At 34.0% G+C, this 106597-nt stretch carries 106 protein-coding genes (1 of these 106 running past the window's edge); 61 read left to right on the top strand and 45 right to left on the bottom strand.

Annotated features, from left to right (window positions below; all coding sequences use genetic code 11):
* Positions 1–99 carry the 3' portion of a DapH/DapD/GlmU-related protein gene (locus tag RT99_RS04445; protein WP_042563534.1) on the top strand. It extends 513 nt beyond the left edge of the window, so only the last 99 of its 612 coding nucleotides appear in the window; the start codon falls outside the window, past its left edge; the stop codon is at positions 97–99.
* 105 nt (positions 100–204) lie between these two features.
* Here RT99_RS04445 and RT99_RS04450 read toward each other — a convergent pair whose 3' ends face one another.
* The 3 genes from RT99_RS04450 to RT99_RS25255 all read right to left on the bottom strand — a co-directional run bounded on the left by RT99_RS04450 (position 205) and on the right by RT99_RS25255 (position 1703).
* Positions 205–771: a hypothetical protein gene (locus RT99_RS04450; RefSeq protein ID WP_042563535.1), complete on the bottom strand. Its 567-nt coding sequence runs from the start codon at positions 769–771 to the stop codon at positions 205–207.
* Between the two features lie 150 nt (positions 772–921).
* Positions 922–1464 carry a hypothetical protein gene (locus RT99_RS04455; RefSeq protein ID WP_042563536.1) on the bottom strand — a complete coding sequence of 181 codons (543 nt, stop codon included), beginning with the start codon at positions 1462–1464 and terminating at the stop codon, positions 922–924.
* Positions 1465–1535: 71 nt separating this feature from the next.
* On the bottom strand, positions 1536–1703 hold the full coding sequence (locus tag RT99_RS25255) for a hypothetical protein (RefSeq protein WP_165587175.1): 168 nt from the start codon (positions 1701–1703) through the stop codon (positions 1536–1538).
* Between the two features lie 241 nt (positions 1704–1944).
* Here RT99_RS25255 and RT99_RS04460 point away from each other — a divergent pair, with 241 nt between their 5' ends.
* From RT99_RS04460 to RT99_RS04480, 5 genes are all read left to right on the top strand, one after another.
* A complete protein-coding gene (locus RT99_RS04460) occupies positions 1945–2457 on the top strand; it encodes a hypothetical protein (RefSeq protein WP_042563537.1) in 513 nt (170 codons plus the stop codon).
* A gap of 14 nt (positions 2458–2471) precedes the next feature.
* Complete coding sequence (locus RT99_RS04465) at positions 2472–2861, top strand: hypothetical protein (protein WP_042563538.1); 390 nt, start codon at positions 2472–2474, stop codon at positions 2859–2861.
* A 108-nt stretch (positions 2862–2969) separates the two neighbouring features.
* Positions 2970–3416, top strand: a complete 447-nt coding sequence (locus RT99_RS04470) for a protease complex subunit PrcB family protein (RefSeq protein ID WP_042563539.1) — start codon at positions 2970–2972, stop codon at positions 3414–3416.
* Positions 3417–3430: 14 nt separating this feature from the next.
* A complete protein-coding gene (locus tag RT99_RS04475) occupies positions 3431–3712 on the top strand; it encodes a hypothetical protein (protein WP_042563540.1) in 282 nt (93 codons plus the stop codon).
* A 128-nt stretch (positions 3713–3840) separates the two neighbouring features.
* Positions 3841–4743 (top strand): PhzF family phenazine biosynthesis protein, encoded by a 903-nt coding sequence (locus RT99_RS04480; RefSeq protein WP_042563541.1) that lies wholly within the window; start codon positions 3841–3843, stop codon positions 4741–4743.
* 39 nt (positions 4744–4782) lie between these two features.
* On the opposite strand, the gene RT99_RS04485 is transcribed toward RT99_RS04480, so the two are convergent.
* Both RT99_RS04485 and RT99_RS04490 read right to left on the bottom strand, forming a co-directional pair.
* The gene (locus RT99_RS04485; protein WP_042563542.1) at positions 4783–5916 is read right to left on the bottom strand and encodes a DinB family protein; all 1134 of its coding nucleotides are present in this window, start codon (positions 5914–5916) and stop codon (positions 4783–4785) included.
* Between the two features lie 160 nt (positions 5917–6076).
* Positions 6077–6304 carry a CDGSH iron-sulfur domain-containing protein gene (locus tag RT99_RS04490; RefSeq protein WP_042563543.1) on the bottom strand — a complete coding sequence of 76 codons (228 nt, stop codon included), beginning with the start codon at positions 6302–6304 and terminating at the stop codon, positions 6077–6079.
* A gap of 485 nt (positions 6305–6789) precedes the next feature.
* Between RT99_RS04490 and metG the strand changes: the two genes are divergently transcribed.
* From metG to RT99_RS04540, 10 genes are all read left to right on the top strand, one after another.
* Entirely contained in the window at positions 6790–8847 is a 2058-nt protein-coding gene (gene metG / locus RT99_RS04495; protein WP_042563544.1) for a methionine--tRNA ligase, read from the top strand.
* Between the two features lie 248 nt (positions 8848–9095).
* Entirely contained in the window at positions 9096–9371 is a 276-nt protein-coding gene (locus tag RT99_RS04500; RefSeq protein WP_042563545.1) for a hypothetical protein, read from the top strand.
* A 267-nt stretch (positions 9372–9638) separates the two neighbouring features.
* A complete protein-coding gene (locus RT99_RS04505) occupies positions 9639–10526 on the top strand; it encodes a DMT family transporter (protein ID WP_042563546.1) in 888 nt (295 codons plus the stop codon).
* Between the two features lie 200 nt (positions 10527–10726).
* A complete protein-coding gene (locus tag RT99_RS04510; protein WP_042563547.1) occupies positions 10727–11434 on the top strand; it encodes an HAD family hydrolase in 708 nt (235 codons plus the stop codon).
* The gene (locus tag RT99_RS04515; protein ID WP_042563548.1) at positions 11434–12063 is read left to right on the top strand and encodes a chloramphenicol acetyltransferase; all 630 of its coding nucleotides are present in this window, start codon (positions 11434–11436) and stop codon (positions 12061–12063) included. Before RT99_RS04510 ends, RT99_RS04515 begins: the two co-directional genes overlap by 1 nt.
* A gap of 106 nt (positions 12064–12169) precedes the next feature.
* On the top strand, positions 12170–13315 hold the full coding sequence (locus RT99_RS04520; protein WP_042563549.1) for an OmpA family protein: 1146 nt from the start codon (positions 12170–12172) through the stop codon (positions 13313–13315).
* Between the two features lie 168 nt (positions 13316–13483).
* Complete coding sequence (locus tag RT99_RS04525; protein WP_042563632.1) at positions 13484–14911, top strand: hypothetical protein; 1428 nt, start codon at positions 13484–13486, stop codon at positions 14909–14911.
* A 94-nt stretch (positions 14912–15005) separates the two neighbouring features.
* Positions 15006–15524, top strand: coding sequence for a ferritin (locus RT99_RS04530; protein ID WP_042563550.1), 519 nt, complete (start codon positions 15006–15008; stop codon positions 15522–15524).
* 81 nt (positions 15525–15605) lie between these two features.
* Positions 15606–15791, top strand: coding sequence for a hypothetical protein (locus tag RT99_RS04535; protein ID WP_042563551.1), 186 nt, complete (start codon positions 15606–15608; stop codon positions 15789–15791).
* Between the two features lie 79 nt (positions 15792–15870).
* The gene (locus tag RT99_RS04540) at positions 15871–16563 is read left to right on the top strand and encodes a DUF2461 domain-containing protein (protein ID WP_042563552.1); all 693 of its coding nucleotides are present in this window, start codon (positions 15871–15873) and stop codon (positions 16561–16563) included.
* A gap of 62 nt (positions 16564–16625) precedes the next feature.
* On the opposite strand, the gene RT99_RS04545 is transcribed toward RT99_RS04540, so the two are convergent.
* Entirely contained in the window at positions 16626–16955 is a 330-nt protein-coding gene (locus RT99_RS04545; protein WP_042563553.1) for a single-stranded DNA-binding protein, read from the bottom strand.
* Positions 16956–17130: 175 nt separating this feature from the next.
* On the opposite strand from RT99_RS04545, the gene RT99_RS04550 reads away from it, so the two are divergent.
* The 3 genes from RT99_RS04550 to RT99_RS04560 are packed head-to-tail and all read left to right on the top strand — an operon-like array spanning position 17131 to position 21410.
* Positions 17131–18660 carry a bifunctional GNAT family N-acetyltransferase/carbon-nitrogen hydrolase family protein gene (locus RT99_RS04550; RefSeq protein WP_042563554.1) on the top strand — a complete coding sequence of 510 codons (1530 nt, stop codon included), beginning with the start codon at positions 17131–17133 and terminating at the stop codon, positions 18658–18660.
* Positions 18657–19004 (top strand): hypothetical protein, encoded by a 348-nt coding sequence (locus tag RT99_RS04555; RefSeq protein WP_042563555.1) that lies wholly within the window; start codon positions 18657–18659, stop codon positions 19002–19004. The genes RT99_RS04550 and RT99_RS04555 overlap by 4 nt, the downstream gene beginning before the upstream one ends.
* Before the next feature lie 12 nt (positions 19005–19016).
* Positions 19017–21410 (top strand): M28 family peptidase, encoded by a 2394-nt coding sequence (locus tag RT99_RS04560; RefSeq protein WP_042563556.1) that lies wholly within the window; start codon positions 19017–19019, stop codon positions 21408–21410.
* A gap of 58 nt (positions 21411–21468) precedes the next feature.
* On the opposite strand, the gene RT99_RS04565 is transcribed toward RT99_RS04560, so the two are convergent.
* Entirely contained in the window at positions 21469–21864 is a 396-nt protein-coding gene (locus tag RT99_RS04565; RefSeq protein ID WP_042563557.1) for a rhodanese-like domain-containing protein, read from the bottom strand.
* 146 nt (positions 21865–22010) lie between these two features.
* Here RT99_RS04565 and RT99_RS04570 point away from each other — a divergent pair, with 146 nt between their 5' ends.
* The 10 genes from RT99_RS04570 to RT99_RS04615 all read left to right on the top strand — a co-directional run bounded on the left by RT99_RS04570 (position 22011) and on the right by RT99_RS04615 (position 32178).
* Positions 22011–22901: a LysR family transcriptional regulator gene (locus RT99_RS04570; protein ID WP_042563558.1), complete on the top strand. Its 891-nt coding sequence runs from the start codon at positions 22011–22013 to the stop codon at positions 22899–22901.
* On the top strand, positions 22898–23347 hold the full coding sequence (locus tag RT99_RS04575; protein ID WP_042563559.1) for a GNAT family N-acetyltransferase: 450 nt from the start codon (positions 22898–22900) through the stop codon (positions 23345–23347). The genes RT99_RS04570 and RT99_RS04575 overlap by 4 nt, the downstream gene beginning before the upstream one ends.
* Before the next feature lie 115 nt (positions 23348–23462).
* Complete coding sequence (locus RT99_RS04580; protein ID WP_042563560.1) at positions 23463–24287, top strand: epimerase; 825 nt, start codon at positions 23463–23465, stop codon at positions 24285–24287.
* A 230-nt stretch (positions 24288–24517) separates the two neighbouring features.
* Positions 24518–24994, top strand: coding sequence for a methylated-DNA--[protein]-cysteine S-methyltransferase (locus RT99_RS04585; protein WP_042563561.1), 477 nt, complete (start codon positions 24518–24520; stop codon positions 24992–24994).
* A 190-nt stretch (positions 24995–25184) separates the two neighbouring features.
* Positions 25185–25898 carry a 3'-5' exonuclease gene (locus RT99_RS04590; RefSeq protein ID WP_042563562.1) on the top strand — a complete coding sequence of 238 codons (714 nt, stop codon included), beginning with the start codon at positions 25185–25187 and terminating at the stop codon, positions 25896–25898.
* An 84-nt stretch (positions 25899–25982) separates the two neighbouring features.
* Positions 25983–27056 (top strand): winged helix DNA-binding domain-containing protein, encoded by a 1074-nt coding sequence (locus RT99_RS04595; protein WP_042563563.1) that lies wholly within the window; start codon positions 25983–25985, stop codon positions 27054–27056.
* 240 nt (positions 27057–27296) lie between these two features.
* Positions 27297–28736, top strand: coding sequence for a nucleoside recognition domain-containing protein (locus tag RT99_RS04600; RefSeq protein WP_042563564.1), 1440 nt, complete (start codon positions 27297–27299; stop codon positions 28734–28736).
* A 245-nt stretch (positions 28737–28981) separates the two neighbouring features.
* Positions 28982–29443 carry an IS200/IS605 family transposase gene (tnpA, locus tag RT99_RS04605; protein ID WP_042563565.1) on the top strand — a complete coding sequence of 154 codons (462 nt, stop codon included), beginning with the start codon at positions 28982–28984 and terminating at the stop codon, positions 29441–29443.
* A 325-nt stretch (positions 29444–29768) separates the two neighbouring features.
* Positions 29769–30503, top strand: a complete 735-nt coding sequence (locus RT99_RS04610) for a hypothetical protein (protein WP_042563566.1) — start codon at positions 29769–29771, stop codon at positions 30501–30503.
* 70 nt (positions 30504–30573) lie between these two features.
* Positions 30574–32178, top strand: a complete 1605-nt coding sequence (locus RT99_RS04615; protein ID WP_042563567.1) for a fumarate hydratase — start codon at positions 30574–30576, stop codon at positions 32176–32178.
* Positions 32179–32295: 117 nt separating this feature from the next.
* Here the strand turns inward: RT99_RS04615 and RT99_RS04620 are convergent, their stop codons facing one another.
* Together RT99_RS04620 and dinB are read right to left on the bottom strand one after the other, a co-directional pair.
* Positions 32296–32796, bottom strand: a complete 501-nt coding sequence (locus RT99_RS04620; protein WP_042563568.1) for a PAS domain-containing protein — start codon at positions 32794–32796, stop codon at positions 32296–32298.
* Positions 32797–32893: 97 nt separating this feature from the next.
* On the bottom strand, positions 32894–33976 hold the full coding sequence (gene dinB / locus RT99_RS04625; RefSeq protein ID WP_042563569.1) for a DNA polymerase IV: 1083 nt from the start codon (positions 33974–33976) through the stop codon (positions 32894–32896).
* Positions 33977–34116: 140 nt separating this feature from the next.
* Here dinB and RT99_RS04630 point away from each other — a divergent pair, with 140 nt between their 5' ends.
* On the top strand, positions 34117–34851 hold the full coding sequence (locus tag RT99_RS04630) for a metallophosphoesterase family protein (protein WP_042563570.1): 735 nt from the start codon (positions 34117–34119) through the stop codon (positions 34849–34851).
* A gap of 47 nt (positions 34852–34898) precedes the next feature.
* Positions 34899–35426, top strand: coding sequence for a DUF6646 family protein (locus RT99_RS04635; RefSeq protein WP_042563571.1), 528 nt, complete (start codon positions 34899–34901; stop codon positions 35424–35426).
* A gap of 144 nt (positions 35427–35570) precedes the next feature.
* Here the strand turns inward: RT99_RS04635 and RT99_RS04640 are convergent, their stop codons facing one another.
* The 6 genes from RT99_RS04640 to RT99_RS04665 all read right to left on the bottom strand — a co-directional run bounded on the left by RT99_RS04640 (position 35571) and on the right by RT99_RS04665 (position 44657).
* A complete protein-coding gene (locus RT99_RS04640) occupies positions 35571–38342 on the bottom strand; it encodes a M4 family metallopeptidase (RefSeq protein WP_042563572.1) in 2772 nt (923 codons plus the stop codon).
* Positions 38343–38707: 365 nt separating this feature from the next.
* Positions 38708–39361 (bottom strand): 3-oxoacid CoA-transferase subunit B, encoded by a 654-nt coding sequence (locus RT99_RS04645; RefSeq protein ID WP_042563573.1) that lies wholly within the window; start codon positions 39359–39361, stop codon positions 38708–38710.
* Positions 39362–39574: 213 nt separating this feature from the next.
* Positions 39575–40276 (bottom strand): CoA transferase subunit A, encoded by a 702-nt coding sequence (locus RT99_RS04650; protein ID WP_042563574.1) that lies wholly within the window; start codon positions 40274–40276, stop codon positions 39575–39577.
* Between the two features lie 266 nt (positions 40277–40542).
* Positions 40543–42846 (bottom strand): penicillin-binding protein 1A, encoded by a 2304-nt coding sequence (locus RT99_RS04655; protein WP_042563575.1) that lies wholly within the window; start codon positions 42844–42846, stop codon positions 40543–40545.
* A gap of 10 nt (positions 42847–42856) precedes the next feature.
* The gene (locus RT99_RS04660) at positions 42857–43336 is read right to left on the bottom strand and encodes a gliding motility lipoprotein GldH (protein WP_042563576.1); all 480 of its coding nucleotides are present in this window, start codon (positions 43334–43336) and stop codon (positions 42857–42859) included.
* Complete coding sequence (locus RT99_RS04665; protein ID WP_042563577.1) at positions 43320–44657, bottom strand: regulatory iron-sulfur-containing complex subunit RicT; 1338 nt, start codon at positions 44655–44657, stop codon at positions 43320–43322. Before RT99_RS04665 ends, RT99_RS04660 begins: the two co-directional genes overlap by 17 nt.
* Before the next feature lie 361 nt (positions 44658–45018).
* On the opposite strand from RT99_RS04665, the gene RT99_RS04670 reads away from it, so the two are divergent.
* From RT99_RS04670 to RT99_RS04685, 4 genes are all read left to right on the top strand, one after another.
* Entirely contained in the window at positions 45019–46194 is a 1176-nt protein-coding gene (locus RT99_RS04670; RefSeq protein ID WP_042563578.1) for an ankyrin repeat domain-containing protein, read from the top strand.
* A 32-nt stretch (positions 46195–46226) separates the two neighbouring features.
* Positions 46227–47564 (top strand): ankyrin repeat domain-containing protein, encoded by a 1338-nt coding sequence (locus tag RT99_RS04675; RefSeq protein ID WP_242607165.1) that lies wholly within the window; start codon positions 46227–46229, stop codon positions 47562–47564.
* Between the two features lie 159 nt (positions 47565–47723).
* Positions 47724–48029: a hypothetical protein gene (locus RT99_RS04680; protein ID WP_042563580.1), complete on the top strand. Its 306-nt coding sequence runs from the start codon at positions 47724–47726 to the stop codon at positions 48027–48029.
* Between the two features lie 44 nt (positions 48030–48073).
* Positions 48074–49147, top strand: a complete 1074-nt coding sequence (locus tag RT99_RS04685; RefSeq protein WP_042563581.1) for a hypothetical protein — start codon at positions 48074–48076, stop codon at positions 49145–49147.
* A 48-nt stretch (positions 49148–49195) separates the two neighbouring features.
* On the opposite strand, the gene RT99_RS04690 is transcribed toward RT99_RS04685, so the two are convergent.
* From RT99_RS04690 to RT99_RS04740, 11 genes are all read right to left on the bottom strand, one after another.
* The gene (locus tag RT99_RS04690; RefSeq protein WP_042563582.1) at positions 49196–49426 is read right to left on the bottom strand and encodes a ferredoxin; all 231 of its coding nucleotides are present in this window, start codon (positions 49424–49426) and stop codon (positions 49196–49198) included.
* Positions 49426–50667 carry a peptidase U32 family protein gene (locus RT99_RS04695; protein WP_042563583.1) on the bottom strand — a complete coding sequence of 414 codons (1242 nt, stop codon included), beginning with the start codon at positions 50665–50667 and terminating at the stop codon, positions 49426–49428. The genes RT99_RS04690 and RT99_RS04695 overlap by 1 nt, the downstream gene beginning before the upstream one ends.
* A gap of 514 nt (positions 50668–51181) precedes the next feature.
* Positions 51182–51616 (bottom strand): IS200/IS605 family transposase, encoded by a 435-nt coding sequence (tnpA, locus tag RT99_RS04700; protein ID WP_042563584.1) that lies wholly within the window; start codon positions 51614–51616, stop codon positions 51182–51184.
* Positions 51617–51640: 24 nt separating this feature from the next.
* Positions 51641–52999 (bottom strand): rhodanese-related sulfurtransferase, encoded by a 1359-nt coding sequence (locus RT99_RS04705; protein ID WP_042563633.1) that lies wholly within the window; start codon positions 52997–52999, stop codon positions 51641–51643.
* A 244-nt stretch (positions 53000–53243) separates the two neighbouring features.
* Positions 53244–53654 carry a BrxA/BrxB family bacilliredoxin gene (locus tag RT99_RS04710; protein WP_029271207.1) on the bottom strand — a complete coding sequence of 137 codons (411 nt, stop codon included), beginning with the start codon at positions 53652–53654 and terminating at the stop codon, positions 53244–53246.
* A gap of 167 nt (positions 53655–53821) precedes the next feature.
* Positions 53822–54247: a helix-turn-helix transcriptional regulator gene (locus tag RT99_RS04715; protein WP_052483568.1), complete on the bottom strand. Its 426-nt coding sequence runs from the start codon at positions 54245–54247 to the stop codon at positions 53822–53824.
* Positions 54248–54504: 257 nt separating this feature from the next.
* A complete protein-coding gene (locus RT99_RS04720) occupies positions 54505–55665 on the bottom strand; it encodes a lycopene cyclase family protein (RefSeq protein ID WP_042563585.1) in 1161 nt (386 codons plus the stop codon).
* A gap of 18 nt (positions 55666–55683) precedes the next feature.
* Entirely contained in the window at positions 55684–56148 is a 465-nt protein-coding gene (locus RT99_RS04725; protein ID WP_052483570.1) for a thioredoxin fold domain-containing protein, read from the bottom strand.
* A 104-nt stretch (positions 56149–56252) separates the two neighbouring features.
* Positions 56253–58511, bottom strand: coding sequence for a TonB-dependent receptor (locus RT99_RS04730; RefSeq protein ID WP_042563586.1), 2259 nt, complete (start codon positions 58509–58511; stop codon positions 56253–56255).
* Between the two features lie 257 nt (positions 58512–58768).
* Positions 58769–59680 carry an NAD(P)/FAD-dependent oxidoreductase gene (locus RT99_RS04735; RefSeq protein WP_042563587.1) on the bottom strand — a complete coding sequence of 304 codons (912 nt, stop codon included), beginning with the start codon at positions 59678–59680 and terminating at the stop codon, positions 58769–58771.
* Between the two features lie 11 nt (positions 59681–59691).
* Positions 59692–60045, bottom strand: a complete 354-nt coding sequence (locus tag RT99_RS04740; protein WP_042563588.1) for a MerC domain-containing protein — start codon at positions 60043–60045, stop codon at positions 59692–59694.
* 96 nt (positions 60046–60141) lie between these two features.
* Here RT99_RS04740 and RT99_RS04745 point away from each other — a divergent pair, with 96 nt between their 5' ends.
* The 3 genes from RT99_RS04745 to RT99_RS04755 all read left to right on the top strand — a co-directional run bounded on the left by RT99_RS04745 (position 60142) and on the right by RT99_RS04755 (position 63233).
* Positions 60142–60534, top strand: coding sequence for a Fur family transcriptional regulator (locus RT99_RS04745; protein ID WP_042563589.1), 393 nt, complete (start codon positions 60142–60144; stop codon positions 60532–60534).
* 75 nt (positions 60535–60609) lie between these two features.
* Entirely contained in the window at positions 60610–62478 is a 1869-nt protein-coding gene (locus RT99_RS04750; protein ID WP_042563590.1) for an Nramp family divalent metal transporter, read from the top strand.
* A gap of 101 nt (positions 62479–62579) precedes the next feature.
* Positions 62580–63233, top strand: a complete 654-nt coding sequence (locus tag RT99_RS04755) for a metal-dependent transcriptional regulator (protein WP_042563591.1) — start codon at positions 62580–62582, stop codon at positions 63231–63233.
* On the opposite strand, the gene RT99_RS04760 is transcribed toward RT99_RS04755, so the two are convergent.
* The 8 genes from RT99_RS04760 to RT99_RS04795 all read right to left on the bottom strand — a co-directional run bounded on the left by RT99_RS04760 (position 63230) and on the right by RT99_RS04795 (position 70018).
* Positions 63230–63709, bottom strand: coding sequence for a hypothetical protein (locus RT99_RS04760; protein ID WP_131494897.1), 480 nt, complete (start codon positions 63707–63709; stop codon positions 63230–63232). The genes RT99_RS04755 and RT99_RS04760 overlap by 4 nt on opposite strands.
* 104 nt (positions 63710–63813) lie before the next feature.
* Positions 63814–64299 (bottom strand): hypothetical protein, encoded by a 486-nt coding sequence (locus RT99_RS04765; RefSeq protein ID WP_042563593.1) that lies wholly within the window; start codon positions 64297–64299, stop codon positions 63814–63816.
* Positions 64300–64311: 12 nt separating this feature from the next.
* The gene (locus RT99_RS04770; protein ID WP_042563594.1) at positions 64312–64710 is read right to left on the bottom strand and encodes a hypothetical protein; all 399 of its coding nucleotides are present in this window, start codon (positions 64708–64710) and stop codon (positions 64312–64314) included.
* Between the two features lie 160 nt (positions 64711–64870).
* Positions 64871–65653 carry an enoyl-CoA hydratase/isomerase family protein gene (locus RT99_RS04775; protein ID WP_042563595.1) on the bottom strand — a complete coding sequence of 261 codons (783 nt, stop codon included), beginning with the start codon at positions 65651–65653 and terminating at the stop codon, positions 64871–64873.
* Positions 65654–65663: 10 nt separating this feature from the next.
* Positions 65664–67079, bottom strand: a complete 1416-nt coding sequence (locus RT99_RS04780) for an ATP-binding protein (RefSeq protein ID WP_082036914.1) — start codon at positions 67077–67079, stop codon at positions 65664–65666.
* Between the two features lie 169 nt (positions 67080–67248).
* Entirely contained in the window at positions 67249–67797 is a 549-nt protein-coding gene (locus tag RT99_RS04785; RefSeq protein WP_042563596.1) for a CopD family protein, read from the bottom strand.
* 86 nt (positions 67798–67883) lie between these two features.
* Complete coding sequence (gene hemH / locus RT99_RS04790) at positions 67884–68897, bottom strand: ferrochelatase (protein ID WP_042563597.1); 1014 nt, start codon at positions 68895–68897, stop codon at positions 67884–67886.
* Positions 68898–69145: 248 nt separating this feature from the next.
* Entirely contained in the window at positions 69146–70018 is an 873-nt protein-coding gene (locus RT99_RS04795) for an AraC family transcriptional regulator (RefSeq protein ID WP_042563598.1), read from the bottom strand.
* A 227-nt stretch (positions 70019–70245) separates the two neighbouring features.
* On the opposite strand from RT99_RS04795, the gene hemA reads away from it, so the two are divergent.
* From hemA to RT99_RS04855, 12 genes are all read left to right on the top strand, one after another.
* Positions 70246–71496 (top strand): glutamyl-tRNA reductase, encoded by a 1251-nt coding sequence (gene hemA / locus RT99_RS04800; RefSeq protein WP_042563599.1) that lies wholly within the window; start codon positions 70246–70248, stop codon positions 71494–71496.
* 196 nt (positions 71497–71692) lie between these two features.
* A complete protein-coding gene (locus tag RT99_RS04805) occupies positions 71693–72097 on the top strand; it encodes a GxxExxY protein (RefSeq protein WP_042563600.1) in 405 nt (134 codons plus the stop codon).
* A gap of 91 nt (positions 72098–72188) precedes the next feature.
* Positions 72189–73112: a hydroxymethylbilane synthase gene (hemC, locus tag RT99_RS04810; RefSeq protein WP_042563601.1), complete on the top strand. Its 924-nt coding sequence runs from the start codon at positions 72189–72191 to the stop codon at positions 73110–73112.
* Entirely contained in the window at positions 73112–73777 is a 666-nt protein-coding gene (locus RT99_RS04815; protein WP_042563602.1) for a uroporphyrinogen-III synthase, read from the top strand. Before hemC ends, RT99_RS04815 begins: the two co-directional genes overlap by 1 nt.
* Positions 73778–73835: 58 nt before the next feature.
* On the top strand, positions 73836–74861 hold the full coding sequence (gene hemE / locus RT99_RS04820) for a uroporphyrinogen decarboxylase (protein WP_041520396.1): 1026 nt from the start codon (positions 73836–73838) through the stop codon (positions 74859–74861).
* Positions 74862–74977: 116 nt separating this feature from the next.
* Positions 74978–75550: a hypothetical protein gene (locus RT99_RS04825; protein WP_242607166.1), complete on the top strand. Its 573-nt coding sequence runs from the start codon at positions 74978–74980 to the stop codon at positions 75548–75550.
* A 141-nt stretch (positions 75551–75691) separates the two neighbouring features.
* Positions 75692–76069 carry a hypothetical protein gene (locus tag RT99_RS04830; RefSeq protein ID WP_042563604.1) on the top strand — a complete coding sequence of 126 codons (378 nt, stop codon included), beginning with the start codon at positions 75692–75694 and terminating at the stop codon, positions 76067–76069.
* Between the two features lie 2 nt (positions 76070–76071).
* Entirely contained in the window at positions 76072–76623 is a 552-nt protein-coding gene (locus tag RT99_RS04835) for a GNAT family N-acetyltransferase (RefSeq protein ID WP_042563605.1), read from the top strand.
* Positions 76613–77518 (top strand): oxygen-dependent coproporphyrinogen oxidase, encoded by a 906-nt coding sequence (gene hemF / locus RT99_RS04840; protein ID WP_042563606.1) that lies wholly within the window; start codon positions 76613–76615, stop codon positions 77516–77518. Before RT99_RS04835 ends, hemF begins: the two co-directional genes overlap by 11 nt.
* Positions 77519–77646: 128 nt before the next feature.
* Positions 77647–78534, top strand: coding sequence for a fructose bisphosphate aldolase (locus RT99_RS04845; RefSeq protein WP_042563637.1), 888 nt, complete (start codon positions 77647–77649; stop codon positions 78532–78534).
* Positions 78535–78621: 87 nt separating this feature from the next.
* On the top strand, positions 78622–79614 hold the full coding sequence (gene hemB / locus RT99_RS04850; protein ID WP_042563607.1) for a porphobilinogen synthase: 993 nt from the start codon (positions 78622–78624) through the stop codon (positions 79612–79614).
* 2 nt (positions 79615–79616) lie between these two features.
* The gene (locus tag RT99_RS04855) at positions 79617–80021 is read left to right on the top strand and encodes a c-type cytochrome (RefSeq protein WP_042563608.1); all 405 of its coding nucleotides are present in this window, start codon (positions 79617–79619) and stop codon (positions 80019–80021) included.
* Positions 80022–80080: 59 nt separating this feature from the next.
* Here RT99_RS04855 and RT99_RS04860 read toward each other — a convergent pair whose 3' ends face one another.
* Positions 80081–82141, bottom strand: coding sequence for a M13 family metallopeptidase (locus RT99_RS04860; RefSeq protein ID WP_042563609.1), 2061 nt, complete (start codon positions 82139–82141; stop codon positions 80081–80083).
* A gap of 199 nt (positions 82142–82340) precedes the next feature.
* Here RT99_RS04860 and RT99_RS04865 point away from each other — a divergent pair, with 199 nt between their 5' ends.
* The 5 genes from RT99_RS04865 (at position 82341) to RT99_RS24935 (ending at position 86642) form a co-directional block, all read left to right on the top strand.
* Positions 82341–83267 (top strand): DMT family transporter, encoded by a 927-nt coding sequence (locus RT99_RS04865; protein ID WP_042563638.1) that lies wholly within the window; start codon positions 82341–82343, stop codon positions 83265–83267.
* A gap of 138 nt (positions 83268–83405) precedes the next feature.
* Entirely contained in the window at positions 83406–84071 is a 666-nt protein-coding gene (locus RT99_RS04870; protein ID WP_042563610.1) for an SCO family protein, read from the top strand.
* 103 nt (positions 84072–84174) lie between these two features.
* A complete protein-coding gene (locus RT99_RS04875) occupies positions 84175–84414 on the top strand; it encodes a FeoA family protein (RefSeq protein WP_017495803.1) in 240 nt (79 codons plus the stop codon).
* Positions 84414–86513 carry a ferrous iron transport protein B gene (gene feoB, locus RT99_RS04880; RefSeq protein ID WP_042563611.1) on the top strand — a complete coding sequence of 700 codons (2100 nt, stop codon included), beginning with the start codon at positions 84414–84416 and terminating at the stop codon, positions 86511–86513. Before RT99_RS04875 ends, feoB begins: the two co-directional genes overlap by 1 nt.
* Before the next feature lie 6 nt (positions 86514–86519).
* Positions 86520–86642, top strand: a complete 123-nt coding sequence (locus tag RT99_RS24935; protein ID WP_082036915.1) for a FeoB-associated Cys-rich membrane protein — start codon at positions 86520–86522, stop codon at positions 86640–86642.
* Between the two features lie 853 nt (positions 86643–87495).
* Here the strand turns inward: RT99_RS24935 and RT99_RS04885 are convergent.
* The 3 genes from RT99_RS04885 to RT99_RS04895 all read right to left on the bottom strand — a co-directional run bounded on the left by RT99_RS04885 (position 87496) and on the right by RT99_RS04895 (position 90138).
* Positions 87496–88149 carry an HD domain-containing protein gene (locus RT99_RS04885; RefSeq protein WP_042563612.1) on the bottom strand — a complete coding sequence of 218 codons (654 nt, stop codon included), beginning with the start codon at positions 88147–88149 and terminating at the stop codon, positions 87496–87498.
* A 204-nt stretch (positions 88150–88353) separates the two neighbouring features.
* Complete coding sequence (locus RT99_RS04890; RefSeq protein WP_042563613.1) at positions 88354–89346, bottom strand: acyl-ACP desaturase; 993 nt, start codon at positions 89344–89346, stop codon at positions 88354–88356.
* A 51-nt stretch (positions 89347–89397) separates the two neighbouring features.
* Complete coding sequence (locus RT99_RS04895) at positions 89398–90138, bottom strand: 1-acyl-sn-glycerol-3-phosphate acyltransferase (protein ID WP_042563614.1); 741 nt, start codon at positions 90136–90138, stop codon at positions 89398–89400.
* Between the two features lie 154 nt (positions 90139–90292).
* On the opposite strand from RT99_RS04895, the gene RT99_RS04900 reads away from it, so the two are divergent.
* From RT99_RS04900 to RT99_RS04925, 6 genes are all read left to right on the top strand, one after another.
* Complete coding sequence (locus RT99_RS04900) at positions 90293–90562, top strand: hypothetical protein (RefSeq protein ID WP_042563615.1); 270 nt, start codon at positions 90293–90295, stop codon at positions 90560–90562.
* Positions 90550–91302: a zeta toxin family protein gene (locus RT99_RS04905; protein ID WP_042563616.1), complete on the top strand. Its 753-nt coding sequence runs from the start codon at positions 90550–90552 to the stop codon at positions 91300–91302. The genes RT99_RS04900 and RT99_RS04905 overlap by 13 nt, the downstream gene beginning before the upstream one ends.
* A gap of 51 nt (positions 91303–91353) precedes the next feature.
* Positions 91354–91758, top strand: coding sequence for a ribonuclease P protein component (rnpA, locus tag RT99_RS04910; RefSeq protein WP_042563617.1), 405 nt, complete (start codon positions 91354–91356; stop codon positions 91756–91758).
* Between the two features lie 80 nt (positions 91759–91838).
* Complete coding sequence (locus tag RT99_RS04915; RefSeq protein WP_042563618.1) at positions 91839–92636, top strand: DUF4349 domain-containing protein; 798 nt, start codon at positions 91839–91841, stop codon at positions 92634–92636.
* A gap of 3 nt (positions 92637–92639) precedes the next feature.
* Entirely contained in the window at positions 92640–94277 is a 1638-nt protein-coding gene (locus tag RT99_RS04920; protein ID WP_042563619.1) for a S41 family peptidase, read from the top strand.
* A 4-nt stretch (positions 94278–94281) separates the two neighbouring features.
* Positions 94282–95085, top strand: coding sequence for an OmpA family protein (locus RT99_RS04925; protein ID WP_042563620.1), 804 nt, complete (start codon positions 94282–94284; stop codon positions 95083–95085).
* Positions 95086–95244: 159 nt separating this feature from the next.
* Here RT99_RS04925 and RT99_RS04930 read toward each other — a convergent pair whose 3' ends face one another.
* From RT99_RS04930 to RT99_RS04960, 7 genes are all read right to left on the bottom strand, one after another.
* Positions 95245–95691 carry a GNAT family N-acetyltransferase gene (locus RT99_RS04930; protein ID WP_042563621.1) on the bottom strand — a complete coding sequence of 149 codons (447 nt, stop codon included), beginning with the start codon at positions 95689–95691 and terminating at the stop codon, positions 95245–95247.
* Positions 95692–95811: 120 nt separating this feature from the next.
* Positions 95812–96453 (bottom strand): DUF1579 domain-containing protein, encoded by a 642-nt coding sequence (locus tag RT99_RS04935; RefSeq protein WP_042563622.1) that lies wholly within the window; start codon positions 96451–96453, stop codon positions 95812–95814.
* Positions 96454–96504: 51 nt separating this feature from the next.
* Entirely contained in the window at positions 96505–97473 is a 969-nt protein-coding gene (locus tag RT99_RS04940) for a DUF4837 family protein (protein WP_042563623.1), read from the bottom strand.
* 49 nt (positions 97474–97522) lie between these two features.
* Positions 97523–99358 carry a LysM peptidoglycan-binding domain-containing protein gene (locus RT99_RS04945; protein ID WP_052483572.1) on the bottom strand — a complete coding sequence of 612 codons (1836 nt, stop codon included), beginning with the start codon at positions 99356–99358 and terminating at the stop codon, positions 97523–97525.
* Between the two features lie 111 nt (positions 99359–99469).
* A complete protein-coding gene (pgk, locus tag RT99_RS04950; protein ID WP_042563624.1) occupies positions 99470–100657 on the bottom strand; it encodes a phosphoglycerate kinase in 1188 nt (395 codons plus the stop codon).
* Between the two features lie 268 nt (positions 100658–100925).
* A complete protein-coding gene (locus RT99_RS04955; RefSeq protein ID WP_042563640.1) occupies positions 100926–101900 on the bottom strand; it encodes a type IX secretion system membrane protein PorP/SprF in 975 nt (324 codons plus the stop codon).
* A 43-nt stretch (positions 101901–101943) separates the two neighbouring features.
* Positions 101944–106597 (bottom strand): T9SS type B sorting domain-containing protein (locus tag RT99_RS04960; RefSeq protein WP_042563625.1); only part of this gene is annotated, 4654 nt, incomplete at its 5' end.

Here is a 106597-nt window from a genome sequence, read left to right on the forward strand (position 1 = left end):
AGAATTGGCGCCAACGCCGTATTATCTCCGGGAACAATTTTAACTAAAAACTCGATTGTAAAAAGACTTGAATTGATTGAGCAGGTTGTAATGAAATAATCTTCTAATGTAAAACAGAACTGCAACTAATGTGAATTTAGCTTTCATGATTTTCTGTTTTATTGCGCATTAATCTTAGAAACTTAATGTTTCTATATCAAATATTTATTCAACATTAAATAATCGCAAAATATAAGAAAGCTCATAAACAATAAAAAGTATAGCCAAAACGGTATGAAAAGATTTATTATGAACTCTAATCGCAATTAGACAAAGCAAAACATGGCTTATAATTCTAACATAATATTCTGACTGATTGTACAAGAAGTAATTACCACCTTTTATTGCCGTATCAATCATATCTGCAATAAAGCTAATGGCGAGAACGGCAAAAAACCAATTCTTTCGTGAATAGAAATAATCTTCATATCCGTTATAATCGACCAAATCATCAGGATATAAAATCGCACACAACAAGTAATAAATTAGAATATAACAAATGATGAAAAAGTAATCGACAAAATACCATTCCTGAATCAGTTTAAGATTAAACTCCCACCACCAAAAATGTATAATCAGCAAAAAAACATAAAACACCCAAAGCGAGTGTACAAAATAAATTTTCTTTCGTCCCGGATGCTGAATAAAAATCACAGATCCTTTTATGAGATGCGTTAAGCTCAATCCCAGAATAATACCTATAATTGATTTGATGTGTGTTAGTTCTTCCATAAAATGATATCAATTTTATAAAGAACTAAAATTAACTCAATTATTTGAAAAACAATTATTTATGAAGATAATTTGCCACAAAGTCACAGAGTCACAAAGTTTCAAATTTCTTTGCGTCTTCGCGACTTTGTGGCAATTGCAGCAAAAAAACTAAGCTCTCTTAATCTCATGTCCCACATATTCCTCTAAAGCTGCAAACATATCATCAACAGAAAGCACTTCAAAATCTGGGTGGTTTTTAAGAAAATTAGCATTGAGCGTAACAAGGTTTTCTTCCAATTCATAAAAAGTATCGCTATTCAATGAATCGCGAACTGGGTTTACACCTTCTAATTTGCCTTTTAAAAATTTCGCCAGCTTTACGCTGCTCATCAATTTGACTTTCTTGCTTTGTTGCTGAAACAATTCCAAATGTTTTTCGGCACCAATTAAAGCCAAACCTTCTTCAATAAGTTCGTTTAGTTCTTTATTCCAACCTGATTTATAGACAAATTGAGCAAAGTTTCCTTCGGCATATTGCGACCAGTAATAATCCAGATAATAACTCATCAAAGCATCTTCATGAATAAATTCGTCATCAACACCTTCTTCACGCATTAAATTGATCACCGAAATATTTGAGTGAATCACATCCTGAAGATTTTCACTGTTCATTGCCGTTTCAGAAACTATTATTCTACCGAATTCCTCCATTATGTTTTGTTTTGATATTTTGAATTGCAAATTTCGATTAAATAAAAACAGAAAAGAAATACAATCTGATTTTATATAACGTCGTCTTCTGAATTCTTCTTTTCATTCATTTTTGCCACTAAAGCTTTTAATCGCAAGGCACGTTCCTTCTTTTCCTCCTGAAGTTTAGCTTTTTTCCTGTTGAGCAATTTGGTGTGCAAAGCCTTGTTTTTGGTGTTTTTTTCGGGTCCTTTTGCCATGATTTCCGTTTTTTACTTGGTTTTGCAAATTTCGTGGAAATAATGATATAAACGATAATATTTTTTTTGGCGTTCCCTTCGGTCGGGCTATTCGCTCCAAGTCCTCGCACTTCCTTCGTCAGGCTGTGGGCTATCCGCTACTATCCCTAACGCATTCAGGTTTCATAAGAAATATAAATTTTGCGAGATTTTTTTGAATTAAAAAAGAGTATTTTAGCTTAATATAATCCATATCTTGATTATGATTAAAAAATACTTCACCATAACTATTATAGTATTTATCTTTTTGAGTTGTCAAAAAAGAGATTCAAACATACCTCAAAAAATAGATGAAATTGAATTTTCGTATGTAAGTAGTAGAAGAATTCCTTTTAGTGAAGTAAAAATCAAAATTGCAAAAATGCCAACTAATGATAGTGCAACTGTATTTGTACAAACCAGACCAGCATCAAATGACCCTAAATGGGAATACAGCAAAATTGAAAAATTCATGAAAATTGACCTTAAAAATTTTGAAAAATTTGCTAATGCAGTCTCTTCTTTAGATAAAATAGACATAGACAAAGCCTACGCAGAAGGAAATGATGGTAGTACTTGGCAAATACAATTTGGCTCAAAAGGAAAAAATAAAAGTTACTCTTTTTGGTCTCCAAATTATAATACAAAAGAAAGAGGACTAACTACATTCGTAAATTTATCTGAACAAATTATAGAAGTTTCTAAGTTTAAAAAAGAAGAAATACTTGAAAATTAAGCAAACGAAATATCATGAAAATATATTTAAAAATTTTAATCTTTTTATTTTTCACAAACCTAAATATTTCTGCTCAAAATTCTGACTTCGAAAAACAGGCAATAAATATTGCTTGGCAAACAACTGATAGTTGGCATAAGTCAGATACAATAATTTTAAAAAAACACATTAAAACCGGTATATATTTTGATGGCTTCAAAGTTGCGTTTTATGACGATGGAATATTAGTAACTTCATATATGGAACCATTTATGTTGGATGGCGGATTTTTTGAAAAAAGACAGGTAGGAAAATGGGAAAAAGAAAATGATCTATTGTCTACATCTATAAAAATTGTCCGAAATCGAAGTAAGTTTAAGATTTTAAAAGTAACTAAAGAGAATTTAGTTTTACTTATACTATAACATTTATATTAAACGCTACTAACGCAACCTTTCAAAAAAACAAACATCTGTTTACAAGGAGATTACTACGAGTATGAAACCAATTCTCATCACTTAAAACCAAAAACCATGAAACAGATTATTACCATTTTAAGCATTTTATTTGTGTTTGCGAGCTGCGACAACGATGATTCACAAAACGGAGATTTAGAATATTCAGTAATTCTTCAGGGAGATCGTTTTAACGGAAATTATGATAATCCAAAAGAAAATCTGGTCATAAAAGATCAGCAAACTTGGACCAGCTTAATCGGAAAAATGGCTTTTCTTAGCGATACAAATTCTTATTTTCCTGATGCAACTATTGATTTTACAAAATATCAGGTAATAGTTGTTATTGATGAAGTGCGTCAATATGGTGGTTATTCTATAGACATTACCAAAATTACACAAAACAATAATAGTATATTTGTTACTGTTGAACAATTAAAACCAGGAGGTATTAATGCCGTCATAACGCAACCTTTTCATATTGTTAAAATATTAAAAACAGGAAAAAAAGTGGTTTTTAAATAAATAACCAAGACCAAATGAATCTTCTAAAAAATCTAACACCATTTTTTATAATAGGAATGATCTCTATTATTGCAGGTTTGATTTATGCCACAATTCTAATAACCGGGAATTCTGCACAAGATGGATTAATGGGAATTTATATTTTGCTGGGTTTAATTCCGCTTTGTCTATTTATGGTCCTTGATCGCTTTCTCGTTAAGAAGTTTGGAAACCAAAAAGTAAATAAAGTTGAGTTTTCCATTTTGTTATTTATGCTGTTTTTATGGATTTTAAGACTGATACTAAACATGTTATAATCTTTTTTAAAATTTAAAATATTACTAATCAAGACGTAGCAAATATTTAACAGTATTAGTTGTAACTTTGATTGGCAAAAAAATACTAACTTTCAAAGTAAAGGATCCAATCAAAAAAAAGATAAATAATGGAAAACAGAACCACCTTACAATACTACGTTTTAGATGTATTCTCTAATAAAAGTTACAAGGGAAATCCGTTGTCGGTTGTTTTTACAAATGGTGATTTAGACTTAGAAGTGTATCAAAATATCTCAAAAGAATTTGGTTATTCTGAAACTTCTTTCATTTATTATTCTACAAAGAAAAAAGCGTTAAAGGTTCGCTCCTTTACGCCTACCGGAATTGAAATCGACGGCGCAGGACACAACTTATTGGGTGCGGTTTGTGGTGCTTTGCTAAAAAAAATGCCCATTTTTGAAGAACAAAATGAAAGTGATCCATTTGTGATCATGAAAAATTCGCCAATACCTTTAACCGTAAGTTTTGATCCGGTTACGCAATATCCGGTGGTGCAAATGCATCAAAAATCGGCAGTGATCAAGCAAGAAATTCCAACTTATAGAATTGCCGTAGCACTTGGTTTAAAAATCGAAGATCTAGATGTAAATGCTTTTGTACCCACAATTGTCAAAACAGAAGTGGCGCATACGATGGTGCCTATAAAAAACAGTCAAATACTTAATAGCTGTATTCCGGATAACCAACTTTTAATAGAGATTTCAAAAGAATATAAATTTGAAGGATTTTATTGTTTCACTCCTGCTGATGAAAATCAGGAACATATCGTCGAAACGAGATTTTTTAACCCTATAATAGGAATAAATGAAGATCCTGCAACAGGAACGGCAGCCGGTCCTTTAATTGGTTTTTTAACTCAAAAGAAATTCACTAAATCAGACAAAGAATATAAAATTCTGCAAGGTGTAAAATTAAAACAGCCTTCGCTGATTGAAGTTATGAATCGTGAAGAAGATATTCTGGTTGGCGGTTCTTCGATTATTACGATGAAAGGTGAACTTTATATATAAAAAAAGCGGCATTAAATGCCGCTTTTTTTATCCCAAATTTTATTTCTTAATCTCTTGTTCCAATACTTTTTGCATTGGTTGTTCCTGAGGCGGAATTCTTTTCTTCAAGAACAAAATTTGCCCTAAATGACTTGACTGATGTTCCATAACGTGAAACCAGCAATACTGATTGCTTATATCGTATTTCATTTGAACTTCGGCAAACCATGCATCATCTCTTTTCTTTAATTCCGAAATGGTTTTGGCTCTTACTTCATTATAAATATCCAGATAATATTGAATATCATGCCCTTTAAATTCATCGCGCGCGCCCTGATCGAGGTTTAAAGCAGTTTCCCATTTTTTCTTCTCTTCTTCGTTAAATTCTCTGTTTTCAAAAGTAAAAACCTGATAGTATTTTTCGGCTGCAGCCAAATGCATTACAAGCGCTCCAATTCGGTTGGCTTTTTCATCATGCAAATAATCAATTTCGTATTGATCCATATTTTTAACCGTTTCTTCAACACGATCTTTAAGGTCTTCAAGCATCGAAATCATGTCGGCAATTTTTGGAGAAGCGCCTTCAACATTTCCTATTTTTCCGGTTTCTTTTATTACAATACCTTTTCCTTCAAGTAGTAATGAAAGTTTACCATCTACGCTTGATTTATCGGAAGAAATGGTAAATTCCTTAACCTTAACATTTTTTTGTTTAGAATTGCCTAAATTCCAATTTGGAATATCTGTATTGGTCGCAAGCGTTTCAAAACTTGAATTTAAAATGGTTACGGGTTCAAAAACTCCTTTTGCATTTTCGATAAACAATTGAAATTTATCAAAATAAAACTTTCCGTTTGCTTCACAAACTCCTCCAAAATTCAATGTTTTACTGTTTTCATCAATTGTTCCTTCTACAGTATACGATTGCCATTCTTTTGATTTTATGGGTCTGTCATACATATTATCAGAGAAGCCATCTTCATCATTTTTGTTAAAAACCCTTGCGGAAATCCCTGCCCAGGCTTTTGGATCGTTAGAATCTACTTTTGCCGAAGCAATTACTCTAAACTTTTTTTTGACCGGAGTTTGAATCTCTATGGTTTGACGAAAAGCCATCCATACGCTCGAAATAACTCTTTGTTGAGCTTGTGCCGAAACAAAGCTTAAAAAGAGAAATAATACTACTTTTTTCATTTTTGAAGGTTTAACATTTTTGTGTAAATATATATTGTTTTTTAAGAGTATAAAAAAATTATTTACTTGAAAATTCTTTCAAAAAAGAAATTATAACGCAACAAAAAAGCTGCATGAAATCATGCAGCTTTTTTATATTCAAACCAGAAAAACAGAATTCTTAGTTCGTTTTCATTGGCGGTAAATCGAATGCGATTGAATCGTGTTCGAAATTATTACGGTGTCCTCCATCGCAGAAAGGTTTGTTTGCAGATAATCCACAACGACAAAGCCCTAATGCCGATCTTCCTTGAAGTCCGTAAACAGTTCCTTCTGAATCCATGATTTCAAAATCACCTTCGATTTTGATTGATCCGTTTTTATTGATGATTAATTTTGTCTTGCTCATAAAATTGTCTTTGTTTTTTCATCGCAAAGGTTGCAAAATAAATTCTGAAGATTTTAATTGGGACGCTAGTTTAAACTGGTTCTATTTTATGGAGGTTTTATCGCGGAGATTTTTATGGATTGGGTTGAAATAATCGCGCAAAGACGCTAAGTCGCAAAGGTTTATTTTTGAATAGATTAAAATCCATCCCTACAATGCCCAGAGCCGAAGGCTCTCTCGAAAAAGTTCCGAAGGAACGATTTATTTTGTAGGGCTGGACTTCAGTCCAGTCTAAATAACGCAAGAAATTCCGTAAAGAATGTCGTCAATCTTTGTCGAGCTGCTCGCGAAGATTTCTCGTTCCTCGAAATGACAAACTGTACGATTAATCATAAGCTTCAAATTAAACTCTGCGACTTTGCGAGATTAAAAATTCTCCGCGAATCTCAGCGCAATAACAAAATCTCAATTCTATTGCTTATTTTTGCACTCAATAAAATTGAGTTATGATACAGAATCCAAAGAGATATACTATTACGGCGGCATTGCCTTACACCAACGGACCTATTCACATTGGGCATTTGGCGGGGGTTTACGTACCTGCAGATATATATTCGAGATACTTGCGTTTGCAGGGAAAAGACGTTGCGTTTATTTGCGGAAGCGATGAACATGGGGTTGCAATTTCGATGAAAGCCAAAAAAGAAGGAGTTACGCCACAAGAAGTTATTGATAAATATGATGGAATTATCAGAAAATCATTTGCTGATTTCGGAATTTCGTTTGATAATTATTCTCGAACTTCGGCTAAAATTCATCATGATACGGCTCAGGAATTCTTTAAAAAACTATATGATAACGGTGATTTTATTGAAGAAGTAACCGAGCAATTGTACGATGCAAAAGCAAATCAGTTTTTGGCAGATCGTTTTGTTGTGGGAACTTGCCCTAGATGCGGTAACGATGGAGCTTACGGAGATCAGTGCGAAAATTGCGGATCGACTTTGAATGCTACGGATTTGATTAATCCAAAATCGACCATTACAGGAGAAACTCCGATTTTAAAAGCTACAAAACACTGGTTTTTACCTTTGGACAGATATACTGATTTCCTTACTGAATGGATTTTGGTTGGACATAAAAGCGACTGGAAACCTAACGTGTACGGACAAGTAAAATCATGGGTTGATGGCGGATTGGAACCTCGTGCGGTAACACGTGACCTTGATTGGGGAATTGATGTTCCGGTTGAAGGTGCCGAAGGGAAAAAATTATATGTTTGGTTTGATGCGCCAATTGGGTACATTTCATCAACAAAAGAATGGGCAGCGCGCGAAGGAAAAGACTGGGAACCGTATTGGAAAGATCAAGACACAAAACTGGTTCACTTTATTGGGAAAGACAATATTGTTTTTCACTGTATCATTTTCCCTGCGATGCTTAAAGCCGAAGGAAGCTATATTTTGCCGGACAATGTGCCTGCAAATGAGTTTTTGAATTTGGAAGGAAATAAACTTTCGACTTCTAAAAACTGGGCAGTTTGGTTGCACGAATATTTAGAAGAATTTCCGGAGAAACAAGACGTTTTGCGTTATGCATTAACTTCAAACGCTCCAGAAACTAAGGATAATGATTTTACATGGAAAGATTTCCAGGCGAGAAATAACAACGAATTGGTTAATATTTTCGGAAACTTTATTAATCGTGTTGCTGTTTTAGTTAACAAAAATTACGACGGATTTATTCCAACACCAAATGAATTTACAGAAGTTGACGAAGCCGCTTTAGCAGAATTAAAAGCGTATCCGGCTGTAATTTCAAGTTCTGTGGAGCGTTACAGATTCCGTGAAGCTTTAGGCGAGTTAATGAATGTTGCTCGTTTAGGAAATAAGTATCTTGCTGATGAAGAACCTTGGAAAGTCATAAAAGAGAATCCTGAGCGTGTAAAAACTCAATTATATGTAGCTTCACAAATTGCTGCCGCTTTGAGCATTTTGGCTGAACCATTTTTACCTTTTACTGCGGCTAAATTGTCAAGAATCCTGAAAAATGAAGGCAAATTAAAATGGAACGATGTTGCGGAGAATTCAGATTTAATTCCTTCTGGACATCAAATTGGTCAGAATGAATTGCTTTTCGCAAAAATCGAAGACGAAGAAATACAAAAACAAATAGATAAATTGGAAGCTACAAAAACAGCTAATCTTGCCGAAAACAAACAACCGGAACCTCAAAAAGAATTAATTCAATATGAGGATTTTTCCAAAATGGATTTGCGCGTAGGAACCATCATTGAAGCAGAAAAAATGCCGAAAGCCAATAAACTTTTGGTTCTAAAAATTGATACCGGAATTGATGTTCGTACAATTGTATCTGGAATTGCCGAAAGCTTTTCACCAGAAGAAATCATTGGTAAACGTGTTACCGTTTTGGCCAACTTAGCGCCAAGAGCTTTACGCGGTGTTGAAAGTCAGGGAATGATCTTAATGACTACAAACGCCGAAGGAAAATTAGTATTTGTAAATCCAGATACTGATGCGCCTAATGGTGAAACTATAAACTAACTTTTTTGTGAAAGGTTAGATGTGAAATGTTAAAACATGGGAATTTTCTCATGTTTTTTCTTTTTAGCCAAGTTTTTAGTTGTACATTCGTCTCGACTAAATATTTGGAAACTTTAGATAAAAACTTATTCAAAGTTAACATAAGCGAACCCTCGCCAAGGTGCTGGAACAGGAAACTGTCCTAAATCTATCTTTCAGATATTTAGTCACACCTAAAGCGAGGGTTTCGTGCGTTTAATATTTTCGATATGACTAAAGAAAATGAAAAAACATCGGAGCCAGATGTAATAACGGCAATGGCAAAATTTCTGTCAGACCTTTGGTTTGAAGATGATTTTAGGGATCAACCGGAGCATTTGTCCGAAATTTTCGAGACAATTCTGTTAACCGAAATGGGCGATGACCAAGATCTTCGAATCAAAATGGTAGGTTCTATTAGAACCAGTAAATTGTTGGCAAATGCGCTTGGTCCTTTTTCGGATACGGAAATCAACAATGCCTGCAAGAAAATCATGAATGCATAATACCACCCAAAAACAAGTTTAATCCTGATCTTATTATTAAGCATAATTTGCAATGTGCCGTTAGGCACTAGATATTGGTAGAAAACATCAATTGGTAAGAATTTAGCGTGCCGTAGTACGCCACATTTATACCTAATTTCGTACCTACGGCACTCCAACGAATTCAAACCTGTTTTTTCTACCAATATCTAGTGCCTAACGGCACAATTCTCCTTTGTGTTTATATTTCTTTTTCAAATAAAAAAAAATCAGGATATTTGCTATAATATGAAAATCACCAAACCAAGATTAGCCTTAATAGGCGGAATACTTTGTATTTCAATCTTCCCTATATTAGTAAAACTGAAACTAGCGCCAGGATTAATTTCAGCTTTTTACAGAATGTTTTTTGCTGTGACTTTGCTATTGCCTTATGTAATTTTGACAAAGAACTTTAAAATTCCGAATACAAAATTCATGCTTTTGGCAGCAATTTGCGGCATTTTATTTGCCTCGGATGTTGCCGTTTGGAATATCGCCATTCAGGAATCAAGCGCGACTCAGGCTTCGTTGCTGACGAATTTATCTCCGCTTTGGGTTGGAATTGGTTCTTTCTTCTTTTTGAAAATAAAACCTGCAACTAATTTCTGGATCGGAACTGTAGTTTCTTTATTTGGAATGATCACTTTGGTAGGTTTTAGCTTTTTTATGGAACTGAATTTTGATCAGGCCTTTTTGTTCGCTGTTTTATCCGGAATTTTATATTCGATTTATCTTTTGGTCAGCAAAAACGTGCTTTCGCAAGTTGATGTTTTATCGTTCATGACGATTAGTTTATTGGCTTCAAGCCTTTATTTAGGAATATTATGTCTTGCTTTGAACGAACCTTTTACAGGATTTTCAAATACAGGCTGGTTTGTTTTGCTGTTGCAGGCTGTAATTTGTCAATTGTGCGCCTGGCTTTCTATAAGTTACGCGACACAACACATGCGCGCGACGAGAGTCTCGTTGAGTTTATTGAGTCAGGCTGTAATTACTTCAATATTAGCTTGGTTGTTTTTGGAAGAACAAATAACTTTACAAATGGTTTTTGGCGGAGTCATTTTGCTTTTCGGAATCAGAATTACGTTTTACGATAAAACAATTTCATTTAAGAACTTGTTTGCGAAGAATTAGGAATGAGAAATAGCACGCGGATGACACGGGTTTAAACGGATTTACGCAGATTGATTTTAAAATAATTCGTGAATTTAAAGCAAAAATAGTCTCTCGCAGATTAAGCAAATAATTTTAATCTGTGGAAAAAAAAATTCGTGAATTCGTGGCGAAAAACCTGAAACAAAGAAAACCTGAAACTAAAAAAAATAAACATCTTTATGTTACATAAAAACAAAATACCAAACTTAAAAGTAATCGCATTTGATGCTGATGATACTTTATTTGTAAACGAACCTTACTTTCAGGAAACGGAGCACAAATTTTGCGCTTTGATGGAAGATTATCTTTCTCATCAGGGCATTTCGCAGGAATTATTTAAAATTGAAATCGCCAATTTGCCTTTATACGGTTACGGAATCAAAGGATACATTCTTTCGATGATTGAAGCGGCAATGAACATTTCGAACAATACAATTCCGGTTGAAGTAATCCAGAAAATCATTCAATACGGAAAAGAATTATTGGAGAAACCAATCGAACTTCTTGACGGAATTGAAGAAACTTTACAATCTTTGCACGGAAAATACAAGTTGGTTGTAGCTACAAAAGGCGACTTAAAAGACCAACACAGTAAATTACACCGTTCTGGTTTAGGGCATTATTTTCATCACATCGAGGTAATGTCAGACAAGCAAACTGTAGATTACGAAAAATTACTTGGTCGTTTAGAAATTCAGTCGAATGAATTTTTAATGATCGGAAATTCATTAAAATCAGATGTATTGCCTGTTTTAGAAATTGGCGGTTATGCGGTTCACATTCCTTTTCATACGACTTGGGAACATGAAAAAATCAATCACAAAGTAGAGCACGAACATTTTAGTTCATTCGAGAAAATTTCTGAAGTGCTCCATAATTTATTATAATGAAAACACTTTTAGATTTAGAAAATTGGAATAGAAAAGAACATTTTGTCCATTTTAGTAAAATGGAAGAACCATTTTTTGGCGCCACTGTAGAAATTGATTGTACAAAAGCCTATCAAATGGCAAAAAGCCTAAACAGTTCTTTTTTTATTTATTATTTGCATAAAACACTAGTTGCTGTAAATACAATCGAAAATTTTAAATACCGAATTTCCGAAAACAAAATCTACATTAATGATCGTATTGATGCATCAGCAACTATTGGTCGTGAAGATGGTACTTTTGGATTTTCACTGATCGAATATAATCCGGATTTTGAGATTTTCAAACAAAATGCTTTGGCAGAAATAGAGCGTATTCAAAATACAACCGGGCTTTTTACAAGATCGTTTGATGACGATAATGTCATACATTTCTCGGCAATTCCGTGGTTGAATTTTACTTCACTTTCTCACGCAAGAAGTTATACTTATCCGGATAGCTGCCCTAAAATTTCTTTTGGAAAAATGATTACTTTAGAAACTGGGAAAAGAACAATTGCCATGTCTGTTCATGTACATCACGGTTTAATGGATGGTTTGCATGTTGGGCAATTTGTAGATTTATTTCAGGATTTGATGAATAATTAAACAGAAATGCTTCTGTACCCTATTGTAGTGTAAAAATAACCTCTTAAGGATAATTTTTCCTACAAATAATTGTTGGTTTGCGAAAATTTTTAAATCACAAACAACAATGAAAAAAATTGTAACTATTGTTGCATTAACACTAGGTTTAATAAACCTACATGCACAAACAGAAACAAAAAGCAATGAAACTAACTATAATAAATGGTCAATAGAGGTAGCTGGCGGTCTTAATAAACCACAGCGTCCGTTTTCAGCGAAACAGTATTATACTAATATTCCGAGTCCTTTTGTAGTTGATCTGGGAGCGAGGTATATGTTCAACAACAAATTTGGTTTAAAAGCTGATATCGGATACGATAGTTTTACAGATGGTAAAAATTCAGCAAGCTTCAAGTCAAATTATTATAGAGCTGATTTGCAAGCTGTAGCCAATTTAGGCCGAATCATGAATTTTGAAACCTGGACCAAAACAATTGGTCTGTTAGGTCATACTGGTTTTGGGATGAGTGTGTTAGAAAACAAAAACATGCCTTTTAATGACAAAATGGTCAACTTCATCGCAGGTGTTACAGCACAGGTTAGATTAACGGACAGATTAGCCTTAACAGGTGATTTTTCTACCATTTTGAATGCTAGTCAGGATGCAACATTTGATGGTGTTTATCGTGATAATGTGGAAAGAGGATTCTCTGGAATTATTTTTAACGGAACTGTAGGTTTAAATATTTACTTAGGAAAACAAAATCAGCATGCTGACTGGGTTGTGGTTTCAGATAATGCTGATCTTACAGCATTAGAAAATAAAATAGCCGATCTTGAAGCTTTGGTAAATAAAATTCCAGAGCAAAAACCGCAAGTTATTGTAGAAAAACCAATAACTACGACAATTGTAAGCGACAAAGATCCTATGAAAGAAATGATCAATGATAAATATTACAGCGTTTACTTTGACTTTAATAAATCTACTCCAATAGAAAATTCAACTGCTGCAATTGATGTTGTTTTAACTTATTTAAGAAAAAACCCTTCTACATCACTTGATATTATTGGATATGCTGATCAGGTTGGCAGTGTAGAGTACAATGAAAAATTATCAAGCTTAAGAGCTAATAATGTAAAAACCATTTTTGAAAAAGCTGGTGTTTCATCTTCAAGATTAAATGTTGTTTCAGCAGGAGCTGACACATCTATTCAAAAAGATTCTGAAGAAGCAAACAGATTAGCAAGAAGAGTTACTTTCAAAGTGAAATAATTTTTTCATTAAAAATATTTAAGCCCTAAAGAAAATTTCTTTAGGGCTTTTTTTATGTTCAAAATTACCACAATTGATCTATCTTTATATATCGTTTTAAAACTTTATAGAGAGAAAATCCCGAAGCAACCAATTAAAATTGGAATGATTTTTGTCTCACAAAAATTTATGAAAAAACTTTTACTTCTATCGCTACTAATCTCAAAATCAGTTCTGTTTAGTCAAACAGTATTGGCTTCTTTTCCTTTAGATTTAAAAAAAACGTCTGAAGAAAGTCAGGTTCTCAATGTAGAGAATACACAAACGCATGATGTTTTTGTTTTTGCAGCAACAACAGAAAATGTTACCATTTTAAAATACAATAGTGCCTTATTTTTAAATGAACAATTTACTTTTCCGAAAACAAATCTGGAAAACAGATCGTTAGTTGGCTATAGTTTTGGAGAAGATGGAAATCCAAATTTATATTGGGCGTTAGAAGATTTTAAAACTATAATCATCGTAAAGTATTATTTAGAAACTAAAACGCAGAAAATGCTTCAGTTTAGTTTTCCGTTTTCAACACATGATATTTTAAACTTTTTTCAGGAAAACAATGCCTTTTATATTCTTTCAAAAGAAAGAAATGTGCAGGCTTTAACTCTTTACACCTTTAAAAACGGAACAGCAGAAGAAAAAGTATTTGATTTTTCTTCTTATAAGTTTCAAAATAAAAACACTCAATTTGTCACTTTTAATCGAATTGTTGATGAAGATCCTATCGAAAAAATTGACGTAAAAGAATTTGTGCCTTTGGATAAAAGTTCAAAAAAGAGCAAAGCCTATTTATTGGGCGATCATCTGATTTTAACTTTCGATTATAATCCAAAAAAAACACAGGTTTTTGATTTGGATATTGAAAAACATACAATCAGCGAAAAATCCTTTGTACAACCGGGTATTGACAACACAAACAAAAGCAATTCATTTCTTAACGATAATAAACTTTATCAAATAAGTCTGAACAAGTATGGATTTGCAATTAATGTAAAAGATTTTAACTCTGGCAACACATTAAAGGAAATTAAAGTGTTGAAAAATGACACGATTAAATTTAAAAATTCCCCATTATTTGTACAAACCGATGGACGAAAACCTTCAGAATTAAGGAAAACAAGTCAGTTTTTAAACCAATTATATTTCTTAAATGTTGGATTATCTGCTTTTAAAAACCAAAGAAACACACTGCTTACAATAGGCGGATCTCCAAAAGAAGAAGATTATTCCAGTTTTTATTATAATGGCGATTTTCCACAAATCGATCACGCCAGAACGGTTTATTTTGAAAGTATACTGAATAATAGTCTTGAATTTATACAAGAACCTCAGCTGCCTTTGGCAATTGATAACATTTACTACTTTTTGAGCACTCAGAAAAGAATCGCTTTTCAAAATATATTTAAATTTAAAGATTATTCTATTTTAGGATATTACGACAATGCAACAAAACAGTATGTGATGCGCAAGTTTACTGATGGATTTATGGAGCCGGAAATCACAAATCCGATCATCAATAAGGCCATTTTTTCCAGGGATTTTCCTTTAGAAAAACCTTAACCTTATTGAGAATTAATCAAAATGCCTTTGGTTTGGCACTTTCAAAAAATCGTTTTGGATTATTTTTTTTAACTTTACCAAAAAGACACATATTATGCTATCAAAAAATATTGAAACGGCTTTAAACAAGCAAATTCGCATAGAGGCAGAATCTTCGCAAACTTACCTTTCTATGGCTTGTTGGGCTGAAGTACACGGATTAGAGGGAATTGCTCAATTTATGTACACACAATCAGACGAAGAACGCGCGCACATGTTAAAACTGGTAAAGTACGTTAACGAACGTGGCGGACATGCACAGATTACAGATCTAAAAGCACCAAAAACTTCTTATTCTACTTTTAAAGAAATGTTTGAGGCGCTTTATAACCACGAAATTTTTGTTTCAGAATCTATCAACGAATTGGTACACATCACTTTTGAAGAAAAAGATTATGCAACTCACAATTTCTTACAATGGTACGTAGCAGAACAAATTGAGGAAGAAGCCACAGCTAAATCTATTCTAGATAAAATCAACTTAATTGGTGATGATAAAGGCGGACTTTACTTATTTGATCGTGATATTCAGCAATTAACAGTTACAAGCTCAATCGCTATTAACCCAAAATAAAAAAGTTAAAGTTTATTTAGAATACTTAAAAATAACTTTTATTCTTTTATATTTGTCACTGTTTAATAATACAGAGACAAATTGAGCAAGAAAGAAAAAGATAAGGACAAGAAAAAGGATAAAAAGAAAAAGAAGAAAAAAGATATCCTTGAAAAACTTAAAAAGTTAGAAAACTGTAAGTCATCTTGTTGTGAGAAATACAAAAAGAGCGAGAACAAACGCTGCTCACGCTGTCCTATGTTTGATTTATTAAAAAAGACTGCTTAAACTATATCATAAAAAAACCCACCAATTGGTGGGTTTTTATTTTTAAATTGCAGTCGTCTTAAAGACTCAAAATTTAATTATGGAAAACCAGATTACTATACCAAAATCCAGTCTTGATTTTTTATCTCAACTTAAAGAAAACAATAATAAGCCCTGGTTTGAAGCAAATAAACCCAATTACTTAAACGAATTAAACCATATTGAGAATTTTGCCGGAGCTTTGCTTCAGGAACTTTCTAAAACTGATGTATTAGAAACTGCTTCGGGCAAAAAAAGTGTATACCGAATTTATCGTGATATACGATTTGCCAAAGACAAAACTCCTTTTAAAACTTTTTGGGGAGGCAGCTTTACCCGTGCAACAAATGCCAGACGTGGCGGCTATTATTTTCACCTGGAAAAAGGAAACAGTTTTTTTGCAGGCGGATTCTGGGGGCCAAATGCCGCAGACTTAAAACGTATAAGAAGCGAATTTGCCCACGATCCCGAACCATTTCGAAAAATATTAAAATCAAAAACCTTCGTCAGCACTTTTGGGACTTTACAGGGCGAACAGCTTAAAACTTCTCCAAAAGGTTTTGATGCCGATCATGAAGCAATTGATTTATTGCGTTACAAACAGTTTTTGATCATAAAACGTTTTACAGATGATGAAGTTTTGAGTCCAAAATTTTTAGAGCAAGCTTTAGAAACATGTCAAAACATGAGACCTTTTTTCGATTATATGAGCGAAGTACTTACTACGGATATAAACGGCGGTTCTATTTTATAGTTTACAAACGGCAAACCCGACATGTTTCAAACTGTCGGGTTAAATATCAAATCTGCTAAACTTTATTTACTAAGCAACAAAATCTCACTTACAACAACTTCGGTCACATAGCGCTTTTCTCCGTTTTTGTCATAACTTCTGTGGGTCAATTTTCCCTCAATCGCAACTTCTTTGCCTTTTACAACATACTTTTCAATAATCTCGGCCGTTTTTCCCCAGGCGGTTACACGGTGCCATTCGGTTTGTTCTACTTTTTCACCTTTATCATTTGTGTATTTGTCGTTTGTGGCAATAGTTACATGAGCTAATTTTCTACCGTTTTCTAATGTTTTAATCTCCGGATCGTTTCCTACGTTACCAATTAATTGTACTCTGTTTTTCATTGCATTCATGGCGTATAATTTTTAAATGTTCATATAAGGAATTCGTTTATCAAATTCAACGATGCAAAGATGTGACAGCAGGCAAAATTTATTCGGTTACAAAGTATTTACTTTCGGTTGTAACTATTTGTAAGCGTTTGTAAGTGGAAATATTTTTTTGTATATTTCACAGAAATCTTACTATATGCAGGCGCAAATCAATAAAGTTGAGTTAAGAAATTTAGAATTAGACGATTATAAACAATTGAAAAATTCAATGGTAGAATCGTATCCGGAAATGGCCAATTCCTACTGGAGATCTGATGATATAAAAAAATTACTCTCAATATTTCCTGAAGGTCAATTAGTTATTTTAGTTGACGGCATAGTTGTAGGCTCTGCCCTATCTTTAATTGTCGATGAAAAACTAGTTGACAAAAGACACAATTACAAACAAATTATTGGCGACTATACCTTTTCAACCCATAATCCGGATGGGGAAATTTTGTACGGTATAGACGTTTTTATCCACCCACATTATCGCGGTTTGCGTTTGGGGCGTCGTTTATACGATGCAAGAAAGGAACTTTGCGAACAATTAAACTTAAAAGCCATTGTTTTTGCAGGAAGAATTCCTAACTACAGTCAACACGCTAAAAAATTTACTCCGAAAGTTTATATCGATAAAGTAAAACACAAAGAATTACACGATCCAGTACTTTCCTTTCAGCTGAGTAATGATTTTCACGTTTTGCGAATCATCAAAAATTACCTTGAAGGCGATGAAGAATCAAAGGAGTTTGCGGTTCTTTTAGAATGGAATAATGTTTATTACGACGAAAGTCCGAAATTGATTAATCTTGAAAAAAGTGTTATCCGTTTGGGATTAATTCAATGGCAAATGCGTCAGCTTAACAATGTTGAAGAATTTTTTGAGCAATCAGAATTCTTTATCGACGTTGTTTCTGGCTATGGTGCCGATTTTGCTTTGTTTCCAGAGCTTTTCATTGCGCCTCTAATGGCAGATTACAATCATTTATCTGAAGCAGAAGCTATTCGGGAACTTGCCCGTTATTCTGATCCAATAAGAAAGCGTTTTCAGGAATTTGCTATTTCATACAACATCAATATTATTACTGGAAGTATGCCTTACCTCGATAACGGTAATTTATACAACGTTGGTTTTTTATGCAAAAGAGATGGAACTTCAGAAATGTATACCAAAATTCACGTTACGCCAAACGAAGTGCAACATTGGGGAATGAAAGGCGGATCGCACTTTCAGACCTTTGATACTGATTGTGGCAAAATTGGAATTTTAATTTGTTATGATGTTGAGTTTCCGGAGCTTTCAAGAATTATGGCCAATGAAGGAATGAATATTTTGTTTGTTCCATTTTTAACAGATACTCAAAACGCTTACACTCGTGTAAAACATTGTTCGCAAGCGCGAGCCATAGAAAATGAGTGTTATGTTGCCATTGCCGGCTGTGTTGGTAATTTGCCAAAAGTAAATAATATGGATATTCAATATGCGCAGGCCTCTGTTTTTACGCCTTCTGATTTTGCTTTTCCAAGTAACGGAATCAAAGCCGAAGCAACTCCAAATACTGAAATGACCCTAATTGTTGACGTTGATTTAAATTTACTAAAACAGCTTCACGAGCACGGCAGCGTTCGAATTTTGAAAGACAGAAGGCATGATTTATACGAAATTAAAAAAATCGATCAATGAAAACCTGTCTTGAATGTTCAGAAAAAATTGTAGGTCGCGAAGACAAGAAATTTTGTTCAGACAATTGCCGAAATGCCTATAATAATAAAATAAATAAGGATAGTAATAATTTCATGCGGAATGTAAACAATAAGTTACGCAAAAATTACCGTATTTTGTCCGAACTAAACACAGAAGGGAAATCAAAAGCAACAAGAGATAAAATGATTAATAAGGGTTTTGATTTTGATTTCTTTACAAATATTTTGCAGACTAAAACGGGAAATACGTATTATTTCCTGTACGACCAGGGATATCGCTCTCTGGAAAATGATTATTTTATGCTCGTTAAAAAAGAAATTTAGTATATATTCAATATGAGAAAAAACCCGACTTCAATACTTGCTTTTGTATGCGTTTTAGCAATTTTAGGTATTATATACGCCACAATGATGCCTCAATGGGTTTCTAAAAACGAAGAAGCCCTTGCTGAATTTTCTACAGAAAGAGCTTTCAATCAGGTTAAAATTATTGCTCAAAAACCACATTATGTTGGTTCAACAAATCATGAACTTGTTGCTAATTATCTTAAATTAGAATTGAACCGAATTGGTTTAGAAACTTCGATTCAGGAAGGATTTACACTAAATGATAAAGGGCTTTTGGTAAAATCCAAAAATATCCTGGCCCGCATAAAAGGAACCAACAACTCAAAAGCACTTTTATTACTTTCTCATTATGACAGTGCTCCGCATTCTTTTTCAAAAGGAGCAAGTGATGATGCATCAGGAGTTGCGACAATTCTGGAAGGGATCCGTGCTTTTTTATATTCTAAAAATCCACAGAAAAACGACATAATTATTCTTTTTTCAGATGCTGAAGAATTAGGTTTAAACGGTGCCGCACTTTTTGTAAATCAGCATCCGTGGGCAAAAGATGTTGGTCTGGTTCTAAATTTTGAAGCCCGGGGTTCTTCAGGACCAAGTTATATGCTGATGGAAACCAACAAAGGAAATCAGGCTCTTGTACAAGAATTTGCAAATGCAAAAGCAAAATATCCCGTTTCAAATTCGCTCATGTATAGTATTTATAAAATGCTGCCAAACGATACTGATCTGACTGTTTTTAGAGAACAGGGAAACATTCAGGGCTTTAATTTTGCTTTTATCGACGGCCATTATAATTATCATACACAACAAGATGATATCCAACATTTAAACAAAACAACTTTATCTCATCAGGGGACTTATTTAATGCCCTTATTAAAATACTTCTCAAATATTGATTTAAACTCTACTCAAACTACAGAAGACAACGTATATTTTAGTGTTCCTTTCGGATTCATAAATTATCCATTTGCATGGGTATTCCCAATGTCCTTAATTGCTTTAGGATTACTAATTCTTTTTATTTTTATAGGAAAAGCAAAACGCGTTATTACTTTCAGAGAAATTTTCAGGGGCTTTGTTCCTTTAATTGGTTCTATAGTTATTGCCGGTTTGGTAACTTTTCTGGGCTGGAAAATAATTTTAGAAGCTTATCCGCAATATTCAGATTTGCTAAACGGTTTTACTTATAACGGACATGCTTACATTGGGGCTTTTGTAACACTTACTATTGCCATTTGTTTTGCTTTCTATAATCGTTTTTCGGAAGCAAAAATTACAATGAACCATTTTGTAGCGCCTTTATTGCTTTGGATTATTATCAATCTTTTTTTAGCCAATAGTTTAACCGGGGCAGGTTTCCTTATTATTCCTGTTTATTTTGGAATCCTTTTATTCGGAATATTTGTAATCACACAACATTATAGCTTAGGTCTAAACTTATTATTTAGTATTCCCGCATTGGCAATTGTGGCGCCTTTTATCATCATGTTCCCGATTGGTTTAGGTTTGAAAATACTCTTTGGAAGTGCTATACTAACTGTTTTACTTTTCGGATTATTACTTCCCATATTTGGTTCTTTTTTTAGAAAAGGTGTCTGGGCGATATTATTTTTTATTACCTCGATCGCTTTCTTCGTTTATGCCGGTTATAACTCAGGATATCAGTACGGAAAAGCAAAATCTAACAGTTTATTATATGTTTACAACGCCAATACAGATTCGGCAGTCTGGACAACTTATGATGTAAATCTTGATGAATGGACTAAAACTTATTTAGGAGAAAAAAATCAAAAAGCGGTAGGTTTAAACGGTTTGCCATTAGCCAGCAAATACAATTCAACCTTTACCTATAGCGCGATTGCACCAAATATTGCCATTCCAAAACCAACGATTGAGTTCTTAAAAGACAGCGTAATAGGCAACAACAGGTATTTAAAAATAAAAATAACGCCAAACAGAAAAGTCAATCGTTACGATATTTACGCCAATCCAAAAATGACTTTTTATAATTTTAAGGCAAATGGAGTTTCAACTTCCGGTCAAAAAGGAAATCGTTTAGAACGAGATGACATGAAAATCTTATGCTACTATGTTGTTGGCAATGAGCCTTTGGTTATGGATTTCTACATCAATAAATCATCTCTGTTTGATATGGATTTAATTGAAAGTTCTTTTGATTTAATGACAAATCCGCTGTTGAATGTAAAACCAAGAAGTGACTGGATGATGCCAACACCTTTTGTATTGAACGATGCTATTTTAATTCAGCAAAAAATTAAAAGATATACAGCGCCTCTAAACGTTCCAATCGAAACCGCACCGATAAAAGACAGCACCATAACTGCAATAGATACCCTAAAACAGGTTGTTAAGCCTGAATAAAACAAAATATAAATAACTATAAAAAAGGCAAACTTAAATTTAAGTTTGCCTTTTTTATTTAACAAGCACATTCAATTTTTAAACCTGCTGCTTTACCATTTGTTCCTTCTGTTGCATAACCGTCAACCTTCCACCACTCTATTCCGCCAATTAATTCTTTTACTTTAAAACCAAGTTTTGCCATATTCAATGCACCTTTTGTTGATGCATTACAACCAATACCGTCACAATAGGTTACATACAAAACTTCTTTATCGAGATGTTTTGTACTTTCGATTGTCATTTCGCGATGCGGAATATTAATCGCTGTCGGAATATGTTCTGCCTGATATCCAAAAGACTTTCTGGCATCAATAACGACTACTTTTTCTCCATTATTTAAAGCATCAAACAAATCAGAAGGATCCATTTCAAAGGCTAGTTTATTTTCATAATGTTTAATTTGTGTTTCCATTTTTTTAGTTTTAATGATTAGTTTTTTTTCAAAAGTAGTCCAACATTATATTCCATAAAAACGAAAAGAATTCATCCATTTCATTACTTTTTTTCATACAAAAGCCAGATTAAAATTTTGTTACTTTGTATACTAATTCTCTAAAAATGGAAATACGTCATTTACGATTGATAAAAGCGATTGTTGAAGAAGGAAGTATCACCAAAGCAATTGAAAAACTTCATTTAACCCAATCGGCATTAAGTCACCAACTTAAAGAAGCCGAATACCAATTGGGTACGCCTATTTTTTTTAGAATGAATAGAAAACTGGTTTTAACCAAAGCCGGTGAAAAAATGTACGGGATTGCCAATGAAATTCTCGACAAACTTTCGCAAACCGAATCTCAAATCAAACAAATGGTTTTTGGAGAACACGGCGAAATCAGGATTAGTACCGAATGTTTTTCAAGTTACCACTGGCTGCCTTCGGTTCTAAAGCAATTTCATTTGCTGTATCCAAATGTTGAATTGAAGATTGTTACCGAAGCCACACATATTCCGCTGCAAAAATTACTGGATAACACAATTGATATCGCCATTATCAGCGACCAGATCAATGATAACAACATCAAATATCTGGAACTTTTTCAGGATGAAGTTGTTATGGCAGTTTCTGAAAACCATGCCTGGGCAAATAAAAAATACGTTGTTGCCGAAGATTTTATCGACGAACATTTACTGATTCATTCCTTTCCGATGGAAACAGTTACGATTCATCAATTTGTTTTGGCCCCTGCCAAAGTAACTCCTAAAAAAATTACCGCCATACCCTTAACCGAAGCTTCACTCGAAATGGTAAAAGCCGATATGGGCGTTATGTCGATGGCAAAATGGGCATTGCTTCCACATTTGAAAAATAATCCCATAAAAGCCATTAAAATTGGCAAAAACGGCCTAAAAAGAAAACACTTTATAGCAATCAGGCAAAATCAGATTTATCCTGACTATTTTCATCATTTTATTACCTTTTTACAAACCGAAATTAATATTCAATGAAATATTCCATAAGAAATTGCGAGCTTTCAGATTTACCAAAACTTGTTATTTTATGCCAAAAACATGCTGAATACGAAAAAGCCGATTATTCTTCTGAAGGAAAAGAAGACGGTTTAAAAAAGATTTTATTTGCTTCAGAACCAAATCACTTTTGTTTAGTAGTTGCCACAGAAAATGACATTGTAGGTTATGCAACTTATAATTTTATGCATTCAACCTGGGATGCTGCAGCTATTATACATATGGATTGTTTATTTTTAGAAGAAGAAGCCAGAAACCACGGTATTGGAGAAGTGTTAATCAACAAACTAAAAGAAATTGGAAAAGTAAAAAACTGCATCAATATGCAATGGCGAACTCCCCAATTTAACGAAAGAGCTATAAAATTCTACAACCGAATTGGCGCAAAAGGAAAAGAAAAAATCTGTTTCTTTTTAGATTTGTAATAAATGTGCGCAAATTTTAATCTCGCAAAGTCGCAAAGATAAAAACTAATAAATTTCAATTTTAAGTTTTCAACTTTGAACCTTTGTACCTTTGCAACTCTGAACCTTCAAAAAAATGACTCAAATAAGTATTTTAGGCTGTGGCTGGCTGGGATTGCCTTTGGCAAAAAGCTTAATCGCAAAAAGGCGTTCTGTAAACGGATCAACAACATCTGAAAATAAACTGCAAATTTTGAAGGATGCTGGTATAAATCCATTTTTAGTTACGCTTGAATGCGAAAGTATTTCAGAGACCGTAATTCCGTTTTTAGCCAAAAGTGAAATTTTAATTATTGATATTCCGCCAAAGTTACGCGCAACAAATTCTGATACTTCAGATTCTCTACGAAAGGTTTTTGTGGAAAAAATCAAAACCTTGATTCCTTTTATAGAGCAATCAAGCGTAAAAAAGGTACTTTTTGTAAGTTCGACTTCTGTTTATGGAGATGAAAATGATTTAATCACAGAAGAAACAATTCCAAATCCGGAAACAGAAAGTGGCAAACAATTGCTTTTAGCAGAAGCTCTTTTACAAAAAAATGAAAACTTCGAAACAACCATTTTGCGTTTCGGCGGACTAATTGGCGAAGATCGTCATCCGGTAAAATTTTTGGCAGGAAAGGAAAATCTCGAAAACCCTGATGCGCCAGTAAATTTAATTCACCAAAACGACTGCATTAACATCATTGAAGAAATCATTTATCAGTCAAAGTGGAATGAAGTTTTCAATGCCGTCGCTCCTTTTCATCCCACAAGGGAGGAATATTATACACAGAAGGCAAAAGAACAGGGTTTGGTGCTACCGAAGTTTAACAATCAAAAATCAAATATTAAAAAGATCATTTCAAGCGAAAAGGTTGAAAATAGTTTAAACTATCACTTTAAACTTGACGTTTGTTAAACCATATAAGTGACATAAGTTCATATAAACAAACTGCAAAACTTTGTGGCCTCCTAAGTAAAACGCAACAAAACCCATTCATTCACACATAACAAACTTTGAGACCTTTGCGAAAAAACTTTGTGTTCTCTGCGGTAAAACAAAACTTAAATACTTATATGGTTTAAATAAAATTGCGAACTTTGCGAAATACTTTGCGCCTTTGCGGTCAAAAAACTTTATAGTAAAATATGGAAACAGTTTACATCAATTCACCTTTAGGAATCACCAAAATAGTTGGAGATGAAGATGGTATTGCTGTAATTTCAGTTTCAGATGTGGGAACAAATGAGGTTTCTGAAGTCATTCCTGAAGCTTTAAAAGAAGCTGTTTCTCAATTACAAGAATACTTTGATAAAAAAAGAACTGATTTCGATTTCAAACTAAATCCTAAAGGAACAGAATTTCAGCAAAAAGTGTGGAAAGCCCTATTAGAAATTCCATACGGAAAAACCATAAGTTATATGGATCAAACCAAAAAACTGGGAGATGTAAAAGCAATTCGGGCAGTTGCATCGGCAAATGGTAAAAATCCGCTTTGGATTGTTGTGCCTTGTCATCGCGTTATTGGCACAAATGGATCTTTAACGGGTTACGCCGGAGGTTTGTCTCGCAAAAAATGGCTTTTAGAACACGAAAACCCCTCGACGCAACAAAGTCTATTTTAAATAGCCACGAATTCACGAATTTTAATTTTATATTATTTATGGCTAATTATAAATATTCTTGAATTCGTGACAAATAATAAAAAATTAAAGCATAGTTTAATTTATAAGTAATTTCTTGTTTTTAAACAATTTTATATACATTTATGTCCATAAAAATTTAGTGAAAATTCGGGAAATTCGTGGCAAACACATGATTGAAAAAATAAACCTCAACAACATATTATTTCTGGATATAGAAACCGTTCCTGAAGAAGAGAATTTTAATTCTCTCGACGCGGAAATGCAATCGCTTTGGGATTTAAAAACTCAATATCAAAGAAAAGAAGATTTTACTCCCGAAGAATTCTACGATCGCGCCGGAATTTGGGCAGAATTCGGAAAGATCATTTGCATTTCTGTAGGTTATTTTACAATTAAAGGTGATGTTCGAAATTTCCGCGTAACATCGTTTTTTGGCGATGAAAAGAAGATTTTAAAGGATTTTAATAATCTGTTGAACAATCATTTTAATCAGCCCCAACATTTATTGTGCGGACATAATGCGAAAGAATTTGATATTCCGTTTCTGGCGCGCAGAATGATTATCAACCAAATTGCAATTCCGGATAAACTAAATTTGTTCGGTAAAAAACCTTGGGAAATTCCGCATTTAGATACTTTAGAATTATGGAAGTTTGGCGATTATAAACACTTTACTTCTTTAAAATTACTTACCAAGATTCTCGGCGTACCATCGCCAAAAGGAGATATTGACGGAAGTCAGGTCGCGCATGTGTTTTATGTAGAAAAAGATATTGACAGAATTGTAACCTATTGCGAGAAGGATACAATTGCCGTAGCACAGATTTTCCTTCGTTTGCGTCGAGAAGATTTATTGATTGATGATGAAATTATTCATGTTTGATTTTTAAGGCGCAAAGGTTCAGAGCGACAGAGGTACAAAGTTTAAGTGCGCTTATATAACTTATAGGGTTTAAATATTTACAAAATGACACATCAGGAAATATCGCATCACAGACTTGTTTCTCAAAAACTTTCAGAACCGAATTTAAGTTCTCCGCAGGAAATTGTACATCACTTGGGCGCTATGCAAGCTCAGGATTATGCGATGGCAAAATGGGCGATTGGTTCGCGTTGTAATGCTACTGAAAAAGAGATTGAAGATGCTATTAACTCTGCAAAAATCATTCGGACTCATATTTTACGCCCAACCTGGCATTTTGTTGCCGCCGAAGATATTCATTGGATGCTGGATGTTTCCGGACCGCAAGTGAAAAAGATTGTAGTTTCTTCTGCCAAAAAATACGATTATGATATCCAAAAGCTGAATAAGGTTAATTCCTCCATCGAAAAAATATTATCGGGAAACAACCATTTAACCCGGGAAGAAATTATGCAGGAACTCAACATTAAAAAAGGTTCCTCACAAGATTTTTTATATGCAGCCATCATGATGAATGCAGAATTGGATGGTTTGGTTTGTAACGGAAAAATGAAAGGCAAACAAATGACTTATGCTTTACTTGAAGAACGTGTCCCAAAACCCAAAACGAAACTGACCAAAGAAGAAGGTTTGGCGAAATTGGCCAAACGATATTTTGAAAGTCACGGTCCGGCAACATTGCTTGATTTCTCCTGGTGGTCCGGTTTTTCGCCCACTGTTTGCAAGAATGTAATTAATGCAATAAAGTTGCAGTTGAATTCTGTTGTTATTGACAACCAAATTTATTGGTTTGTAAATCAAAACAATACAACATTAAACTTTAAGGAAAGCATACATTTTCTTCCTGCTTTTGATGAGATTTTGATTTCATATAAAACCAGAGAAGCTTCTATTTTATTAGATCATCAATCAAAAGTTTTTACCAATAATGGTATTTTCAAACCTATAATTTTGGAAAATAGCAAGGTCATCGGAACCTGGAAAAGAACCATTAAGAAAGATCAGACCAAAATAGAAACTGAGTTTTTTAATGAAACCGAAAGTCATAAAAAAGCAATTCTGTTTGAAGGGATTAAAGCGTTTAGAAATTATTTGGATACTAAAATTGTTATTGATTAATTTTAGTAGAATGTTTTATGTCGCTCTGATGGAGCTATCAGGATTTACATATTCTGTTTCTATAAATATCACGCTCAATGGAGCTTAATCAACTCCGTTAGCAGTGCAATATTTATAGAAAAAAAATAGCATTTAGTTTTTTAGCCCCATCGGGGCGATATATCCAAAAAAACTGTTTCGACACTAAAATCTTTGTGCATATTATCTCGAAATAATTACATTTACAAAAAAAACAGCGTTATGGTATTAAGTAGATTTTGGTTAACCATTTTTATTTCGTCGATTATCTTCATTATAGTAAGTTTGTTTACAGCCAACACTTATACTATTGATTCTGTTTTAAATGGAAAAAAAGACGATCCAATTCTTGTTTCAGAAAAATATGCTGAACAACTTCCTGCCTTTATCAAAGACAGCATAAAAAAAGCGCCGGATCAAACGATAATTATCAATCGTGATACGCTTAATCCCGATACAACGTATGTTTATAAAAACAAAACGGTAAAAATTTACAGCGGAATCCAAAAATCCGATGGTTTATTGCCAACCTGTAAAAGTACTTTGCTTGATTTAATTTTACCGCTTATTGCATATTTAGCCTTTTTCTGTGGATTAATGGAACTTTTAATTATTTCCGGAGCTTCTGGAAAATTAGCTAAAGGGCTAAGTCCGGTTTTTGTAAAAGTATTTCCAAGTATTCCAAAAAACCATCCTTCTATTTCGTACATGACTTTAAACTTTGCTGCTAATTTCTTAGGATTAGATTCGGCAGCAACTCCGTTTGGTCTAAAAGCAATGGAGAGTTTACAAGAAATAAATCCCGATAAAGACAGAGCGAGTGATGCTCAAATTATGTTTATGTGTCTGCATGCTTCTGGTTTAACATTAATTGCGACTTCAATTATTGGTTATCGTGCAGCAGCAGGCGCAAGTAATCCGGCTGATGTTATGCTTCCTTGTATCATTACTTCGTTTATTGGTACAATTGCGGCTTTTTTAATTGTTGGAATCAAACAAAAAATTAATTTCAAAAGTGCTTCTCTTGTAATTGGTTTAATGGTATTAATTGCTGCCATTATTGGATTATTGATGTACGTAAACCATTTAGATTTGATAGGGAAAAACTTTTTCACAACAAATCTATCGGCACTAATTTTACTTGTTATAATAGGTTTTACATTGATTTTTTCTTTCATTAATGAAAAGAAATTTAAAGAAGCCGAAACAACCGTTTTTGATGCATTCGTAGTAGGAGCAAATAATGGTGTTAAAACGGGAGTTACTATTTTTCCGTATGTTTTAGGAATGTTAGTTGCCATTTCGTTATTTAGAAACAGCGGTTTATTTGAAATTATCAGCGACTGGATTGCCTTCATTTTTTCGAATATGGGTGTAAACAAACAAATTACCGATGCTTTGCCAGTTGCTATGCTTAGACCTTTTAGCTCTGCAGGATCCAGAGGATTTTTAATCGATTCGATGAACACTTTTGGAGCAGATTCCTTAACCGGAAGATTGAGTAGTATTTTTCAATGCAGTGCAGAAAGTACTTTTTATGTAATTGCGGTTTATTTTGGTTCTGTTAATATAAAAAATACCCGTTACGCTTTAGGTACAATGCTTTTGGTGGATGTGATTTGTGTAATTACTGCGATTTTTGTGGCTAGCTGGTTTTTTTAATCAAACTGGACTAAAGTCCAGCCCTACAGTATTGGTCGAGGCCTACGGCTCTTTTTCCAAAGATTGTAGAATTCCCGTGGGATAATTATTTTGTTAATACTACGTGTCTCACCTTAGAGTTCCGAAGGAACGATTTATTTTGTAGGGCTGGACTTTAGTCCAGTTTAAACAGAATAATAGATTTAATTATTTGTAAGATATTTCATATTATTGTGACGAATTTGAACGTTACAAATAAATATAAAATGTCAAACACATATCATCAGGTTTATATTCAGGCAGTTTTTGCTGTAAAATACAGAGACGCAGTTATAGAAAAGGAATGGAAATCGGAATTACTTAGCGTTATCGGTAATTTAATAAATGAAACAGGCTGCAAAACTATAATTGTAAATGGAACAGAAGACCATGTTCATTGTTTTTTAGGTTTAAAACCAACTGTTTCTATTTCTGAATTAATGAAAATTGTAAAAGGGAGATCATCAAAATATATTAATGATCACAACTTAACAAAATCAAGATTTGAATGGCAGGAAGGCTATGGTGTTTTTTCTTATAGTCAGTCACATATTGATTCGGTTTATAAATATATCGAAAACCAAGAGAAACATCATAAAACACAAAACTTCAAAGACGAATATTTATCATTCTTAGATAAATTTAAAATTACGTTTGAAGAAAAATATGTATTTAAAAATTTAATTTAATCTACAAAACCTGTTCAAAATCTGGATCTATAATATTGATTTTATAAAAAACCGAATTAAAATTCGGTCCTACAATATTGGTCTTATTATAAACTGGACTAAAGTCCAGCCCTACAATATCCGTCGAGGCCTACGGCTCTTTTCTTAGAGATTCTGAGAATTAGTTTATTTTCCAGAGCCTAATTTCAGCCGACGACTCTTTTTCACTAAGGTTGTAAAATTCCGTAGGAATGATTTATTTTGTAGAGCTGGACTTCAGTCCAGTTTAAACACGATAAAACATCGAAATTAATCCGTTGAAAAATAATTGATCAATCAAAATACCATGAAACCACAATACCTTTTCCTTTTATCACTAATAATAAGCTGTCAGAAACCAAAACCAGTTTCGCAAATTCAAACAAAAAACCCTGCTTCAGAAAATAAAACAGAAGTTGTAATTGCTTCTGCAGAAAAGTTCTTAAAAACAGATACAATTCCGATTTCTAACGGAGAAGAAAATGCCTCAGGGAATTATGTTCTTGCAAATTTATTAGATCAAAAAGCAGATAAAGACAGTATTGTTACCGTAAAATACCGATTGGATTTTTATGAAAACAAGGTGAAGAAAGCATCTTCAAAAGTAACAATCGAAGGTTATCAAAAAGGATCAGAATGGGGAGCTGATTATGGCTTGGCAACAGCTACAAACAAAAACACTTCATTTATTCAGGTTTCTTTTGGATATCCTGCCTGTGGATATAATCAAAACAATTATCTCTATCATTTAAAAAACAATGATTTACAACTCGTTTATCAATGGAATTCTATGACGGACAGTGGCTGGGGAAGCTGGGTCGAATTTGCAACTCCAAACGAAAAAGATTCCGAATCTTTTTACTGCAAAAGAGTTTCGTTTGAACCTGACGATAATGACGAAGACATGGGAATGGTTTCTTATTCTGACTCGATTGTTTTTCGCTTAAGCGGAAATAAATGGAAAAGCCAGTTACTTTCTGCAAAAGACAAGGCTTATTTTGAGAAAAAAATGGCTTTTACCGAATTTCACAACATAAAATAAACTCTCAAAACGGCTCTTATTCAAATTCTTTCTTAGATAAATAATTTTTAACTTTGTCAAAAACAAAGAAATGATTGATTTTATATACCAAGACCCTTATCCTATTTTAAAGGATGATACGCAATACCGCAAAATCACTTCAGATTTTGTGAAAGTTGAAAAATTTGGAGAACGTGAAGTTCTTACTGTTGATCCGAAAGGATTAGAGTTATTGGCTGAAGAAGCCTTAACAGATGTTTCGTTTATGTTGAGAACGACGCATTTGCAAAAATTAAGAAACATTCTTGACGATCCAGAGGCGACAGACAATGATCGTTTTGTGGCTTACAATTTACTTCAAAATGCTTCTGTAGCTGCCGAAGGACAATTGCCAAGCTGCCAGGATACGGGAACTGCAATTGTAATGGCTAAAAAAGGCGAAAGCATTTTTACAGGTGTTGATGATGCAGAATGGTTGAGCAGAGGAATTTTCAATACATACCAAAAACGTAATCTAAGATATTCTCAAATTGTACCTATTTCGATGTTTGAAGAAAAAAATTCAGGATCGAATCTTCCGGCGCAAATTGACATTTATGCTAAAAAAGGAAATTCATACGAGTTTTTATTTATGGCAAAAGGTGGTGGATCTGCCAATAAAACATACTTGTATCAGCAAACAAAATCTTTATTGAATGATAAATCTATGGATGCATTCATTCGTACAAAGATTAAAGATTTAGGAACTTCAGCTTGTCCTCCCTATCATTTGGCTTTAGTAATTGGAGGAACTTCTGCGGAAGCAAACCTAAGTGCTGTTAAAAAAGCATCTGCAGGATACTATGATCATTTGCCAACGACAGGAAACATGGCTGGTCAGGCTTTCCGTGATTTAGAATGGGAAAACCGCGTACAGCAAATTTGCCAGGAAAGTGCTATTGGCGCTCAATTTGGAGGAAAATATTTTACGCATGATGTTCGTGTCATTCGTTTGCCGCGTCATGCTGCTTCTTGCCCGGTTGGGTTAGGCGTTTCTTGTTCAGCAGATAGAAATATCAAAGGGAAAATTACGAAAGACGGAATTTATGTGGAACAGTTAGAAGTAAATCCAAAACAGTTTTTACCGGAAACAGCTCCGCATTTAGAAGCTCCCGTAGAAATTGACCTGGATATGCCAATGGCTGATATTTTGGCTAAATTGAGTCAATATCCTATCAAAACCCGTTTAAAATTAAACGGAACTGTAATTGTTGCACGTGATATCGCACATGCAAAAATTATGGAACTTTTAGAAGCCGGAAAACCAATGCCGGAATATTTTAAAAATCATCCTGTTTATTACGCCGGACCAGCAAAAACACCTGAAGGAATGGCTTCCGGAAGTTTTGGACCAACAACAGCCGGACGTATGGATGTTTATGTAGATGAATTCCAAAAACATGGCGGAAGTATGATTATGCTCGCAAAAGGAAACCGTACCAAACAAGTTACAGATGCCTGCAACAAATATGGCGGATTTTACCTGGGTTCAATTGGAGGCCCGGCAGCAATTTTAGCACAAGATAATATCCTAAAAGTTGAAGTTGTTGATTTTGAAGAATTAGGAATGGAAGCGGTTCGTAAAATTACGGTTAAAGATTTCCCTGCATTTATCATTACAGATGATAAAGGAAATGACTTTTTTGAAAATCTGTAGATGTTTGCCACAAAGACACTAAGACACCAAGTTTTATATATGCAAAAACCGCCTATTTGGGCGGTTTTTTTGTTTCTTATAATAATCTTTGCGCCTTTGTGCCTTTGTGGCTAAAAATTAAGCACTTTTATCTTCACTTTCAAAAGCAATGAAATGCGATAGTTCTCCTTTTAGGTTAAAAATAGGAACTCCATTTATTTTGCATTTGTAACTATGACCGTTTTTTTTATAATTTTCAACTATTTTTTCAAATGGCATCTGAAGTTTTATAGCTTCTCTAATTTCTTTTAAAACGACATTGCATGTTTTCGGACCCTGAAACATTTTTGGTGTTTTTCCCAAAATCTCTTCTTCTGTATACCCGGTCATTCTTTTAATTCCGGTTGAGGCAAAAACAATCTTCAGATTTATATCTGTAACCACAATTATCTCCTCTTTAATTCTTTCCTTAATTTTCAGGTTCTTTTCATTCCAATGAAATTCACTTGAAATCTTACTGACTTTCTTTAAATCAGTAAAAATAGCTTTCAATTCATTTATATACTCATAATGAAAATCCCATGCTAAGATAGGAACTGAATGGCGGCTTGAAATTTCATCAGAATTATCTTTTTTCATCTCAAATGATTTATTCGTAAAGTAACTTTTCTATAAAGGTAAAATGAAAATCTTGATTATAAATATGGAAAACCTCATTTCCTTCAATTTATAACTATTAAAAAGAAAATTTAAGCTGAACAACAACCGCCTTTTTCTCCTCGGTATTCAAATTACTTAATGAAATTCCGAGTAATCGAACAGAATCTTTCATTCGTTCCTGATACAATAATTCTTCTACCGTTTCGAGAATCAAACTTTTATCTGAAATAAAATAGGGTAAAGTTTTGCTTCGGGTTTGTTGGGTAAAATCGCTGTATTTTATTTTAAGTGTCACGGTTTTACCGGAAATATTGTGTCTTTTCAATCTTTTTTCTAATGATGTGGCGATTCTCTCGAGTTGTTCCAACATAAAAATCTCTGAAGACAAATTGACATCAAAAGTATGTTCTGCTGCGACAGATTTGGTAATTCGTGAAGGTTTGACTTCACTATTATGAATTCCGCGCACAACATTATAATAAAAACCACCTGATTTGCCAAAGTGTTTCTCCAGAAATTCTACCGGTTTTGTTTTTAAATCAGCTCCGGTAAAAATTCCCAACTGATACATTTTTTCGGTGGTTACTTTTCCGACACCATAAAACTTACGGATTGGCAAATCTTCCAAAAAAGGTATAATCTCATCCGGATTTACTGTTTTTTGTCCATTTGGTTTATTAATGTCGCTGGCAATTTTAGCCACAAATTTATTGACCGAAATTCCTGCCGAAGCTGTAAGTCCAACTTCACTAAGGATTCTTGACCGGATTTCCTGAGCCAATAAACTCGCACTTGGATTTCCCTTTTTATTTTGAGTTACATCAAGATAAGCTTCGTCGAGCGAAAGGGGTTCAACCAAATCTGTATATTCATGAAAAATTTTATGAATTTTACCCGATATTTCTTTGTATCTGTCAAAACGAGGACGTACAAAAATGATTTCAGGGCAATATTTTTTGGCCAGAACTCCACTAATGGCACTTCTAACACCAAATTTTCGGGCTTCATAACTTGCCGCTGCCACCACTCCTCTATTTTCTGAACCTCCAACAGCAATGGCTTTTCCGCGTAAAGCAGGATTGTCCATTTGCTCCACAGAAGCATAAAAAGCATCCATATCAATATGGATAATTTTTCGATATGTAGGCATTTCAGACATGCTACAAATTTAAAAAGGAAAAGCAATAAAAAAGTGCTCAAAACAGTTATAAATAATATCAATTTTTAAAGAATATAAATTCGATGAGTTCAAACCAATTATTCTTTATATTTTTGTTCTTCCAGATGAAAAATTAAACAATGCGAACATTTGTTATAGGCGACATACACGGCGGATTACTCGCTCTTGAACAAGTGCTGATAAAAGCTCAGGTTACCACACAAGATACTCTTATATTTTTAGGTGATTATGTAGATGGCTGGAGTCAGTCTGCAGAAGTAATCGAATATTTGATTGCTCTTAAAAGCAAACAAAACTGCATTTGCATTAGAGGAAATCATGATCAATTGGCCTTAGACTGGCTGGAAAATCGAAATGAAGAATTTGATGAAGAAATGTGGTACAAACATGGCGGAAGAGCTACTGTTGAAGGATATTCTAAACTTTCTGAAGAAAAAAAGAAAACACATATTGCTTTTTTTGAAGCATTGCAGGATTATTATCTTGATGATCAAAACCGATTATTTGTTCATGCTGGCTTTACGAACTTAAATGGTGTAGTCTGGGAGTACTTTCCTAAATTATTTTACTGGGACAGAACACTTTGGGAATCAGCCCTTTCATTAGACCCCAATTTAAAACCTGACGATTTATTTTATCCAAAACGTTTTACGATATACAAAGAGATATTTATTGGTCATACGCCTGTAACCAGAATTGGTCAAACGGTGCCAATAAACAAAGCCTGCGTTTGGAATGTTGATACTGGTGCTGCTTTTAAAGGCCCTCTGACTATTATGAACGTGGATACCAAGGAGTTCTGGCAAAGTGACCCATTAAATGAATTGTATTTTAATGAAAAAGGTAGGAATTGAAGTGTAAAAAACTAAATTTGCAATCCAAATAATTAATATTTAAGTTTATGAAAAAATTTATTACACTTTTGTTTTTAGCGTCATTCGGATTCACTAATGCCCAACAGGCTTTCTCTGGAAAAGGTGACATGAAAGTTAACGTTGGTGCTAATTTACAAGATGGTGGATCAGGAATTCAGGGATCTATTGATTTCGGTTTAGGAGAAAATTTCTCTTTCGGATTTGTTACAACTTATTTACTAGGAGTTGATAATTTCTCAGGGGTTTATCACAATAACCCAACTCCATATTATGATTACAAACCAGAATTTCAGGATCGTTTTGATGCAAAAGCAAGAATTAATGCAAATTTAAGCAGCGTAATTGGTGTTGAGCAATTAGATGTTTACCCTGGTTTAAGTTTAGGATTACACAATTTTGGCGGACACGTTGGTGGTCGTTACTTTTTTACTGACGGATTTGGTGTTTTCACAGAAATCGGATTCCCAATTGCAAAATACGGTAATGATAATGACGTATTCGATCATTTAAACAACCAGGCAACTTTTAGTTTAGGAGCTTCTTTTAATTTATAAGATTCTTCCAAAGCAAATTATATTAGAAAGCGTTCATGATGAACGCTTTTTTTATTTCCGGCAAATTATGTGATTTTGCTTTCAATACCTATTGACAAAAAAAAAGCCCCATTACGGGGCTTTCCTTTTTTAAATTACAATTTTTTATTTTTTTGCGAATTTCTTCACGATTTTTTTACTGCCGTTATTTAATTCAATTAAGTAAATTCCGGTAGCCAATTTACTTACATCAATTGGATTTCCATAAAGTTCTCCTGAACTTAGCTGTTGTCCCAATGTGTTTGTAATTCTATAAGTGTATCCATTACTTTCTGAAATTGAAATATTTAATTCGCTTTCAACCGGATTTGGATATAAAGCAAAACGTGCAGTTTCAACAGTTTCAGCTATTCCGGTAATGCTTTCTTCAACAACTGCTCCAGAAGCTGTAATGTTTATAGAATAATCTTCAACTTGTCCGTAAGAGAAAGCCTCACAAGATGTTGGAATTGCATTGTATTTCATAGAAACTCTCAATCTTGTTGTTCCAAGAGTTGCTGTTGCAGGAATTGTAATTGATCCTGTAACCGGAGTCGTTTTTGAAGCTGCTTTTGTCCAAACCGTTTCACCAGAATCTGAGAAATCCCCATCCTGATTGTAATCTATAAATACTGCATAACCTTCATTGTAAGTCGTAGACGTCCAAACTGGTGTAATTGTAATAGTATAAGCTGTTCCTCTTGCTGCATTTGTAGAAATTGCAGTATAGTTTTCGTAGCCTGTTGTTCCTGTCGAAGTATTATTGATCGTACCAAAAACAACTTTACTAATTCTTTCATCTGCAGTACTATTTCCCTGAGATGCACAATATGTTATACCAGCAGCGGTAGTAGTAACATTTACTGTACTACTTGAAGCTGAAACATTTCCGGCAGCATCTTTCGCTTTTACACTAAAAGTATAAGCCGTTGAACCTGTTAATCCTGTTACTGTGTAAGATGTTGTTGCAGATGATCCTTTAAGAGTTGTTCCCTGATAAATATCGTAGCCTGTTACTGCAACATTGTCTGTAGAAGCTGTCCAGGTTAAATTGGTTGTTGTGCCTGTTGTTCCAGAAGCTGCCAAAGAAGTTGGAGCCGAAGGAGCTACAGTATCTGTTGAGCCAGAATATGCCGCACCAACACCTACAGCATAAAATGCGTTTGTTGTTGCAATAACTTCGGCAGAACCTGCACCGTATAATTCAATAGCAGATTGTATTCCAAAAGTTCTTGCATTGGCATAAGTTGAATTGGCTCCTAAATATTCGCTCTCTAAACGAAAAGCAATTTTCTCAGCTTTATCAAGAGTAATTCCTGTTACGTTGTAAGCATTTCCAAGATCATTAGTTCCTGTTTTACCAACAGATAAAATGTAAAACCAGTGATTTAAAACACCTGAATTTGTATGTACCCCACATTGGTCATTGTTGTTTGTTGGAGTACAATTTACGTTTATCCAATTCGTTCCACCGTAAGTATCCGGTTGTCCTTCAGCATTTGGATCGCTCATAGAACGCAAAGCAACATGCCCGCTTCTTCTTTCGATATCTTCACCAACCAACCAGATTGATTTTGTAGGTGCTGAATGATATTCAATACAAGCTGCCCAAATATCAGAGAATGCTTCATTCATTGCTCCAGATTCTTTTTGGTAGGCTAAGTTTGCTGTGTAAGTACATACAGCGTGACCAATTTCGTGTCCGGCAACATCCAGAGAAGTTAAAATATCAAATCCTCCTGTTCCTGTTCCGTCTCCGTAAGTCATTACGCTTCCGTTCCAAAAGGCATTATTGTTGCTTGAATATCCTGCAGCAACTAAATTATAGTGTACATAACTTTTGATTTTAGCACCGGCATCATCAAAACTGTTTCTACTGTGTACTGTTGACCAGTAATCATATGTTTTTTCTGCACCCCAATGTGCATCAAGAGCGCCATTGTCTTTATTGGTGTTGTTATATTCTGCGGCTGTCCAGTTATTATCGGCATCAGAAAAATTTGTTGTTGGATAAGTCGCTGTTCTTGCAGAATTATAAGTTTGAACGCCTAAACCACGAGATGTATCTGATAAAATATAAGATGATCCGCTTAAAGTAGTTTGTATTGTCTGCGTTCCGCTGTAACGAGTCGCGGCATTGGCAGCAACAATTGCCATTTTTGAAGCCGATATATTTTTATCTGCATTTACCGAAGAAGATTTCCTTGCATGTACATTATCGTTTAAATGTTTTATAGTTGCATTATAAAACAATGCTTTTCCGGTTTCAGCATCAATATAAAGATCTCCGCGGCTTAAAGGTTTTGTAGCATAAATGTCAAACTTGTAAGCCAAACGAACTTTATCAGTTGTGCGTTTTTCACCTTGTTCTTCCATTGCAGGCAACAAAACAAGTTCTCCTTTTGGTTTTTCATAATCCATTGCTATAGCATCTTGTGGTTTTTCCCAAAGATATTCTGTTGCATGCGTGTAGCTAAGTGCTCTGTTGAAAGCTTCCTGAGAAGAAAGTTTAGGTGTAGTTTTAACATTTTCGATATCGTAGAATTCACCATTCATCGATACTAATTTTCCATCTTTTGAATGCAGGGTATAATTGGCAAATTCAACTTTGATTCCCTGTTCATACAATTGGAATTTTTCATGAGTGTAACCTTGTTTGTCAGATTGGGTTTTGATTTTTGCAAAAGATTGAGAGTCTTTTAAACCAAGTTGCTCCTTAAAGACTTTTTGAGCATCTGAGCCTTTGTAAGTTGATTTCTCATTAAAGGTGATTAAACTTGGTTGTCCGTTTTCAGAAACATTTTTCTGACTTATTTGCTTATCTGTCTGAGCAAATGAAGAGATTGTAAAAGTAAAAACAACGGCGGTCGCCATGATTCCTGGTAATTTTTTTCTCATAATTTAAGGGGTTTTTAAAGTTTGGTTAAATGATTACAAATAAAACATTTATCGTAAGTAAATACTTTAATTTAGGATAAAAGTATTTTAATTTTGTTAGATAGTCGATGAAATTTGCCGTTAATCGATAAAATGCAACACTTTTTACTTTAAATTCACTTTTATTTAACAAACTGTAAGAATTTCTCAAAATAGAAAGCCTAAAATCGATAATTCGTTGGTATTTAAATTTTTATATAAAAAAAGTAGTACAGAAACATCATTATATAAGAAATAAAACCTGACATAGCTTTGATTTTATTCAACAAAAAAAGGGCTGGCATAAACGCCAGCCCTTAAAGGGATATGTTTTTAAAGAAAAAAAATTAAATGTTCATTTCCGGAATTTCGCCTTCTATAATTAATTCTGCTTCGGTTGAAGCAACGATATGCTCAACAGAAACACCTGGCGCTCGTTCTAAGAGCTTAAAACCGTTTTTAGTTACTTCGAGAACTGCGAGCTCTGTTACAACCTTTTTAACGCATCCTACGCCTGTTAATGGCAAAGTGCATTTTTTAAGAATTTTAGATTCTCCAGCTTTATTAACGTGCATCATTGCAACAATGATATTTTCGGCAGAAGCCACCAAATCCATTGCGCCTCCCATTCCTTTCACCATTTTCCCTGGAATTTTCCAGTTGGCAATATCTCCGTTTTCAGAAACTTCCATTGCGCCTAGAATAGTCAAATCAACTTTTTGACTTCGAATCATTCCGAAACTAAAGGCCGAATCAAAGAAACTTGCTCCCGGAAGCGTAGTAATCGTTTGTTTTCCAGCATTGATAATATCAGCATCTTCTTCTCCTGCAAAAGGAAAAGGCCCCATGCCAAGAACACCGTTTTCACTCTGGAACTCAACTGCTATATCTTCTCTCACATAATTTGCAACCAAAGTCGGAATTCCGATACCAAGATTAACAAAATATCTGTCTTTTACTTCTTTAGCAATTCGTTTTGCTATATCTTCTTTTGTTAACATAAACTCAATGTGTCAATTTGGAAATTAGATAATTAGATAATGCTTGCGCAATCTAATTATCTAATTATCACATTTTCTAATTATCTAATATTTTACTTTATGTAATTTAAAGTAATTTTATAAAAATCAATAACATATCAATTATAAAATTTATTTAACGCAACAATTTTGCGTTATCTAATTCATTATCTAATTGACAAATTACCTCATTCTCTAATTCCTCTGTCTTACAGTACGTTGCTCGATTCTTTTCTCAAATTTTTCTCCCTGAAAGATGCGTTGCACCATAATTCCCGGGATATGAATTTGATTTGGATCTAAAGTTCCAACAGGAACCAGTTCTTCAACTTCGGCAATGGTAATTTTTCCGGCTCCGGCCATACACGCATTAAAGTTTCGGGCAGTTCCTTTAAAAATAAGATTTCCTGCTTCGTCACCTTTCCATGCTTTTACAATGGCAAAATCAGCTTTGAAAGCTTCTTCCATAATATGCATTTTTCCATTGAACTCACGAACTTCTTTACCTTCTGCTACTTCGGTTCCGTAACCTGCCGGTGTAAAGAAAGCTGGAATTCCCGCTTGGGCCGCACGACAACGTTCTGCAAGAGTTCCTTGTGGCGTTAACTCCACTTCTAATTCACCAGAAAGCATCTGACGTTCGAATTCTGCATTTTCACCCACATACGAGGAGATCATTTTTTTTATTTGTTTCTTCTGCAAAAGCAATCCTAAACCAAAATCATCAACTCCTGCATTATTAGAAATACAAGTTAAATCTGAAATTGATGTGTTTACTAAAGCAGCAATAGTATTTTCAGGAATTCCGCATAAACCAAAACCACCAAACATAATCGTCATCCCGCTTTCAATTCCTTTTATAGCATCGTGTACGCTATCCACTTTTTTTGTTATCATAACAAACTGACTTTATTACTGTATAATTTTGATAAAAATACCATTTTTAGATTAAATTATAACGATTTCGTAAAAATAAATCTATAGCTAGTTTATTAACCGCAAAGCTCACAAAGACAAAAACGCAAAGTTCGCAAAGCTTTATAAAACCTTAGCGAACTTTGCGGTAAAAAAAATTTATACTTATTTCAAAAAAAATCCTTTTGTTTTCGACTGATTTCAGAAGATCACAAAAGGATAATTTTATTTAGAACCGAACTCTTAAACTATAATTCGAATTCGTCTGTATTTTGTTCTGTTGTAGTTGTATCTTTTACTTTTGGTGCGCTGTAACAATCTACTTTGATAGAAAGGTTTGCCGGACGCTCAAATTCTGATTTAGAAATTTGTAAATTCTTATCGGCATAACACAATTTCATGAAGTAAGCCCAAACCGGTAAAGCTGCTGTTGCACCTTGTCCGTAAGTCAAACTCTTGAAACGTGCCGAACGATCTTCGCATCCAACCCAAACACCTGTTACTAAGTTTGGAACCATCCCCATAAACCAACCATCTGATTGATTTTGTGTTGTTCCTGTTTTACCCGCAATCGGATTTTTGAACATGTATGGATATCCTGTCCAACGATTATCTCCGCTTCCACCGCCTTGCGTACGTAAACGTGCACCAGAACCGGTTTCTGTAACTCCCTGCAATAATTTGATTACTGCAAAAGCGATGTCTTTATTTAAAACGTCGTGTGATTCCGGAATTGGCTCATAAATAACCTCACCGCTTTTATTCTCAATACGACTTAAAAATTGTGGTTTTACATACACTCCCTGATTTGCAAATGTGCTGTAAGCAGCAACCATATCTTCAACCGTAATATCTACAGCTCCTAAAGCAATAGAAGGCTGAGCGGGAATTTCGGTTTTAACACCTAATTTATGTGTTAATTCTACAACGGCTTCTGGACCAACACGATCTATTAATTTAGCCGAAACGGTATTGATCGAATTTGCTAAACCTTGTTTTAAAGTTACCATTCCGCGGTATCTGTTGTCAGAGTTTCTTGGCTCCCAATCTTCTGTAACGTGGTGACGTCCTTTATGAATCATAAAAGGTCCATCTAAAATGGAATCACAAGGAGACATATTTAATTCCTCAATAGCAGTTGCATAAACAAAAGGCTTGAATGTAGACCCTACTTGTCTTGCTCCCTGCCCAACGTGATCGTATTGGAAATATTTGTAGTTGATACCACCAACCCACGCTTTAATATTTCCGGTTTGTGGTTCCATCGCCATTAAACCAGATTGCAAAAAGTGTTTGTAATAACGGATAGAATCCAGCGGCGTCATAATAGTATCGCGTTCTCCTTTCCAGGTAAAAATGCGCATTTGTGTTTTTACTTTGAATGAAGCAATAATATCGTCTTCGCTTTTGTCCAGATCTTTCATGATCGCCCAACGCGTTGAGTTTTTCATGGCCTGCATCATCAATTTCTCCGTTTCTGCCTGAGTGATATTTACGAAAGGTGCATTTTTATTGTTTTTTTGCTCGATGAAAAATTGCTGCTGCAAATTTTTCATGTGTGCCGAAACTGCCTCTTCAGCATATTGCTGCATTCTTGAATCGATGGTCGTATAAATTTTCAAACCATCTTTGTAGATATCATAATCAGAACCGTCTGGTTTTTTGTTCTCCGCCATCCATTTTTTCATGTAATCACGAAGATATTCTCTGAAATAGGTTGCTGTACCTTCACGGTGGCTTTCTAATTTGAATTTTAATGCAATTGGTAAAGCTTGTAATCTTTCTTTTTCTGCTGTAGAAATCATCTTCGCTTTTTCCATCTGCGCAAGAACAACATTACGACGGTTTTTTACTCCTTGCGGATTACGAACCGGATTGTACAATCCTGAATTTTTGAACATTCCGACTAAAATAGCCGATTCGTCCATTGTTAAATCTTTCGGATCTTTCGAAAAATAGGTCTGTGCTGCAGAACTTACTCCAACAGAATAATTTCCGAAGTCGTAAACATTGCAATACATGGCCAAAATTTCGTTTTTCGTGTATTGTCTTTCAAGACGAATGGCAATAATCCATTCTTTTATTTTTTGTACAATTCTAAATGGCAAGAACTTAGAACCTTCACCATGAAATAATTGTTTGGCTAATTGTTGTGTTAACGTACTCGCTCCACCATTTGTTCCTAGCGTAAAAACGGCTCTTAAAGTTCCGCGTCCGTCAATTCCGGAATGTTCGTAAAAACGAGCATCTTCGGTGGCAACTAACGCTTCAACTAGGCTTTTTGGCAAATCCGAATATTTAAGCTGTGATCTGTTGGTTTTAAAATACTTTCCAATTACAACTCCATCCGAAGAAATAATTTCTGTTGCTAAGTTAGAATCCGGGTTTTCTAAATCTTCAAAAGAAGGCATCGATCCGAAAAGTCCCCACGAAGCGAATAAAAAGAAAGCCAGAATGCCTAATAAAAAGTAGACAAAAAATCTCCAGAATTTCTTTTTATAGTAGTTAATATCTTTAGTACTATTAGGTTGATTGTTTTTTTTGGTGGCCATAACTATTTATCTAATCTTTTTGTTCTATTCTAAAACCTACGTCTGTAATACCTTCTAAAGCTTCAACACCGGGAATTTTCCCTGATTCACGAACAGCTTGTTTGATGTGTACTTTGTATTTCCCTCTAAACTTAACATCCTCTTTGTAATACAGTTTACTTTCTTTTATATCCGTAAAACCATTTCCTAACAAGGTTCCATCCGGTTTAGCCATTTCGTATTCTAAAGTATCAACTTTGGTAAAACCGTTTGGTGTTTCAATAGCAACAATTAAAAACAAATTTTTGAAGGGATAATTGTTGTTATCTCTCAAATTTACAAATAAATTGTATTTTTTGGTAGAATCTAAAACAGGCAGATCAAAGGTTACAATACTGTCTTTATGCCAGGCGCTTCCAACAGATTTGTACTCATCGAATACTCTTTTTTTATCACACGAAAAAAGAAGTATTGCTGCCAAAAGAAGAATTCCGCTATTTTTTATTCTCATTTTTAGTAATAATTATAGGTTTTCTCGGTTCAGCTGGTTTGTTATCATTCGATTTGGGCTTATTCGAATTATTCGGCTTATTGTTATTATTCTGTTTGTTTTTGTTCGGATTTCCTCCTCCCGCAGGTTTATTGCTGTTATTGTTACTTTGTTGCGGTTTGGCAGGAGTAGCCACTACAGCGCCTTCAGCGTTAGGTTTGCGTTTGCGATTTGGTTTTTTCTTTCTTTTTGGCTGATCAAAACGAGTCAAACTTTCCTGACCCATTGCGTTATTAAAATCTTTTTCAGGTTCTGAAACTACTTCTATCGCAAAATCTTCAAGCGATGAAACTTTGTTTTTCAGTTTATTTTCAGCAATAATTTCTTTTACCTGATCAATTTTCAAAACATGCCAGTTTGCAAAATTATTGGTGTAAGCAAACCACATCAAGCCTTTAAAAATATCTTGTTTTTGGCAAATTGCATCTCCTTTTTCGGTAACTAATTTAGTATCGTAATCCGGAAAATCCTTCAAGGCATCCATGTATGTATCTAGTTCGTAGTTTAAACAACACTTTAATTTTCCGCATTGTCCGGCTAATTTTTGGGGATTTAGCGAAAGCTGTTGGTAACGCGCCGCCGAAGTATTGACACTTCTAAAATCTGTTAACCAGGTTGAACAGCAAAGTTCACGTCCGCAAGAACCAATTCCTCCCAAACGAGCCGCTTCCTGACGGAAACCTACTTGTTTCATTTCAACTCTTGTACTAAATTCTTTAGCAAAATCTTTAATCAAAAGTCTAAAATCGACTCTGTCATTTGCTGTGTAGTAAAAAGTAGCTTTTGACCCATCTCCCTGAAATTCAATATCAGAAATCTTCATTTCCAATTTATGCTGAATTGCCAATTCACGCGCACGAACTTTCATTGGTTCTTCGCGATCACGGGCTACAGACCAAATGTCGATGTCTTTTTGAGATGCTTTTCGGTAAATTTTAGGCACTTCATTACTTTCGTGATTAACACCTTTTTTCTTCATTTGAATTTTTACCAATTCTCCTGTCAAAGTAACAATCCCAATATCATGTCCTGGTGATGCAACAGTTGCTACAATATCACCAATACTTAAAGTTAATTTCTCTGAATTTCTAAAGAATTCCTTGCGTCCGTTTTTAAAACGAACCTCAACACAGTCAAAAATTGCCTCTCCATTAGACGGACTCATGTTCGCGAGCCAGTCAAAAACAGTCAATTTATTGCAGCTATCGGTGCCGCAAGTCCCATTATTTTTACAACCCTTTGGTGCGCCACCATCTGAGGTTGAACAACTTGTACATGCCATAATTATATATGTAGTGCTGCAGAAACGCAGCTTAAGTTCATAAACGTTTGATCGGTAAAGATAGTATTTTTTTTAGTTTGCTTTTTATGGATTACTTCTAAAGGGTTGTTAAATAAAAAACCTGCCCTTTTTTGGTATCAAAATCATTTTAATTTTCTTCTCTATCTATCAATTTTAGAAAATATTCTTCAAAAAAAGCTCACTCCGTCAATTTTCTTATATAAAAAATCCTTTTTAATTTGTATCCTGAAATATATTCATCAATTTTATGTTTTTATCTTACAACATAATTCGGGAACGCCTAAATTATCAATTCTGATTTAAAATCAAACTTAATTCTTCATTTTAAATACCACTACAAATGCAAAACCAGATTGAAAGTTTCCTTTTTCAGGGAAAATTTGACGAGGCCAGAGAATGCCTAAATAACGGAGAAAAATTTAACGAACAATATCTTAAAAACAATTTTTCTCAAATCGCAGCCAAAATCATTGAAGCCAAAGAGATTGATTTCATCGAAAAATTAATAAATGCCGGATTTATTGAAACCGATATTTACGAACTGGACAGTTTTGACAAATCAATTTTTGCTCCTTTGACCAGATATTTAAAAGATGATGACGAATCGCTTTCATTTTTCGAAGCTTTGATGTCAAAAATGGACAATCTTAATGATGAAATCAGCGATCAGACTTTGCTAAGATATTTTCTGGAAAAAAGTGCTCCTCCAAAAATCATAAAAACCCTTATTGATAATTTTGGAGCAAATACGCAGTATAAAAACAATGCCGAAGAAAACCTCATCTACTCTGTTATAAATACTTATGGCTTAGAAACAGAGAAAACAAAAGAGTACATTTCTATACTTACTGAAAACGGGGTTGACATTAACGAAAAAAATATTGTTGGAACAACTCCGCTAATGTGCGCTGTTAAAAGGGCCAGAAAAGATATTTTACCATTCTTGCTTGAAAATGGCGCTGATCCTAACGAAACCGACAACCTCAACAATACTGCTTTTTATTATGCTGTGGCAGAACAGTTTTCGTATGAGATGTACGATGCTTTAGCAGCTGTTTCTTCACCTGATTTTAATATTGTAAACAAAGACGGACGAACTTTATTGACTAATTTTATCAGTTCTGTTTCTGGTTCGCCAACAGATATTACATTTCTTGAAAGACTGTTAGCTGATGGTGCCGATGTGAATTTCTGTGCTCAACATTACGGACAGCCAAAATCCGGAATTGATTTTATTGTGGAAAAGAAGTCAGATATCCTGAAATCAGTTTTAGAAAATGTTTCTTTAGATATTAACGAACAAGACAATCAAGGAAACACGATTTTGCATAAAGTTTGTGCCTATAATGTTAATTATGATGCCGAAATGGCAAAAGAAACCTATAGAAAAGTAAAATTATTACTAGATCAGGGCGCTGATATTACGATCACCAATGATAAAGATGAAACAGCTTTAATGCTGGCTTCCGGTGATAATTTGAAAATTAAAACGGTTGAACTTTTAATGAAACAATAAATAATCATTTACTAAAAAACATATACATGTCAATGTCATTTATAATTGCCTGTGAAAACGGCAACAGAAAAATAGCCGAGTTACTTCTTCAAAATAAAGAAGTCGATGTAAAGTATACAGACGAACGAGGAAGAACCGCATTACACTATGCCGCACACAGAGGATATTTGGATATTGTAAAAATATTGACCGAAGATGGCGCCGATATTAATTATGAAGATCATCAGGGAGAAACACCGTTATACTTTGCCTGTTTGCAAAAACAGAAACAAACTGCTTTGTATCTTTTAGAAAATGGTGCGGAAATTACCAAAAACGATAAATATGGAAATAGCCTTTTGCATTTAGTCGTTCAGACGGCTCAAATTGAAATTGCAACAAAGTTGCTTGAAGCAGGAATTGATGTTAATTTACTGAATAACAATGGAGAAACTCCGCTTTTGTTGGCATCCGCAAAATTAAACCGAGAAATTATCCAATTGCTTTTGGACAAAGGCGCAGATATAAATGTAACCGACAAACAAGGAAATACACCTTTACTTTATGCTTGTTATACCAAATCGATCCCGATGGTGACACTGCTTCTTGATAACGGCGCGGCTATTAATAATGCGAATCATGCCGGAGAAAATGCCCTTTTAATTGCCTGTTATGAAACCAACAGAATGCTTGCTAAACTTTTAGTAGAAAGAGGAGCCGATGTTTTTGTATCCAATAATAACGGATATTCGCCTATTTGGTACGCTTGCGCAAATAATCAAAAGGAAATAGTTTCTTTGTTTTTAGAAAATGGAGTTGATGTAAACTACAGCAAACCTTTGGCCAGTGATACTTCTTCAATGAATGATTATCTGGATTGGATTGTTAGCGCTACCAATATTTCTAACGAATCTAGCTTTACATTAAACACAACTTATAATTATGGCGGAGAAAGTCTTTTGCATGTGGCTACCAAAAAAGGCAATTTGAGCATGGTAAAATTACTAATTGAAGCCGGAGCAAACATCAATATTCAGGATGAATCCGGGAACACGCCTTTACATTACAGTGCAGCAAACGGAAAGAAAGATGTGGTGAAATATTTACTTGACAACAAAGCCGATGCCTCAATTGTAAACGTAAAAGAACAAAAAGCGATTGATTATTCGAATGTGAAAGGTTTTAATGAAATTACCGAAATGATTCTGAAATATGCTCCTTCAGGAACTGTTGTTACACCAATTCACCAACAACAACCTCAAAAAACTGATGTTTCTAACGCTATGGAAGGAAAGAAAAAAGCATTGTTAGATTTGAAAGAACTTTTAGATGCCGGAATATTAACTGCAGAAGAATTTGATATTGAGAAAAGTAAAATTTTAAAAGGATAATAATCAAATAAAGTTTTAATAAAAAAGTAAAACCCTATTCTGTGATAACACAAAATAGGGTTTTACTTTTTTATTCCAGAAGTACTAAAATTTGTTAAGTTTACAATAATTTATGATTTAGCATAAAACCAAAACCATCCCAAACCAAACCTTAACCTAATGAACAATAAAATTGTATTAAACGAAGAAACAAACTACTTTAACCATTTTAATTTTTCAAAGTTTAAAAATATTCTATACCCTCTTGCTATTGTTGCCATTCTTTTTATCATCAGGCAGTTTATCACAAATAATTTTTACATTTCAAGACCAGGAGGCTATGGAATGCTTGAATTACTTGACCCTCTTAATAGTGCTAAGGAATTACCGATATGGGCAGAAATCCTTAATGGATTTATCGGCATATTAATTACAATAATAATGCTTTGCTGGGAAGCAGTCTATGAAAAAAATATGATAAAATAAAGTTTGTTCTTTTAATCTGCTTACCATCTGTAGCTTTGAATGTGATGTATCTTTATTCCAATTTTTATGGATCAGGAACGCCAAAATCATTGTCTACTATTTATTTCATCATGAGTTTTTTCCCAACATATGCTTTATATGGTGCATTGAGAGGAAAAATACTTTATGGAAAAAAATTAAGTCTAATAGGATATTTGATTGGAATTATTGCCATAGTAAGCATCAGTCCAATATATCAAAAACTTGGGTCATTAATTCTGAATAACGATTTACTTACACCTATTTATTCTTATGGAAGTGCGGTTTCAAATGTTTTTATCCCACTATCCTTTTTCTATTTTATATTTTTATCAGATGCCGGATTCTCTTTTAAGAATTTTATAAAAATGCCTTCTGCTTCATTTATAACAAACAAGAAGTTCACGGCGCACTTTATAATTCTATTTACTTCTTTATTTGCTCTTCATTTGAACTTCACAGAAAACTTCTCCCAACATTGGTTTGGTGATATGAGTTCTAGATTTCAAATTATTTTCTATAGTATATTTGAGTTTTTTCGCATTATTTTTCAAGTTGCATTTGCATACTTACTGTTTTCACAGCTATTGCTTTTACAATTAACTGCATTACGAAGAAGACCTTTATGGATCTATTTTTTTAGTTTTATCCCGGTAATTAATTTAATTCCATTATTTCTTTTTTTTCGCAAAAACATCCCTTTAAGTAATGTTGAATATCTTGAAATGGAAGATAAAGAACAGCAAAATCGATCTTTTCTTCAGTTGTTCATTTTATTTTTTGCAACTGTATATGGCATCTACAAGTTTATTGCAATCGGATTAAGCCGCGAAAACTTAATTTATCTGATCTTAGCCGTTATTTTATTGTATATTTTTATATTATATTTTAAAATTGGTATTTGGATTGCTTTTGGACTGTTGGGCATAATGGCGATATACTTTTTATACCAAGATATGCCGACTGGTTTGTACTATACATGTGCATTAATTTATGGCGCTATCGGGCTATACAATCTTCACATTGCCTTATTTTGGACAGCCGAAGAATGGGATAAAATCGAGGAAAGTATTACAACAGAAAGTATTGAAGAAGTTTAAACATAAAAAGAGCCGCAAATTGCGGCTCTTTTCTTTTCTATATAATTTCTAAGTCTCCTTAACCGTAATAATCTTCACCGGACAAGCTTTTGCTGCCAACTCACAACTTTCAACAATAGTATGATTGGGAGACTTTAAGGTAAAAAATCCTTTTGCATTTACAGAATGAATCAATACTGATTTCCCATCTTTTTTGGACATTTGAAAATGTACCGGATCCATTTCGACACAGTAATTACAGCCAATGCATTTGTCTCTTTGTAAAGTTACGATAACCATTATGCTTCAACAATTTTATATAATTTATCAGACATTCTGATTCTGAACGGAAGTTTTAAAGTACAATCATCTCCTTTTGTAGCTTTTTCAGCAGCAATATCTACAACAAACATTTCGTCAATAATCATTTCCTGAGCACCTGTACTTGGTCCTGTCACCAGGATTTTGTCTCCAATTTTGATATCGTAAGCTTCAATTTTAAATTGTCCTACTTCTGCTTTTGGGAAATAATGTGTTCCTTTTCCAACATAAACCTTCTTTTGCGTTGCCGCAGATCCCGGAATATCGCTCCACTCGCCTAGTTCCTGACCCAAATAATATCCCGACCAAAAACCGCGATTGTAAACCGTATTCAAAGCTTCCATCCAAACTTCGATTTTTTCTTTAGAGAATGATTTATCATAATAAGAATCAATTGCTTCACGATAGGTTTTGATAACTGTTGCTACATATTCCGGCGCGCGGCCACGGCCTTCGATTTTCAGCACCTGAATTCCGGAATCAATTACCTGATCCAGAAAATCAATTGTGCATAAATCTTTTGGCGACATCATATATTCGTTATCCAATTCAATCTCAAAACCAGTTTCCTGATCGATAACGGTATATTTTTTTCGACAATTTTGCTTACATGCCCCGCGATTCGCTGATGAATTATGCGAATGCAGACTCAAATAGCATTTTCCCGAAACCGCCATACACAAAGCGCCATGTCCAAAAATTTCAATTTCTACCAAATTCCCGTTCGGTCCTTTTATCTGTTCTTTTTCAATTTGGTTCGTAATTTTCTTTACCTGACGCAAACTCAATTCGCGACTTAAAACCATTGTGTCTGCAAATAAACTGTAGAATTTTATGGTTTCAATATTGGTCACATTCAGTTGTGTAGAAATATGAACTTCCATCGAAATACTTCTTGCCATTGCGATAACCGCCTGGTCTGATGCAATAACCGCAGTAATATTGGCTTCTTTGGCTTTGTTCAAAAGTGTTTTTACCACCGATAAATCGTGATCGTAAATAATGGTGTTTAAAGTCAGATAACTTCGAACATTTTTAGCCTCACAACGATTAGCGATTTCCTGCAAATCATCCATAGTGAAATTCACTGTCGAACGCGCACGCATGTTAAGTTGTTCTACACCAAAATAGATAGAATCTGCGCCATTATCTAGTGCAGCCTGAAGAGACTCAAAACTCCCGGCGGGAGCCATAAGTTCGATTTTGTTGTTTGTTGTCATTTTTTATTTGTATTGTGCTCAATGGCTAAACCACAGGCAATGCTTTTTGTGTGTATTTTTTAAATATAGCGTGGTTTCAACCACGGGAGACGTATCGATGTCAATCAACTTTCCAGATTTAGTATCATTGTAGATATTCTTTGCGTCCTGCGGTTGAAACCGCAGGCTATATTTTGCTTTTGTGTGTGGTATTTTCAATATAGCCCGTGGTTTCAACCACGGGAGACGTATCGATCGCGATCAACCTTTCGGGATGATAATATCGTTGTAGATATACATTACGCCCTGCGGTTGAAACCGCAGGCTATGTTTTGTCTTTTGTGTGTATTTCAATATGGCCCGTGGTTTCAACCACCGGAAACGTATCGATGTCAATCAACCTTTCGCGATGTAATATCGTTGTAGATATACATTACGTCCCTGCGGTTGAAACCGCAGGCTATGTTTTGTCTTTTGTGTGTGGTATTTCAATATAAACCGTGGTTTTAAACACGGGAGACGGATTGTTAAACATTCATTTATTCCCCAATCCATGCAATTTTACAAATTCATCAAATTCATCCTGACCATTTTTCTTTAGATGATGTTTCTTTTGATTTTTTATGTAATGGTAAACGATATCTAACTGAGATTCACTGACTGAAAAAGCCGCATAGCCAGTTTGCCAGGCAAATTTTTCAAGGATAAGTTCTTCTCTATTTATAAAATGAGAAGAACTTCCTTTTATTTGCTTTACAATGTCTGAGATTGTTTTTTGTGGATTTTGTAAAAATAAAACATGCCCATGGTCTGGCATTCCATTTATGATTCTAACAGGGCAACCTAGATGAATTAACTCTTCATGAATAAAATCGTACAATTTTTTGTCAATTGAATAATCAATTAATTCTTGACGATTTTTTGTTGCCCAAATTACATGAATCCATAATTTGGTAAAAGACTGTGACATAAATAAATTAGCATAAATTTTTTGCTAATTTACAATTTTATACAATTTATCTGACAAACGAATGCGAAATGGAATCTCAAAAGTAACTTTATCTCCAATTTTAGCAGTCGTAGTTTCTGCTCCGTCAACGATCATTTTTTCTAAAACCAATTCCTGATTACCTGTAGTAGGTCCGGAAATTAAGATTTTATCGCCAATGTTTAGTTCCTGATTTTCGATAGTAAATTGTGCAACTTGCGCTTTTACATAATAATGTTCGGCTTTGCCAAGAAGTACTTTTTTGATTTTGATTTTTTGACGAATATCAGCCGGCTTTTCGGATGAAGCCAAGGCAGTATTTGGTAACTCGCCTGAATGTTTGAATTTTAGGTTCTCAGATTTTCCTTTTCTAAAAACTTTGTTTCCAACCTGTTTTCCGGTTCTCAAACGAACCTGATCTACCAAAGGCATATGAATAATCTCCAGACATTCTGTAGAACAGCAGTTTTCCATTGCCGTTTTACATTCATCACATTGAATGAACAATAAATGGCATCCGTCGTTTTCGCAATTGGTATGATTATCACAAGGTTTTCCACATTGGTGGCATTGTGAGATAATATCATCGGTAATTCTTTCGCCAAGACGATTATCGAATACAAAGTTTTTTCCGATGAATTTGCTTTCTAAACCTTCGGCTTCAATTTGTTTGGCGTAATTAATAATTCCACCTTCTAATTGATATACATTTTTAAATCCCTGATGTTTAAAATACGCACTTGCTTTTTCACAACGAATTCCGCCTGTACAATACATCACCAGATTTTTGTCTTCTTTATGATTTTGAAGCTGTTCGTTGATTATGGGTAAACTCTCTCTAAAAGTTTCAACATCCGGAGTAATAGCACCTTTAAAATGCCCCACTTCACTTTCATAGTGATTTCTAAAATCTACTACAATTGTGTTTGGATCATCAAGGATATCGTTGAATTCTTTGGCTTTAAGGTGAACGCCAATATCTGTAACATCAAAAGTTTCGTCGTTTAAACCGTCAGCAACGATTTTATCGCGAACTTTAATCGTAAGTTTTAAAAAGGAATGATCATCATGTTCTACGGCTTCATTCAATCGTATGCCTTTCATGAAATCATAAACTTCAAGAGTTGCTCTAAAAGCTTCCAAATTTTCTTCAGGAATACTCATTTGAGCATTTATTCCTTCATTGGCAACATAAATTCGGCCTAAAGCATCGAGCTTATTCCAGGCTAAAAATAAATCGTCGCGAAATTTTTTGGGATCTTGAATTTTGGCATACGCATAGAAAGACAACGTTAGTCGTTGTTTACCGGCATCATCGATCATGATGGCTCTTTCTTCTGCGCTCAAAGTGTTGTACAGTTGCATGCTATAAACAGTTTTAAGTTTAGAAATTATTTTTTGAGGTGCAAAAGTAGGGAAAAAGGTTTGAAGAAACAAAGGTTCTTAGTTACTAAGTTGCTAAGGTTCTAAGGTTTTGAGCGAACTTAGTAAAAACAAAAAAGCACTAAATTAATAGTGCTTTTTTTAAATCTTTGTACCTGTGTACCTTTGCCTCTTTGAACCTAAAATCTTAGAACCTTAGCAACTCAGTACCTCAGCATCTTAAAAATTAGCAATACTCGTTAAACGCATCTTGCAAATTCTCAGCGATCAATTCAGCTGGGCGACCTTCGATGTGGTGACGCTCTAACATGTGAACTAATTCTCCGTTTTTGAACAAAGCCATAGATGGCGAAGATGGAGGAAAAGGAAACATATGTTGTCTTGCAGCATCAACAGCTTCTTTATCTACACCTGCAAATACAGTAATTAAGTGATCTGGTTTTTTAGCTCCTTCTAAACTCATTTTTGCTCCCGGACGTGCGTTTCTTGCAGCACAACCACAAACAGAGTTTACAACAACTAAAGTGGTACCTTCAGCTTTGATAGCATTATCTACAGCGTCAGCACTATGTAAATCTTGAAAACCTGCAGCAGTAAGTTCAGCTTGCATTGGTTTTACCATTTCTTCTGGATACATATTTTTATCTTTTAAATTTTACTTTTGATCTTGCAAAGTTACAAAGATTACTCGCAACTAGTAAATTTGAAGTATAAAGTTTTGTTATAGTTCGATATGAGATTTAAATCAAACAAAATGATATAAATACATGCAACGCTTTTTCGATAATTCTACTATTAAAAAATCTAAATTGCCTCTTTTATCTTTTTATGGGTAAATTGATAATTGTGTTCTTTCAAATGGCTGTTTCTGCTTATTCTGTGTCGTGTAGTTAAAACAGTTGCTTTATTTTGTTCTGCAATTTCAATAGTCGAAAGGTAACTGGTCAAATATTTTTTAAGTATTTCTATATTGTCAACGTCGATAGAATAGATTGTTTTCTTCCCTTCATTTTTTATACTTACCAGATTTGCTTTTTTTAATTCCAGTAAATGCTTCGAAATTGTTGATTGTGCTAATGGAATCAGTTCAACAATTTCACCACAAGTTCTGTTGTTTCTTTTCCACAAAAGGGTCATAATTTGAATTCGCGTTGGATGGCCAAGTGCTTTGCAAATTTTTCCTATCGCCTTTGTTTCTATATCAAAATTTAAGTGTTTTGTAATTCCCATAAAATTTGCCAATTAAATTCATTATCGTAAATGAGCGATTAAGCTAGATTTACATTGTTTTCATCGGCAAAATTAGATGTTGAATGAGTCTTTAGTCGCCTGTAGAAGTTCTTAAAATAAAAGAATAGGGCATTTTTACAGAGGCAAAGAAATTGTACGCAGATTTGGAAGATTTAAGCAGATGCCCACAGATTCATTTAAAGTTATTCCATAAAAAATCCAAACAAATCTACTTAAATCTGCGTGAAACAAAATTTCTATCTAAATATTATTCGAAACAATGCTTTTAAAAATGGGAGCTTTGGACATTTTAAAATCACCTTGAAATCCTCTTTTAAGTTTGTTTCTTCATCCAAAAATTTAAAAATCAAAGCAGGATTTCCTTTTCTGAATAAAGAAGAAAAAATAGCACTTCCCAATTCGTTATGACGATACAAAATATCCAAAAGCAATAAATCATAAAACCAAAAGCGGTTTTTTTTATGAAAGGAAGACATTTTGAGATTTTTATCTTGAAGAAACGCTATTAATTGGGTTGATTTTTTATCAGAGTTTTTAAAAGTATAACCCGTACTTGCTTTTGTCCATCCGCCGGCCGTTCCAATATTCAGAACGCGTTTGGTATTTTTCTCCCAAAAAGGATAACATGTCATTGGAATACTTCCCTCCTCCTTTTCTAAAATTTCATATTGTTGAGCACCAAGCTTTTGTAGATAAACCTGAATTTCTTTTTCATATTCTTCTTTTGAAAGCAGATTCTCTGAAAACAAAGTATATTCAACCAAAGCTTCTGTTTTAGAAGTTGGCAAAACGTACATAAAACGGGTATTGCCTTTTTGCTCTACCGAAAAATCCATGAAAGTCGCTTGTTCCAGATTGAAGGTTTCAGCTTCAGTTTTCACAAACCAACCCACAAAATGCTGTTGCAAAACCGGATATTTACTTTGAGTTAAAGTAAGAACTTTAGTGTAAATGCTATTAAAGAGGTAATTACAAGTGTATCGGTTTTCTTCTGTTCCGATAAAAACGTGCGTTTCAAGTTCGTTGATATCGGTTACTTTTTCTTGTAAAAAAACAATATTGGATTGTTTCGAAAGTTTGTCAAAAACAAAATTATAAAAATCTAAACCTCGAATTTGATTGTATTGATAAGGCTTCAACGCCAAATCACGTTTAAAATTCTCATTGGCAAATAAAGCCAAATCCCATTTTTTTGAAATCACAGAATTCCAGACAGATTCTTCTTTTTCCCAAAAACACCAAGTTCTGTCATTGGTTTTCTTTTGATTTTCATCTAAAAGTAAAATAGACTTATCTGCAAAATTTCCGGACAAAACCATTTTATAAACGGTCATCAAAGCTGCTAAACCTGTTCCGGTAAAAATGTAATCGAAGTGTTTTATTTGTGAAGAATCCATTTTCAAAAATAAGAATTTTTATTCTTTCAATTTTTCTAAAAGCAGTTTAAAACTGGTAGAATTGAGATAATTATTGTATTGCAGAATGATTTCGTTTTTCTCATTCAAAACACATAAAACCGGATATACAATTTGGTCGTTGATGGTTCCTAATTGCAAAGCAAGTTCATGAACACCAACATTATTTCCTGTTGGCTGATATTTAAAAAGCTGGTTATTAAACTTAACTTCCTTTTTTTCTTCTGCATTAAAATCGATAAAGTAAAAATCTGAATTCAGTTTGTCAATAATTTCCTGATTTTTGAAAGTCGTATTTTTCATTCTTTGGCAAAACTGGCACCAATCGGTATGAATAAAAACGACAATTTTTCTCTTTTGAAGTTGTTGCAAACTATCAATTGCCTCAAAAGTTCTGCTTTGCAATTGGCAGAATCCTGTTGAAGTAATTCCGAAAAAGAAAATAATTAACGCTAGCTTTTTCATTTTGTTTTGCTTTTTGCCACTCCAGACTGCTATCGGGATTCGCAGATTAAAAGGATTTTGAAAGAAGAAATCTTTTTAATCTGTAAAATCTGTGGCATATCATTTTACCTCAAAGTATATCGCAATCCAAAAAAACCACGAATTGTCTGGTTTTGACCATAAACATAAGTTGTGTCAAAAGTTAAACCGTACGGATTATCGGGTGTAACCAGAACTTTCCCTGCCGAATCATATTGCACGTTTTTATCAAAAGGATCATTGGTTCTTGAAATCAAAAACGGATTATTTTGTTTTGGAGTAAAATTCAACAGATTCTTGATTCCGCCGTAAATCTCAAAATTCTTCCAGCCGGAATATGTAAACTGAATATTCTGAATACTATACCACGGAGAGTCTGGACTTCTCGGATCATATTCACTCAATAATGGCAACTTCATCGGACTGTAAACATTCCCGGTATAATCCAACAATAAATTTAAGGATTCTATTTTATATGAAATGCTCCAGGTTCCGGTAAAATTTTCCGTTAAAAAAGGTCTTTCAGAAATTCCGTTTTCAACATTTTTATTATCCAAAACCGTTGCGCCTAAAATCAGTTTTAATCCCATTGGAAAATTCACATCAACATTTGTGCTTATTCCCTGGCTTATGGCATAACCGTTGATGTTGTCGTAAATGATTTTGTTGGGGTCAGTTTCATAATCTGATATGATTTTATTACTAAATCGGGTATAGAAAGCTGTTGTTTCAATTCCGAGAAAAGTTCCGTTGGTAAAGTTTATCTTTTGAATATAATTCAAATTTGCATTGATGGATTGTTCCGGTTTCAAATCACTTTTTATCACAACATCTCTCGAACCCGTAAGTGCTGCATGATCTTCTGTAAATAAATTCACAACCCGAAATCCTGTTCCGGCATTGAATCTAAAAATGGTGTTGTCGCTTTTTTTCCATCGGTAAGCAAATCTCGGTGTAAAAATCGAACCGTGAATGGAGTTATAGTCGTAACGCATTCCCAGCAAAACCTGACTTTTTGGTGAAATGGTAATTTCATCCTGAACAAAAATTCCGGGCAGCCATGTACTTTCTGCTTCCTTTGTTGCCGTGGTATTATCGTCATAATATGAATATCGATTGGCGATTCCGGCAAGTAAATCATTTCGACCTATTTTTTTATCCCAGGTCAACTGCAAAAATCCAATTTTCTGATTCGCGATATAAGATGTTGTTCCATAACGACTGTCCTGATAATGGACATTTCCGGAAAACGAAAGCATCAGTTTTTCTTCAAAAGGCAATTGATAGCTTCCTATTAATTCTCCTCTTTTGGTATAAATGCTTTCACCGTACACTTCATCCCCGCCTCTATACTTTTTCTCCCAACGAACATCTCCGCCCCAACGATCTTCATACATTCCTCGTGCAGCGATCGTAAAAAGACGATTGTTATTTCTTCGAAAATTCCATTTATTAAAAACCGAAATTCGTTCAGAAAGCGTTACATCGGTAAAATTATCCTTGTCTTTATCGATCACCTGATCGTAATTGAAGTAATTGACGCCTATAAGAGAAGTTGCTTTTCCAACGTTAAACTTCGTTCCCAAATCAAGATTGCTTTCAAAATAAGTAGTGGTAAAATAATCCGCAGAAAACACCGGAGCAGTTGTTGGGTTTTTAGTAATAATATTAATCAAACCGCCAACAGCTTCGCTTCCGTACAATGACGAAGCGGGACCTTTTACAATTTCAATTCGTTCCACCAAAGAATTCGGAATTCCGGATAAACCATAAACCGTCGAAAGACTGCTTACAATAGGCATTCCATCAATCAAAACCAATGTATACGGACCTTCTAGTCCGTTAATGTGAATATCGCCTGTATTACAAACCCCGCAATTAAGCTGTGGCCGAACGCCATTAATATTTTGAAGCGCTTCATAAATACTAGCTGTTGGGTTTTTCTTGAAGAAAACCGGTGAATAAACCTCAACCGGAACGGCACTTTCTAATCGTTTCACCGCTTTTAAGGTTCCTGAAACAACAACCTCGTTTAGCTGATTTTGATTATCGGTTAATTCAAAATTGAATGTATTAATAGAATCTTTTGTGACTTCTATTTTCTTTTTTAAAGTTTGAAAACCTAAATAAGAAATCTGAATGTTATGATTTCCTATAGCAACATTTTCTAAAGAATAATATCCCAAACTATCTGTGACTGTTTTTTGGTTGGTTCCCTGTAAATATACACTTGCGGCTTGTATCTTTCTTCCTTCGCCAGATACAAAACCAGATACAGAAGTGGTTTCCTGAGCAAACGAGAGTTGTAAAGTAAACAAAATCAATATTAATATTGAGTTTTTCATTATTGGAAAATTAAATTTAGACAAAACTAAAAATTAAATTTGACAAATAACAACTCTAGCGCTAAAAACTTTCAAGTGATTTTAATTCAATGCATTGTGTGTGATTTTTGCCACAGATTAAAATGATTAACATTGATTTTTATTAAACATTGAATGTTTTTCACCATTAAGAGATTAAGAAAATTAAGCTTAGCTTCTTAATGAAACTTAATATCTTAATGGTTCAATTAAAAAAATCAATGTTAATATGTTTAACGTTAAGCGAATGATTCTTCGATAAGCTCTTTGTTGATGGAAGCTCCGGCGAAAGACCCCGAAGAAACTGCCATTGCCACAGATCGAGCCTGAATCACACAATCCCCACTTGCATATATGCCAGGAATATTGGTTTTCTGCATCATATCAACCTTTATTAAGCCTTGTTCTGTCAATTCGCATCCTAAAGTTTCCGGTAAAGAACAATGCTGTTCAAAAGGTGGTCTGTGATAAATGGCTTTTACCTCAATTTTTATTTGATTTTTGAAGACAACATTTTGAATATTCCCGTTTTCATGTTCAAATGAATGAACTTCATCTTCAATAATTTCAATTTGATGTTTCTTAAGAACCTTAGTTTGCTCGGCGGTTAAAGTTGATTTTCCGTTGGTTAATAATCTCAACTCTTTTGTCCAGTTTGAAATTAACTTCGCATATTCAAATCCCATTTCACCATTGGCAATAATAGCGGTTTTCTCTTTTTTTACTTCATAACCGTGACAATACGGACAATGCAAAACGGAAATTCCCCAGCAATCTGCAAACCCTTCTATTTCCGGAAGCAAATCTTTAACTCCGGTTGCAAATAGTATTTTTTTTGAAGCAAATGTTTTTCCATTTACCATTTTAATTTCAAAACCCTTTTCGGTTTTAATTGCATCTACGACAGTTCCGCTATAAAACTGAACTGTATTATAAAAGTCAACTTGTATTTTGGCTTTCGCCGAAATAACAGCAGGCTTTTCACCGTCGTGCGTAATAAAATTATGAGAATGCGGGGTTTGTCTGTTGCAAGGCAAACCACTGTCTATAACCAACACTTGTCGCAAAGAACGACCTAAACTCATAGCTGCTGAAAGTCCACTATAACTTCCACCAACAATAATTATTTCAAAATCTTTTTGCTGTATCATACTTTCTTAATTTAATGATTGCTAATTTTATGTGATCTATAATTTAAAAGATGCCCTAGTATCATTCCCGTACCTCCAATAAATATCAGGTCAAGATGAATGTCCAGAATTATTTCGCTCAAAACACTAACCCAGATTAATACCATTGAAATAATAAGGATAGTTGCCACCAACAGATTGGATTTTTTGATAATTTTGAAAACTGCAATCGAACCAATTACAGCAAAAAATAAATCAATAAAAGGATTGTGACTTAACCCCAATGGCAGAATGGTCAGGAGTGGAAAAACCAGGCAATGAACCAAACAAACAGTCGCGCTGGAAATTCCTAAAATATCGTAAAAGGATGTGGATGTTTTCTTCATTTCTTGTACATTTGCTTAATGCAATTTTGTTGCAAATATACACATTAAAATCAACTGCAACAATGTTGCGTTAAATATTTATTAATTCATATCACAATGAAAACAACACGTAACACCGCAGCAAAGACAGCCGTTTTAGAGGTTTTTGAGAAATCTAAAACTGCACTTTCTCATACAGAAATTCAAAAACAATTGAACGATATTTGTGATCGTGTTACGATTTACAGAATTTTGGATCGCTTAATGAATGATGATATTATTCATAAAATTTCTAATCTTGACGGTACGGTTAAGTATGCAAAATGCAACCATTCTCATCAGCGTGTACACATACATAATCATGCACATTTCAGCTGTGAAAACTGCCACGAGATTACTTGCCTTGAAAATGTTAAGCCGAGTTATATTATGCCGCATAATTATAAAGTTAAGGAGATAAATTTCACCTTATCAGGATTATGCCCAAATTGTTTAAATTCTAACATTTAAGATTTAGGCTTGCCTAAAAATATTGTTGTGCGAACACAATTTATCCCTATATTTGTTTAAACAACATTTTTTACAATGACCAAATCTTTAGAAGAAGTTCACCAATCGGTTGCTACAGAACATAAAAAAACAGGATTCAGAAAAATATTAGCATTTTTAGGCCCCGCCTATTTAGTAAGTGTGGGTTATATGGATCCCGGAAACTGGGCAACAGATATCGCTGGCGGAAGTCAGTTTGGATATTCTTTACTTTGGGTTTTGCTAATGAGTAACCTAATGGCTTTACTTTTGCAAAGTTTAAGTGCCAGACTGGGAATCGTAACACAACGTGATTTGGCACAGGCTTCGAGAGAAACCTATTCTAAATTCATCAATTATATTTTATACTTTCTTGCCGAAATTGCCATAGCCGCCTGCGACTTAGCAGAAGTTTTAGGAATGGCAATTGGAATCAATCTATTATTTGGTATTCCACTTATTGAAGGTGTACTGATTACCGTTTTAGATACTTTCATTTTATTATTCTTAATCAATAAAGGGATTCGAAAAATGGAAGCGTTTATTATCGCTTTAGTGGCCATTATTGGATTCTCTTTTATTTTTGAAATGATTTTTGCAGAACCGGAACTTGATAAGGTAATTATCGGATTGATCCCTTCGATTCCGAGTTCAGCTGCTTTATATATCGCTATCGGAATTATTGGTGCGACGGTAATGCCACATAACTTGTACCTTCACTCTTCATTGGTACAAACCAGAAAATTCGACCGAACTCCAGCCGGAATTAAACAGGCTTTGAAATACAATTTTATCGATTCTACGATTGCTTTAAATTTGGCTTTTTTCGTAAATGCGGCTATTTTAATTTTGGCAGCAGCCACATTTTATAAAAACGGAATGTTTGAGGTGGCCGAAATTCAGGATGCGCACGAATTTCTGGAACCGTTATTGGGGACGAAATGGGCTCCCATTTTATTTGCCGTTGCCTTAATTGCCGCAGGACAGAGTTCGACCATAACCGGAACTTTAGCCGGACAAATCGTAATGGAAGGTTATTTGAATTTACGAATTCAGCCTTGGGTGCGCCGAATCATAACGCGTTTAATTGCTATTGTTCCTGCCGTAATCGTGATTTTAATTTATGGCGAAAGCGTAACCGGAAAACTTTTAATCCTAAGTCAGGTTATTTTGAGTTTACAATTGGGGTTTGCGATTATTCCGCTGATACATTTTGTCAGCGATAAAACCAAAATGAAAGGGTTTCATATTTCCAAAATAACCCAAATTGCAGCCTGGATTATTGCTTCGATTATCGTAACGCTAAACGCAAAATTAGTTTATGACGAGATTACTTCATGGCTTGAAAGTTCAAATCACCCCATGTTTCTATGGTTTACGGTTGTTCCGCTTGCTTTTAGTTTTCTGGCTTTGTTGCTTTACATCGTATTCAAACCATTTATTGCCAGAATAAAATCGAATATCGAAAATCATTCACCTCATCATTTAAAACTGGAATATACGCCAAGAACCGTTTACAGCAAGAAAAACATCGCTATTTCAGTCGATTTCTCGAAAGCCGATGAAGCTGCACTAAACAGTGCGTTTGAACTGGGCGGAATCGAAGCGCAATACACCTTAATTCACATTGTTGAAACTGTTGGTGCATTAATGTACGGAGGTCATGTCGACGATCACGAAACAACAGTTGATGAAAAATTATTATTAGAATATAAAGATATGCTTTCGCAGAAAGGTTTCAGAATCGAAACTGAACTTGGCTTTGGAAAACCTAACACCGTGATCCCGAAGATTATCAATCAGGGAAATTTCGATATTCTGGTAATGGGAACCCACGGCCACACTGGCTTAAAAGATATTTTATTTGGCACAACGGTAGACAAATTGAGACATAAAATTTCTATACCTTTGTTGATTGTTAAATAAAGGTGCTGAGTTGCTAAGATGCTAAGGTTCTAAGTTTTTTATAAAGACTTTAAAAGGAACCTTAGCATCTTAGTATCTTAGAACCTTAGAACCTCAAAAAAATGACTTTTTCAGAAGAAAACTACCTTAAAGCAATATACCATCTTACAGCTTCACTAGAAACGGAAGTCAGCACAAATGCGATTGCCGAAATGATGGAGACGAAAGCTTCATCGGTTACGGATATGCTTAAAAAACTGTCTGAGAAAGATTTAGTGAATTATAAAAAGTACCAAGGTGTTTCTTTGACGGAGAACGGAAAGTTAGCCGCCAAAATGATTGTTAGAAAACATCGTTTATGGGAAGTGTTTTTAGTCGAAAAACTCAGCTTTTCCTGGGATGAGGTTCATGATATTGCTGAACAATTGGAACACATCAAATCTGAGCAATTGATTAACCGTTTGGATGACTTTTTAGGTAATCCAACGGAAGATCCGCATGGCGACCCTATTCCGGATGCAAATGGAAGAATTGTTAAGATTGAAAAACAGCTGCTTTCTGAATTGACCGAAAATCAGGTTGGTGTTTGCGTAGGCGTGAAAGATACTTCATCTGAATTCCTGAAATATCTGGACAAACAAGAAATTGCATTAGGTTCTAAAATTGAATTCTTGTCCAAAGAATCTTTCGATTTATCGGTGAAAATAAAAGTTGACGGTAGGGAATTATCAATTTCGAATAAGATTGCTTCGAATTTGTTTGTCAAGCTGGTTTAGGCTTTTTCGGTTACAAGAAAATCCAAATTAACGAATTTGCTTTCTAAATTTTGCATCAAATTATCTACTTTGTTCAAACTTAATACATTGATTGCAATTCGTTTTTTAGCGTTCGAATTTGTTTCAATATAAAGCATAAAATTACTTATTCCAAAACCCTTTATCTCACTAAAAATCAATTTACGGGTTTCAAATATATCCTTTGAAATTATAGCATCATTAGTGAAAATAACTTTTTTTCTAAAAGCATTTATTATTAAAAGAACCGCAAAAATGATCATGATAAAACTTAATACAGGAGTCAAATAAAACAAATAACCTGTCGATAAACTTTTGCCATATACTTGAAATGCCAATGAATCTGAAGGTAATGAAAGGAAAGGAACCATTAACAAACTCACAAATATGAGTATTAGTAAAATGGAAAAAACTACAATAAAAACTTTCAGCCTGTGTGACATTGTATAAACATTCATCTGAAAATAATTTAGCTATTAATTTTTCGGCAAAATTAGGAAGTTGTTTTACAATAAAAGAACGATAAAATTTTAATTCTCCTAAAATAAGACATATTTGTTCATCAGTATTTTTTATCGGTTTGAGAAACCCATTTCCCTGCAACATCTTCATTTTGTCTCAACAACAAATTTAACTGACCTACATGATGCTGAACATGTCTCATGTTGTATAAGATCATTTCAATTCTATTGTAGTTTTTCTTTTTGGTGATGAATCTTTCTTTTGAAGTTTCTTCGTTTAGTCCATCAATTAAAAAGAAGACTTTTTTACGGGAATAGTCCAGATATTCTAACAATTCTTGTTTCAAATAAATTCTTTCAGGTAATATTCCATTTGGATCTAATTCAGATAAACAAAAGGGTTTGGGCGGAGAAAATGTATCTGGTTCTGTAGACGAATAATAATCAATCCAAAAAAGGGTATGATAAGCAGAATAGCAAAAATCTTTTTTATCCCAAAAACTTTCCGGACAAACCAAAATTGAACTTTCGAGCATATCTAGTACGGCACCAAATTGTTTCCATAACATCGTTTTCAGTTCGTCCATAAATTTTAATTTTTAAACAATCCCTTTTTCGATCATTTCAAGCATTACCGGCGAAGCATTTTTAAAAGTTGGTTCTTGTTCGATGATACTTCCGGCGTTCTTTTTGTTTACTTTAAAAGTCACATCATTATCAGTTGTAAACAAAAGAGCTGTCAAAAACGGATTTTTGATGTAAGTTCCTAAAACCAATAAAGCTTCATCTAAAGTATGAATGCTTTCAATTTCTTCTGTTTTGTAACGAGTTGTCAATGAAATTGAATACGTATTATCTTCATTAAGAACTAATCTAAAATAGATGTTCTTAATTTCAGTATCGCCCATTGTTTTGGCTAAGGTTAATTTTGCAAAAGTGCCGCTTTGAATGCTTTCTTTTACACGCTCACAAAAAAGAGCAAATATAGGTTCGTACATTTTTTTAAGGTTCTAAGGTTCTGAGATGCTAAGTTTCTAAGTTTTAAATCTCTGTGCTATATTTAACCGCAAAGTTCGCCAGGATTTACGCAAAGTTTCGCAAAGCTTATAAATCTTTGGGAAACTTCGTGAAATCTTTGTGTATCTCTGTGGTATAACTCTATTTCCCGGTAAATTCTGCTTTACGTTTTTCTAGAAATGCAGTTGTTCCTTCTTTAAAATCCTGAGTTCCGAAACATTTTCCGAATGATTTGATTTCGGTATCAAAACCATTTTTACCGTCTGTATAATTGGCATTTATTGCTTTTATTGCTCTACTGATTGCAAACGGAGCATTTTTAATGATTTTTTGGGCGATTACGTTAGTAAATGTCAAAAGTTCTGCCTGAGGAACTACGTGATTTACCAAACCGTATTCTTTTGCTTCTTCTGCAGAAATCATTGCTGCGGTCATAATCATTTCCATTGCACGACCTTTACCTACTAATTGTGGTAAACGCTGTGTTCCTCCGTAACCCGGAATTAATCCTAAAGTCACCTCTGGCAATCCCATTTTTGCATTATCTGAAGCAACTCTAAAATGACAAGCCATTGCCAACTCTAATCCGCCGCCAAGTGCAAAACCATTTACGGCTGCAATTACAGGTTTCTTTAAACCTTCAATAAAATCAAATAATGTTTCTTGTCCTTCTGCCGCAAGTTGCGCGCCTTCGACAATAGTATAATTTGCAAATTCTGAAATATCAGCTCCGGCTACAAATGCCTTTTCTCCACTTCCTGTAAGTATAATAACACGAACATCATCATTTTTAGCCAATAATTTTACCGCTTTACTCAAATCACTAATTGTTGCTTTATTTAAGGCATTCAATTTTGTAGGTCGGTTAATGGTTACCGTTGCAATTCTTTCTTCAATAGAAATTAAAAGATTTTCGTAGTTCATGACAGTGGTTTTATGAGTTTGTGATAGGCAAGGAAACTCTAAAAGTGGTTCCTTTTCCGTAAGTTGATTCAAAGGTAATTGTTCCTTTGTAATTTTCGATGATGTTTTTGATAATTCCGAGTCCAAGTCCCATTCCGCTTGTTTTGGTGGTAAACTTTGGTTCGAAGATTCTACTGATATCTTGTTTCTGAATCCCAATTCCGTTATCTCTTACTGCGATTTCAACATTGTTGTTTCTTCTTTTCACTGTAACCAAAATTGATTTGTGAAACTGACTTTCCGGAATGGCCTGCGTTGCATTTTTAACCAAATTGGTAATAACGCGAATCAATTGTGTACGGTCCATTTTAGAGATAATTTCTTCTTCTTCACTTTCAAAAACAATATAATCTTCGTTGAAAATATCCAGTGAAAGTTCAACAACCTCAACCACATTCAAAGTTTCATTTTGTTGTGCCGGCATCGAAGCAAAATTTGAAAATGCCGAAGCCACCGCCGTCATGGTATCAATTTGCTGAATTAAGGTTTCAGAGTAATCGTTTAATTTCTGTTTTACATCTGGTGCTGTTGGATCAAACTTGCGTTGAAAACTCTGCACCGTTAAACGCATTGGCGTAAGCGGATTTTTAATTTCGTGTGCTACTTGTTTTGCCATTTCGCGCCAAGCTTCTTCACGTTCACTTTGAGCCAGTTTTATAGCACTGGTTTCCAATTTGTCAACCATTCCGTTATATGCCTTAATCAGGAAATTAACTTCTTTACTATTGGCTTCTAAAACAATTTTCTCGTTTTTCTGATCCAAATTGGTTTCTTCCAATCTGTCTGAAATTGTTTTTAATGATTTTGTGATATAAGTTGACAGGAAATACGCCAAAGCAAAAGCCACAATCAACATAAAGGAATACACCTGACTTAAACGAATCAGGAAAGTATTTAATTCGTTGTCATAATAACCATCATCTTCTAAATACGGAAGATTCAAAATTCCGAGAGGTTTAAATTTTTCGTCTTTAATTAAACTATATGAGGATCTGTTTTTGACTCCGTCAATGGTTTTAATGTCAACAAAACGTTTTTCGATAGAAGATCGAACCAGTTTCAATATATAGTCCGGAACCGGAGGCGCTACTTTATCAACAGCAAAAGATTCTTTTGAGGATTTCAGCAGTTTTCCGTCAAGACTGTAAATGTTGATTTCGATTTTGTGAATTTGGGCTAGTTCATGAATTTTATCTTTAAAAATCAAATCTAAATTAGCCGTTTTTAAAGGATAGGTTGTGGTTGCCAGAACGTAATTGATATGTTCTTTTACCGCATTTTCTTTTCGTTCTAAACGTTCCTGATGATATTCTTTAGCTTCATTTTTAAATTGAATAATCGAAATGGAAGCCAATAAAAAAGATGCAACAACAATCAATACAATCATCGACAGGAAAATCCTGGTACGTAATGAAAGCATTGACATTTTTAGGTTGTTCAGCATGTTTTGTTTCTTTTGTTTCAGGTTTGCTTCGCCAATTCGGCTCTGCCTCGTGTCAAGTTTCATGTTCCGTTGCGGGTGGCAACTTGAAACCTGAAACTTGAAACTAAAAAAACTATTTTTTCTCTCTTATTCTTTTATAAAAACGGAATCCCAGCATAATAATTATTGAGAATAAAAAGATTCCGATTACACCAAATATCCAGTTGATGGCACTTTTTAAAACTACTAAAAATACAACGGCAAATAGTATAATTGTAGCGCCTTCATTCCATAAACGCATAAAATTGTTAGTATATTTTACCTCATCGTTTTGAAGTTGTTTGAATATTTGATGACATTTTCCGTGATATAAATATAAAAGAAAAACGAAACATAATTTTACATGCATCCACGGCATTTTCATCCATACATGACCTGCATCTGTAAAGAACAGCATCCAAAAAGCAAAAATACTTGCCAAAACTGCCGATGGCCAAGTAATAATATACCACAAACGATAGGTCATTATTTTGTACTGTGCTTGTAAAATTTCCTTTTCAGGAGATGGCTTTTCGTTGGCTTCAATTTGGTAAACAAACAAACGCACAATATAAAACAAACCAGCGAACCAGGTTATTACAAATATAAGATGCAGTGATTTTAGATAATTATAATATTCCATGCTTTTTGTTTCAGGTTTCAAGCTTCAAGTTTTTTTAAAGTTGATTATGCTCAACAATCTTTACTCTTTACTCTTTCTTCTATTTTCTATTTAGCCCAATCATTAATCCAGTTACTTACAGTCTGGCACCATTCATCATCATCATTTAAACATGGAATCGCCAAGAATTCTTTTCCTCCGTTTGCTTCAAAATCTTCTTTAGCACGCATTGCGATTTCTTCCAGAGTTTCTAAACAATCTGAAACGAAAGCAGGCGTTACAACCGCTAAATTTTTGATCCCTTTTCCCGGCATTTTATCAATTTCAACATCAGTGTAGGGCTCTAACCATTTGTCTCCCGCTAAACGCGATTGAAAAGTCAGGCTGTATTTATCTGCCGGAAGTCCTAATAATTTCACGACTTGTCTTGTCGTTTCATAACATTGGTGGCGGTAACAAAAATCATGTGCCGGCGACGGTGTGTTACAACAAGATCCATCAATTTTACAATGTGATTTGGTTACATCTGTTTTGCGAATATGACGCTCCGGAATTCCGTGATAAGAGAATAATAAATGATCATAATCAAAACCAACTAAATGTTTCTGAATCGAATCGGCCAAATTCTTGATGTAATCCGGTTTGTTGTAAAACGCAGGAACATCCGTAAAAGTCATTTGTGGAAATTTCTTTTTACGAATTTCTTCGGCTTTTACTAAAATAGTCAAGGTCGAAGCCATTGCATATTGTGGATATAACGGAAAAAGCATTACTTCTGTAACTCCTTTATCATGCAATTCCTGAAGTCCTTTTTCGATCGTCATGCTTCCGTAGCGCATTGCCAAAGAAACCGGAACATTTACTAAAGGCTGTACTTTCTTTTGCATTCTTTCAGACAGCACTACTAAAGGAGAACCTTCCTCCCACCAGATTTTAGCATATGCATGTGCTGATTCTTCTGGTCTTTTTCTTAAAATAATACCACGAACTAAAAAGGCTCTTAACAAATACGGAACATCGATCACGTATTTATCCATTAAAAATTCGTCTAAGTACGGTTTTACATCTTTTGTAGTTGGACTTTCTGGAGATCCTAAGTTTACTAATAATACGCCTTTCATTTATTCTTTGCTTTAGGCTTTAAGCTCTAGGCTTTAAGCGTTTAATTTGTTTTTAAAAATTTCGTCAAAAGTAGAAATTGCTACTTTTTGGAAATATGATAATTATTACTTTTTATTTATTGTTGAATATCGAAAATTGATTTCTGGATATTGGCACACTGATTTAACGGGTTTAACAGGTTTTCGCAGATTTAAAATTCTTGCTAATTTGTGAATCCCGATAGCTATCGAGAGTGGCGGACAAAAACCTAAACATTCGTATTAATCGACATCAAATACTTTTTTGGAGTTGTCGCAAACTTTTTCTTGAATGCTGCTATAAAGTGACTTCCTGTGCTGTAACCGATTTTCAATCCCACTTCGTTTACGTTATATGATCCGCTGTCCAACAATTTTCGGGCAAAATCCATTTTGTAATCGAAAAGGAAACCATAAACCGTATCTCCGTAAATTTGTTTGAAACCCATTTTAAGTTTCTTCAAATTCAAACCAATTTCATCTGCCAACTCTTGCAATCCGGGCGGTTCAGCCATATTGGCGATGATAATTTCTTTTGCTTTTCGAATCTTCAAAACGTTGTCTTCATCAATTAAAAACGGACATTGTTCTGCGTTTGGATCTTCGGTTCTGTTAAAATACAAACTCAACAATTCGTATCCTTTTCCTTTATAATAAAGGTTTTTTATGGATGGATGAAGGTTGTAATGAAACAGCTGACTCAGCACAATAGCCATTGAAGGACTAATATTTCCTTCGTTATAATATTTTTTGTCCTTATTATCAGGACTTAAAAAAGTAATATAATCTGCTTCTGCAGAAAACAACGCGTGAAATTTCTTGATCGATACAATTACAGAAATGACCCATGAATTTGGAGCCAACTCCAAATTCAACGGTAATTCTTTTTGTGGATTGTATAAAAGCAGCGATTTTTCTTCCTTTAAATCTAAAGCGTAAGTGCCTTGATTAAACAAGAATTTAGCATTGCCTTTTATCCCGAAGTGAAACTGTATCAGACCACTACCAACTTCGTGCTGTCCAAAAAATGGTTCTGAACTATCGTTTTGAAAACGAATAAGCGTAAAGTCGTCTTCAATTTTTATAATTTCCTGAGAACTCATAGCGATATTTTTTTAAAACTAAAATCATAGTAAATTGGAAATGTTATTTAGAATCACTCTAAACAAATCATTTCTAACAACTTGATTTTGCTACAAAAATACTTCTTTTTGCATAAAAACAGACGTTTAGAAACAAAAAAACATGCAGCGATACAAAAAGTACTTTTAGCGTTACTTTTATAAACACTATAATGATAATTTTGTTGCACTTTTATGAAAGTAGATTTATGGAAAACAATAACGCACCGAAACACCTATATTTTTATTCAGTTGGTCTGAGTTATAAAAAAGCTGATGCTGAGGTTAGAGGTCAATTTAGTTTGGATGCAGTTGCAAAAACGCGTTTGCTGGAACAAGCTAAAACAGAGGGAATAGAAAGTTTAATTGTCACTTCGACTTGCAACAGAACCGAAATCTACGGTTTTGCCGAACACCCTTTTCAATTAATAAAACTTATTTGCGATAATAGTAACGGATCTGTGGATGCTTTCCAAAAAGTGGGATTCGTTTATAAGAATCAGGAAGCTATAAATCATTTGTTTCGCGTAGGAACTGGTTTAGACAGTCAGATTCTTGGCGATTTTGAAATTATATCTCAAATCAAAACGAGTTTTACGCATTCTAAATCAATGGGGTTAGCCAATACTTTTATGGAAAGATTGGTAAATGCCGTGATTCAGGCGAGCAAAAAAATCAAGAACGAAACAGAAATTAGTTCCGGAGCGACTTCGGTTTCTTTTGCATCGGTTCAATACATTATCAAAAATGTAGAGGACATTGGTAATAAAAACATTTTACTTTTCGGAACAGGAAAAATTGGAAGAAATACTTGTGAGAATCTGGTAAAACATACTAAAAACGAACACATTACTTTAATCAACAGAACGAAAGACAAAGCCGAGAAATTGGCCGGAAAACTAAATTTGATTGTTAAAGATTATTCAGAACTGCATTTAGAACTTCAAAAAGCTGATGTTGTAGTTGTCGCAACTGGCGCACAAAACCCAACAGTTGATAAAGCGATTTTAAATCTTAAAAAACCTTTATTGATTCTGGATTTATCGATTCCGAAAAACGTTCATGAAAATGTTGAGGAATTAGAAGGTGTAACTTTGATTCATATGGATTATTTGTCTCAATTGACAGATGAAACTTTGGAAAACAGAAAATTACATATTCCTGCTGCCGAAGCAATTATTGAAGAAATCAAAGAAGAATTTGTAACTTGGACAAAAGGACGAAAATTTGCTCCTACTATCAATGCTTTAAAAGAAAAACTGAATGCTATTAAAGTTTCGGAATTAGATTTTCAAAGTAGAAAAATTGCAGATTTTAATGAAGCCCAGGCTGAAATCATCAGCAACAGAATTATTCAAAAAATCACTACACATTTTGCCAATCATTTAAAAGACGACGACACCATGGTCGATGAAAGCATCGAATGGATCGAAAAAGTCTTTAAAATAAAAGCATCTTAAAACATAATTTTCCACCATATAAGTTATATAAGTTTTACGGCTAAAAATATTTTACCATTAAGATATTAAGAAAGTTAAGCTTTGTGGTTAAAAAATATGAAAGTGAATCATTAAATATTTAAGATAAATTAAGCTTTTTTACAAAGCAACCTTAATTAACTTAATATCTTAATGGTAAAAAAATAAAAAAAGTTCTATGACAAAAAAAGAGGTTACGCAGTTGGCTTATGAAATTACAGGTTTTGCTATTAAAGTGCATAAAGCATTAGGGCCTGGACTTTTAGAAAGCATTTATGAACAATGCCTCAAATATGAATTAGAACAAAATGGATATGACGTTAAACAACAATTAGTTGTAAAAATAGATTATTACGACCTTGAATTAGAGTCTGATCTAAGAATAGATTTATTAGTAAATGACTGTGTAGTTGTTGAATTAAAAGCAATAGAAAATCTTTTACCAATTCACGAAGCACAATTATTGACATACATGAAATTATTACAAAGACCTCAAGGGCTATTAATTAATTTCAACACTTTAAACATAACGAAATCAATGAAACCGCTTGTAAATGATCATTTTGCAAGATTAACAGATTAGCTTCATTAACTTAAAAAAATAAAGACAAAGCTTAATGAACTTAATATCTTAATGGTAAAAAAACAAAAAACCTTGGTTTTTAAAATAAAAAATGGCTGAAAAAACAATCAGAATTGGAACACGCGATAGCGAATTAGCACTTTGGCAAGCACATACTGTCGAGAAAAAATTAAATGATTTAGGTTATAAAACCTCAATTGTTGCGGTTAAATCTCAAGGTGATATTATTCTGGATAAACCTTTGTACGAACTTGGGATTACCGGAATTTTTACTAAAACTCTTGACATTGCTATGATTAACGGCGATTGTGACATTGCAGTTCATTCGATGAAAGATGTTCCAACGGCTTTACCAAAAGGAATTGTTCAGGCTGCTGTTTTAGAAAGAGCCAATGTCGTGGATATTTTAGTTCATAAAGGAAATCCTGATTTTGCAAATCCAAGTACCATTGCTACCGGAAGTTTGCGTCGTCAGGCACAATGGTTCAATAAATACCCAAATCATACTGTGGTTGATTTACGCGGAAATGTAAATACGCGTATGCAAAAACTACAAGACAATAATTGGGACGGAGCTGTTTTTGCCGCTGCAGGTTTGGAGCGCATCAACCTGAAACCAGAAAATTATATCAATTTAGATTGGATGATTCCCGCGCCGGCACAAGGAGCAATGCTGGTTGTGGCAATGGAAAATGACAATTATACACTTGATGCACTTTCGCAATTAAATGATATTGAAACTGAAATCTGTACTTATATTGAACGTCAGTTTTTAAGAACGCTGGAAGGCGGTTGTACCGCGCCAATTGGGGCTTTGGTTCGATATAATGAAGATGAGGACACTTTGCATTTTCAAGGAATTTTACTTTCTGTTGATGGAAAGCAAAAATTGGAAATCGAAAAAACCGTTGATATTTCAGAATGGAAAAAATTAGGTTTTCATTCGGCACAGGAAATTTTAAATAATGGCGGAGCCGAATTGATGGCATCTATTAAAGACTCTCTTAAAAAGTAATGGCAAAATCAATTCAGATATTATCCACAAAAAAGCTATCGGGCGAACAAAAACAAGCATTAATTAGTGCTAATTTTGAAGTTACGGATAGTGATTTTATTCAGACTCAAAATAAACCTTTCGAATTAAAAGACCTCAACGACAATTTGATTTTTACGAGTCAAAATGCGGTTCATAGTGTTTTATCAGATCCAAAATCAGAACAGCTAAAAAACAAAAACGTTTTTTGTGTTGGTTTAAAAACAAAAATCCTTTTATCTGAAAGTGGTTTTAATGTTGTCGCTTACACAGGTTATGCTTCAGATTTAGCTGAAATTATCACTTTGATTTATGGACGTGAAAGCTATACATTTTTTAGCGGGAATCTTCGTAGAGAAACATTACCTCAGGCTTTAAAAGAGGCTGATGTAAAATTCAATGAAATTCAGGTTTATGATACTTCATTAAATCCACAAAAAGTAAAAACAGCCGTTGATGCCATTTTATTTTTTAGTCCGTCTGGCGTTGAAAGTTATTTGAAAGAGAATACAATCAAAAAAGAAACCTGCTTTTGCATTGGAGAAACCACCTCAGAAGCTTTACATAAAATCACAAAAAACATCATCATTGCAGATCAGCCAACGGTTGAAGATGTAATTGAGGATGTAATTGAAGAATATAAATAAGATAACAAACAAACCCGACAGGTTTTAAAAACCTGTCGGGTTTAAAATATAGAAACTCATGTTAAAAAACGACCTATTTTTAAAAGCACTTAAAGGAGAAACTGTTCAACGTCCGCCAGTATGGATGATGCGTCAAGCCGGAAGATATTTACCGGAATTTATCGCTTTGCGTGATAAATATGATTTCTTTACCCGTTGTCAAACTCCTGAATTAGCAGCAGAAATCACAGTTCAGCCAATTCGCAGAATCGCTCCGGATGCTGCTATTTTATTCTCGGATATTTTGGTTGTTCCGCAAGCAATGGGAATTGAGGTATTGATGAAAGAAAATTTCGGTCCGTTTTTACCAAATCCAATTCGTTCGTTGGCTGATGTTCACCGTGTTTACGTTCCGGACATTCAGGAAAGTTTAGGTTATGTAATGGATGCCATTAAATTGACTAAAGAAATGCTGAACGACGAAGTGCCATTAATTGGTTTCGCTGGTTCGCCCTGGACAATTTTCTGCTATGCTGTTGAAGGAAAAGGCTCTAAAAGTTTTGATACTGCAAAAGGTTTCTGTTTCTCAAACCCGGCTGCAGCGCATACATTATTACAAAAAATTACAGATACAACCATTTTATATTTAAAAGAAAAAGTAAAAGCGGGAGTTGATGCCGTTCAGATTTTTGATTCTTGGGGAGGAATGCTTTCTCCGGTTGATTATCAGGAATTTTCATGGAAATACATCAACCAAATCGTTGAAGCTTTGGCTGATCATGCTCCGGTTATTGTTTTCGGAAAAGGGTGTTGGTTTGCTCTTGGCGAAATGGGTAAAAGCAGAGCTTCGGCACTTGGAGTAGACTGGACATGTTCGGCTAGAAATGCTCGTTATTTGTCTGGTGGAAACATTACTTTACAAGGAAATTTTGATCCGTCAAGATTGCTTTCTCCAATTCCGACAATTAAGAAAATGGTTCATGAAATGATCGACGAATTCGGAAAAGATAAATATGTAGTAAATTTAGGTCACGGAATTTTGCCAAATATTCCTGTAGATCACGCAAAAGCTTTTATTGACGCTGTTAAGGAATACGGAAATTAATATTCAGTTTTTCGATAACGTTTTGCTTTCCTGCAAGGTTTCCAAAACCTTGTAGGTATAATGAACATAGCGTAAATAAATTGCAAACCTACAAGGTTTTGGAAACCTTGCAGGAAGTGAAAAGAATACTAACAAATATGAAGTTGGAGGTTTTAGAGAAGGATTGTTATTATCACATTTATAATCGTGGGATTAATGGAATAAATATTTTTGAAAGTGATGACAATAAAATTTATTTCTTAAAGCAGATTTCAAAGTATCTGTCTGATAAGATTTCAGTTTTTGCTTATTGTCTAATGAATAATCATTTTCATTTAGTCATTCTATTAAACTATGAAGAGAAAGAAGTTACACAAGCCTTTTCAAACTTGTTTAACTCTTATGCAAAAGCTTTCAATAAACAGACAAACAGAACAGGAAGTTTATTCGAAAAGCATTTTAAAAGAATAAAATTAAACGACGAAAATTATTTAAGACATTTGATAATTTATGTTCATTTGAATCCTAAACATCATTTTGATCTTGATTTTAAGGATTTCAGATTTTCATCTTATCGCGCTTTTTTATCTGATAAAGAGACAAAAATAGAACGTGAAGAGGTTTTAAATTTATTTAGTGATATTGAAAATTTCATTTTTTGTCATAACCAAAAGAATGATTTTTTAAACGAAACTTATACTTTTGAATGATTCATTTCTCGTCCTGCAAGGTTTTCAAAACCTTGTAGGTCTAAGTTAGAGATAATCAAAATTTTTTTTTTAGTAGATAACGCAAATAATAAATACCTACAAGGTTTTGGAAACCTTGCAGGAAACTCAAACTGAATAAATATGCTCAACAAAGGTTTAAGAGACGAAGAAGCGATTAGAATTGACAATGTCCTGAAAACATTGCGCTCGCTTGACTTTGTACCTCAGCCTTTTACAAACGATTCAAAATTCGATATCGAAAATCAATTAAAAGAATTCGGTTTAAACATTCAAACTTTAATTGATTATCAAAATGAAGAATTAATAACATTATTAACTCGTTGCCATTTAGATTTCAATCAATTAGAACTATTTGCTGATTTTTTGATGGACTTTTCTAAAGTCGAAAACTACAACTTTGAAGATAAAGCTTTTGCTATTTATCAATATATTCAGCAGGAAAGCAAGGTTTTTTCTTTTGGAATAAATGCTAAAATCGCTTCGGCTAAAAACAAATAAACATGAGTTTTACAGATTGGAAAATAGAAACGATTAACAGCATTCTTCCGGAAGAGTTTTATAACCTTATCGAAAAGAATAAAAATCACATCGCTAAAACATTTCCGGTTACTTTAGAACACACTGCAGATTTAGAAAAAACCAAACAATTTATTTCTTTAAACCAGAATAAGGAAAACCACAAAGAAGGTTATTTTTTTTATCCCAGGGATATAAATACCAATGTTTTGATTGGCTATTTATGCATAAAAAGCATAGATAACCAAAAAGCAAAATGCGAATTGGGTTATTTTGTTGATGAAGATTATCAGGGAAAAGGAATTATCTCCAAATTGGTTTCAGAAACATTAGCTTTTTGTTTCAATACTCTAAAAATGAATAAGGTTTTTATCTGCACTTCAAAAATCAATACTGCAAGTCAGCAAATTGCCTTGAAACATCATTTTAAACAAGAAGGAATATTACGAGAAGAATTTAAAAGCAGCGACGGAACATTAGAAGATGTCGTTTATTTTGGATTGTTAAAATCAGAATACAATACTCATGAAAGATAAATTTTACGCATACATACAAAATCTACAAGACCAAATTTGTGCCGGATTAGAGGCTGTTGACAGAACTGCAAAGTTTCGTGAAGATCTTTGGAAACGCCCGGAAGGTGGTGGCGGAAGAACACGTGTAATTGAAAACGGAGCTGTTTTCGAAAAAGGCGGTGTAAACATTTCAGCCGTTCATGGAAAATTGCCTGAAGCGATGCAGAAAATGTTTGGCGTGGGCGAAGCTGATTTTTTTGCCTGCGGATTAAGTTTAGTTATTCATCCTAAAAACCCCATGGTTCCTACCGTGCACGCCAATTGGCGATATTTTGAAATGTATGATGAACATGGAAAAGTAATCGAACAATGGTTTGGCGGCGGACAGGATTTAACGCCTTATTATTTGTTTGAAGAAGATGCAACTCACTTTCATCAAACGTGTAAAACCGCTTGTGACAAACATAATGCTGAGTTTTATCCAAAATATAAAAAACAATGTGATGCTTATTTTTGGAATGTGCACAGAAACGAAGCCCGCGGAATTGGTGGTTTGTTCTTTGATTATTGCAAAGCAAATGAGCAAATGTCTATGGAAGACTGGTTCAATTTTGTTTCTGAAGTTGGGAATAGTTTCTTAGAGGCTTATGTTCCTATTGTTGAGAAAAGAAAAAATTTAGCATATACACCCGAAAACAGAAATTGGCAGGAAATTCGTCGTGGCCGTTATGTAGAGTTCAATTTGGTTCATGACAAAGGCACATTATTCGGTTTAAAAACCAACGGAAGAATTGAGAGTATTTTAATGAGTTTGCCTCCGCATGTACAATGGGTTTACGATCATCATGCTGAAGCGGGAAGTGAAGAAGAAAAACTGGTAAATGTATTGGAAAATCCGCGTGAGTGGATTTCATAATTTAACTAATATCCATTAACACAGAAACATATATTTAAATTGTAATTTAGAGATTCTCTTTCAAACAAATTTTGAGGCAAGGGAAACTAACATCAAATTAATCTAAAATTTAAAATATTATGGCAAAAATAAACCAGACACAGTTAGAACGTATGCATTCCGGTAAAGGATTTATTGCTGCATTAGATCAAAGTGGCGGAAGCACGCCAAAAGCATTATCGCAATATGGCGTTCAAGAAAGCGCTTATACAAATGATGAAGAAATGTACACACTTGTGCATGAAATGAGAACCCGCATTATTAAAAGTCCTGCTTTTGATAGCGAATATATCCTAGGTGCTATTTTATTTGAAAACACAATGGACCGTAAAATTGACGGACAATGGACCGCCGATTATTTATGGGAAAAGAAAAACATAGTTCCGTTCTTAAAAGTCGATAAAGGAGTTGCTGATCTTGCAAATGGTGTTCAATTGATGAAACCTATTTCAAATTTAGATGAATTATTAACTCGTGCTGTAGAAAGAAATGTTTTTGGCACTAAGATGCGTTCTCTTATAAAAGAAGCAAATGCCGTTGGAATTCGTGAAGTAGTCGAACAGCAATTTGCGGTTGGTAAACAAATCTTCGAAAAAGGACTTGTACCAATCATTGAACCTGAAGTTGATATTTATAGTGCTGATAAAGAAAAATCAGAAGAAATTCTAAAAGAAGAAATCAAAAAACAACTTGATTTATTAGATAAAGATGTAAAAGTAATGTTGAAATTGTCTATTCCAACTGTAGATGACTTTTATAGTGAATTGATGTCTGACCCACATGTTGTGCGTGTTGTAGCTTTGTCTGGCGGATATGCTCAGGAAGAAGCCAACCAAAAATTAGCGCAAAACCACGGATTGATTGCAAGTTTTTCCCGCGCATTGTCTGAAGGGCTTTCTGCTGGTCAGTCTGATCATGATTTTAATAATATGCTTGGTAAAACAATTAAAGAAATTTACGCTGCTTCTATTACATAAAAAGTTACAATATAAAATAGGCTTGTAGATTTAGAAGTAGTATCTCAATCTAAAATCTACAGTCTAAAATCTAAAATTTAAAATATTATGTTCCCATTACAAAGAAACCGCCGTTTAAGAACAAATGAATCAATTCGTTCATTAGTTCGCGAAACTAGTTTAAGTCCGCAGGATTTTATGCTTCCGATGTTTGTTGCTGAAGGAAAAGATGTAAAAGTTGCTATTCCCTCAATGCCTGGCATTTATCGTCATTCTCTGGATAATACGATTAAAGAAGTAAAGGAAGCTTGGGATTTAGGCATTAAAGCGGTTAATATTTACGTAAAAGTAAGCGAAAATCTTAAAGATAATAAAGGTGTTGAAGCGTGGAATAAGGATGGTTTAATGCAACAAACCATTCGTGCTATAAAAGATGCTGTTCCAGAGATGATTGTTATGCCAGATGTGGCTCTTGATCCTTATTCAATTTATGGTCATGACGGAATTATAGAAAACGGTCAATTAGTAAACGATGCCACTGTTGATGCATTAACCCGAATGAGTTTAAGCCACGCTGAAGCCGGAGCCGATTTTGTAGCACCAAGCGACATGATGGATGGACGCGTTTTGGCGATTAGAAAAGCATTGGAAGAAAACGGACATCACAATGTGGGAATCATGAGTTACAGTGCAAAATATGCTTCGGCATTTTATGGTCCTTTTCGTGATGCTTTGGATTCTGCTCCGGTAGATTCTCAAAATATTCCTAAGGATAAAAAAACATACCAAATGGATTATGCCAATCGAATTGAAGGAATTCGTGAAGCTTTATTAGACGTTGAAGAAGGTGCTGATATTGTAATGGTAAAACCCGGAATCGCTTATTTGGATATTGTTCGAGAGGTAAAAAATGCCGTTCATGTACCGGTTGCAGTTTACCAGGTATCTGGTGAGTACGCTATGGTAAAGGCCGCAGCAGAAAGAGGATGGCTTGATCATGACAAAATTATGATAGAGCAACTTTATTGCATTAAGCGTGCGGGAGCAAGTATTATATCAACTTATTTTGCAAAAGAAGCTGCAGTAATTTTAAATAAATAATAATGAAGAAAGAAGTATTATTCTTATCTGCTGTATTAGCTTTAGCATCCTGCAAAAAAGAAGTAACCGAAAATGCCGATCAAAATTCAACAGAATCTTATTCTGAAGGAGAATCGGCGAAAGCCAAAACACCTGAAGCTTTAGGAAAAGAAATTTTTGAAGGAAAAGGAAATTGTACTGCCTGCCATCAGGTTGATCAAAAAATAATTGGCCCTAGTATTCAGGAAATTGCCAAAATGTACAAGGATAAAAATGCAGATATTATTACGTTCCTAAAAGGAAACGCAGAACCAATTGTAGATCCAAGTCAATTTGATGTAATGAAAACCAATTTTCCGGTTACAAAAGCAATGTCTGAAGAAGAACTAAAAGCTATTGAAACTTATATTTACAGTAATCTTAAGTAAATCAAATTTATAAATACAAGAAGGGCGCTAATTAAAGCGCCCTTTTTTATAATATCATCTTACCAGATTTTAACTCGTTTTTCTGGTTCAATATACATTTTATCTCCTTTTTTGATTCCGAATGCCTGATAAAAAACATCCACATTCTGAATAGGAACAATTGCTCTGTACATTCCCGGCGAATGCGGATCTGTTTTTACCTGATTCTTAATAGCTTCGTCTCTTGATTTTGTTCTCCAAACCGTAGCCCATGAAATAAAGAAGCGCTGTTCCGGAGTAAAACCGTCAATTAAACCCGGGTTTCCATTTTCTTTCAGGTACAATTGCAAACCATCATAAGCAGCATTCACTCCTCCCAAATCACCAATGTTTTCGCCTAACGTAAATTTACCATCAACATGAATTCCCGGTAACGGTTCCAAGGCACTGTATTGATTAGCAAGAGCCGTTCCTAATTCTGTAAATTGTTTTAAATCATCAGCCGTCCACCAGTCAACAAGATTTCCATCTGCGTTGTAACGCGCACCAGAATCATCAAACCCATGTGAGATTTCATGTCCGATAACAGCACCAATTCCACCATAATTTACTGCTTCATCAGCCTGGTAATTATAGAATGGAGGTTGTAAAATAGCTGCAGGAAACACAATCTCGTTGTATGATGGATTGTAATACGCATTTACAGTTTGTGGCGACATTCCCCACTCCGTTTTATCAACCGGTTTTCCTAATTTAGCAACACTTTCCTGATAACTCCATTTTGATGCATTTTTTATATTATCAAAATAGGTTCCTCCTTCACTAACATTTTTTATTTCTAATGCCGAATAGTCTTTCCATTTATCAGGATAACCAATCTTAATCGTGATTTTATTTAATTTTTGAATCGCTTTTTCTTTGGTTTCTTTAGACATCCATGGCAAGGCGTTGATACGATTTTGATAAGCCAAAATCACATTCTGAATCATTTTTTGTGCTTTCTCTTTTGCTTCAGCAGGAAATAATTTCTCAACATACAGTTTTCCTAAAGCTTCACCGGTAGTCTGATTGATTACTTGTAACGCCAGTTCTTCTCTCGGACGTTGCTTTAATGCTCCTGTCAATGTTTTTCCGTAGAAATCAAAATTTGCATTTTCAATTTCTGTCGTTAAAGTTGATGTAGATTTATTTAATGCACACCATTTTAAATATTCTTTCCAGTCTGCTACTTTTTTTTCTGTGAAAGTTTTTTCCAAGGCCGCCATATAACGTGGCTGCTGCACATTTACTGTATCGAGTTTTGCCATTCCAATTCCGGCAAAATATTTATCCCATTGAATCGAAGGTGTCGTTTTCTTTAAATCAGCAATAGCAGTTGGGTTGTATTGTTTTCTGCGGTCTCTGCGCTCCACACGATCTAGTCTTGGAGCAGACATTTCAGTTTCAAGAGCCAAAATTTGTTTTGCACTTTCTTTGGCCTTTGCAGGAGATTCTCCAATAAACTGCATCATTCGGGCAATATGAAGTTCATATTTTTCACGTTTTTCTTTAGAGTCTTTATCATCAGAATTGTAATAATCCTTATCTGATAATCCCAAACGTCCCGGACTAATATTTACAGCGTAAACATTACTGTTTTTTGCATTTGCTCCAATGTAAATACTAAAGAAACCAATTCCTCCCTGAGGTTCCATTTCAATTAAGAAATTTTGCAGATCTGCAACGTTTTTAATAGCGTCAATTTTTTTTAAATAAGGCTGAAGCAGCGTAACTCCTCTTTTATTTCTGCCAACTGTATCAAGAATTGTATTATATAACGCAACCGCTTTTCCCTGATCTGTATTCGATTTGTATTTAGGATCTTTGGAAGCTTCTTTTAAAATAGCCAATGAATTATCATCTGTTCGTTGACGCAATTCATTAAAACTCCCCCAGGAAGTTCGATCACTCGGTATTTCGGTTTTATCTAACCAGGTTCCGTTTACGTAACGAAAAAAATCTTCTCCCGGACTAATTTTAGTATTCATGTATGAAACATTAATTCCGGGTTCTGTGGTATTTGCCTTTTGAGCCTTAACTGCTGTTAATGATAACATTGCTGAAAAAGCACAAAATAATGGTTTGCTAAGTTGTTTATTCATTTTTGCTTATGTTTTAAGTCTATCTACAAACATATTGCTATTATTTCAAACTTTATGTTAAAATTACGCGATAATCTGTCGTAAGTTTTTTAATGCAAATAATTCATCTGTTTAAGCAAATAAATTCATGAATAAATCTTTTCAATTTGAGGTGTAATTGAAATTGTTTTTGGAATATTTGCCTGAAGAATTAATCAAAATGAAAGCAAAAATTCAAAATGCATTTTCGGGAAAAATTGAAGCAATCGGACTTCCCATTCTGGCGGTATGCTGGGTAAGTTTCTTTTGGGGAACAACTTGGCTTGCCTCAAAAGAAGGAGTAAAACATATGCCGGGTTTGCAGCTTGCTACTATTCGTCAGTTTTTAGGTGGGATTTTATACATCGTTTATTTTATCCTGAAAAAAGAACCATGGCCAAAAGGCAAACAATGGCGCACCATTCTGGTTTTGGCAATTTTGAATTTTGCTTTAAGCAATGGCTTAAGTACCTGGGGTGTAAAATATATAAGCAGCGGATTAGGCGCCATCATAAGCGCGATATTTCCAATCTGGATTATTATGATTAACTTTTTTCATGGAGAAAGAATTGCAAAATTGGCCATAACGGGAATTTTAATATGCTTTGGCGGAATTTGTATTATTTTCATCGACCATCTTGGAGACTTCTTTAAGGCAGATTTTCAATTCGGGATTATCTTAACTATCGTTTCGACAATAACATGGGCTTTCGGGATTTTACATACTAAGAAAAAAGCCGCAAGTTTTAATCCGTATTTTAGTTTGGGGTTGCAAATGTTTATTTCGAGTATTATACTTTTAGTTATTACAGAAGCTTCGGGAACTAATATTCCTTTGAGTGAAATTCCATCAGAATCCTGGTTTTCTATTGGCTACTTAGTTGTTATTGGTTCGGTTCTAACTTTTATTGCTTTTATCTATTCGCTGCAGCATCTTCCAACAGAAATTAGCAGTATTTATGTTTACATCAATCCAATTGTGGCGATGGTTTTGGGCGCTATTATTTTCGGCGAAAGCCTAACTTCTGCCATTGCTGTAGGCGTTGTTGTTACTTTGATTGGACTGTATCTTGTAAATAAATCTATCAGAAAAACTAAAGTAAAATGAATCGCCACGAATTCACGAATTAAATTTATAATCTAAAATAGTATTTGTGAATTCGTGGCCAACTACACAGTTGTTAAAAAGAGTTATAATTACAGCTTTTAAAAAGTGCTTTTTGTATTTTTGCGGCAAATTATTTTTATGAAATCGTTTCTTTATAAATACCGCAAATTCTTTATTGTTCTAATTCTTTTTTCGGTTGTCACTATATCCCTATTTTATTCGGCTTTAAAGCCACAAAAAACTTTACCAATTTACAATCCGGCCGATGTAAACCCAGAATTGGTTGATAGCACTGTTCAGTACAAAAGCAAATATCATACAATTGCTGATTTTTCTTTTGTGAATCAAAACGGCGACACGATTACTCAGAAAAATTACGAGGGAAAAATTTATGTTGCTGATTTCTTCTTTACAACCTGCGGATCTATTTGTCCAAAAATGACAACCAATCTTGAAGAAGTTCAAAAAGCGGTTTTGAATAATCCGAAGGTAATGTTATTGTCCCATACCGTTTTCCCGGAAGTTGACAGTATTCCGGTTTTAAAAGAATATGCTATAAAGCATCATGTTGTAGACAGTAAGTGGAATTTGGTTACCGGCGATAAAAAAGATATTTATACGATGGCACGAAAATCGTATCTAGCTGTAAAATTGGGCAGACCAGATCAACTTTATGATATGGTGCATACTGAGAATTTTGTTCTGGTAGATCAAAAACGTCGTGTTCGCGGATTTTATGACGGAACAAACAAAGAAGAAATGAAACGTCTTTTGGAAGACATTGATTTCTTGTCTAAAGAGTAAAATCCCTTATTTTTAGAAAGATTTAGCATATTCAAAAGTGTTAAATGCCTTGCAATAAAGAATTATTGTCTACTTTTGTAATCTAAATTCAATCTAAATAAGCTTGCAAAATACAATACATACTCTGAAAAAAGGCGAGAAAGCCATTATCAAAGATTTTGATATCGATCTTATTCCTCTAAAATTATTAGAAATGGGTTGTTTGCCGGGCAACTTAGTCGAATTACTTCAAATTGCTCCTTTTGGAGATCCTTTATATCTTGACATTAATGGTTCGCATGTTGCGATTCGTGTTGAAACTGCTCGTGAAATTGAAGTTGAACTTATCAAAACCAATTTATAATGAGCATTCAAAATATTAATGTTGCCCTTATCGGAAATCCCAACACGGGAAAAACTTCTGTTTTCAATCAGCTTACCGGTTTAAATCAACAAGTTGGAAATTATCCCGGAATTACGGTTGAGAAAAAAATTGGTTTCTGTAAATTACCTCACAACATAAAAGCTAATATTCTGGATTTGCCCGGAACGTATAGTTTGAATGCCAGTTCAATGGATGAAAGTGTTGTAATTGAACTTTTGCTAAACAAAAACGATAAATTATATCCGGATGTAGCGGTTGTGGTGACAGATGTTGAAAATCTGAAACGAAATTTACTGATTTACACTCAAATTAAAGACCTTGAAATTCCAACGATTTTAGTCATTAATATGTCTGATCGTATGGAAAGAAAAGGAATTACTTTAGATATTCCGTATCTGGAAGAAAAACTAAAAACCAAAATTGCTCTTGTAAGTTCGCGCAAAGGTTTGGGAATTGACAATTTAAAAGAATTAATTGTTTCCTATAAAACCATTCCGCACGAAGCTTGTTTAAATGCATCGGTTATTGATCCTGAGTATTTTCAAAAATTACAGCATGCTTTTCCGAATCAGCTTATTTACAAATTATGGCTGGTTATTACGCAGGATGTCAACTTTTCGAATTTAGACAGAAATGAAATTCGAAGCACTTTTACCAAATCTAATTCTGAGTTAAAACGTTTACAGCAAAAAGAAACCATCAAAAGATATCAGTTCATCAATGATGTTTTAAAAGAAGGTTTAAAAGTCGATGCTTCGATGGCAAAAGACTTTAGAGCAAAACTGGATCGTGTACTAACCCATAAATTTTGGGGTTATTTTATTTTCCTTGCTATTTTATTTATCATATTCCAATCTATTTTTAGCTGGTCAACAATTCCCATGGATTTTATCGACAGCACTTTTGCTTCATTGAGCAGTTGGGTTGCCGCAGAATTACCAAGCGGAATTTTAACCGATTTACTTTCGCAGGGAATTATTCCGGGAATTGGCGGTGTTATTATTTTCATTCCGCAAATTGCGTTTTTGTTTCTGTTTATTTCAATTTTGGAAGAAAGCGGATACATGAGCCGCGTGGTTTTCCTGATGGATAAGATCATGCGTAAATTTGGACTATCGGGAAAAAGTGTTGTTCCGTTAATTTCAGGAACTGCATGTGCGATTCCGGCAATTATGGCTACCCGAAATATTGAAAACTGGAAAGAACGCCTTATTACGATCTTAGTAACGCCATTCACTACTTGCTCTGCGAGATTACCTGTTTACGCAATTATAATTTCACTTGTAATTCCGAATGAACGTGTTTTGGGAATTTTGAATATGCAGGGATTATCGTTGATGTTATTGTACTTACTTGGATTTGGAACAGCAATTCTATCGGCCTATATTTTAAATAAAATTTTAAAACTGGATAATAAAACATATTTCGTTGTCGAAATGCCGAGCTATAAAATGCCTCTTTTCAAGAACGTTGGAATTAATGTTGTCGAAAAAACCAAAGCCTTTATTGTTGGTGCGGGTAAAATCATTCTTGCGATATCTGTTATTTTATGGTTTTTGGCTTCATACGGTCCCGGAAAAGATTTTAACGAGGCTGAAACTATCGTAAAAGAAAGGTTTGTAAATAAGCCTTTGAATGAAGTTGAATTCGAAAACGAAGTTGCTTCTCAAAAATTAGAGAATTCTTATATCGGAATTATGGGTAAAGCGATCGAACCGGCAATTTCTCCTTTGGGTTACGATTGGAAAATCGGAATTGCAATTATCAGTTCGTTTGCGGCACGTGAAGTATTTGTGGGAACATTGGCTACGATTTATAGTGTTGGAGACAGTGATAATGAAACCACTATAAAAAGCAAAATGCAAAAAGAAGTCAATCCTCAAACAGGAGAAAAGATATTCAATTTTGCTTCCGGAATTTCATTATTGCTCTTTTACGCTTTTGCTATGCAATGTGCCAGTACGCTTGCTGTTACAAAAAAGGAAACCAATTCATGGAAATGGCCTGCAATGCAGCTTGTTTTAATGAGTGGTCTGGCTTATTTTGTGGCGCTTTTGGCGTATCAACTTTTAAAATAAACAGCCATGATACAGGAAATTATCGCTTTTGTAATATTATTTATTGCCATTGCTTTCTTAGTCAAAAAGTTCTTTTGGAAATCTAAAAAGAAAAAAGATTGTGGTGACGGAAACTGTGGCTGCTCTTAGAAAAAGGTTCTAAGCTGCTAAGCACTAAGTTTCTAAGCTTTAAAATTACAGCTAAATTGTTTCAACAGGTAGAAAATTGTTACCAAAAAATTTAAAATATGCCAAACTTTATTTATTCTATGTTTTTCATATTCTTAAATCTGTCTTTATTTTTAATTCTTTCTAATAAAATTCTTGTCAATCGATTTAATAACTTAATTATTGCAACAATTTTTATAGTTATCTATTTAACACATCAATTATTATTTTTTAAATCTCAGATAAATCCATCAGATTTCCGAAAAATATGCACTTTTAGTATTATTCTAATATTCTGGTTTTACTTAAATAAGTATATATTAGAAAAAATGGAGGCAAAGATAAACTCCCTAAATTTTTTTAATAAATATATATATTCTTTTGTACAAAAAGGATTTTTAATTTATCTCCTTTTTATAATGACAACAATAATTCAAGTAGATTGGGTCTCACGTATACACTAAGATTTTAAAAAAGCAATTTCGCAGAGATCCGCAAAAAACACAAAGCTTCACAAAGATTTAAATTTCTTTGTGAAGCTTTGTGTTTTCTTAGTGTGTCTTTGTGAAAAAAATCACGAAAACACACTTGTCTTTTATTGACACTATTAAACCTTTAATTCCCTTTTTATCAATTCTTTATATTTTAATTTTGATTCATTAATTCAAATTTTAAAGAAATGACAGATTTTGATAAAAGTGAGATTATTAGAGACAATAGAGTTACACGCTTATTGTGGTTTTCAATAGGGTTTATTTGTGCAGTTGCGGTTTCGTATTTTATTCTGAAACATAAATAACAACTAAAACTCAATACTGGGATTGAATACTAAAAATTACTTCACTCCTTCCCACTCCGCATAAAATTGTGCCAGGAAAGATTCCATAAAACGATGTCTTTCGGCGGCAATTTGTTTTCCGGTTTCGGTATTCATTTTACCAGATAATAACAAAAGCTTTTCGTAGAAATGATTTATAGTTGGAGCATTATTCTTTTTGTACTCCTCTTTGGTCATATTGGTTACTGGCGCAATTTCAGGGTCATATAAAGTTCTGTTCTTAAATCCTCCGTAATTGAAAGCTCTTGCAACACCAATTGCCCCAATTGCATCTAAACGATCTGCATCCTGAACAATATCTAATTCTATCGAAGAAAATTTCTTTTCGAAATTTCCGCCTTTATACGAGATATTTTCAATGATGTTTACCACATGCTGGATAATCTCTTCAGATACATTTTCAGATTCAAGAAACAAACGTGCCGTTCTGGGTCCGATGGTTTCATCTCCATTGTGAAATTTACTATCTGCAATGTCATGAAGTAAAGCTCCTAATTGAACTACCACTAAATCACAATCTGTACCTTTTGCAATTAAAAGTGCATTTTTATAAACGCGTTCGATATGAAACCAGTCGTGACCTCCTTCGGCATCATTTAGTTTTTCTTTTACGAATGCAATTGTTTTGTTTATTAGATCTGGGTTATTCATAGTTGTTTTTGTATTGTGGATGGCATGCGGATGACGCTGATTTAAGCGGATTATCGCTGATTTATTCTAATTATATTTTTTAAATAAAAAATGTTGATTGTCAAAGCTTTCACACTTCAACAATCAACAATATTTTTAATGTCAATATCAAAAATCAATTACAATATCAATTTTAATCTGAAATCAACAATCTAAAATCTAAAATTATAATCTTGCAGGTTCTACCCATTTAAATATGTGTGATTCCTGTGGAATTACTAATCTTTCTGAGATTCTTGCCATACGAGCCGGTAATTTCATTAAGTAATCACGTGCTTTTTCTGCTTCATCTGTTAAACCGGTCATTTTATCAATTTCCCACTTATCCATTAATTTCTGCATGATATCTACATAATCGCTTGCGGTATAAACCCCAATACGTTGTGCAGAATCAGAGAATTGTTCGAAAGCAGAACTTATCTTTTGACCTGATTCTCTTAAAAAGTGAGCCGGCATAACGATTTTTTGTTTCATCATGTATTGAAACGCCAACATCATTTCGCTAGGATCTACTGCAAAAATACGGGTTACAAATTCGCTATATGCATGATGATGACGCATTTCGTCGCCAGCAATCATTTTACACATTTTAGACAATTTATTATCACCAAACTTTTTAGCCATTTGAGCTACTCTATTGTGTGAAACGTAAGTTGCTAATTCCTGGAAACTAGTGTATACAAAGTTTTTGTAAGGGTCAGATCCAGTTCCAATATCAAAACCGTCGTTGATTAAATGCTGCGTTGTCATTTCGATTTCACGCATATTTACACGACCGGACAAATACAAGTATTTATTTAATAAATCACCATGGCGGTTTTCTTCTCCGGTCCATTGTCTAATCCATTTAGACCAACCGTTTCCACCGTTTTCCACTTGATTTATTCCCTCTACATCCATCAACCACGATTCGTATGTTGGCAAAGCTTCTTCTGTAATGGTATCACCCACAAGCGTAACCCAGAAATCATATGGCAATTCTTTGGCAATTTCACGTAATTCTCTAACCTCCTCAAAGAAATTATCTCCTTCAGAATTAGGCAGAAAATCTGACGGCTGCCAAATTTTTTCTACTGGAATTAAATACTGTTCAACGAAGCTATCCACGTTTTTTTCCAAAAACTGCATAACTTCTAATCTAATGTTTTTTATAGACATTACTAATTTAAGATTGGGATTTAAGTTTTAGTTTTTACTAAAAACGAAAATCTATTTATACTCATTTACTCCTTCTACTACTGCTTTTTCGGTCAAAGCCATTAACTCTGCAAAATCATAATCTTTTACAGCCAATGCTTTATGTACCGTAAAGGTAAGATGATTTCCTAAACCTACCGGGAAAAGACCATATTTTACCATTTTCCATGAATTATTAATACTCACCGGAACAATATATGCTGATGGTGCGTATTTACATAATATTTTTAACCCATTTTGGGCAAATTCTTTAGGTTTTCCGGTTTTACTTCGGGTACCTTCGGGAAATATTACTGCAGATCTTTTGTATTTTTCAATATATTCAGACAAGCCTTTGATTACAGGAATCGCTTGTTTAGGGTCTTTACGGTCGATTAGCACAGATCCTCCGTGGCGCAAATTATATGATACGCTCGGAATTCCTTTACCTAACTCCTTCTTACTTACAAATTTACAATGAAAACGTCTAAAATACCAAATCATTGTAATAATATCATACATACTTTGATGATTTGAAACAAAAATCAAAGGTACTCCGGTTGGAATTGTTTCTCTGTTTTCAATTTTATAAGTTGTTCCTACCAAATTGGTGCATCTTAAAAGCCAGAAATTTAAGTAATCAACGCTTTTTTTGTGCGCCTGATACCCAAAAACATTTAAGCAGAACCATTGTATTGGATGAAAGACCAATAAAACCGAACTGAATAACAAATAGTAAATTACGGATATGGGATACGAAATTATTTTTTGCATGCTTTAAAAATTAATGCCCAAAAGTAATAAATAAATTTTTAGCGGTATAAAAATTGAAAACAATAAACAACTCTAAGAAAATCAAATGCTGTAAAACATTAGCATAAAAAGAAAATAATGTAAATTTGACAGATAATTACTTATCCTTCTTGTTATGAAAAGTAAAATTGCGCGATATATTCTAAAACATCATAAAGAACAAAAAGATTTTAATGAAACAGAAATTTTAATTAAATCTGCTTCAAAGGGGTCAAGTTTTGCCATTAGGGAATCAAAAGCATTAGGGTTATCAATAAAATATATCTCTGGAAGAAAAATTATTGAAAAACTTCCCAATGGAGAAATCAAAGTTATTAGAGAAATTCAAGACAAACCTTTAATTGAAAAAGGATTAAAAAAAGGAATGGTTCTATGCAGAAAATAAAAAAAAGACTTCGCGTATTTGCCGGTCCTAACGGATCGGGAAAAAGCACTCTTTTTGAAGAGTTTTCAAGAAACTACAATGCCGGTCATTTTATTAACGCAGACTATCTTGAAAAAATCCTGGCAACAAAAGGATTAATAGACTTAGAGTCTTTTAATATAAGAGCTACAAACGAAGAATTAAATCACTTTTACTCAAAAGCTAGTTCAATTAGTCTTATTCAGAAATCTGAAGAAAAAGGTTTTAAAATAAATTTAGAGATAAAAGAGAACTTTATTGTTTCACATTCTAAAAACTCAAACAGTTACGAAGGATCTTTAATTTCTTCTTTCTTAAGAGATAAACTTATTGAAAACAATCAAAGTTTTTGTTTTGAAACAGTAATGAGTCATTCTTCAAAACTCAACGATATTAAAGACGCAAAAACTTTGGGATATACTACATATCTTTACTTTGTATGCATTGACGATCCGGAAGTAAATATTTCACGAGTTGAAAACAGAGTTAAAAAAGGAGGTCACGACGTTGATAAAGAAACAATTAAAAACAGATATTCCAGAACTCTCACCAATTTATTTCCTGCAATTGAAATCTCTGATAAAACCTACTTATTCGATAATTCAGGAGAAAAACTCACATTAATTGCAGAAATCTACAATGCTAAGTCGCTAAAACTTTATGTCGATGAGGTTGATTTTCCAAATTGGTTTAAAGAAAATGTATTAAATCATTTTGTTTAGTACTGACTATTGTACCTTTGCACAAAAAATTGCACATTTTTTCTGAATTAAATGAACTTTACTTACCCAAAAAACGAACGTTTAAAAAGCAAAACAACTATTGGATTACTGTTTTCTGAAGGAAAATCGGTTTCTAAATATCCGTTGCGTTTGGTTTACCGTCAAGCGGAAGCTGGTTCTGAAGAAAAAATTAAAATTGGAGTTTCGGTTTCTAAAAAATATTTTAAAAAAGCCGTGGATCGCAATTACTTCAAACGTGTTTTGAGAGAAACCTACCGACTGAACAAACATTTGCTTTGGGATAATCTGGAAGAGCCTTATTCTTTCATGTTTTTCTATCAGACAAAAGACCGTTTATCTTACGAAGAAATCAATACCAAAACAATTCAGTTGTTTGAGAAATTTCTCTTACAGATCAACAAAACTCCTGATTCTGAAACTAAAACTGAAATCTAGATCTCAAATAGCAACTTTATTTATCAATTTCGACTAAAAATTATAAAAAAATTGTAGTTTTAGCTCTTAATTGAAAATTTATGAGATATATTTTCTGCTTATTATTTTTTGTTACTCTCGCCAGCTGTAGTCCCGAAACTAAGAATGAAGTTGCTTCTGATCACATTTCTGCCATTACAGTTTCTGGTCCACTAGAACCAAAACCCGTAGGCGAACTTGTTATTCCTCAAAAAATAATTAAACAAGGTTATCTTAAATTTGAAACCAGCGATTTAGAGGAGACTTATAATCAGATTCAAAATGCGATTAAGAAAAATAAAGGAAATATTCAAAGTGATTCTCAGCAAAAGAATTACAACAACATAAGCAGAAATATTATAGTCCGTGTTCCAGGTCAAAATTTCGATGCATTTTTAAAAGCTATATCAAAAGGAGTTTCTTATTTTGATGAAAAAAACATCTCTTCTGAAAATGTCACAGCACAATACATTGACTTAAATTCAAGACTAAACACCAAACGAAAACTTGAAGCACGTTACTTAGAAATTTTAAAAAAAGCCAATAAAATAAGTGAGATCTTAGAAATTGAGCAAAAAATTTCGACCATTCGTGAAGAAATTGAAGCCAAAGAAGGACAGTTAAAATATTTGGAAAGCCGTGTTTCAGAAAGCACAATCTCAATTGATTTTTACAAAACAATAGCCCAAAAAGAAAGCATAAAAGTTTCATATGGGTCAAAAATCTGGAGTGCTATTAAAAGTGGATTTTACAGTTTGTCAGAATTTTTGATTTCAATAATTAGTATTTGGCCATTTATTATCCTATTCGTTGTTCTGGTTTATTTTATCAGAAAACGATTTAAAAGAAAAAAAGCATAAATCATGTATCCTTATCTTAAAAAGAAGTTCGTTATACCAGCCGTTGCCGCAGGATTTTTATTTATTGGAACCAGTTTCAAAGACGATTTTTTTGAAATAGCCAAACAAATAGAAATTTTCACCACTTTATTTAAAGCCGTAAATACCAATTATGTAGACGAGACTAATCCGGGTGATTTAATGGACAAAGCCATTAAAAGCATGTTGGGAAGTTTAGATCCGTACACGGTTTATTTTAATGAACAGGATGTGGTGAATTTCAAAATCAACAATACGGGAGAATATACCGGAATTGGTGCTATGATCGCCAGAAAGAAAGATCGTTTGATTGTTCGCGAACCTTATAAAAATTATCCGGCAGACAAAGCAGGATTAAAAGCCGGTGATGAAATTATTCAGATTGGTGATGTTTTAATTGCTGATTTTAAGGATGATGCTTCGCAATTATTGAAAGGAACCAAAAACACAAAGATTACGATAAAATACCTTCGTCAGGGAAAAACATTTACAACAGAGTTGGTTTTGGATGAAGTTGATATTAAGTCTGTTCCGTTTTACGGAAAAATAGATGATAAAACAGGTTATATCGTTTTGGCACATTTTAGCAGAAAAGCTGCTGTCGAAGTAAAAGACGCTCTTGAAAAGCTAAAAGCTGACGGAGCAAAACAAATAGTATTAGATTTAAGAGGAAATCCGGGTGGTTTACTAAACGAGGCTATTGATATCTGTAATTTATTTGTTCCGAAGAATGAAGTAATCGTAACAACGAAATCAAGAATTGAAAAACATAACAATACGTATAAAACTCAAAATCAACCAATAGATACCGAAATTCCTTTGGCAATTTTGGTAAACGGCAGAAGTGCATCGGCATCAGAAATTGTTTCGGGTGCTTTGCAGGATTTAGATCGTGCCGTAGTTTTAGGAAGCCGTAGTTTTGGAAAAGGTTTGGTGCAGCGATCTGTAGATTTAACCTACGGAACACAGCTTAAAGTAACTATCTCACGTTATTATACACCATCGGGCAGATGTATCCAGGCTTTGGATTATGCGCACAAGGATAAAAATGGCGTTGCCTTAAAAACGGATGCGAAAAACTTCAATGCTTTTAAAACCCGAAAAGGAAGAACGGTTTATGATGGCGGCGGTGTTTTGCCTGATATCGAATTGGATGAGGCAAAAATGAGCCCTATTACGACCGCTTTATTGAAGAATGACGGAATCTTTGATTATGCAACAAGCTATTACTATAAAAATCCAAATTTGGGCGACAAAATCCCTGTTCTTACTGATGCGGATTATGCCAGCTTTAAGCAATATCTGAAAACAAACAAGATTACTTTTGATACTGAAACAGAAGTAGCTTTGAAAAATACTTTGGCTGCAGCCAAAAACGAAAAAATAGACGAAACGATCGCACCGGAATATCAGCAGTTATTAAACGCCTTAGAGAAAAGTGAAACTACCTTATTGGATAAAAACCAGAAAGAGATTAAAAACCTGATTCAGGAAGAGCTTATTAAAAGATACCAATATCAGGAAGGTTTATATCAATTTTACATTAAAAACAATTCAGAAATTAAGAAAGCGGTGAGCGTTTTAAATAATCAAACTGAGTATAAAACCATTTTAAAAATGTAAAAAAATGAAAATTTGTAAAGTCTTATTTATATTCTTTACGCTCAATTTATCGGCACAGCAAAAACCAATCGAAACCATATTCTTTGATTTTGATAAATTTGATCTTACTGAACAACAAACAGGCGTTGTTTCGAATTTTATAAAAAAAATAGATACTTCAAAAGTGGAATCTATACAAATCTATGGTTATTGTGATGATCGTGGAGATGATGACTATAACTTTAGATTGTCTAAGAATCGCGTTAGTACAATTCAAAACCTGCTCGTATTGAAGGGTTTTAATCAAAGCAAAATAGTTATTCTTGAAGGTAAAGGCCGGGTAATTTTAAAACCGGATACTGTAGACAACCTAAATGAAACACGTTCTAAAAATCGGAGAGTTGATTTAATCGTTGTAAATAAAAACAGTTTCGGAAAAGAAGTTTATAGTTCTTTTAAAAACAAACTAAAAGTTGGCGATAAAATTTATCTCGACAACATTCTTTTTGATATTGGAAGTTCAAAACTAACACACAATTCTAAAAAAGAATTAGATAAAATAGCAACGATTTTGCAGCATCAAAAAAATATTCAGTTTGAAATTCGAGGTCATGTTTGCTGCACTCCCGAAATTTATGGTGACGGAATTGACAAGGAAACTAAAGAAAGAAGACTTTCCTGGAATCGTGCCAAAACCGTTTTTAAATATCTTTTGTCAAAAAAAGTATCTTCCAGCAGAATGACTTTTCAGGGTTGCGGCAATAAATATCCTTTGGGAAAAGGTGATAATTATGATCGCAGGGTTGAATTTTGTATTACGCAAATCTAATTTTATTTTTTCAGGCAAACCCAAAAAGCTACATTATGGCTTAAAGTTAAGCTTTAAACGAAATTAGTAATCGTTTGTTTATTAATATCTTATTTTTTAAAAAATAACAATTTTTTGTTTTGAAACAATGTTGCATTAGTGAAAAAAATAAAAACTTTATTAACCCCGAATCATTTCTATATGCGGAATATCATCTTCAAGGTACATTTCACTTGATTGAACAAATCCGTGGCTTTCGTAAAATTTCTTTAAGTACAATTGCGCACCAATTGTAATTGCATCTTTACCAAAATTAGATTTAATTCCTGCTATTGCTTCACGCATTAAATCATGCCCCCATTTTTTATCCCTGTAATTGGCATCCACTACTACTCTTCCAATCGATGCATTATCAAAACTAATTCCGGCATCAAACAAACGCGCATAGGCAACAATTTTGCCATCGTATTCTCCAGTAAGGTGCAATGCTTTTTGGTCTTTACCGTCTATATCTAAATAAACACAATTTTGCTCAACCACAAAGATCTCACTTCTTACTTTAAGTAAATTATATAACTCATGAACACTTAATGCCTCAAAAGGCTTTATTTTCCATTTTAATTCCATTGTTGTTTTTTCATTTATTCAAACAACTAAATTACTTGAAAAATCTTTATTACTATTATTTTAAAAAAAGAAATCCCGATTACAAGTTGTAATCGGGATTTTCTGATTATTTATATCTGCTTATTTCTTCTTCATTATAATTTCCATGCTTTTATATTCTTCGCCGTTTTTAACATCAAACATTTCCATTTTACGGGTTTTTGGATCAACAATTGTATATATTTCCCGATAAGGTGTTTTTTTTCCGTTTACGGGATTTACCATATCGCCTTTAAATTCCATACTTTTTGTTTTCTCATCAAACTTACCCACAGCAACCATCATCCCTGTTCCCATGTTATCAATAAAAGTGGTAGTGTACTCTTTGCTGGCATTATTATAGGCCAATGTGCTTTTACCCTGAAACGGCTGTCCCATCATTGTGCCACTATAATTTGCTTCCTGATATCGACCGCCAAGAATCATTTTAATGTTTGCTGTTGAACTTGCTTTTTCTGGTTTACCATTTGGTTCTGACCAAAAAGTCATATCACAATTCCATGTTCCGGTTTCATCAGCCATTAATTTATGTGCGTTACCCGGTGTTGCATATTCTGCCCAGGCTTTCATTTGTGCAGCAGAATCTAAAGGCTGCTCAATAGCTTGTTCTTTGGTTTTGATAGTATCTGTAACCTTTTCATTTCCAGACTCTGTTTTTATTTCCTTTTTACAAGAAGTAAAACATCCTGTTAATATCAATAATGTTAGATAGAGATTTTTCATAAATAATTGATTTATTGGTTATTAAATCAAATGTACGAAAAATATAACAAATTATCTTTTCTCAATTTTAACTGATTTTATAATGGCTTCGAGCTCCAGCATTAGGTCTCTTTCCTGATTAGAAGGCGAATAACAAAACCCTTCAATAACCAAGATTCTCCTTGAAGCTTCGTCAATAATAGCGTAGTTTATAAAAGGCCCTGTCATGAAATCATTCTTTAACTCCCAGGTTCCTTTGGTTTCATACGTTTTTTTTCTGTCTAATATTGTTGTCGAAAAGTATGGTGCATAAGCTTCTCCCGTAATCATTGGCGTGTCTGGCTCACGTCCTTTTATATATCGTCCTACTGAATCTCTCATACGCACAATATTGCCCACAATATCTGAACCTTTGGTAAGTCTGCGAATTGGAATCTGATAAATCAGTAAACTTGTATTCCCGCTGATGATTTCCTTTTTCAGCCACATAAAATTCTTTTTATGCAACATATATTCGTAACCGTAGGGAATTTGCAGATCGATGTGAAACTTGTTTTTTATTACCGCCGGATTCAACAATGATTTGCTGTTGTCCTGTTGGATTTTTTGAATTTCGGCATCGCGAATCATCTTGATAATTTGTGCCGAATTTAATTCGATGCTACAAATAATATCTTCAACAGATTTACCGTAAATACGGAACGTATTGTGTGGTAATGTTTCGCTGTGTTTGATTTCAAATTTATCTGTTGCAGCTTTTTTTACTACAATGATACTTCGGCTATCGGTAACAAATCCTTCTAATAATTTAGCCGGATATTGATTGATGGTAAACAGTGGTTCTTCCTGGGTAAGACCCCAAACCGGAGAAGCAAATTTATTTCGAATGGTATCGCCTACTTCACCGTACCACAACTGATCGTCGATGATAACTGATATTGTGTTTGTTTTGCCGGAAACAGGCTGAGGCTGTTTCTCATTTTTAAAACAGGAAACAAACAAACACGAAAGTAAAAGGCATAAAAAATGGGTTTTATTCATTTTCTTAGTTTAATGAAATAAAACCCAAATTTAGTTAAGATTTTTTTTATTATCCGTTTATTTTAAGTTTCATTCCGGGTTTAATATCTCCATCTTTAATATTATTCCATTTTTTAATATCTGAAATTGTTACTCCAGGATATTTTTTAGAAATACTATACAATGAATCTCCTTTTTTAACGTAATAATCTTCTGTTATATTTTTAGCCGAAGCTGTTTTTTTTCTGAATGAATCTATTGAGCTTGAAGCTACAGCAGTATTTGTAGCAGGTGTTTCATTTTCGATAACTATTTCTTTGCCAACGATTAATGATTTTCCTAATCCAATATTATTAGAAGTCAGGTTGTTCAATTCTTTTAAATCTGCAATTGATGTATTGAATTTTTTAGCAATACTTCCCAAATTATCTCCGGCAGCAACTACGTATTCAAGGTTTTTACCGCCTTTATCGTTATTGTCTGCAGACGCAAGTGCTTCTTCAGATTTTTTATCAACTTCAGGAATTACTTTTAACTCTTTTGGATTTTTTACAATCGAATCGTTGTTTGATTTGATTTTTAAAGTTTTACCTAGAGCCAGTGCATTACCTTTAAGATTGTTCCATTTTTTTATCTCTAAAATCGAAACATCATACTTATCTGCAATCGAACCAAGGTTGTCCCCTTTTCTAACTTTATAATATTGTGTTTCTGTTGTGGCAACGGCATTATCCAGTTTAGCTTTTCCTTTTGGTGAAACTTTTAAAGCTAATTGTTTTGGAAGTCCTTTATGTTGAGACTGATAAGCTACGTAATCATAAATCTTATCTTCGTTGTTCACAAAAGTTGCAATTTTATCTTTCGGCAAACGTAAAAAGTGTGGCTCGTTTTGATAAAATGGAACAACATTTAATTTATATGAAGGATTTAAAAGTTGTATTTGTGATTGTGGCATGTCTAACAAATCGGCAATTTGCTTGAATGACATTTGATTTTTAATTTGAACTGTATCTGTTTCAAAGTTTTTAACTACAGCTCTTTCAGGATTTATTCCGTGTTCTTTATGAAATTCAAAAAGATACATTGTTGCTAAGAAAGCTGGAACATAACCTTGAGTTTCTTTTGGAAGATGGTTACGAATATCCCAGTATTTTGTTTTTCCGCCAGAGCGACGAATGGCTTTTGTTACATTTCCAGGTCCTGAATTATACGATGCAAGAACTAACTCCCAATCACCAAAAATTTTAAACATTTTAGTCATATATTCAGAACAGGCAGCAGTTGATTTTAAAGGATCGCTACGTTCATCTATATACGAATCGATTTTAAGATCGTATTGTTTTCCGGTTCCGTACATGAACTGCCAGATTCCGGTGGCGCCCATTTTAGAAACTGCTTTAGGGTTTAAAGCAGATTCTACAACGGCTAAATACTTAATTTCTAAAGGAACGTTTTGTTTTGCAAAGGCGTCTTCAAAAATTGGAAAATAATATTCTGATAAAGCCATTAATCGTGAAAATGATTTTTTACGATTTTTAAGAAATGACTTTATGATGTTTTCTAATCCCTGATTATATTCGATCTCAAAAGGCGATTTCTCATTCATCACCTGAAGTCGCTGTTTAAGCAATTCAGTTGGTAATTCTTCATCAACAGAAATATCTGTATTGATGGTTTGAATGTCTTTCGTTAAATCATCATAGATATCTAAACTCACTAATTCGTTCATCCAAAGACTGTCTACACGGGTACACATTAGATCTTTTTTGAAAGAGTTTTTAACTGAATCTAAATAAGAGACTTTAACATCTGGCTTAATTTCTAAATCTGCTTTTGCAACATCTTGTGCAAAAGAAGCTACAGAAAAGAAGACAGAAACCGCTAATGAAATTTTCCTTATAATCATATAACATTTATTTAAAATTCTATAATTCAAATAATTACAGAGTGATTACTTTTTGCAAAACTAAATAGTTTATCCATAAAAACTATCTAAAAAAATGTTAATTGTGAAATTTTAGTCTAAAATCGCAGCGATTCCAGGTAAGATTTTTCCTTCTAACATTTCTAGCATTGCCCCGCCACCAGTGGAAACGTAGCTCATTTTATCTTCAAAACCAAACTGTTTTACTGCAGCAACAGAATCTCCTCCTCCAACTAGTGAAAAAGCTCCTTTTTCTGTAGATTCTGCAATAAATTCACCTAAAGCGATAGTTCCTTTTGCGAAAGATTCCATTTCAAAAACGCCTAATGGACCATTCCATAAAATTGTTTTTGACTCTAAAATTACTTTCTTGAAATTCTCTAATGATTTAGGACCTGCGTCAAGACCTTGCCATCCGTCAGGAATTGCTGTTACGTCTACTACTTGTGTATTTGCTGTGTTTGAGAAATCATCTGCAGCTATAACATCAACCGGAATATGAATCTGAACTCCTTTTTCTTTGGCCAATCTTAAAATTTCAAGTGCTAAATCTTGTTTGTCATCTTCACAAATAGAATCACCAATTTTTCCGCCTTGTGCTTTAACGAATGTAAAAGTCATACCTCCGCCAATAATCATGTGATCTACTTTATCAAGTATGTTTTCGATTACGGTGATTTTTGAAGAAACTTTAGATCCGCCAAGAACTGCTGTAACTGGTTTTTCGCTATTTTTAAGTACTTTGTTTAAGCTTTCTATTTCTTTTGCCAATAATGTTCCGAAGCATTTTTCTGTTGGAAAAAATTGTGCAATAATTGTAGTTGAGGCGTGCGCTCTGTGTGCAGTTCCGAAGGCATCGTTTACGTAGATGTCTCCAAGTGAAGCTAATTCTTTTGCAAAAGCAACATCTCCAGCTTCTTCTTCTGCATGAAAACGTAAATTTTCAAGTAATAAAACTTCTCCTGGTTTTAGATTTTTAGCTGCAGTTTGTGCTGGTTCTCCAATAGAATCAGTTGCAAACTTAACTTCAACTCCTAAAATTTCTGAAGCTGTTTTTAAAATATGTTTTAATGAGTATTTTTCTTCTGCTCCTTTTGGTCTTCCTAAATGTGACATTAAAATTACACTTCCACCTTGCTTTAAGATTGCATCAATGGTTGGTTTTGCAGCTTCGATACGTGTTGCATCTGTTACATTAAAGTTTTCATCCAAAGGAACATTGAAGTCTACACGGATTATTGCTTTTTTATTTTTAAAGTCGAAATCGTTTAAAGTTTTCATTTGATAATTTTTTAATTTTTTGAAAGAATAACAAATATAGAACTTTTAGTGTAGTATTAAATTCGAAAAATATAAAAATAACCTACCAATAACAACGAAAACGTTGTAAATTAAGAAAACAAACAAATTTATTTTAAAAAATATAAAATTGTTTAGCAGAATATTTAACAATTAAAAGTTACTGTAAACCAAATAATGGCCTTTCATTTTATAGTAAAACGAAAAAATATAGGATTTAGTCTACAGTAAATCTTAAATGTAAAATTTATTAATCGTGTACCGGACTTTGTGTACAAGGACAGTTACTGATTGATCCGAAGAAATCGAATCCGATAGTGATCGAATGCGTTCCTGTGTTATAATTACCAAGATCGTTGAACATTACCTGATACGAATATCCGAAGTAAAATTTAGATTTCATGAAACCTAACATTGGCCCAACTGATAATGGTTTTGGAAACTGGTCGTTTAAGAAACGATATGAAACCCCAATCCAATAGTAATCTTCGTAACGGTTGTAACGTCTGTACTTGAAGTTAAAATCAGTAGTAGAACGCTTATCGCTGGCAAAATATTGGTAGTACACAGATGGTTCGTATTCGATACGGCTATTTTCTCCGTCTTTAAAAATCATACCTGTATATACCTGATAGTTAGAAAGTAAACTTGGTTCTAAACCACGGTATCTGTCGGTGTTTTTTTGCAATACGTTATTTGCATTAAAACTTAAGTAAAAATTCTTATTACGGTATAAAGCACTAATGTCAAAGTTGTTATTTGATGTATAACGATTATCTGTAACGGACGGGTCTAAAATTGGATGTTCAATTGTGTTATTGAATTCATCTATATCAATTTTAAACGTATTGAAGTTATACGAGATACCAAAAGACAAGTACTGTTTTGAATAATAATCTAAAATCAAGTGGTGCGCAAATGAAACTTTTGCACCCGTTTGACGTGTATAACCATTTTTATCATTATACAATGAGATACCAACTCCTGAACGATCTAAAACTCTAAAATCAGCATACAAAGATTGGTTTTGAGGCGCATCTTTTATTCCAACCCATTGTGTAAGTCCATTAAGACGAATTCTAAGGTTATCACCAATACCTGCATAAGCGGGAGAAAGCACAAAAGGGTTATCAGCTAAATACTGAGTAAATACCGGTAGGTTTAGCTCTTGGCTGTAACTTGTTGTTACAGCCATGAGTACTAAGGATAAAAATAATTTTTTCATTGTAATAATTTTTTTAGATAACATAATTTGGGGCTCTAATTTGTTATCTGTATAAAGTGAAATGTCCAACAAACTCTCTATTGTCTTTCTCGTCATTTAGTTTAAGAACATACCAGTAATCACCAGAAGGTAATTCCTCTCCGTTATATCTACCATCCCATTTTTGACCATAGTGGTATTTCGCAATTACACGACCGTATCTGTCGAAGATTGAGAATTCAAGGTTGTTGTAAATATTAGTACAACCAGGTCCCCAATTGTCATAAACACCATCTCCGTTTGGAGTAAAGTAATTGTCAAGACAAACATCAACATAAATAGCAGGAACGATAAGCTCAAACGTACAACCGTTTTGATCTCTAACTATTACTTTATAATCTCCAGATTTGTAGATTTTGTATTTGTTAGAAGATGTAAATGGCTCTCCATTGAAACTGTATTCGTAAGCCGGAGCTCCACCTGAAGCGGTAACAGAAATGATATTCATCTCTTGCTGACCTGTAGCTTTAACAGCACCTAAGGCAGTGTAAGCCTTAATACTAAAGTTAGCAGTTGGCACTTCACAACCATTTGTATGTCTTGCAACTACATAGTGTGTACCCGGAGCAACATTTGTAAAGATGTTACTTGGCTGGTAAGTTGCACTTCCGTCAAGAGAGTAATCAACATCAGCAGGGTTTGTTATGCTTTCATCAACTGTAATTACTACCATGTTTGCTTGCGTATTGTTAACACAGTCGTAAGTTACTTCAGCAGTTGGGTTAAGAACTACTGGTAGCGGCATGTTTTCAACAAACTCATTGATACAACCTCCGGCGTCTTTAACATAAACTGTATGAACACCTCCTGAAAGATTAGTAAAGTCAAATATTGTCTGACCTACTGCTCCTTGTGTAAATGGCCCGTTTTTAACATCAAGACTTACACTATATGGTCCTGTTCCGCCTTTAACTTCTATGCTAAACGCTCCATCTTTATCGTCTTTACAAACTTCAGGAATCATTGAGTTTGCTACTTCTGTTACAATAAGAGGATTAGGTTGTGTAATTTCTATATCTTCTTTCCAGTAACATCCATTCTCATCTTGTACAATTATTGTATATAAACCAGCTGCTAATTTATCAAATGTGCTAATGAAATCAAACTGATTTAAATCAGGTGAAATAGCATATTTAATAGTTCCTGTTCCTCCAGTTGTCGTAACAACAATTTTACCATTGTTTTCACCGAAGCAAGTAACATTAGTTGGAACAAATGTTGGTTGTAGAGCTGCTGCTGGCTGAGTAATTTCAGCATTAACAGATGTTTGTTTACAATCTCCACTATCAACTCTTACTCGATAATTTCCTATAATTAGGTTTTCGAATCTTCCGTTATCTTGTGGACCTTGAACAAGAACACCAGCACTAGTTTCTAAAGTATAACTATAGTTACCTAAGCCACCTTTTGCTTCAGCAACAATAACTCCAGTTGCTTCACCAACACATTTTACTACTGCGTTTGTGATATCTAATTCTACTGTTAATGGAACTAAAGGATCTATTTTAATTTCATTAGAAATTGTTGCCACACAACCATTAACGTCTCTTACATAGTATTGGTACGTTCCCACCGGTACTGAGAAAGTAAATGGAGTAGTAAATGCACTATAGTTAGTACCATCGCTACTATAGCTATACGGACCTGAACCACCTGTCGCACTTAATGTAAGTGTTGACAATGTATTACATGTTTGTGATGAAGCCAATACTAAACTTGGTATAACTTCTGTTGGCTCTGTAATATCAATTTCAGCAGATATTGCAGAACAATTGAATCCGTCTGAAACTGTTATGCTGTATTTTCCAGCTCCTAATCCAGTGAAAACCGGATCAGATTGCGGGCCAGAAACAATAACCGGTGTTGCTGACAGGATGTTTAAAGTATACATATAGTTACTTCCTTGTCCGCCAGTTGGAGGGTTAACCGTTATTGTCGCAGACTTATCACCAAAACATGATAATGTTGTAACACTTGGAACCGCACTCACAATAATTGGATCTGGAACTTTTAACGTTACTGTAGTTTGAGCAGGACAACCTTTGCCATCTTTGGCATTAATTGTATATACTCCTGCACCTAATCCAGTAAAGTTACCATTAGTATTAGAAGCTACTAATTGTCCCAATAATACTAATTCGTATGTATAATTACTATCCCAGCCACCTGTTGCAAATGCAGAGATTTCTCCATCATTACCAGGAATACAAGTGATTTCTGATTTAGTTGTAGCCACCGTCAATTTTACAGAAGGTTGTGCAATACTAAACACAGTTCGTACTGTACATTCCGGACTTGCTTTTAACTTAGCAATAACACTATATGTACCGGCAATTAAGTTTGAAATCAATACTGGACCTGCATCAGTTGTTGTACCTGAAATCGAGTTTGTACCATCTGTAATTGTATAATCGAAAGGTCCGGCTTCATTTGATGGATTAAGTTGATTATCAACGAATGTTAATTCAACGCTTCCATTACTCTCACCAAAACAAACTTCTTTTACAATTGGATTTGCTTTAATCTCAAATGTATTAGGCTCTGCAACATAGTGCGCTTTTTGTATGCTACATCCCGTTGCAGGATTTGTAACTGTTATAATATAGCTTCCTACAGTTAAACCTGTGAAGTTACCGTTAGTTTTCGTTTGGTTGTAAGCATTATCCGTACCAGTTACATTGTAATTTAACAGAACCGGTGTTCCTCCTGTAGAAGTAACTGAAACTGTTATTTCTTCACTTGAAATACAAGTAATAGCTACATTTGAAACATTAACTACATCTAAACTAATAAATGGATTAACTCTCACTGTTCCTACGCTTGCACCTGAACATCCTGCATCATCTGTAACTTTTACAGAATAGTTACCACCTAAGTAATCTGTTTCTGTAAATACTGACTGAGGACCATTTTGAACTGAAACTCCATCTCTGAAGAATTCATAATTATTATAGGTTTTAGATCCACCTGTTACAGTACCTACTGATACTGTAGCATAGTTAGAAGTATTTGTACCAGTTGCACAACCGTATTGAACATGTACCGGAGCACCTACTGCAATTGGATCGAATTGGTTAATTCTAACATCTTCTGAAGCTTTACAACCTCTACCTGAAGTAACCGTTACAGTATAATCTCCAGCTTCAAGGTTTTCAAAGATAGGACTCTCCTGAGTACCTACTGTTGGCAGACTAACAGGAATTCCTAAAGCAGTAGTTCCCGTTAATTTATACACATAGATTGGGTTATCATTTACACCTGTTTCGTCAATACTAGCTGTAATAGAACCATTATTTCCGCCATTACAAGTTACATCCGTTTTCGCTAATGCAAGTCCTTCAATCTCTGTAGCCGGAGCGACAAATACATTCTCTATAACAACACAATTAGTAACAACATCTCTCACTCTAACCACGTGGTTTCCTGGAGTAACAGTATTGAATTCTGCAGGAGTAGTTGTAACAATAAATCCACCATCTAGAGTATAATTGTAATTTCCTGAACCACCTGTAGCAGTTGCCGTGATAATACCAATATTAGTATTTACACAGTCTGGCAATGCAGTAATAATAGCTTCTAATTGTAATGCTGGTGCAATTGTTACGGCAGCGGTCACAGTTACTTCACATTGATTAGCATCTCTTACTGTAACATCATAATTTCCAGGAGCATTTACTGTAAATGTATTGCTTGATTGGAAACCATTTCCGATACTATATTCATAAGGCGATACACCATTACCTACAGTTACTGTAAACGTATACTCACCTGTCGCAGATGGACATTGACTTGCCACATTTGTAGTAATAGTATTTGGCAACGGATCTAGTACAATTGTAATTGGAATAGATATCGTACAATTTTTAGAATCGATTACGTAAGCTACCCAGTTAAAGCCTTTTGCAGGATCTAGCACAGCATTATTGCTGTTAGAATAATCTGCAGCTGTAACTGTATCTGTATCTAAAATGAATGCATATTTATAATCTGGAGTTCCTCCGGCTGCTACAACAGTAACCTCGGCACCAGTTTTACAATTAGCACGCGTGTTTTTAGTTGCAGTTAATGATAATGCCACTGGTTGACCCACAGTCACTGAAGCAGAAGCTGTACAACCTGTAATATCATCTCTAACCTGAACTGTATATGTTCCTACAGGTAAGTTAGTTAAGGTAACCACTTTACCAACCTGAGTTAAAGTACCCGTTGTTGGACCAGCTGTTAACGTTGCTGTATAAGTACCTGCGAAATTATCTACATCAAATTTCACTGAACCATTTGCCTCTCCGTTACAAACTACATCGTTTATTAACTGACCTGCAGTTGTAATATTGATTAAGGCATCAACAGTATATGTAGCTTCATCTGTACAGCCATTTGCATCTGTAACTTTGAAAATATAAGTTCCAGCTGATAATGAAGTAAAGATTCCGTTTGCAGCACCTGATACATTTGTAATAGCACTTGCTGGAGAAGTGATCGCATAAGTTAGGGTACCAACACCATGACTAACTGTTACAGTAACTGTACTTGTTGTATTTGCCGCTGGTGTACACCAGATTGGTGTTCCGCTTACATTATCAATTGTTGGCGGATCAAGTGGCTGAACAGTTGCGTTTACCGGAACTGCTATTACACAGTTATTAGCATCTTTAACT

The sequence above is a fragment of the Flavobacterium sp. MEB061 genome (assembly GCF_000834715.1).
GTDB classification, from domain to species: domain Bacteria; phylum Bacteroidota; class Bacteroidia; order Flavobacteriales; family Flavobacteriaceae; genus Flavobacterium; species Flavobacterium pectinovorum.

What these genes read in the sequence shown, in the direction of transcription:
- RT99_RS04450 (WP_042563535.1), bottom strand. Translation starts at nt 771, where the DNA reads ATGGAAGAACTAACACACATCAAATCAATTATAGGTATTATTCTGGGA.
- RT99_RS04455 (WP_042563536.1), bottom strand. Translation starts at nt 1,464, where the DNA reads ATGGAGGAATTCGGTAGAATAATAGTTTCTGAAACGGCAATGAACAGT.
- RT99_RS25255 (WP_165587175.1), bottom strand. Translation starts at nt 1,703, where the DNA reads ATGGCAAAAGGACCCGAAAAAAACACCAAAAACAAGGCTTTGCACACC.
- RT99_RS04460 (WP_042563537.1), top strand. Translation starts at nt 1,945, where the DNA reads ATGATTAAAAAATACTTCACCATAACTATTATAGTATTTATCTTTTTG.
- RT99_RS04465 (WP_042563538.1), top strand. Translation starts at nt 2,472, where the DNA reads ATGAAAATATATTTAAAAATTTTAATCTTTTTATTTTTCACAAACCTA.
- RT99_RS04470 (WP_042563539.1), top strand. Translation starts at nt 2,970, where the DNA reads ATGAAACAGATTATTACCATTTTAAGCATTTTATTTGTGTTTGCGAGC.
- RT99_RS04475 (WP_042563540.1), top strand. Translation starts at nt 3,431, where the DNA reads ATGAATCTTCTAAAAAATCTAACACCATTTTTTATAATAGGAATGATC.
- RT99_RS04480 (WP_042563541.1), top strand. Translation starts at nt 3,841, where the DNA reads ATGGAAAACAGAACCACCTTACAATACTACGTTTTAGATGTATTCTCT.
- RT99_RS04485 (WP_042563542.1), bottom strand. Translation starts at nt 5,916, where the DNA reads ATGAAAAAAGTAGTATTATTTCTCTTTTTAAGCTTTGTTTCGGCACAA.
- RT99_RS04490 (WP_042563543.1), bottom strand. Translation starts at nt 6,304, where the DNA reads ATGAGCAAGACAAAATTAATCATCAATAAAAACGGATCAATCAAAATC.
- metG (WP_042563544.1), top strand. Translation starts at nt 6,790, where the DNA reads ATGATACAGAATCCAAAGAGATATACTATTACGGCGGCATTGCCTTAC.
- RT99_RS04500 (WP_042563545.1), top strand. Translation starts at nt 9,096, where the DNA reads ATGACTAAAGAAAATGAAAAAACATCGGAGCCAGATGTAATAACGGCA.
- RT99_RS04505 (WP_042563546.1), top strand. Translation starts at nt 9,639, where the DNA reads ATGAAAATCACCAAACCAAGATTAGCCTTAATAGGCGGAATACTTTGT.
- RT99_RS04510 (WP_042563547.1), top strand. Translation starts at nt 10,727, where the DNA reads ATGTTACATAAAAACAAAATACCAAACTTAAAAGTAATCGCATTTGAT.
- RT99_RS04515 (WP_042563548.1), top strand. Translation starts at nt 11,434, where the DNA reads ATGAAAACACTTTTAGATTTAGAAAATTGGAATAGAAAAGAACATTTT.
- RT99_RS04520 (WP_042563549.1), top strand. Translation starts at nt 12,170, where the DNA reads ATGAAAAAAATTGTAACTATTGTTGCATTAACACTAGGTTTAATAAAC.
- RT99_RS04525 (WP_042563632.1), top strand. Translation starts at nt 13,484, where the DNA reads ATGAAAAAACTTTTACTTCTATCGCTACTAATCTCAAAATCAGTTCTG.
- RT99_RS04530 (WP_042563550.1), top strand. Translation starts at nt 15,006, where the DNA reads ATGCTATCAAAAAATATTGAAACGGCTTTAAACAAGCAAATTCGCATA.
- RT99_RS04540 (WP_042563552.1), top strand. Translation starts at nt 15,871, where the DNA reads ATGGAAAACCAGATTACTATACCAAAATCCAGTCTTGATTTTTTATCT.
- RT99_RS04545 (WP_042563553.1), bottom strand. Translation starts at nt 16,955, where the DNA reads ATGAATGCAATGAAAAACAGAGTACAATTAATTGGTAACGTAGGAAAC.
- RT99_RS04550 (WP_042563554.1), top strand. Translation starts at nt 17,131, where the DNA reads ATGCAGGCGCAAATCAATAAAGTTGAGTTAAGAAATTTAGAATTAGAC.
- RT99_RS04555 (WP_042563555.1), top strand. Translation starts at nt 18,657, where the DNA reads ATGAAAACCTGTCTTGAATGTTCAGAAAAAATTGTAGGTCGCGAAGAC.
- RT99_RS04560 (WP_042563556.1), top strand. Translation starts at nt 19,017, where the DNA reads ATGAGAAAAAACCCGACTTCAATACTTGCTTTTGTATGCGTTTTAGCA.
- RT99_RS04565 (WP_042563557.1), bottom strand. Translation starts at nt 21,864, where the DNA reads ATGGAAACACAAATTAAACATTATGAAAATAAACTAGCCTTTGAAATG.
- RT99_RS04570 (WP_042563558.1), top strand. Translation starts at nt 22,011, where the DNA reads ATGGAAATACGTCATTTACGATTGATAAAAGCGATTGTTGAAGAAGGA.
- RT99_RS04575 (WP_042563559.1), top strand. Translation starts at nt 22,898, where the DNA reads ATGAAATATTCCATAAGAAATTGCGAGCTTTCAGATTTACCAAAACTT.
- RT99_RS04580 (WP_042563560.1), top strand. Translation starts at nt 23,463, where the DNA reads ATGACTCAAATAAGTATTTTAGGCTGTGGCTGGCTGGGATTGCCTTTG.
- RT99_RS04585 (WP_042563561.1), top strand. Translation starts at nt 24,518, where the DNA reads ATGGAAACAGTTTACATCAATTCACCTTTAGGAATCACCAAAATAGTT.
- RT99_RS04590 (WP_042563562.1), top strand. Translation starts at nt 25,185, where the DNA reads ATGATTGAAAAAATAAACCTCAACAACATATTATTTCTGGATATAGAA.
- RT99_RS04595 (WP_042563563.1), top strand. Translation starts at nt 25,983, where the DNA reads ATGACACATCAGGAAATATCGCATCACAGACTTGTTTCTCAAAAACTT.
- RT99_RS04600 (WP_042563564.1), top strand. Translation starts at nt 27,297, where the DNA reads ATGGTATTAAGTAGATTTTGGTTAACCATTTTTATTTCGTCGATTATC.
- tnpA (WP_042563565.1), top strand. Translation starts at nt 28,982, where the DNA reads ATGTCAAACACATATCATCAGGTTTATATTCAGGCAGTTTTTGCTGTA.
- RT99_RS04610 (WP_042563566.1), top strand. Translation starts at nt 29,769, where the DNA reads ATGAAACCACAATACCTTTTCCTTTTATCACTAATAATAAGCTGTCAG.
- RT99_RS04615 (WP_042563567.1), top strand. Translation starts at nt 30,574, where the DNA reads ATGATTGATTTTATATACCAAGACCCTTATCCTATTTTAAAGGATGAT.
- RT99_RS04620 (WP_042563568.1), bottom strand. Translation starts at nt 32,796, where the DNA reads ATGAAAAAAGATAATTCTGATGAAATTTCAAGCCGCCATTCAGTTCCT.
- dinB (WP_042563569.1), bottom strand. Translation starts at nt 33,976, where the DNA reads ATGTCTGAAATGCCTACATATCGAAAAATTATCCATATTGATATGGAT.
- RT99_RS04630 (WP_042563570.1), top strand. Translation starts at nt 34,117, where the DNA reads ATGCGAACATTTGTTATAGGCGACATACACGGCGGATTACTCGCTCTT.
- RT99_RS04635 (WP_042563571.1), top strand. Translation starts at nt 34,899, where the DNA reads ATGAAAAAATTTATTACACTTTTGTTTTTAGCGTCATTCGGATTCACT.
- RT99_RS04640 (WP_042563572.1), bottom strand. Translation starts at nt 38,342, where the DNA reads ATGAGAAAAAAATTACCAGGAATCATGGCGACCGCCGTTGTTTTTACT.
- RT99_RS04645 (WP_042563573.1), bottom strand. Translation starts at nt 39,361, where the DNA reads ATGTTAACAAAAGAAGATATAGCAAAACGAATTGCTAAAGAAGTAAAA.
- RT99_RS04650 (WP_042563574.1), bottom strand. Translation starts at nt 40,276, where the DNA reads ATGATAACAAAAAAAGTGGATAGCGTACACGATGCTATAAAAGGAATT.
- RT99_RS04655 (WP_042563575.1), bottom strand. Translation starts at nt 42,846, where the DNA reads ATGGCCACCAAAAAAAACAATCAACCTAATAGTACTAAAGATATTAAC.
- RT99_RS04660 (WP_042563576.1), bottom strand. Translation starts at nt 43,336, where the DNA reads ATGAGAATAAAAAATAGCGGAATTCTTCTTTTGGCAGCAATACTTCTT.
- RT99_RS04665 (WP_042563577.1), bottom strand. Translation starts at nt 44,657, where the DNA reads ATGGCATGTACAAGTTGTTCAACCTCAGATGGTGGCGCACCAAAGGGT.
- RT99_RS04670 (WP_042563578.1), top strand. Translation starts at nt 45,019, where the DNA reads ATGCAAAACCAGATTGAAAGTTTCCTTTTTCAGGGAAAATTTGACGAG.
- RT99_RS04675 (WP_242607165.1), top strand. Translation starts at nt 46,227, where the DNA reads ATGTCATTTATAATTGCCTGTGAAAACGGCAACAGAAAAATAGCCGAG.
- RT99_RS04680 (WP_042563580.1), top strand. Translation starts at nt 47,724, where the DNA reads ATGAACAATAAAATTGTATTAAACGAAGAAACAAACTACTTTAACCAT.
- RT99_RS04685 (WP_042563581.1), top strand. Translation starts at nt 48,074, where the DNA reads ATGTATCTTTATTCCAATTTTTATGGATCAGGAACGCCAAAATCATTG.
- RT99_RS04690 (WP_042563582.1), bottom strand. Translation starts at nt 49,426, where the DNA reads ATGGTTATCGTAACTTTACAAAGAGACAAATGCATTGGCTGTAATTAC.
- RT99_RS04695 (WP_042563583.1), bottom strand. Translation starts at nt 50,667, where the DNA reads ATGACAACAAACAACAAAATCGAACTTATGGCTCCCGCCGGGAGTTTT.
- tnpA (WP_042563584.1), bottom strand. Translation starts at nt 51,616, where the DNA reads ATGTCACAGTCTTTTACCAAATTATGGATTCATGTAATTTGGGCAACA.
- RT99_RS04705 (WP_042563633.1), bottom strand. Translation starts at nt 52,999, where the DNA reads ATGCAACTGTACAACACTTTGAGCGCAGAAGAAAGAGCCATCATGATC.
- RT99_RS04710 (WP_029271207.1), bottom strand. Translation starts at nt 53,654, where the DNA reads ATGTATCCAGAAGAAATGGTAAAACCAATGCAAGCTGAACTTACTGCT.
- RT99_RS04715 (WP_052483568.1), bottom strand. Translation starts at nt 54,247, where the DNA reads ATGGGAATTACAAAACACTTAAATTTTGATATAGAAACAAAGGCGATA.
- RT99_RS04720 (WP_042563585.1), bottom strand. Translation starts at nt 55,665, where the DNA reads ATGGATTCTTCACAAATAAAACACTTCGATTACATTTTTACCGGAACA.
- RT99_RS04725 (WP_052483570.1), bottom strand. Translation starts at nt 56,148, where the DNA reads ATGAAAAAGCTAGCGTTAATTATTTTCTTTTTCGGAATTACTTCAACA.
- RT99_RS04730 (WP_042563586.1), bottom strand. Translation starts at nt 58,511, where the DNA reads ATGAAAAACTCAATATTAATATTGATTTTGTTTACTTTACAACTCTCG.
- RT99_RS04735 (WP_042563587.1), bottom strand. Translation starts at nt 59,680, where the DNA reads ATGATACAGCAAAAAGATTTTGAAATAATTATTGTTGGTGGAAGTTAT.
- RT99_RS04740 (WP_042563588.1), bottom strand. Translation starts at nt 60,045, where the DNA reads ATGAAGAAAACATCCACATCCTTTTACGATATTTTAGGAATTTCCAGC.
- RT99_RS04745 (WP_042563589.1), top strand. Translation starts at nt 60,142, where the DNA reads ATGAAAACAACACGTAACACCGCAGCAAAGACAGCCGTTTTAGAGGTT.
- RT99_RS04750 (WP_042563590.1), top strand. Translation starts at nt 60,610, where the DNA reads ATGACCAAATCTTTAGAAGAAGTTCACCAATCGGTTGCTACAGAACAT.
- RT99_RS04755 (WP_042563591.1), top strand. Translation starts at nt 62,580, where the DNA reads ATGACTTTTTCAGAAGAAAACTACCTTAAAGCAATATACCATCTTACA.
- RT99_RS04760 (WP_131494897.1), bottom strand. Translation starts at nt 63,709, where the DNA reads ATGAATGTTTATACAATGTCACACAGGCTGAAAGTTTTTATTGTAGTT.
- RT99_RS04765 (WP_042563593.1), bottom strand. Translation starts at nt 64,299, where the DNA reads ATGGACGAACTGAAAACGATGTTATGGAAACAATTTGGTGCCGTACTA.
- RT99_RS04770 (WP_042563594.1), bottom strand. Translation starts at nt 64,710, where the DNA reads ATGTACGAACCTATATTTGCTCTTTTTTGTGAGCGTGTAAAAGAAAGC.
- RT99_RS04775 (WP_042563595.1), bottom strand. Translation starts at nt 65,653, where the DNA reads ATGAACTACGAAAATCTTTTAATTTCTATTGAAGAAAGAATTGCAACG.
- RT99_RS04780 (WP_082036914.1), bottom strand. Translation starts at nt 67,079, where the DNA reads ATGATTGTATTGATTGTTGTTGCATCTTTTTTATTGGCTTCCATTTCG.
- RT99_RS04785 (WP_042563596.1), bottom strand. Translation starts at nt 67,797, where the DNA reads ATGGAATATTATAATTATCTAAAATCACTGCATCTTATATTTGTAATA.
- hemH (WP_042563597.1), bottom strand. Translation starts at nt 68,897, where the DNA reads ATGAAAGGCGTATTATTAGTAAACTTAGGATCTCCAGAAAGTCCAACT.
- RT99_RS04795 (WP_042563598.1), bottom strand. Translation starts at nt 70,018, where the DNA reads ATGAGTTCTCAGGAAATTATAAAAATTGAAGACGACTTTACGCTTATT.
- hemA (WP_042563599.1), top strand. Translation starts at nt 70,246, where the DNA reads ATGGAAAACAATAACGCACCGAAACACCTATATTTTTATTCAGTTGGT.
- RT99_RS04805 (WP_042563600.1), top strand. Translation starts at nt 71,693, where the DNA reads ATGACAAAAAAAGAGGTTACGCAGTTGGCTTATGAAATTACAGGTTTT.
- hemC (WP_042563601.1), top strand. Translation starts at nt 72,189, where the DNA reads ATGGCTGAAAAAACAATCAGAATTGGAACACGCGATAGCGAATTAGCA.
- RT99_RS04815 (WP_042563602.1), top strand. Translation starts at nt 73,112, where the DNA reads ATGGCAAAATCAATTCAGATATTATCCACAAAAAAGCTATCGGGCGAA.
- hemE (WP_041520396.1), top strand. Translation starts at nt 73,836, where the DNA reads ATGTTAAAAAACGACCTATTTTTAAAAGCACTTAAAGGAGAAACTGTT.
- RT99_RS04830 (WP_042563604.1), top strand. Translation starts at nt 75,692, where the DNA reads ATGCTCAACAAAGGTTTAAGAGACGAAGAAGCGATTAGAATTGACAAT.
- RT99_RS04835 (WP_042563605.1), top strand. Translation starts at nt 76,072, where the DNA reads ATGAGTTTTACAGATTGGAAAATAGAAACGATTAACAGCATTCTTCCG.
- hemF (WP_042563606.1), top strand. Translation starts at nt 76,613, where the DNA reads ATGAAAGATAAATTTTACGCATACATACAAAATCTACAAGACCAAATT.
- hemB (WP_042563607.1), top strand. Translation starts at nt 78,622, where the DNA reads ATGTTCCCATTACAAAGAAACCGCCGTTTAAGAACAAATGAATCAATT.
- RT99_RS04855 (WP_042563608.1), top strand. Translation starts at nt 79,617, where the DNA reads ATGAAGAAAGAAGTATTATTCTTATCTGCTGTATTAGCTTTAGCATCC.
- RT99_RS04860 (WP_042563609.1), bottom strand. Translation starts at nt 82,141, where the DNA reads ATGAATAAACAACTTAGCAAACCATTATTTTGTGCTTTTTCAGCAATG.
- RT99_RS04865 (WP_042563638.1), top strand. Translation starts at nt 82,341, where the DNA reads ATGAAAGCAAAAATTCAAAATGCATTTTCGGGAAAAATTGAAGCAATC.
- RT99_RS04870 (WP_042563610.1), top strand. Translation starts at nt 83,406, where the DNA reads ATGAAATCGTTTCTTTATAAATACCGCAAATTCTTTATTGTTCTAATT.
- feoB (WP_042563611.1), top strand. Translation starts at nt 84,414, where the DNA reads ATGAGCATTCAAAATATTAATGTTGCCCTTATCGGAAATCCCAACACG.
- RT99_RS24935 (WP_082036915.1), top strand. Translation starts at nt 86,520, where the DNA reads ATGATACAGGAAATTATCGCTTTTGTAATATTATTTATTGCCATTGCT.
- RT99_RS04885 (WP_042563612.1), bottom strand. Translation starts at nt 88,149, where the DNA reads ATGAATAACCCAGATCTAATAAACAAAACAATTGCATTCGTAAAAGAA.
- RT99_RS04890 (WP_042563613.1), bottom strand. Translation starts at nt 89,346, where the DNA reads ATGTCTATAAAAAACATTAGATTAGAAGTTATGCAGTTTTTGGAAAAA.
- RT99_RS04895 (WP_042563614.1), bottom strand. Translation starts at nt 90,138, where the DNA reads ATGCAAAAAATAATTTCGTATCCCATATCCGTAATTTACTATTTGTTA.
- RT99_RS04900 (WP_042563615.1), top strand. Translation starts at nt 90,293, where the DNA reads ATGAAAAGTAAAATTGCGCGATATATTCTAAAACATCATAAAGAACAA.
- RT99_RS04905 (WP_042563616.1), top strand. Translation starts at nt 90,550, where the DNA reads ATGCAGAAAATAAAAAAAAGACTTCGCGTATTTGCCGGTCCTAACGGA.
- rnpA (WP_042563617.1), top strand. Translation starts at nt 91,354, where the DNA reads ATGAACTTTACTTACCCAAAAAACGAACGTTTAAAAAGCAAAACAACT.
- RT99_RS04915 (WP_042563618.1), top strand. Translation starts at nt 91,839, where the DNA reads ATGAGATATATTTTCTGCTTATTATTTTTTGTTACTCTCGCCAGCTGT.
- RT99_RS04920 (WP_042563619.1), top strand. Translation starts at nt 92,640, where the DNA reads ATGTATCCTTATCTTAAAAAGAAGTTCGTTATACCAGCCGTTGCCGCA.
- RT99_RS04925 (WP_042563620.1), top strand. Translation starts at nt 94,282, where the DNA reads ATGAAAATTTGTAAAGTCTTATTTATATTCTTTACGCTCAATTTATCG.
- RT99_RS04930 (WP_042563621.1), bottom strand. Translation starts at nt 95,691, where the DNA reads ATGGAATTAAAATGGAAAATAAAGCCTTTTGAGGCATTAAGTGTTCAT.
- RT99_RS04935 (WP_042563622.1), bottom strand. Translation starts at nt 96,453, where the DNA reads ATGAAAAATCTCTATCTAACATTATTGATATTAACAGGATGTTTTACT.
- RT99_RS04940 (WP_042563623.1), bottom strand. Translation starts at nt 97,473, where the DNA reads ATGAATAAAACCCATTTTTTATGCCTTTTACTTTCGTGTTTGTTTGTT.
- RT99_RS04945 (WP_052483572.1), bottom strand. Translation starts at nt 99,358, where the DNA reads ATGATTATAAGGAAAATTTCATTAGCGGTTTCTGTCTTCTTTTCTGTA.
- pgk (WP_042563624.1), bottom strand. Translation starts at nt 100,657, where the DNA reads ATGAAAACTTTAAACGATTTCGACTTTAAAAATAAAAAAGCAATAATC.
- RT99_RS04955 (WP_042563640.1), bottom strand. Translation starts at nt 101,900, where the DNA reads ATGAAAAAATTATTTTTATCCTTAGTACTCATGGCTGTAACAACAAGT.